The following is a 115343-nucleotide window of genomic DNA, read 5'->3' on the forward strand; positions in this document are numbered from 1 at the left end:
TTGAACTCGCCGAAGTACTTCGTGATCGCTGCAGTCAGCGACGTCTTGCCATGGTCAACGTGGCCAATCGTGCCAATGTTAACGTGCGGCTTGTTGCGCTCAAATTTGCTCTTTGCCATGGGTACGTTTCCTGTGGTCAAGTATGAATAATGATCAGCCGGCAGGGCCGGTTTGTGGAGCCGTTTAAGGGTTTCAGGGGATTTGCGCAAGACTTAATTGCGCGCGCCCGGACCGGCCGCCGACGGCCATTTCCAGCCGATATGTAAGAAGCGCGAAACGCCGACACAAGATCGAGCGGGAGCGAATCGCTACTCGCTCCGTCTGCAAAAGAATCAGACGTTTGGCGAGGGGCATTAATGTAGCTTATCAATTGAAGGGAAAGAATGGTGCCGCTGCTGGAGCGGGTAGCGGGAATCGAACCCGCGTATTCAGCTTGGAAGGCTGCTGCTCTACCATTGAGCTATACCCGCGGGCCTTCGATCCAGAAGCAGAATGGTGGAGGGAGTTGGATTTGAACCAACGTAGGCTGAGCCAACGGATTTACAGTCCGTCCCCTTTAACCACTCGGGCATCCCTCCATTATTCTGTCGGGATCTTTCGACCAAGCAATTGAGATCGCGAGACAACCTGCGACATGTCGTTGCCGCCTCTCGATCTGTGGCCGGGTATATGACTGCCCCGTTTCGTCCTGTCAACACGGCTCGACCGAAAATTTCCGAATTTCTCCACAGCTGCAAAAATAGACCCGATACCGAAAATCGTTTCGTCAGGCGCGCAACCTCACTATAAGACGCCCATGAGCAAAGATCGCACCGGCGACAAGAGCGCCAAGGACACCCATTACGCCAACCTCAGGCGCGCGCACCGCGACGCCAAACGCGAACGCGGCGAAATCCCGACGCCGAAGCAGGACAAGCGCCGCAAGGCGCCGGCCGATTGGAAGCCGCCGCAGCTGGCACCCGAACAGGTTCTGCTTTACGGCCTGCATACGGTTCGCGCCGCGCTCGACAATCCGGCGCGCCAGGTCGTTCGCTTGAGCGTCACCCAGAACGCCGCTGCGCGACTGGAACTCGGCGAACTCTCCGACCTGCCCTTCCCCGTTGAGACGGTGACGCCGCAGGACCTCGACGGGCTCCTCGGGCCGGACGCCATCCACCAGGGCGTCATGCTCGAAACGCGTCCCCTGCCCGTGCGCCGGCTCGACGCGCTTCGCGACTGCCCACTGCTTCTCGTCCTTGACCAGGTGACCGACCCGCACAATGTCGGCGCCATCATGCGCTCCGCCGTCGCCTTCGATGCCGGCGCGCTGATCACGACTATACGCCACAGCCCGACCGAATCAGGCGTGCTTGCCAAATCCGCCTCGGGCGCGCTCGAGATGATCCCCTATATCCAGATCACCAATCTGGCGGATGCGATCGAGGAACTGCACCGGCTGGGCTTCCAGACGATCGGCCTCGATTCGGAGGGACCGCAGCCGCTGGAGGGAACATTCAGCGGTGAGAAGATTGCACTGGTTCTCGGCTCAGAGGGCAAGGGATTGCGACAGAAGACCCGTTCGATCGTGACCGACCTTGCCCGGCTCGACATGCCCGGCGCGATCAAGTCGCTGAACGTCTCGAACGCGGCGGCCATCGCCATGTATGCGGCCCGCCAGTTCCTCAACCGCTGACCGGAGACCGGGGCCGCGAGACGTCCTGCGTCTCAAACCGCACGCTGTTGACGCGAAATTGTTGCCATGGAAATCTCCGGCCCCAGGGAGCTGGAGGATTTCATGGGTAAAGTGATCGGACGACGCGGTCGCCTGTCAACACGTGTGGTGCTTGCAATTTGCTGCTTCGCCCCGCAACACGCGCTGGCTGCCGGCGATATCGATCCGGCCATCATCGCAGCGCGGACCGGCGACTACCTCGTTGCCCCGGTCGACGGGGCCGCCGGCTGCAAGCTCGGTTTCACCGCGGATGAAACGATCGGCGGCTACGCCGTCACCGGTGCCGAGACCTGCGCGACGGCACTGCCGTCGATCTCCGAGGTCACAGCCTGGAACTTCGGCGAGAACGGCAGCCTGCTTTTGATTGATGTCCTGCGAAAAGTGCGTGCCCGCTTCGAGGAAAGCGAGGGCTCACCACCGCTGACGAGCGGCGAACTTGGCCCGCGGCTGGCGCTTGTGCCTGCCGTCGACGGCATTTCCCATTTGCCGGCACCGGCGAACGTCAAGGGCGCATGGCAAATGAAGCGCCCGGACGGAACTCCCGTCTGCCAGGTGAGCTTCGCCGACAAGTCCGACGACGACGGCAATTTCACGCTCTCCGTGCTTTCGCCTTGCGACACCACGGTCAAGAAGCTGAAGCTGCGGCGTTGGCAGGCAAACGGTCTAGGCATCACCCTGCTCGGCGAGGACGGCAACTCCCTTGCCTTCACCGCCACCGCGTCCGGGTTCGAGAAGGACCGGAACGAGGGCGGGACGCCACTTCTCCTCATTCGCAACTAGAGCGTCGCGCGTTCACATGGACGCACAAAGGACGCTCTCGCACTTTGATCCCAGAGTATCTTTCTGCCTCAGGTTAATCCGCTTGAGGCAGGATGCTAGCGGACCGTTGCGGCCTCGGACCAATCCGCCGTCGGGCAGCCGTCACGCAGCTTCTTCCAGGTGGAGACGTTGAGGTTCATTTCGCAGCGCGCCATGTAGGCATTGCCGTCGACCATTAGGCAGGCGACCTGTCCGAGCTCGTACTTCGAACCGTCGCGGTTGCGGCATGTACAATTGTGTGCACGCGCGGCGTCGGCGGCGAGCAGCGCAGCCACCGCAGCGGTCATGCCCAACAGAATTGTCCGCCGGTCTACCATCGCGGCATTATAAAGCAGATTGTGAAATCCTAAAACGGACAATGCCGGCTGCATCTGCAACCGGCATCGTCCGCACGCTGGGCCTTCGCCCCTCCAGCGGATCACCTCGGTGACCCGCTGAACCCTGAATGTTAGCTCGCCAGGCGAAGGACGTTGCCTTCCGAGATTGTCTTTTCTGCTTCGGCGATTGCGAACTGCTTTGAGTCGGCGCTGAGGTTCAGGCCTTCTGCACGGACGAATTCGAGGTCAGTGATGCCCAGGAAACCGAAGACCGAGGTCAGGTAGGATTCCTGGTGGTCCATGACGGCAGCCGGACCGGAGGAATAGTGACCGCCGCGGGTCGAGGCGACGATGACCTTCTTGCCCTTGGCGAGGCCTTCCGGACCATTCTCGGTGTAGCGGAACGTCTTGCCCGAAACGGCGATGCGGTCGATCCAGGCCTTCAGCTGGCTCGGGATACCGAAATTGTACATCGGGGCACCGATGATGATCGTGTCGGCGGCAAGGAATTCTTCGAGCAGGTCACGACCGAGCTTGACGTCGGCGGCGAGGTTGGCATCAACGCCTTCGAGGTCGGCCGGGGCCATGATCTGCGCGCCGGTCAGGTGCGGAAGCTGGCTCGAAGCAAGATCACGATAGGTAACCTTGGCATCCGGCCGATCGGCCTTGACCTGAGCAGCAAGTGCTGCCGTCAGGCGGCGGGAAACCGAGTGATCACCGAGGATACCGGAGTCGATATGAAGAACGTTCATGGGAACACCTTTGTGTTTGCGTTGCGGTGATCCACATATGATGGGAAAACAATCGCCCGATAAGTCAGCGTGTATTTGACATACTGTTTCCAGGCGGAAACAATCGGGCAAACGATCCGGACTTCGGAGACAGGATAATGCAGGATCTGAACGACCTCGCGCTTTTCGCCGCCGTGGTGCGCAGCAACGGCTTCAGTGCCGCAGCGCGCGACCTCAATATACCCAAATCCAAACTCAGCAAACATGTGGCGCGGCTTGAGGAACAGCTCGGCGTACGCCTGCTCGAACGCTCGACCCGCAAGCTGCGCGTCACCGATATCGGCCGCGTGTTCTACGACCATTGCCAGGGCCTGCTCGAAGGTGTTGCCGCGGCCGAGGCCGAGATTGCCGCCGTGCGGGCGGAACCCTCCGGCACGGTGAGGCTCGCCTGCCCGCTCGGTTTTACCCCGATGCTCGCCGATATCCTGCCGGCGTTTCACCGCCGCTATCCCGGCGTCCGGCTGTTGATAACCGCCACCAACCGGCGGATCGACCTGATCGAGGAACGGGTCGACGTGGCGCTGCGCGCCCGCGGACAGCTCGATACCGACAACCAGCTGATCATCAAGAAATTCGGCGAAGTGCGCGAGCGACTGGCGGCCAGCCCGACGTTCCTTGCCCGCTCGGGCGAGATTACTATCGACAACCTCAGCCAGCAGGCAACGCTGTCAATGAACGAGCAGCACCCGACCGATGTCTGGCACCTTGTCTCGGTCGATGGCAACACGACGGAAATCTCCCACCGCCCGATCGTCGGCTGCAGCGATTTCATCATCCTCGAGCGCGCCGCAATCGAGGGCATGGGCGTGGCGCTGTTGCCCGACCATATCTGCGAGCGCGCCTTCCGCGCCGGCGTGCTGGTGCCGGTCTTGCCGGAATGGACCTCCAACGACGTTGTCGTTCACCTGGTCTTCCCGTCCCGCCAGGGCATGCTGCCGGCGACTAGGGCGCTGATCGACTATCTCGCCGAAAATCTCCTCAACGCCTTGCAGAAATGCCGGGAAGTTCCGGTGCGGATGGCTGCCTCGTTCGACATCTGACGGCGAGAACGCGATCCAGATCTTCAGGCCGCCGATTCCATACCTCGAAAGTGGCGTCCTCAAGAACTTGGGCGCTGAGGCTCTCGAGCCAACGTCAGTGCGCATCCTGCAGAACCGCCTGGCCGACTCAGCCTGCTGCGGCTCAGCGTTGCGGTCACCCGCTTACTAAATGGGAACGTTGGAACGGAAAATCTTGCTTCGCAAGGCATTGCTGGTGCCCCCAGAGAGACTCGAACTCCCGACCTACTGATTACAAATCAGCCGCTCTACCAACTGAGCTATAAGGGCACTTACAGCGCTCGGAGTTACCATAATCTCGTGCGGTGTAAAGCAAAATTGCGAATTCTCCCAATTTTTCAGATGCGTTCGGTTTCCGGCCATGCCAGAAACGATAAAGAGAGATCGCCGTAAGCGGCGCGCAACATATCGAGCGGACTAGAATTTGATGGCCCGAACGTTCAATTCCTTCGCCTTTCTCGCCTCGTCCGCGGAGGAGGCTCAGAAGGCTGCGGCCGATCTCAAGGCGATCTATGGCGACAATGATCCGGCAAAGGCCGACGTGATCGTGGCGCTTGGCGGCGATGGCTTCATGCTGCAGACGCTGCATCAGACCATGAACAGCGGCAAACTGGTCTATGGCATGAACCGCGGATCGGTCGGCTTCCTGATGAACCGCTACAGCACCGACAATCTGACGGACCGCATTTGCCTCGCCGTCGAGAACGCGTTCCATCCGCTGGAAATGCAGACCACCGACGTCTACGGCGAGAGTTTTACGGCGCTGGCGATCAACGAGGTCTATCTCTTCCGCCAATCCTATCAGGCCGCCAAGCTGCGCGTCCTGATCGACGGAAAGACGCGGCTGGAGGAACTGACCTGCGATGGATTGCTGGTGGCGACTCCTGCTGGATCGACCGCCTACAACCTCTCCGCCCATGGCCCGATCTTGCCGCTGGAAGCGCCGCTTCTCGCCATGACGCCGGTCAGTGCCTTCCGTCCGCGCCGCTGGCGCGGGGCGCTCCTGCCGAACCATGTCACGGTCGAGATCGAAATCCTCGAAGCCGACAAGCGCCCGGTCAACGCCGTTGCCGACCACCAGGAAGTGAAGTCGGTGGTCAAGGTGCGGATCGCCGAATCGGAGAACATGACGGCGCGCATTCTCTCGGATCCCGATCATTCCTGGTCGGACCGCATCCTGGCCGAGCAGTTTTCGAACTGAGTGCACGTTCTGCGCGCCACCTGTGATATGATCCGCGGCAATCGCGCCCACTGATGACGACTGCCGCTGTGGCGGCAACGCCGCCGCTTGAAAGGACAAAAATGCCGACGCACAGACCCGCCCTCCTCGCTCTTATCCTGTTGATGAGCAGCGCCGGCGCCAAGGCCGAGGACGCAAACGTCGTGCCGCCGCAGGCAACCTTCGTCACCAGCACCGGCTATTGGGAGGAAAGCGGAGAACCGCTTTCGGCGCTCGATCCCAGCACCGCGACGGCGCCCGCCGAAAAGCAAGAGGCAGCCAGGCGTGGCTACTACAAACTGATCGCACTTCGTCAGACGGACGGTACCGCGCAGATCCATCTGCAGCAGATCGAGGCGACAGCGACTGGTCCCGTGGTGGTTTCATCGGCCGAACTCGAGGAATTTACAGCGCTGAAGGCCTATGTCACCGACATTCGCCCGGAGACCTCGACCGGCGTCACCGCTCAATCGGGCATGTTTGCAACCGTCTATCTGAAAACCGACCCGAGCGCGCGCGAACCGGAAACCTGGACCGTGCTGATCGACGATCTCGGCGACATCAAGATCGAGCGGGCATCGAACTGAGAAAACGAAAAGGCCGGGCGCGAACACCCGGCCTTTTCATTCAAAATCTGTGGACCGCCTTCGGCCTTAGTTGAGATCGTCGACGGCTGCATCCGCACCACCGCTGACGCGGTGGGCGAGTGCGGCTTCCATGAACTCGTTGAGCTCGCCGTCGAGAACGTCGCCCGGTGCCGTGCTTTCGACACCGGTGCGCAGGTCCTTGACCAGCTGGTAGGGCTGCAGCACGTAGGAGCGGATCTGGTGGCCCCACCCGATATCGGTCTTCGAAGCCGCTTCGGCATTGGCCGCGTCCTCGCGCTTCTTCAGCTCGGACTCGTAGAGACGGGCGCGCAGCATGTCCCAGGCCTTCGCCCGGTTCTTGTGCTGCGAACGTTCCTGCTGGCACTGCACGACGATTCCGGACGGCATGTGCGTGATGCGCACGGCCGAGTCGGTCGTGTTGACGTGCTGGCCGCCGGCGCCCGACGAACGGTATGTGTCGATGCGGCAGTCGCTCTCGTTAATGTCGATCTGGATCGAATCATCGACGACCGGGTAGACCCAGATCGACGAGAACGAGGTGTGACGGCGCGCGTTGCTGTCATAGGGCGAGATGCGAACGAGGCGGTGCACGCCCGATTCGGTCTTCAGCCAGCCATAGGCATTGTGGCCCTTGACGAGCAGCGTCGCAGACTTGATGCCCGCCTCTTCGCCGTCCTGAATTTCCATCAGCTCGACCTTGTATCCCTGGCGCTCGGACCAGCGGGTATACATGCGCAGAAGCATGTTGGCCCAGTCCTGGCTTTCGGTGCCGCCGGCACCGGAATGCACTTCGAGATAGGTGTCGTTCTGGTCGGCCTCGCCCGAGAGCATCGCCTCGACCTGCTTCTTGGCCGCTTCGTTGCGCAGCTCGCGCAGCGCCTGTTCGGCATCAGTAATGATCGCCGCGTCGCCCTCTTCCTCACCGAGCTCGATGAGTTCGATGTTGTCGTTGAGCTGCTGCTCGAAACGGCGCAGGCCATTGATGCCGTCATCGAGCTGCTGGCGCTCGCGCATCAGTTTCTGCGCTTCAGAGGCATCGTTCCAGAGGGTCGGATCTTCCGCCTTGTTGTTCAACCAGTCCAGTCGTCTTACCGCCTGATCCCAGTCAAAGATGCCTCCTCAGCAGGCTTATGGCCTGCTTGATTTCGTCGACAATATTCTCGATTTCGCTGCGCATGATCCTGCTTCTTGTGAACCGATATGAAAGTGAGCGTCAAATAACGATGCCCGCCGCTGATGTAAAGGCGGCGGGCAGCGCACGAGGGGGATAAGGATTAGAACAGGCCGTTGGATCCCGAAGTCACCGCCTGGTTCGCCTGCGGCGAGTTCTTCAGGATCTCTTCCGGCGGCACATACTGGTCGAGCCCGCCGATGACCGAGAAGGTGTCGGCCGGGCCGGTGCCAGGCTTGAAGGCCTCGATGATCGTGTCCGGCTCACCCTCTTGGGCGGCCATGCCGGTCTTGCGGTTGACGGCGACCATGCTCATGCCCTCGGGCACGACGAACTTGCTCGGGCGCGTTCCCTTGACCGCCTCGGTCATGAAATCGTTGAAGATTGGCACGGCGAGGCTGCCGCCGGTCGCGCCACGACCGAGCGGAGCCGGGTTGTCAAAGCCGAGATAGAGGCCGGCGACCATGTCCGGCGTATAGCCGACGAACCAGGCATCCTTTTCGTCATTGGTGGTACCGGTCTTGCCGGCCACCGGACGGTCGAGCTTGATCTTGCCGGCAGCCGTGCCGCGCAGCACTACGCCCTCCATCATCGACGTGATCTGGTAGGAGGTCATCGGGTCGAGCACCTGCTCGCGGTTGTCGGTCAAAACCGGCTCTTCCTGGCTCTGCCAATCGCCGGCGTTGCAGTTGTCGCAGGTGCGGTCCTCGTGGCGGAAGATCGTCTTGCCGTAGCGGTCCTGGATGCGGTCGATCAGCGACGGCTTGATCTGCTTGCCGCCATTGGCGAGCACGGAATAGGCCGAGACCATGCGCAGGACCGTCGTTTCGCCGGAGCCCAGCGACATCGCGAGCAGCGGCGGCATCTTGTCGTAGATGCCGAAGCGCTCGGCATATTCGGCGACGAGGTTCATGCCCATGTCGTTGGCGAGGCGAACCGTCATCAGGTTGCGCGACTTCTCGATGCCTAGGCGCAGCGTCGACGGGCCGGCCGAGCCGCCGCCGTAGTTTTCCGGGCGCCAGACCTGACCGCCCGCGACGATCTCGATCGGAGCGTCGAGAATGACCGACGCCGGCGTGTAGCCATTATCGAGTGCCGCCGCATAGACGAAAGGCTTGAACGACGAGCCCGGCTGGCGCATGGCCTGGGTCGCGCGGTTGAATTCCGACTGGCCATAGGAGAAGCCGCCGACCATCGCAAGAACACGGCCCGTCTGCGGATCCATGGCGACAAGGCCACCCTGCACCTTCGGCGGCTGGCGCAGGCGGTACGCGCCCTTCTCCGGCAGCGGCTCGACATAGACGACGTCGCCAGCACCGAACACGCCCTCAGGCGACTTCGCCGATTTGCGGTCGCCGTTGGCGGAACGGTAGGCCCACTGCATGTTCTTGGCGGAGATGTGCCCGGTGACGCGGTCCGCAACAATCTTGCCTGAGGCTTCCTTGTCCGGCTGGATGCCGATCTCGGCACCCTGCGCATCGACCGACAGAACGACGGCGAGCTTCCACTCCGGCACATCGCTGAAGGCGACAACCGCGCCGAGCGGCTCGCCCCAGTCGCCGCCGATCTCGATCGTCTTGACCGGTCCGTGGAAGCCGCGGCGCTCGTCATAGGTCAACAGGCCAGCCTGAAGGGCCTTGCGCGCCGCAGTCTGCAAACGCGGATCCAGCGAGGTACGGACCGAGAGGCCGCCTTCGTAGAGGGCGTTGTCGCCGTATTTCTGGATGATTTGGCGGCGAACTTCCTCCGCGAAGAAGTCGGACGCAAAGAGGTGCGCGCCGCCGCGGCGCGGATTGACGCCGAGCGGCTGCTTCTTGGCCTCCTCGCCGTCGGCCTTGGTGACGTAGCCGTTCTCCACCATACGGTCGATCACCCAGTTGCGGCGCTCGATGGCGGCTTCGGTCTTGCGGAACGGATGGTAGTTGGCCGGGCCCTTCGGAAGCGCCGCGAGATAGGCGGTCTCTGCGATGGTCAGCTCGGTGACCGACTTATCGAAATAGGTAAGCGCCGCGCCAGCAATACCGTAGGAATTGAGACCGAAGAAGATCTCGTTGAGGTAGAGCTCGAGAATGCGATCCTTGCTATAGGCCTGCTCGATTCGGAAGGACAGGATCGCTTCCTTGACCTTGCGGTCGATCGTCTGGTCGGAGGACAGGAGGAAGTTCTTCGCCACCTGCTGTGTAATCGTTGACGCGCCGACCGGCCGCCGGCCAGAGCCGAAATTCTGCAGGTTCACCGCGATGGCGCGCGCCAGGCCGGTGATGTCAACGCCCGGATGCTGGTAGAAGTTCTTGTCTTCCGCCGAGATGAAGGCCGCCTTGACACGATCCGGAATGGCCTGGATCGGCAGGTAGAGGCGCCGCTCGCGCGCATACTCGGCCATCAGCGCACCGTTACCGGCATGGAAGCGCGTCGTTACCGGCGGCGAGTATTTGGCCAGCACCTCATAGTCGGGCAGATCCTTGGTGACGACGCCCAGATAAAGCGCCGCGGCCGCGGCCACGCCAAGCAGCAGAAACGCACCAATCCCGAAGAAATATCCAATCAGCCTGATCATCAGTCAGATACCAGTACCTTCATTATCGTCCAATCGCCGGACCGCCAGCACAAATTCTGTCCCGCCGGCTCGCATTGCGCCGGCCCGACCAAACTCTTCCGTCAGAAATCGTCTGGCGTGGCGGCTTCCCGCAGCCCGGCCCCTCATATGGTGAGGAACCCCAGGCTTCAACTCGTTTCTCAACAAATCAGGGCGCAATTCCGGTTACGTCCGGGATTGTGCATAAAATAGGGCTTGTTTCCGATTATAGCGTGCGCATCCAGTTGAAAAGCATAGCGCTGTTACCGGGGCGACACAAATCACTTCGTCGCCGCGCATGCCTTCAAGCGTCAACCGCCGCTTGCGACGGCCTGCTCGCGGTAACGCTGAACCGCAACCGCAAGACGCTCGGAAACCTTCTTGCGCCACTCCGGATCCAAAAGCAGCTTCTCGTCCTCCTTGTTCGACAGGAAGCCCAGTTCCAAGAGGATTGACGGCACATCAGGCGCTTGCAGCACACGGAAACCGGCGAAACGGTGGGGGTTGTTGATGAGGTTGATCTGCCCTTCGAAGGAAGAAACGACCGCGCGCGCCATGTTGACCGAGAACGCCTGGGTCTCGCGACGCGTCAGGTCGATGAGGATATCGGCGACCTCCGCAGGCTCGCTCTGCAGCGGCACTCCGGCGATCTCGTCGGACAGGTTTTCACGGTCAGCGAGACTTGCGGCCAGGTGGTCCGAAGCCTTGTCGGAAATCGTGTAGACCGTAGCGCCGCGGATTTCCTTCTGCCGAAGCGCATCGGCATGGAGCGAAATGAAGAGATTGGCGCCCCTGTTGCGTGCGATCTGAACGCGCTGGGGCAACGAGAGAAAGACGTCCTTGTCGCGGGTGAGAAAGGCCTCGATCCCGGTCCCCCGGTTGAGCGCCTCGACGAGATCCATCGCAAATGCCAGAGTGACGTGCTTCTCCTCCGTCTTCGTCTCACTTGCGAGCGCACCGGTATCGATGCCGCCGTGGCCGGCGTCGATCGCGATGATGAAGGGGCCGCCCTCCTTGGTAGGCGCAACGGCGACCGGCCTATCGGTTTTGGCGGCAGCAACCGATCCGGTCCACTGCTGCTCGCCGAGAAGCGCATCGAAGCGGGCCTGGTCGACCCGTTCGGCATCAAGGACGAGGCGATAGCCCTTGCCCCCCTCCTCGGCGATCACTTCCGCATGCGTCACCGCAACCGGGCCGGTGGCCGAAAGGACGATGCGCGAGCTTCCGGCACCCATGCCGCCATAGCGGATCGCGTCGAACAGGCCGCGTGGCTCGAGGCTATCCGATTTCAGACCGAAAGCCGTTTCCGGCAGATCGACGACAACGCGAACGGGATCGGCCACGTAGTGAAGAGAGAATTCGGGCTTGCGGTCGAACTGAACCACGACCCGGGTGCGGGCGTCGTCACCGGCGATGCGCGCGCCAAACGCGAGCAACGGACCCGGCTCGACGGCGTTGGCGGCCGGCACGCTCAACAGGAGACTGCCCGCGACCAGCGACGCACTCAGCAAGCGCCAACTCGGGCGCGGCAACAACGACAACAGCGAACTACGCATACAAACCGCCAAAGGTTTCACCTCGGGCTCTCCACCACTTTCCCAGGGATCGGACGGCGGCCGACGCGCAACCGCGAATACATGATTGATCAATGAACCCTTATGGTTAACCAAAGCTTGACAAAGATCATGCTCCGCACGCGGCCGAGACGATCGATTCTTCCTTCGCCGACCTACTCCACGAGGACAAGCGAATCGATCATTATTGTGGCGGCGCGGGCTTTTCCCTTGCCAATGTGACATAGAAAACATAAAAGCGTCACAAGGAGAAAGTGTTGACGGGATAGAACAGTCGACCGGGCAGCCGGAGCTTCTCCAAAGCTTGGCGCCAGGGAGTGATCGAACCGGATTGACCGGTTAAACGTATCGCACTTCCGCGGTCGCAAGGTGTTCATCCGCCGTCGCTGCATTTCCTCCCCGTACACTGGATCGCAAATTTCCGGCGGTGGCCGGAGTTCTTGATGGTGATTTTTCACCAGCGCCCGCAAGCGGGCGTATTCATCGGGTCTTCATGAGACCTTGGACATTGGCATTCTTGTTTGGTCATTGATGTTGACTCAGCAGTATCGGTCAGAAGTAGAGCGGCCCCGGGACAGTCATGTTCCCGCTGTCGTCTGGCTGCTGCACCATCGCCTGCACCAAACAGGAACTTTCATATCCGGCACACCTATTGACGTGTTTGGCAGCCTTCCCAAGGAAGCAGGTCTGTCTCCCGTCCCGCTGGTGCGCCGAGGAGCACAGCTTAGATGGCAGAGAAAATGCTTATCGATGCGTCTCACTCCGAGGAGACGCGCGTCGTTGTCGTTCGCGGGAACCGCATAGAAGAATTCGACTTCGAGTCGGAACATAAGAAACAAATCCGCGGCAATATCTATCTGGCGAAGGTCACCCGGGTGGAGCCGTCGCTCCAAGCCGCCTTCGTCGACTATGGCGGCAACCGTCATGGATTTCTGGCTTTCGCCGAAATTCACCCCGACTACTACCAGATCCCGCTTGCCGATCGTCAGGCCCTGTTGAAGGCCGAAGCGGAAGAAGCGCGGCGCGACGACGACATCGAGCATGTCGAAACGGCGCCCGCCCCGGCAAGCGAACTTTCCGTCCCCGTCGATCTCGAAGTGGCAGCGGAAGTCGAACTGCAGTCCGTAGAAGCAGCTGCCGCTGCCGAACCGGTCGTCGAGGAAGAAGCGCCGGCCGAAAAGCCGAAGGCAAAGCCGAAGCGCACCCGCAAGACCAAGGCTAAGGCCGCGGAAGAAGCAGCGGCAGCATCCACCGATGGCGACGAGAGCAACAGCGGCGAAATGGCCGCGATGGTTGATACCGACGCTATCTCCGAGGACGTCGACAGCCGTCGTCGCCATGACGATGACGACGATGACGACGACAGCCACGATGGCGAAAAGGAAATCATCGAATCCGTCGGCGCCGAAGACGCCATGGAAGAGGTTCCCGACCGCCAGACCCGCAAGCCCCGCAAGCAATACCGCATCCAGGAAGTCATCAAACGCCGGCAGATCCTGCTCGTGCAGGTGGCCAAGGAAGAACGCGGCAACAAGGGCGCTGCGCTGACGACCTATCTGTCGCTGGCCGGCCGCTACTCGGTGCTGATGCCGAACACGGCGCGCGGCGGCGGCATCTCCCGCAAGATCACCAACCTTCAGGACCGCAAGCGTCTGAAGGAAATCGCGCGCGGCCTCGAAGTGCCGCAAGGCATGGGCGTCATCCTGCGCACGGCCGGTGCCAACCGCACCAAGGTCGAGATCAAGCGCGACTTCGAATATCTGATGCGCCTGTGGGAGAACGTCCGCACGCTGACGCTCAATTCCACGGCCCCTTGCCTCGTCTACGAGGAAGGCAGCCTGATCAAGCGCTCGATCCGCGATCTCTACAACAAGGACATCAGCGAGATCATCGTTTCCGGCGAGGAAGGCTACAAGGAAGCCAAAGGCTTCATGAAGATGCTGATGCCGAGCCACGCCAAGGTGGTTCAGCCCTACCGCGACGTGCATCCGATCTTCTCGCGCTCCGGCATCGAGGCACAGCTCGATCGCATGCTGCAGCCGCAGGTGACGCTGAAGTCCGGCGGTTACATCATCATCAACCAGACCGAAGCGCTGGTTTCGATCGACGTCAACTCCGGTCGTTCGACCCGCGAGCACTCGATCGAAGACACCGCGCTGCAGACCAACCTTGAAGCAGCCGAGGAAGTTGCGCGCCAGCTGCGCCTGCGCGACCTTGCCGGTCTCGTGGTCATCGACTTCATCGACATGGAAGAAAAGCGCAACAACCGCGCTGTCGAGAAAAAGCTGAAGGACTGCCTGAAGAACGATCGCGCCCGCATCCAGGTCGGTCGCATCTCGCATTTCGGCCTGCTCGAAATGTCGCGCCAGCGCATCCGCGCTTCTGTGCTCGAATCGACGATGCAGACCTGCCCGCACTGCAACGGCACGGGCCACGTTCGCTCGCAGTCCTCCGTTGCCCTGCACGTTCTGCGCGGCATCGAAGAGTATCTGCTCAAGAACACCACGCACGACATCACCGTACGCACCATCCCCGATATCGCGCTCTACCTGCTCAACCAGAAGCGCGGCACGATCATGGACTACGAGGCCCGCTTCGGCGTCTCGATCATCATCGAGGCTGATGCCCATGTCGGTGCGCAGCACTTCGCGATCGATCGCGGCGAACCGGTCGAAAACCCGGTCAAGATCGAGCAGCTCCTGCATTTCGAGCCGGAGCCGGAAGAAGAAGATGACGTCGTGATCGAAGAGGATCTCGACGAGGAAGAAGCAGAAGAAATCGTCGGCGAGCAGCGCCAGGAGCAACCGAAGGCCGCGGCTCAGTCCGACGACCAGGGCGGACGCAAGCGCAAGCGCCGTCGCCGCCGTCGCGGCAAGGGTGGCCAGCAGGCCGAGGGCGGCGTCACGCAGGTCTCCGAAGCAGCATCCGACACCGACGACGGTGCCGACGAGGGTGAAGCGGACGACGAGGGTGTTGATGCCGACTCCACGACCGCCGATGGCGACCAGAAGCGCAAGCGCCGTCGCCGCGGCAAGCGTGGCGGTCGTCGCAATCGTCCAGAGGGAGAAGGTGAAGGCCAACTCGACGCCGACGCGGAAACGGCTAGCGATGAAGCCGATGAGACGGAGAGCGTAGACGCTCCGGTCTCTGCTGCCGAAGCTGAAGTGGCGGTCGCGGTTGAGGAAACGGTCGCGGTGGTCGAGGAAGCCGAAGCGGCGGAAGCAAAGCCCGCCAAGCCGAAACGGACCCGCAAGAAGGCTGTGAAGGTCGAGGAACCGGTCGCAAGCGCTGACGAAGCTGCCCAAGCGGCAGTCGAAGACCAGCCGGCAGTCGCCGTCGAGGCGGTGGAAGAGGCTGTGGCCGATCTCGCCGAAGCCAAGCCGACGCGGGCGAACCGCGACCTTTCGAAGATTGCTTCGGAACCGGTTGTGACGTCGAGCGCAACCAAGCCCGAGGGCGAAGAAGAAGATTCGACCAAGCCGAAAAAGGGCGGCTGGTGGCAGCGCCGCGGCTTCTTCTAAGAAGCCGCCCTCCGGTTCCTAGAGCATCCCGCTCTCAAGTGGGTCCATGCGAGGCGGAAAGATGCTCTAGAATCAAAGTGCTAGAGCGTCCTTGGTGCGTTCATATGAACGCACGGCGCTCTGGTCGATGCCGAATCAGGAACCGCAGCGCTGAACGCGAAAATTCGTAAAACGAGAAAGGCCCGGATCGCTCCGGGCCTTTCTTCTTGGGTGACGGTGAAAGCTGCGGGCCATGTCCGCCGCTGCCTTTCGATCAGGCATTCAAGAAAGCCAGCGGGCGATCCTGTCCATCGCCTCAGCCATGTCAGCCTCAGCGCCGGCGTAGGAAAAGCGCATGGTGCGGTGCCCCTCCAACGGATCAAAATCGAAACCTGGCGTCGCTGCGACATTGATTTCGGCCAGCATCCGGCGCGCGAACGCCATGCTGTCATTGGTAAAGCGGCTGACATCGGCATAGGCATAGAAGGCGCCATCCATCGGCGAGGCGATGGAAAATCCGATCTCCGGCAGGCGCTTCAAAAGCAATTCCCGATTGGCCGCATAGGCAGCCTTGTACCGGTCGAGTTCCTCGTGGGCGTCGAGTGCAGCCTCGGCCGCTATCTGCGACAGTTCCGGCGGTGAAATATAGAGGCTCTGGGCAATCCGTTCGAAGCCACGCACCTTGTCGGCCGGCAGCACCATCCAACCGATCCGCCAGCCGGTCATGCAGTAGTATTTCGAGAAGGAGTTGATGACGACGACGTCGTCGGTGACTTCAAGCGCGCTTGCCTCTTCGCCAGCAAAGGTCAGCCCGTGATAGATCTCATCCGAGATGAAGGCGATCGCTTCCGCGCGGCAATAGTCAGCCAGTGCCTTGAGGCCCGCTCGGCCCGTCACGGTGCCGGTCGGATTGGCAGGGCTCGCCAGCAGTACGCCCTTCAACGGTCGGCCAACCTTTGCGGCCGCGCGCGCCAGACTTTCCGGTGTCAGGGTGAAGCCGGTCTCGGCATTGGCTTCGACCTCGACAACGGTCAAACCGAGCGCTGCGAGGATGTTGCGATAGGCAGGATAACCAGGGCGAGCAATGGCGACGCAATCGCCGGGATCGAAAAGCGCCAGAAAGGCGAGGTTGAAGCCGGCGGACGAGCCGGTTGTCACGGCGACCCGCTGCGGATCCAGGTGGATGCCATGGCGCTTTTCATAATGACGGGCAATTGCGGTGCGCAACGACAGAGTTCCGAGCGCGTCGGTATAACCGAGCCGACCATGCTCCAGGGCTTTGCGCGCGGCGTCCAATGCCGCCTTGGGTGCCGGATGCGCCGGCTGTCCGACGGCCATGGAGATCACCGGATGGCCGGCATCGCGGCGGCGGGTCGCCTCCGCCAGCACATCCATCGCGTGAAAGGGCTCAACGGCGCTTCGTTTTGACAAGTCTATCACGGGAAATCCTCGATATGCGGCTGCTCACAAGCCCTTTGCCCGATGAAAATGACCTTCACAAGTCCGCGAGTGCCGTATTTCCGCCGATTTTGCCGTTTCGTTTCCGCGGCACCCACCCTATGCTGCCGGCATATTGCGGATACGAGGAATCCTGTTGCCTTTCCGAACAGTCGGTTGACCCGGCGACACGCGATGGACGACACACGGGATACGCAAGGACAACGAGGTAGAAATGAATTTCAGCACGAAGATGATTGCCGCCGGAACGCTCGCTGCGCTCGTGGCCGGGGTCAGCCTGCCGCAGAACGCGCTCGCGCTTGACGCGAAGCAGAAGGAAGAGATCGGCGCCTTCATCAAGGAATACCTGATTGCCAATCCGGAGATCATGCTGGAAGTCCAGGAGGCGCTGACGACGAAGCAGCGCGCCAAGCAGCAGGAAGCGGCAGAAACCGCAATCACCGAGAATGAGAAGGCGATCTTCAACTCCGACTACGACATGGTCCTTGGCAATCCCAAGGGCGATGTCACCGTGGTCGAATTCTATGATTACAACTGCGGCTATTGCAAACGCGCCCTTTCGGACATGGACGACATCCTCGCCAAGGACAAGAACGTCCGCTTCGTGCTGAAGGAACTGCCGATCCTCGGTCCGGATTCGCTCGCCGCCCACAAGGTCAGCGCCGCCTTCCGCCTCGTGGCACCCGAGAAATACGGCGACTTCCACCGTGCGCTGCTCGGTGGCGAGGATCGTGCGACGGAGGAAACGGCCCTGGCAGTCGCCGCAAAGCTTGGCGTCACGGAGAAAGATCTGCGCGCCAAGATGGAAAAGGAACCGCATGATGCGGCCGTGCGCGAGGCCTATGGCCTTGCCAACGATCTCGGCATCACCGGCACGCCCTCCTACGTCATCGGCAACGAGGCGGTCTTTGGGGCCGTCGGCGCCGAGGAAATCGAGAGCAAGGTCGCCAATATGCGCGAATGCGGCAAGACCGCCTGCTGACAAACCTTCCCATGACTGTGGACAAATCCCGCGGGGGCCCAAAGGGCTTTTCCTCGCGGGACCATCGGTCTATAGGTAACCCTCCATCACCGGACCGGAATCCCTTATGCCATCGACCATTTTCGTGCTGAACGGCCCCAACCTGAATGCGCTGGGCAAGCGCGAACCGGGTATTTATGGCGGCCAGACGCTGGCCGACATCGAGGCCATGTGCAAGGCGGAGGGCAATGCGCTCGGATTCGAGGTCGATTTCCGCCAGTCGAACCACGAAGGAACGCTGGTGGATTGGCTGCATGAAGCCGGCAGCGTTGCGGCCGGCGTCGCGATCAATCCGGCCGCCTATGGTCATACGTCGATCGCGCTGCACGACGCCATCCGCGCCATCGGCATTCCGGTGGTCGAACTCCACCTTTCGAACATCCACGCACGCGAGGAGTTCCGCCACAAGTCGATGATCGCGCCGGCTGTCAAAGGCGTCATCTGCGGCTTCGGCGCGCAGAGTTACATTCTTGCGCTGCATGCGCTAAAGAACCTGACAAATCCGTCGAAATAAAAAGAACACAAGAGGCTCATATTCCATGGCTGACAAGAAACCAGGCATCGACCAGGCGCTGATCCGCGATCTCGCCAACATTCTCAAGGACACCGATCTGACCGAGATCGAGGTTGAGCAGGACGACCTGCGCATTCGCGTCTCGCGCAACGGCACGCCGGTCGCAATGCCGATGGCTATGCCGCAGATGCCGTCCTACCAGTTCCCCGCTGCTGTCGCAGCCGCGCCGGCAAACGCTGTCGCTGCCCCGGCCGCCGAGAATGGCCGCGCGTCCAAGAATGCCGTAACCGCACCGATGGTCGGTACCGCCTATCTGTCCCCGGCGCCGGGCGCCCGCCCCTTCGTTGAAGTCGGCGCAACGGTCAAGGAAGGCCAGACGATCCTCATCATCGAAGCCATGAAGACGATGAACCAGATCCCGGCGCCGCGCTCGGGCAAGGTCACCGAAATCTTCGTGCAGGACGCAGCCCCCGTCGAATATGGCGAACCGCTGATCGTAATCGAATAAGGCGGCGCGGCGATGATCTCGAAAATTCTCATTGCCAATCGCGGCGAAATCGCCCTTCGCGTGCTCAGAGCCTGCAAGGAGCTCGGCATCGCAACGGTCGCCGTCCACTCCACGGCCGACGCCGACGCCATGCATGTGCGCCTCGCCGACGAGAGCGTCTGCATCGGCCCGCCGCCTTCGCGCGATAGCTATCTGAACATTCACCAGATCGTCGCCGCCTGCGAAATCACCGGTGCCGACGCCGTGCATCCGGGCTACGGCTTCCTGTCGGAAAACGCCAAGTTCGCCGAAATCCTTGAAGCACACGACATCACCTTCATCGGCCCGACGGCGGAACATATCCGCATCATGGGTGACAAGATCACCGCCAAGAAGACGGCGCAGGAACTTGGCATCCCGGTCGTTCCGGGTTCCGACGGCGAGGTGAAGCCGGAGAACGCGCTTGAAGTCGCCCGCAAGATCGGCTTCCCGGTGCTGATCAAGGCAACCGCTGGCGGTGGTGGCCGCGGCATGAAGGTCGCTCGCTCCGAGGCTGACCTCGAAGAAGCCGTCTCGACTGCCCGCGCCGAAGCGCTTGCCGCCTTCGGCAACGACGCCGTCTATATGGAAAAATACCTCGGCAAGCCGCGCCATATCGAAATCCAGATCGTTGGTGACGGCGCCGGCAACGCTGTGCATCTCGGCGAACGCGATTGCTCGCTGCAGCGCCGCCACCAGAAGGTCTGGGAAGAGGCAAATTCGCCCGCCCTCAACGTCGACCAACGCATGAAGATCGGCCAGATCTGCGCCGACGCGATGAAGAAGCTGAAGTACCGCGGCGCCGGCACGATCGAGTTCCTCTATGAAAACGGCGAGTTCTATTTCATCGAAATGAACACCCGTCTGCAGGTCGAGCATCCGATCACCGAAGCGATCACCGGCATCGATCTCGTGCACGAACAGATCCGTGTGGCTTCCGGCGGCGGCCTTTCGGTCAAGCAGGAGGACATCGTGTTCTCCGGCCACGCCATCGAATGCCGCATCAATGCCGAAGATCCGCGCACCTTCGTCCCCTCCCCGGGCACCATCACGCATTTCCATGCGCCGGGCGGTCTTGGCGTGCGCGTCGATTCGGGCGCCTATCAGGGCTACCGGATCCCGCCCTACTACGACAGCCTGATCGGCAAGCTGATCGTGCACGGCCGCACGCGTGTCGAGTGCATGATGCGTCTGCGCCGCGTGCTTGACGAATTCGTCATCGACGGCATCAAGACGACGCTTCCGCTGTTCCAGGACCTGATCAATAATCAGGATATCGCGAACGGCGAATACGACATCCACTGGCTGGAGAAGCATCTGGCCGCCACGTCCGAGTAAGGACCTGACATTGAAAGGGACGCGCAGCAAGCAGCCCGACATTACACCGGACATGCTGCTGCGCGCCTATTCGATCGGCCTGTTTCCGATGGCCGATTCGGCGGATGATCCCGAGATCTTCTGGGTCGAGCCGGAAATTCGCGGCGTCATTCCGCTTGCCGGCTTTCACGTCTCGCGCAGCCTCGCCAAGACCATCCGCCGCACTCCCTTCGACATTCGCTTCAACACCGCCTTCGAAGCGGTCATGGAAGGTTGCGCGGCACCTGCCCCGGACCGCCCGACGACCTGGATCAACAACAAGATCCGTAAGCTCTACGCAACGCTGCACACGATGGGTTATGCCCACAGCGTCGAGGCCTGGGAGGGTGATCAGCTGGTCGGGGGCCTTTATGGCGTCTCGCTCGGCTCCGCCTTCTTTGGCGAGAGCATGTTTTCGCGGCGTACCGATGCGTCAAAAATCTGCCTCGTGCATCTGGTCGAGCGGCTGAAGGCGCGAGGCTTCGAACTGCTCGATACGCAGTTCACCACCGAACACCTGAAGTCATTCGGCGCCATCGATGTGCCGAAGGCCGAGTATGAGGTCATGCTGGCGAACGCGATGTCTTCGCCGGACCTTCCCTTCTGATGTGAAGAAAAAGTGCGGGCGCACGTCGCCTGAACGGCTCAAATAAATCGCTTAGCGTTTCTGCGCCGTGTCCGGCGGTGGCAGCTCGGACGTCGCCTTGCAGGATTGCAGCCAGACGTCATAGACGGGATGCTCGACGGCGTTGAGGCCGGGACTGTCGGCAAACATCCAACCGGTAAAGATGCGGCGGATCTTACGATCGAGCGTGATTTCTTCGACTTCGACGAAGGTCGTGATCTTTTGCGCCTCGGTGTCGTCGCGGCTGTAGCAGACGCGCGGCGTGACCTGAAGGGCACCGAACTGGACCGTCTCGCCGATATAGACGTCAAAGGTGGTGATGCGGCCGGTGATCTTGTCGATCCCGGAGAAGACGGCAACAGCGTTGGAAAGGCGCGCCGCGTCGGCGCTTCCGGTCGCGGCAACCAGCGGCAGGCCGGCAACGAGGCACAAGCCCAATCGTTTCGCCGTCTGGCTGATTGCTTTGTGCAGATCAGAACCTGCCATTGTCGCCCGTCTCCCGCGTGCTCTCATCATCATCGATGGCATTCAGGCGCTAACCATCAATTGTGGCCGCGCCATGATCGAGGAACCTATTCCGCGGTCCGTCGTCTTCGCTGAAGAGAGATTTCTCAGGAGCCCGGCGTCCAGGCATCGTAGTCGCCCGTCACGCGAGGGCGCTTGCCCGTGGAAGCGATCGAGCCCTGCGGGCGGTAGGCATTGGCCGTTCCCGTCGGGTTTGCGCGGTGCGGCTTTTGCCAGTCGCGCGGCGTGTACTTTTCGTCAGCCGGCGAAACGTCGGTGCGGTGATGCATCCAGCCGTGCCAGCCGGCCGGAATGGCAGATGCCTCGGCGTAACCGTTATAGATCACCCAGCGGCGGGTGCGGCCTTCGGAATCCTTGCCGCCCTGATAGTAGACATTGCCCAACTCGTCCTGGCCGACCCGTTGACCGTGGCGCCACGTGTGAAAGCGCGTTCCGATCGTCTGTTCGTTCCACCAGGTGAAAATCTGCAGCAGGAGCTTCATGGATGCCGTCCTTGACCGGCCGTTGGGAGGCGGCCAGATACCAAAACAATGTCCCCGCTTATGCCCCGCCGCTCCTGGCTTGTCCAGTGATTCCGAGGCAAAGCCCGTCATTTCAACGGCATCACAAAACCGAAATGGCTGCGCGCGAAACCCAGGCGCTCATAGAAGCGGTGCGCGTCGCCGCGCAGCGCATTCGACGTGAGCCGCACCTTGCCTGCTCCCCGCTCCCGCGCCTGGGCGATCGCGTGGCGCATCATGCGTTCGCCTATCCTGCGGCCGCGCATATCCTCACGCGTCTGAACCGCCTCGATGATCAGGCTCGAACTGCCACGCCCCGACAGCGAAGTATGCAGCGCCGTCTGAAAAGTGCCGACAACCTCATTGCCGAGCACCGCCACGTAAAGCGTCTGCAACAACGAGGCCGTGATTTTCTCGAAAGCAGCGACATAGTCGCCGAAGGCGGCCGGGTCCGTCGTATCGCCATGGCCGCCGAGCTGATCGCCGGCAAAGATTGCGACGATCGCAGGCAGGTCTTTGCGTTCAGCCTCACGGATCAAGAGTTCGGTCGTCGCGTCCATGGTTCCCCCGCTCACGGCATTCATCCTGGGGCGGACCAAGCACCGAAGCGTAACGGCATGATGACAAGCTCGCCACTCCCGGGTTTTTCACGCGCATTTGGGCAGACGTCAGGCCGTCGAAGCGACGGATCAGCCGAGCAGCCGCTTCTCCAGGATGACGGCCGGCAGACCGGATTGCTCGTCGCCGCAATTGGCCGTCTCACCCACCTCGGTGAAACCATGCGCCCGATAGAAGGCCAAGGCGTGCAGGTTCTGCGGCTCGACTTCGACGCGCATGCGCTCGGCATCCGGAAAGCAGGTTTCGAGCTCAGCGAAAATGTCGCGGCCGATACCCTGCCGCTGGAACTTCGGCAGCACGTAGAGCTGATGGAGCACGGCGGTCTTGGGCTGGGTGTCGGACATCGCCGCATAACCCATGCCTCCGACCTGGCGACCATCGTCAGCGACCAGAAACTCGGCATTCTTGCGCGCCAGCCGCGCTTTCAGCGCCGGCAGCGAGTGCCAGCGCTCCGTCAGTTCGTTGACCTTCTCGACGCCATAGAAGGTATCGTAGGTCGCGTGCCACGTTTCGATCAGCAGAGCGCGAACCTTATCCAGGTCGCGGTCGCTTGCCGTGCGCACGAAGAACATCGTTTATTCCTCGATGCCGAGCTTGGCCTTCACCAGGGCCTGTACGGCCTGAGGGTTGGCCTTGCCGCCCGTCGCCTTCATCACCTGGCCGACGAACCAGCCAGCGAGAGAGGGCTTGGCCTGCACCTTGGCAACCTGATCCGGGTTGGCGGCAATGATCTCATCAACGGCCTTCTCGATGGCGCCAGTGTCGGTCACCTGCTTCATGCCGCGCGCTTCGACGATCTCGGCCGGGTCGCCGCCCTCGTTCCAGATGATCTCGAAGAGGTCCTTGGCGATCTTGCCCGAGATGGTCTCGGCCTTGATCAGATCGATAATACCGCCGAGCTGAGCCGGCGAAACCGGAGTCTCTTCAATGGCTTTGCCGGCTTTGTTCAAGGCACCGAGCAGATCGTTGATGACCCAGTTGGCGGCGATCTTGCCGTCGCGTCCTTCGGCGACCGCTTCGAAATAATCGGCGATCGACTTTTCGGAAACGAGCACCGAGGCGTCATAGACCGAAAGGCCGAGGTCGCGCACGAAGCGGTCTTTCTTGTCATCCGGCAGCTCAGGCAGGTCAGCCTTCAGCGCCTCGACGAAGGCATCGTCGAATTCCAGCGGCAGCAGGTCCGGATCGGGGAAGTAGCGGTAGTCGTGCGCGTCTTCCTTCGAGCGCATCGAGCGGGTCTCGCCCTTGTTCGGGTCGAACAGCCGCGTTTCCTGATCGATCGAGCCGCCATCCTCCAGGATGCCGATCTGGCGGCGCGCCTCGTATTCGATCGCCTGGCCGATGAAGCGGATGGAGTTAACGTTCTTGATTTCACAACGCGTGCCGAAGCCTTCGCCCGGACGGCGGACAGAAACGTTGACGTCGGCGCGCATCGAGCCTTCGTCCATGTTGCCGTCGCAGGTGCCGAGGTAACGCACGATCGAACGCAGCTTCGTCATATAGGCCTTGGCCTCATCCGACGAACGCATGTCCGGCTTGGAGACGATTTCCATCAATGCGACGCCCGAGCGGTTGAGGTCGACATAGGACATCGAGGGATGCTGGTCGTGCATCGACTTGCCGGCGTCCTGCTCGAGATGCAGGCGCTCGATGCCGATCTCCACATCTTCGAACTGACCCTGGCGGTCCGGGCCAACGGAAATGATGATCTTGCCTTCGCCGACGATCGGATCCTTGAACTGCGAGATCTGATAGCCCTGCGGCAGGTCCGGATAGAAATAGTTCTTGCGGTCGAAGATCGAGCGGTTGTTGATCACGGCCTTGAGGCCAAGACCGGTGCGCACCGCCTGCCTGACGCACTCCTCGTTGATCACGGGCAGCATGCCGGGCATGGCGGCGTCGACCAAGGAAACGTTGGCATTCGGTGCTTTGCCGAATTCCGTCGAGGCACCCGAAAAAAGCTTCGAATCGGAAAGCACCTGGGCATGGACTTCCATGCCGATGATGACCTCCCAGTCGCCGGTGGCGCCGGGGATGAAGCGTTTCGGATCGGGGGTGCGGACGTCGACAATGCTCATATCATGCTCTTCTTTGAAGCCTGAATTCTTGGTTTCTCGGTAGAGCAATTGGTCCGCCGGTGCAAGTTGTTCGGCGGGTTCGGAGGCGCCATCCGCGACGTGACGCAAGCGGCAGGCGTTTCTTAACCACCGTTTAGCGTCCCTCAGCCAAAATTCCGCCATGCCTACCTTCATTGCCCTCGTCTTAATTGCAGCCCTCATCAACATGTTGGCCTTCGGGCTCTTCTGGCACGACAAGAGGGCCGCGCGCACCGGTCGCCGGCGGATCAGCGAACGGACGCTTCTGACCGTCGCGCTCTTCGGCGGGAGCCTGGGTGCGATGACCGCGCGCCACATCTTCCGTCACAAGACGCGCAAGGAGCCGTTTCGCACACGCCTCGCGCTCATCGTCGTTTTCCAGGTGGCGCTGGCGGTCATCGGCACGCTGGCGTTGCGAGGATCTTGACGTGCTTGCGGCAGTCTTCTAGGAAGCGACCGTTCTATTGGAGTTTTGATGTTCCGTTCTTCGCCTGAGTCCCGGTAAGGGCCCGTCCCCGCAATCCCCTTTGATTGCGCGCACGGGCCGGAAACGTCACCCCGCATTTTCAGTGATTTGCGGAACGTTTTCCTGCGTTCATACGAACGCTATCCGGAACATTCAGACAATGGACATCTCGCGCGCAGAACAGCGCATCCTTCATCATTTGGCCCAGGGTGGCCGCATCGAAATTATCCGCGAAAGCAAGGCGATCACCGAAATCCGGTGCTTCACCCGTGACGGCTGGGTCTATCCCGGCTTTGACCTGGAACTTTTCCGCAAGCTGAAGCGCAAGAAGGCGATCTCGTCTTCCGGCGGAAAACCCTATCGAATCACGGAACGCGGCTTGCAGCTGGTTCGATCAGAACTCAACAACCGCTGAGCAACGGCCGATACCGGACAGAAAACATGTCCGGTATCGGAGCTCACGTTGCGTGAAGCCCAATCGACAACTTCCTGACCTTAGGTGATCAGCTCGCGCAGTGCGCAGAGCGGACGCAATCGCGACCGGCGGCCTTTGTCTGATAAAGGGCGCGGTCGGCGGCCAACAGCAAACCATCGAGCCTTGCTTCGTTCGCCGAAAGTTCGGCAGCGCCGATGCTTATGGTGACGGCGAGCCGGGAGCCTTGCTCCAAATCGATCTCGAGTGAACGTACGGCCTCCAGCAGCCGCTCGGCAACCCTGAACGCGTCGGAGGGCGACTGCCGTACCAGCACGACGGCGAATTCCTCACCGCCAAGCCGCCCGAAGAGATCGTCGCATCGAAGAGCTGCCCGCACCGCTCTCGCAACCGACGCCAAGACGCGGTCCCCGACGGCATGACCGTATGTGTCGTTGATCGCCTTGAAGCGATCGATGTCGAGCATCATCACGACCGTTCCGTCTTTGCGGGCCGGCGCTGCAACGAGCGCTGCGGCACGCGTCATGAAGGCGGATCGTGCCAGGCATTGGGTGAGGAAGTCGTAATCGACCGCGTGGGACAGCCGCCCGATCAGGGCCCGCCGCGCCGCATCGACGCTCGCAACCGTCAGGGGACAGAGAGCGAGAAGCGTTGTTCCAAGCCGCGTCGATGTCAGCGTCGCCTCGGCAACGCCGCTGACGCCAAAATGCAGCGCCCCGGATGCCACGGCGATCTGCGTCAGCACGCCGACGATCGCCGTCAACACCGTCACGGTGAACAATCCATAGGTTAGCGCGCACCACAAAAGTGCCGGCACCGGAAAGGCAAACGCGCCGGGGCCGCCAATTGCGAGTGCGGCGGCGCACGAAGCGACAAGGGAGACCAGCGGCCAAGGACTACCAGCCCGCGCGGATGCCGCGATCGACGCCGCTCCAACACGCGAAGCATCGCTCGAAATCGGTGCTGCCAGGAAGACGGGCAGCAGTACCACATAGTTGACAAGCTCGGTCGTCAGCCAGGCGACGAAGGCATGGTTCAGCGGCGCGCCGAACGAGATATGCACGGCCGCAGCGCCCACAAACGCAGCACCAATTGCCGCGAGCGACGAGTTGGCGAACATATAGAGCACCGAAAGTGGGCGGCGCAGGTGCCGGTGCTCGCTCGAAAGCCGGCCGAAAAGCATAAAGCCGATGACGACACCGGCCATGTTGGCCGCGTTCAGGAAGAGGGCCTGGCCCAGGTTCGCTCCAGTAACGAGGTCGGCGAGCACGTAGGCCAGCGCAGCGGTAACCCAGCCTGCCGGGGAAGCAAGCAACGGTTTGCTAACGAGGAGACCGAGGAGGATAGCATTGGCCGGCCAGATGGCGGCAAGCATGCCGACCGGGCGACTGACGATGCCAAGCACGCAGGCGACAAAAACAATCAGGCCGAGCCCGGCAATCCAAAACGAATGATGGAAGGGCCTCAGAACCAACGGCCGCGCGACCGCCTTCTCCAGCATCTGCAACAAGCGTTCCCCCGCGGTGCCACCGCATCTTCATAACCCGTAATATTTCATGGGCCTAATGAATGAGATGTGAATGCGCCAGCGCCATTTCCGGGCGACAGCCGTGCGATAAATGGAGGTCAGGGACCGGGATCCTGCTCAAGGGCCCTGCTGAGGCCAATGAACTCGACGTCGCTGTCGAGTTGCGGCGCGTAGGCGGTCGAAAGCCAGCTCACCCCGTAGCCACGATTGCGGAAGAAGCGCACGGCACGGTCGTTGCGGGCATGTGTCTTGGTGGTCGCGGCATCAAACCCGTCCGCAGCAATGCGACGCTCAATCTCAGCAAGCAGCAGTGCGCCAAAGCCCCTGCCCTGCGCAGCCGGCTCGATCCACAGGTCGGATATCGCGTTATCGAAATTCTCGCGCGCAGCCCAGCCGCGAACATCGCCTTCGGCTTCGAGCAGCGAAACGGAAAGCCAATGGTCAGAAAGGAAACGGAAGAACGCAGCCTCTGCGACACGCCGCATCTTGTCGCCACCGGCAAGACCGGCAATGGCGGATTGCCAGGCGCCAAGACCGATTGCAGTCAATCGGTTGACGTCACCAGCACGGGCGTGGCGGATGACGGGCAAGACGCGGGCTCCTTCCGCGACAAGAGTGGCTGACAGCCCTTCAAAACGAAAAATGGCGGCGCCTGGTCGGCACCGCCATCAAAGTCTTACCACCACTTGGTGGGAGAGAAGCGGCCGGCCGCCTGTTCGATCACATGCGCCGTCTTGAACAGCGTCTCTTCCTCGAAGGGCTTGCCGATCAGTTGCAGACCGAGCGGCAGGCCCTTGTGGTCGAGGCCACCGGGAACGGCGATGCCCGGAAGACCTGCCATGTTGACCGTCACCGTGAAGATGTCGTTCAGGTACATCTTGACTGGGTCGGACGCGAGGTCCTCGTCGGCGATGCCGAAAGCCGAAGACGGCGTGGCCGGCGTCAGGATGGCGTCAACGCCAGCGTGGAACGCCAGCTCGAAGTCGCGCTTGATCAGCGTGCGAACCTTCTGCGCCTGCAGATAATAGGCATCGTAATAGCCGGCCGAGAGCACATAGGTGCCGATCATGATACGGCGCTTGACCTCCTGGCCGAAGCCGGCGGCGCGCGTCTTTTCGTACATGTCGACGATGTCCTTGCCGTCGACGCGCAGGCCGTAGCGCACGCCGTCATAGCGGGCAAGGTTCGAAGAGGCCTCAGCCGGAGCAACGATGTAATAGGCCGGCAGCGCGTATTTCGTGTGCGGCAGGGTGATGTCGACGATCTCGGCACCGGCATCCTTCAGCCAGGCAATGCCCTGCTGCCAGAGCGCCTCGATTTCCTCGGGCATGCCATCGACGCGGTACTCCCGGGGAATGCCGATCTTCATGCCCTTGACCGACTTGCCGATCGAGGCTTCGTAATCCGGCACCGGCAGGTCGACAGAGGTCGTGTCCTTGGCATCGACGCTTGCCATCGACTTCAGGAGGATTGCGGCGTCGCGCACGTCACGGGCGATCGGGCCGGCCTGGTCGAGCGACGAGGCGAAGGCGACCGTGCCCCAGCGCGAGCAGCGGCCGTAGGTCGGCTTGATGCCGACGGTGCCGGTGAAGGCTGCCGGCTGGCGAATGGAGCCGCCGGTATCGGTCGCCGTTGCGCCGGCGCAAAGATGCGCGGCAACGGCCGCGGCGGAACCACCGGAGGAGCCGCCGGGAACGAGATCCATGTTGGATCCCTTGGCGCGCCACGGGTTCTTGACGGCACCATAGTAGGAGGTCTCGTTCGACGAGCCCATGGCGAACTCGTCCATGTTCAGCTTGCCGAGCATGACCGCACCGTCGTTCCAGAGGTTCTGGGTGACGGTCGATTCGTAGCGCGGCGCAAAACCATCGAGAATGTGGCTGCAAGCCTGGGTGTGCACGCCTTCGGTTGCGAAGAGATCCTTGATGCCAAGCGGAATGCCTTCAAGCGCACCGGCTTTTCCGGCAGCGATCCGCGCATCAGAGGCCTTGGCCATCTCGCGCGCCTTCTCAGGCGTCACGGCGATATAGGCGTTGATCGCCTCGTTGGCGGCATCGATCGCGCCGAGATAGGCATCCGTCAGTTCGACGGCGGTGATGTCCTTGGCGGCGAGTTTCGTGCGGGCTTCGGCAATCGTGAGGCTGGTAAGGTCGGTCATGATAAGATCGGGCTTTCGCAATCGGGAACGTCGGGGCGGCAGGCGGGCTGTTACTCGACCACTTTCGGAACGAGGAAGAAATTGCGATCCGAATTCGGCGCGTTGGCGACGACGTCGTCAGCCTTGTTGCCGTCCGAGACGTTGTCCGTCCGCTTCTTCATCTCCATCGGCGTGACCGAGGTCATCGGCTCGACGCCATCGACATTCACTTCGGAGAGCTGTTCGACAAAGCCGAGGATGCCATTGAGCTCGCCCATCATCCGTTCGGCTTCTTCTTCGCTGACGGCGATACGGGCAAGGCGCGCGACGCGCTTCACGGTGGCAAGGTCTACGGACATGATCGTCTCCGGTAACTGGAACTTCCCCCGCTATAATGGCGCAGGGCGAGGCACGCAACGGGGGAATTGCCAGAGAGCCAGGCCCTTTCGTTAAAGGGCCCGGCGCAACATCAGACTGTAACGACGCCGCCGACGTGCGGGGTCTCCACCTTGGTCGACGCGCTTTCCATTCCGGCAACGAAGGTCTCGGGCGTCTGGTCGATGATCGGGAACGAGCCGTAATGGCAGGGGATCGCCGTCGAGAACTTGAAGAAACGCTGGCAGGCGAGCGCCGCAACCGCGCCCCCCATGGTGAAGCGGTCGCCGATCGGAACGATGCCGATTTCCGGCTGGTGCAACTCGTTGATCAGCGCCATATCGGAAAAGATGTCCGTGTCACCCATATGATAGAGCGTCGGCTCGTCTTCGAAGTGCAGAACCAGGCCATTGGCGTTGCCGAGCGAATGGGAAACGCCGTCCTCGGTCAGCTGCGCCGAGGAATGCAGCGCATTGACGAAGGTCGTGGAAAACGAGCCGAGATGGATGGTGCCGCCGGTGTTTCCCATTTCCAGGGCCTTGACGCCATGCCGGCCAAGCCAGGCAGCAAGGTCGGCATTGGCAACGACCGTCGCCCCCGTCTCCTTGGCGATCGCGATCGTATCGCCTACGTGGTCGCCGTGACCATGGGTCAGCAGAATGTGCGTAAGGCCCGCGGTCGCGTCCCGGCGGTCCTCGTCACGGAAAGCAGGATTGCCGGTGAAGAAGGGGTCGATGAGGATTTTGGACTTTGCCGTCTCGATATGAAAGGCCGCGTGTCCGAGCCATTTGATCTTCATGGCGATCTCCCTGATGATTTACGTGTCGCAACAGCATATGGAACAGACAGTCCTCTGCGCAAAGATCGAATCGACATTCCCATGGCAATTCTCACCATCGAAGACTTGGCAGCCCAGCTGCAACAGAATCAGGCGATCGCCGGGCTCGATCTCGGCACGAAAACGATCGGGCTCTCGGTCTCCGATCTCGGTCGCCGTTTCGCGACGCCGCGCGAAGTGATCCGCCGCGTCAAGTTCGGCGTGGACGCCGAAGCGTTGCTGTCAGCGGCGGGGAAAGAGAAGATCGCAGCCTTCATCATCGGCCTGCCCGTCAACATGGACGGCAGCGAGGGGCCGCGTTGTCAGGCGACCCGCGCCTTTGTCCGCAATATGGAGCAAAAGACAGCGCTGCCCTTCGTCTTCTGGGACGAAAGGCTTTCGACCGTTGCGGCCGAGCGGGTGCTGATCGAGATGGACGTGTCACGCCGGAAGCGGGCCGAACGCATCGATTCGGCCGCTGCATCCTTCATTCTTCAGGGTGCGCTCGACAGGCTGGCCTCGCTTGCAAGAGGCGGCCTCTCGGACTGAGGAGCGGCAGCGCCGAACCGACGGCGATACCACGCTGCAATCTGGCGGCGTTTGCGATAACCGATGATGGCGAAAACGATCAGGCTGTCGACGACGATCGCACGCGCGACGAGCGGCGGGATCGTTTCCGGCGGGATACCGAGGACGTTGCCGTAGATCTGGAAAACCAGATCGTGTGTCTGGCGCGTCAGCATGAAGAAGCCGAAGCTCATGTCGTGGTACGACAGGCCATACCAGCCCGTCAGCAGAAGGACCGGTCCGCCCCAAAGGATCAGAAACCACTTCATGCGGCTCCCCTTTCCAAGATCTGCCGAAAGACGAGTGGATAAATCGCACGGTCCGCCAGCACGACGGCAACAAGAACCATCGCGGGAATTGCGATATCTAGCGCCAGTCCGGCAAAAAACATCATCATGATGATCAAAAGACCAGTTCGCACCGAACCGCTCCATTCCGGAATCCATTAAAATGCCGGATCAATCTCCCCCCTCACGGCGGGCTGCGCAATGTAAACCATTTGTTAAGGTTAATTTTCACAGGGCGAGCCCCCGCCGCTCCGCCGGCAGACGTGCGGCCCCCGATCCCTCGCCTTTGTCGCTTAACACCATTCCGGTCCAACGTGATTTGAGGTAGCGATATCCTTCCCGCACGCAGGCCCCCCTATGACCGTCGTCTTCGAAAGCATCCTTCCCATCTTCCTCTTGGTCCTGCTCGGCGCCTGGCTCAAGCGCTCGGCATTCGTCGATCAGGGACTGTGGCTCGGCCTCGAACAATTCGGCTACTTCATTCTGTTCCCTGCCCTGCTTTTCTCCACCCTGGCGCAGGCTGACTTTGCCGGACTGAAAGCCGACGCGACGGCCATCGCCACGATCGGTAGCGTCAGCCTGATGTCGGTCTTCGTGCTTCTGCTTTGGCCCATGCTCAGGGATCGGCAGGTTTCCGGCGCGTCCTTTACTTCGGTTTTCCAGACAGCGACGCGATGGAATGGCTTCATGGCGCTGGCGATCGCCCAGAAGCTTTACGGCCCGATCGGCCTGACACTCACCGCTCTGGTGATGACGCTCGTGATCATCCCGATCAACCTTTACAATATCGGCGTGCTGGTCTGGTTCGGCGGAGGCAATCGTGACTTCCGGCGCTTCTTCGCGAAAATCGCCAGCAATCCGCTGATAGTCGCTTCGGTTCTCGGCATTCTCGTCAACATGATCGGGCTGAAGATCTACAGCCCGATCATGGCCACCATCGAGATGCTGGCAAGCGCTTCGCTCAGCCTCGGGCTTGTCATGGTCGGTGCGGGCCTGCGCGCTTCCGACGCGCTGCGGCCGAGCGCAGTTGCGCTTTTGGCCGTCTTCCTCAAATTGATTGTCATGCCGGTCTTCATGGTGAGCGCGAGCTTCGTGCTCGGGATTCGCGGCGACGCCTTGCTCGTCATCGCGCTTGGCGCCGCCGTACCGACGGCGATGAACGGCTATCTGCTGGCAAAGCAGATGGATGGCGACGCTGAACTCTACGCAGCGGTCGCGACCATTCAGACCGTCGCCTCGTTCTTTACGATACCGCTCGTGCTCTACCTGACCGCGTACGTCGCAGCGAGCTGACGGCTTATGCCGCAGCGAGCTGACGGCTTACGCCGCCGGCGGGTAGAGAAGATCGAGGATGTAGGCGGAATCGAAGCGCGAATCGAGCATGCCGTAGGTCGAGCGCCATCCGGCTGCCAGGCGCGATTCAAGGAACGCATCGGCGATGCGGCCGGCACCGAGGCGGTAAAGTTCGGCTGCGGCGGCGGCAAGCGCCAGTTGCTCGACCAGCATGCGGGCAGCACCCTCGTCGCGTTCGCAGAGCGACATGGCGGCGCGCAGCACGTCGATCGTCTTGCGGCCGGCTGGTCCGAGATCCCGCGCCAGAACAACGAAGAGCTGCTCGAAAAGATCCTTGCCCTTGGCGAGCACCCGCAGCACGTCCAGCGCCATGACGTTGCCGGACCCTTCCCAGATGGCATTGACCGGTGCTTCGCGGTAATGGCGCGCCAGCGCCCGCTCTTCCACATAGCCGTTGCCGCCGAGGCATTCCATCGCTTCGTAAATCAGCGCCGGAGCGATCTTGCAGGCCCAGTATTTCGCAACGGGCGTCATGATCCGCGCGTAAGCCGCGTCTTCGGAACTGCTGCGGGCCTTGTCGAAGGCCTCGGCCAACCGGAACGAAAGCGCGCTCGCCGCAGCAACGTCGAGCGCCATGTCTGCAAGCACACGTGTCATCATCGGCTGGCTGGCAAGCGGCTTGCCGAACACCTTGCGGCCGCGGGTATGGTGCACCGCTTCGGCCAGCGATGCCCGCATCATGCCTGCAGATGCAAGCGCGCAGTCGAGCCGCGTCAAAGTCACCATATCGAGGATGGTGCGGATGCCCGCATCCGGCGCGCCGAGAATAAAGCCGAACGTGTCGGAGAACTCGACCTCGGAAGACGCATTGGAGCGGTTGCCGAGCTTGTCCTTCAGGCGCTGAAAACGCAGGCCATTGGCGCTGCCGTCCTCCAGAAGCCGCGGCACCAGGAAGCAGGCAAGGCCCTCTCGGGTCTGCGCCAGCATGACGAAAGCGTCGCTCATCGGCGCCGACATGAACCACTTGTGGCCACTCAGCCGATAGATGCCCTCGCCGACCCGCTCGGCCGTCGAGGTGTTGGCGCGCACGTCGGTACCGCCCTGCTTCTCGGTCATGCCCATGCCGACGGTGACCGCCGACTTCTGCATCCACGGACGATTGGTCGAATCGTACTTGCGCGACAGGATCTTCGGCGCCCATTCCTTCTGGACCGCTGGGGATGCTGTGATGGCCGCAAGCGACGCGCTGGTCATCGTCAGCGGGCACAGATGACCGCATTCGAGCTGCGCGGTCAGATAGAAGCGGATCGCGCGCGTCTTGTGCGACTGGTTGCGCTCGTCGGCCACGTTTTCCCAAGCGGACGAATGCAGGCCTGAGGACATCGAGCGGCGCATCAGCGCGTGCCAGGCCGGGTGAAACTCGACGATATCGAGACGCTCGCCGCGCGGCCCGTGCGTCTTCAGCTTCGGCGGACCCTCGTTCGCCATGCGCGCCAGTTCCTGCGCCTCAGGTGAGGTTACGTAACGGCCCAATACGTCGAACTCGTCGCGCAACGTCTTGTTCATGCTTGAGGTGATGTCCACCACGAGCGGATCGGAACGATAGGCGTTGACGCCGGACCAAGGCTTGGGCTGGTTCAGCTCGGCGAGTTTCTGTTCAGTCCGGTTCATCTGATTCATGGGCCGGTTCTAGCGCAAGTTTCACGACCACGAAACGGGGCGCGCAAAAGATAGGATGGCCGTTGCAAGTTTTCTGCGGACGGTTGCGCCCAAGCCTTGCCGTGCCGGGGACCAAGTCTTATAGAGCGACCCAATATCCAGAGCGCAAGGGCGGCCCATGATCACTTTCCCGCATCGCCACCTGCTCGGCATCAAGGGGCTCACGGAGCAGGATATCACCTATCTGCTCGATCGCGCCGATGAAGCCGTCCAAATCTCCCGTCAAAGAGAGAAGAAGACCTCCACGCTTCGGGGGCTGACGCAGATCAATCTCTTCTTCGAAGCCTCGACCCGCACGCAGTCTTCCTTCGAGCTCGCCGGCAAGCGCCTCGGCGCCGACGTCATGAACATGTCGGTCGGCAACTCCTCGGTGAAGAAGGGCGAAACGCTGATCGACACGGCGATGACGCTGAACGCCATGCACCCGGACGTGCTGGTTGTGCGCCACTCATCGGCGGGTGCTGCCGCGCTTCTGGCACAAAAGGTCTCCTGCTCGGTCGTCAATGCCGGCGACGGCCAGCACGAGCATCCGACACAGGCCCTGCTCGACGCGCTCACCATTCGACGCGCCAAAGGCAAGCTCTCGCGCATCATCGTCGCGATCTGCGGCGACGTGCTGCACTCGCGCGTGGCGCGCTCCAACATCCTGCTTTTGAACCAGATGGGCGCCCGCGTGCGCGTCGTCGCTCCGGCGACGCTTTTGCCTTCGGGCATCGCCGACATGGGGGTCGAGGTCTACCATTCGATGGCCGAAGGCCTGAAGGATGCCGATGTCGTCATGATGCTGCGCCTCCAGCGCGAGCGCATGGCCGGCTCGTTCGTTCCTTCGGTGCGCGAATACTTCCACTACTACGGGCTTGATGCGGAGAAGCTGAAAGCGGCCAAGGGAGATGCGCTCGTTATGCATCCAGGACCGATGAACCGCGGCGTCGAGATCGCCTCGGAAATCGCCGACGGCCCGCAGAGCGTTATCGAACAGCAGGTCGAGATGGGCGTTGCCGTGCGCATGGCGGTGATGGAAACGCTGCTTCTCTCGCAGAACCAGGGGCCGCGCCTATGACCAGACCACTCGTTCTGAAGAACCTGCGCATCGTCGACCCCTCGCGCAACCTCGATGAAACCGGCACGATCATCGTCGGCAGCAATGGTCACATTCTTGCCGCCGGCGCAGACGCGCAGAACCAGGGCGTGCCCGATGGCGCCTTCGTCAAGGACTGCGCCGGGCTCACGGCCGTTCCAGGCCTCGTCGACGCCCGCGTCTTCGTCGGCGAACCGGGCAGCGAACACCGCGAGACCTTCGAGTCCGCGTCGCGTGCTGCCGCTGTCGGCGGTGTCACCACCTTCATCGCCATGCCGGACACCGATCCAGTCATCGACGACATTGCGCTGGTCGAATATGTAAAGAAGACGGCGCACGACAAGGCGCTCGTCAACGTCCATCCGGCAGCGGCGCTCACCAAGGGTCTCGCCGGCGAGGAGATGACCGAGTTCGGCCTGCTGCGGGAAGCCGGTGCCGTCTGCTTCACCAACGGCCGCAGAGCGATCCACGACACGCTGGTGCTGCGCCGGGCCATGACCTATGCCCGCGAGTTTGGCGCGGTGATCTCACTCGAAACACGCGACAAGTATCTCGGCGCCAACGGCGTCATGCACGAGGGCCTGCTCGCGAGCTGGCTTGGGCTTGCGGGAATCCCGCGCGAAGCGGAAATCATCCCGCTCGAGCGCGACCTGCGCATTGCCGGACTGACGAAGGCCGCCTACCACGCCGCCCAGATCTCGGTTCCCGAGTCGGCCGCAGCGATCCGCATGGCACGCGAGCGTGGCGCCAACGTCACCTGCGGCATCTCCGTCAACAATCTGGCGCTCAACGAAAACGACATCGGTGAATACCGAACCTTCTTCAAGCTTTCGCCGCCGCTGCGCAGCGAGGACGACAGGGTCGGCATGGCCGAGGCGCTCGCCGATGGTACGATCGACATCATCGTCTCCTCGCACGACCCGCAGGACGTCGACACCAAGCGCCTGCCTTTCGCAGATGCAGCGGATGGTGCGATCGGCCTTGAGACACTGGCGTCCGCAGCTCTTCGCCTGCACCATAGCGGCCAGGTTCCGCTGATGCGCCTGATTGACGCGATGTCGACGCGTCCGGCGGCGATCTTCGGTCTGGACGCCGGCACGCTCAAGCCGGGTGCCAAGGCGGATATTGCGGTCATCGACCTCGACGAGCCATGGGTGCTCTACGAAAAGGCAATCGTCTCGCGTTCCAAAAATACGCCGTTTGAAAATGCGCGCTTTACCGGGCGGGTCGTGCAAACCTATGTTGCCGGCAAGCTTGTGCATTCTGCATAAGCCAAAAGCGTCGCGCGGGAGGGGGAACCGGTGGATCTATTATCCTGGCAGCTCGGGCTGCCGTTGACGCTCGCGAGCCTCGGCTTCGGCTATTTGCTCGGCTCGATCCCGTTCGGACTGATCCTGACCCGCATGGCCGGGCTCGGCGACGTGCGCAAGATCGGCTCGGGCAATATCGGCGCCACCAATGTGCTTAGGACCGGCAACAAGAAGCTTGCCGCCGCCACACTGTTGCTCGATGCCCTGAAGGGCACGGCTGCAGCAGCGATTGCCTCTTATTGGGGTGTCGAGGCGGGCATTGCCGCCGGCCTCGCCGCTTTTCTTGGCCATCTCTACCCGGTCTGGCTCGGCTTCAAGGGCGGCAAGGGCGTCGCCACCTATATCGGCGTCCTGTTCGGCCTCGCCCCCCTCATGGTGCTAGCCTTTGCCGCCATCTGGCTCGGCATGGCAAAAATCAGTCGTTACTCCTCATTGTCCGCGCTGGTTGCAACGGTTATCATGCCGGTTCTACTTTACGCCGTGGGGAACGGTAAGGTCGCTCTTCTCTTCGCAGTGATGACCGCCATTACCTGGGTGAAGCATCGCGCCAACATTCAGCGGCTGCTTGCCGGCACGGAAAGCAGGATCGGAGACAAGGGATAATGTCTGAAAGCAGCGCAGGACGAACCGGAGTGGCGCTGACCGAACGACAGAAAATTTCCTGGCTACGATTGATCCGCAGCGACAATGTCGGCCCCATCGCCTTTCGCGACCTGATCAATCACTTCGGCACCGCGGAAAACGCGCTCGATGCCCTTCCGGAACTGTCTCGGCGCGGCGGGACCAAACAAACCTATCGCGTGGCATCGGCAAGCGAGGTCGAGCGGGAACTCGAAGCCGCACGACGCCATGGCGCCGTCTTCGTCGGCATCGGCGAGCCGGGTTATCCTTCCGCACTGCGGCAGATCGACGGCGCTCCTCCGTTGCTGGCGATGAAGGGCGATCTCGAAGTGGCAACCCGTCCATCGCTTGGCGTCGTCGGCTCACGCAATGCCTCGGCGAGCGGCGCCAAGTTCGCTGCCATGATTGCACGCGACGCTGGCCGCGCCGGCTATGTCGTCACATCAGGCCTTGCTCGCGGCATCGATACGGCCGCCCATCGCGCCACTGTCGAAACCGGCACGATCGCTGCGATTGCCGGCGGTCTCGACCGTCCCTATCCACCGGAGAACATCGGCCTCCTCGACGAAATCACTTCGGGCCGCGGCTTGGCGATCAGCGAGATGCCTTTCGGCTGGGAACCGCGGGCGCGCGATTTCCCGCGGCGCAATCGCCTCATCGCCGGGATCAGCCTGGGGGTGACGATCGTCGAGGCGGCCAACCGATCCGGCTCGTTGATCACCGCCCGTTATGCCGCCGACTTTGGCCGACTCGTCTTTGCCGTTCCCGGCTCGCCACTCGACCCGCGTTGCCACGGCACCAACGATCTCTTGAAGCAGGGCGCGATCGTCACGACCTCATCTGACGACGTCATTGAGGCGCTGGCGCCGCTCAGCCAGTTCGAATTGCCCTTGCCGGGTGCCAGGGAGCCGGACGGGCATGCCCAGCCAAATGATCCGGCCAGGGCCAGCGACAGCGACCGAGCCGCCGTCAACACCGCGCTTGGCCCGACGCCGGTCGAAATCGATGACATTGTCCGCCACACCGGGCTCTCGCCCGCACAGGTCTATTTGCTTCTCCTTGAGCTCGATCTTGCCGGGCGACTCGACCGCCACGCTGGCGGGCTCGTGTCGCTCGCGACGCCGGAATGACCGTGCGCTGCCGCGGAAAAAGGGAACCGGAAGGCGACAGACCACGCGCTCCAGATCGCAGTTTCGGCGTGATCCCGCATGAATTGCGCATCGGCCTCTCGTCGTTATTTTGGGTGAACCCTCTTGACCCCGCTCGAATCCCTGTCCATTTCGGGGCGTCGATATAAGGCGAAGTACGGCGCGAACGGCGCTGACGCCGAACCAGAACCGGTTGTCTCAGAAAATGACGATGAATGTTGTAGTGGTGGAATCGCCTTCCAAGGCAAAGACGATCAACAAGTACCTCGGGCCCGGCTACAAGGTGCTGGCTTCGTTTGGCCATGTGCGCGATCTGCCTGCGAAGGACGGTTCGGTTCGTCCGGACGAAGACTTCGAGATGTCCTGGGAGGTCGATGGCGCGTCTGCGAAGCGCATGAAGGATATCGCCGATGCGGTTAAGTCCGCCGACGGCCTCATTCTGGCAACCGACCCGGATCGCGAAGGCGAAGCCATTTCCTGGCACGTGCTCGACCTTCTGAAGAAGAAGAAGGTGCTCGGCGACAAGCCGGTGCAGCGCGTGGCGTTCAACGCGATCACCAAGAAGGCCGTTCTCGAAGCGATCGCCCATCCTCGCGACATCGACATTTCGCTGGTCGACGCCTATCTGGCGCGACGCGCTCTCGACTATCTCGTCGGCTTCAACCTGTCGCCGGTGCTGTGGCGCAAGCTGCCGGGCGCCCGCTCGGCCGGCCGCGTGCAGTCGGTTACGCTACGCCTCGTCTGCGACCGTGAGTCCGAGATCGAGCGCTTTATCTCCGAAGAATACTGGAACATCTCGGCGCTCCTGAAGACGCCGCGCGGCGACGAGTTCGAGGCCCGCCTCGTCTCGGCCGATGGCAAGCGCCTGGCGCCGAAGGCTGTCAGCAATGGCGAAGAAGCGAACCGGCTGAAGTCCTTGCTCGATGGTGCCGCCTATGTGGTCGACAGCATCGAGGCCAAGCCCGTCAAGCGCAATCCGTCGCCGCCGTTTACCACCTCGACGCTGCAACAGGCCGCCTCTTCCAAGCTCGGCTTCTCCGCCTCGCGCACCATGCAGGTCGCGCAGAAGCTTTATGAAGGTATCGACATCGGCGGTGAGACCGTCGGTCTGATCACCTATATGCGTACAGACGGCGTGCAGATGGCACCGGAAGCGATCGAAGCCTCGCGCAAGGCGATCGCCAGCCAGTTCGGCGACCGCTACCTGCCGGAAAAGCCGCGTTTCTATTCGACCAAGGCGAAGAACGCCCAGGAAGCGCACGAAGCCATCCGGCCGACCGATTTCAACCGCACGCCGGACCAGGTTCGCCGTTTCCTCGATGGCGACATGCTCAGGCTCTATGACCTCGTCTGGAAGCGCGGCATTGCGAGCCAGATGGCGTCTGCCGAGATCGAGCGCACGACGGCGGAAATTACTGCCGATAACGGCGGCCAGAAGGCAGGTCTGCGCGCCACCGGCTCCGTCATCCGCTTCGACGGCTTCATCGCCGCCTATACGGACGCCAAGGAAGACGGCGAACAGACGGACGATGGCGACGAGGATGGTCGCCTGCCGGAGATCAACGCCCGCGAAAACCTCGCCAAGCAGAAGATCAACGCCTCGCAGCACTTCACCGAACCGCCGCCGCGCTATTCGGAAGCAAGCCTGATCAAGAAGATGGAAGAGCTCGGCATCGGCCGTCCCTCCACCTATGCCGCGACGGTGACGACCCTTCTCGACCGCGACTACATCACCAACGACAAGCGCAAGCTCATCCCCCAGGCCAAGGGACGCCTGGTGACGGCGTTCCTGGAGAGCTTCTTCACGCGCTATGTCGGCTATGATTTCACGGCATCGCTCGAAGAAAAGCTCGACCAGGTCTCGGCCGGCGAGGTCAACTGGAAGGACGTGCTTCGCGACTTCTGGAAGGATTTCTTCGCCCAGATCGAGGAAACCAAGGAGCTGCGCGTCACCAACGTGCTCGACGCGTTGAACGAGGAGCTGGCACCGCTGGTCTTCCCGAAGCGCGAAGACGGCGGTGATCCGCGCATCTGCCAGGTCTGCGGCACCGGCAAGCTGTCGCTGAAGCTCGGCAAATACGGCGCCTTCGTCGGCTGCTCGAACTATCCGGAGTGCAACTTCACCCGCCAGCTTTCCTCCGAAAGCAACGGCGACCAGGAAGCGGCGGTCTCGAACGAGCCGCAGGCGCTTGGCAAGGATCCGCATACCGGCGAGGAAATCACGCTGCGCAGCGGCCGTTTCGGCCCCTATGTCCAGCGCGGCGATGGCAAGGAGGCCAAGCGCTCGAGCCTGCCGAAAGGCTGGACGCCGTCTACGATCGACCACGAGAAGGCTCTCGCTCTGCTTTCGCTGCCGCGCGATATCGGCGCGCATCCCGAGAGCGGCAAGATGATCTCGACGGGGCTTGGCCGCTACGGGCCGTTCGTCCTGCACGACGGCACCTATGCCAACCTCGAATCGATCGAGGACGTCTTCTCGATCGGCCTCAACCGCGCGGTCTCCGTGCTTGCCGACAAGCAGTCGAAGGCCGGCGCCGGCCGTGGCCGCACCGCAGCCGCTTCGTTGAAGGAGCTTGGCGATCACCCCGACGGTGGCGCGATCACGGTTCGCGACGGCCGCTATGGTCCCTATGTCAACTGGGGCAAGGTCAATGCCACGCTGCCCAAGGGCAAGGACCCGCAGTCGGTAACGGTCGAAGAGGCGCTGGTGCTGATTTCGGAGCGCGCCGCCAAGGGCGGAACGACGAAGGGCAAGGCAACGAAGGCCAAGACGACCAAGGTTGCGGCAAAGTCCGAAGGCGGTGCCGCCAAGGCGACCAAGGCGAAGGCGCCCGCCAAGAGCAAAACCAAGACGGCCGCCAAGGCCAAGAAGGGCTGATCTTGACCAGAATACCGCGCGATCCGACCGAACAGTCCGGCAAGAGAGGCCTGGGCAAGAAGCCCGCTCGCGCGACCAAGGCCGGTCCGGCTCCGACAAGCGAGCCCATCATCCACGGCGCGGTCCCGCCGCGCGACGTGCTGATGCGCTTCATCGCCGAAAACCCTGACCGCGCCTCCAAGCGCGAGATCGCCAAGGCCTTCGGCCTCAAGGGCGAGACCCGTGTCGAGCTCAAGGCCCTGCTCAAATCGCTCGAAGTCGATGGCCTCGTCGAGAAGAAGCGCAAGTCGCTGGTGCGCCCAGGGGCCCTGCCCCCGGTGACCGTGCTCGACATCACCATCCGTGATGTCGATGGCGAACTGATCGGTCGTCCGGCGGAATGGCTCGACGACGATGGCGTCGCACCGGCGGTGCTGATCAAGCAATCGGCCGCCGGCAAGGCCAAAGGCAAGGTTCCGGTTGGCGGCCTTGGCGACCGGGTGCTTGCCAAGATCTTCCCGGCCAAAGAGCGTGGCGGACCGGCCTATACGGCGCGCATCATCAAGGTGCTGGATAAGCGCAAGGACGCCGTGCTCGGCGTCTTCCGTTCGACGCCCGGCGGTGGCGGCCGGTTGATGCCGATCGAAAAGCGCGGCGAAGAAGTGCTGGTCGATCCGGAATTCACCGGCAACGCTGAGGACGGCGATCTGGTCGAAGTCCAGCTGTCGCGGCTTGGCCGGTATGGGCTGCCGCGTGCGCAGGTGCAAAACGTCATCGGCTCGGTCGCCTCCGAAAAGGCGATCTCGATGATCGCTATCCACGCGCACGGCATCCCCTATGTCTTCCCTGAACGGGTGGTCGAGGAGGCGAACGCCGCCGGTCCCGCCACCATGGTGCACCGCGAGGATTGGCGTACGCTGCCGCTGATCACCATCGACCCCGCCGACGCAAAGGATCATGACGACGCGGTTTACGCCGAACCGGATCCGTCCGAGGACAACCCCGGCGGCGTTATCGTCACAGTGGCGATCGCCGACGTCTCCTATTACGTGCGTCCGAAGTCCGCGTTGGACCTTGAGGCACTGAAGCGCGGCAATTCTGTCTATTTCCCGGACCGCGTCGTGCCGATGCTGCCGGAACGGATCTCCAACGATCTCTGCTCGCTGAAGGAAGGCGTCGACCGCCCGGCGCTGGCCGTGCGCATGCGCTTTTCAAGGGAAGGCAGAAAGGCCGGCCACACCTTCCACCGCATCATGATGAAGAGTGCTGCGAAGCTATCCTACCAGCAGGCACAGGCGGCGATCGACGGCAATCCTGACGACAAGACCGGACCGATCCTCGACACGATCCTGAAGCCGCTGTGGGAAGCCTATCGCATTCTCACGCGCGGGCGCGACCGACGCCAGCCGCTCGAGCTCAACATGCCCGAGCGCAAGATCATCCTGAAACCCGACGGCACGGTTGACCGCGTCTTCGTGCCGGAACGCCTCGACGCCCATAAGCTGATCGAGGAGATGATGATCCAGGCAAACGTCGCTGCTGCCGAGACGCTGGAACAGAAGCGTCAGGTGCTGATCTACCGCGTGCACGACCAGCCGTCGCTTGCCAAGCAGGAAAGCCTGCGCGAGTTCCTGGCCACCCTCGACATTTCGCTCGTCAAGGGCGGCAGCATGCGCTCGAACCACTTCAACGGCGTTCTCGCCAAGGCCGAGGGAAAGCCCTTCGAAACCATGGTCAACGAGATGGTCCTTCGCTCCCAGAGCCAGGCCATCTACAGCCCTGAGAATATCGGGCACTTCGGCCTGAACCTGATGAAATATGCGCACTTCACCTCGCCGATCAGGCGCTATGCCGACCTCATCGTGCATCGGGCGCTGGTTGCTTCGCTCGGTCTCGGCGAAGGTGGGCTGACGCCGCAGGAAGAGGGCGTGCTCGATGACATCGCTGCAGAAATCTCCACCTTCGAGCGCCGCGCCATGGCAGCGGAGCGCGACACTGTCGACCGGCTGATCGCGCACCATCTCAATGGCCGCGTCGGCGAGGAATTCGAGGGTCGCGTCTCCGGCGTCACCAAGGCGGGACTTTTTGTCACCCTGCCCGCTTATGGCGCCGATGGTTTCGTTCCTATATCTACGCTTGGGCGCGACTACTTCATCTATGATGAGGCGCATCAGGCGCTTTCCGGCGAAAAGACCGGCCTCGGCTATCGTCTCGGCGATCCGGTGCGTGTCAAGCTCGTCGAGGCCGTTCCGCTTGCGGGCGCGCTGCGCTTCGAGATGCAGAGTGAAGGACGCAAGATGCCGACGGCGATGCGCTCCTTCCACAAGTCTGGTCGCCGCGATCGCACCGGGGCGCGCAAGAAACCGGGAACGAGGCCACCAAGGGGACGGAAATAGCCTCCCTTCCAGGGCAGAGGAATGAGCATGAAAGCAGCTGCAGGCGAAACGCTTCACCTTGGCGGAAGCGAAAGCGACGAGCGCCCGGTTGGCCGTGCGATAAAGCGCGGCTTTCTCGGCCGCTGCCCGGCTTGCGGCAGCGGCAAGCTGTTTCGCGGCTACCTCAAGTCCGTCGAGACCTGTGCGGCCTGCGGCGAGCGCATGGACCATCACCGTGCCGACGATTTCCCGCCCTATATCGTCGTGACGATCGTCGGCCACATCGTGCTTGGCGGCTACATGGCGACCGACCTCATCCTGCCGCTGAACAGCTGGCAGCACCTGGCCATCTGGGCACCGATCACCGTTATCAGTTCGCTGGCGCTGCTACAGCCGGTCAAGGGCGCCGTCATCGGCCTGCAATGGGCGCTCAAGATGCACGGCTTCGGCGGCCATGAGGATGCACCGGAAGACGTTCTGCCGCCGCGAGACGACCGGGCATGATGCCTGAGCGGGATACCGGCGACAAGGTCAAGCGCCAGCGTCCCGCGACCATGCGACCACGGGACGCGGCGTCCATCATGCTGCTTGATCGCGTCGGCAGCCGCGTCCGCGTCCTGATGGGGCGGCGCCATAGCGCGCACGCCTTCATGCCGGACCTCTATGTGTTTCCCGGCGGACGCCGCGATACCGGCGACCACCGCCTTGGCTTTAGCTCCGATCTCCATCCGTCCGTCTTGCAGGCGTTGAAGACGGCTGGCACGCGCGAACTGACGGATGCTCGTGCACGCGCTCTGGCGCTTGCCGCTCTGCGCGAACTCTACGAGGAAGCGGGCATCGCAATCGGCGCGCCGCAGCCTTCGGCCGCGTCGCCTTTTCCGTTCCTTCCCGATCTCGCAAACTTACGCTATATGGCTCGGGCCATCACCCCTCCGGGCAACACGAGGCGGTTCGATACGCGCTTCTTCGCCGTGTTCGCCGATGAGGCCGAAATCGATCCGACGCAGTTCCTGGACAGTCGGGAGCTTCAGGATTTGCAGTGGATCGATGTGAACGATACTCCGTCACTACGGATACCCGACATCACCGCGGTCATACTCGCGGATCTCAGAAGCGGTCTCGACGCTGATCCCTCGCTGCCCTGCGAGCGACCGGTGCCACTCTACACCACGCGCCGTGGGCGCTTCGTTCGCACCCTGCTCTAAGGATCCTCGTCTGATGTCACAGCCGTCGCCCGGTACAGCTGCACCGGTTGAGGAAATTCACTGGCGGTCACTGATCGCCGCCGTTGCCGCAATCAGTGCCGTCGGCATTGCCATCGGTCTCGGCCTGCCGCTGCTCTCCATCATCATGGAGAAGCGCGGAATTTCCTCGACGCTCATCGGCCTCAACTCGGCTATGGCCGGCCTTGCCTCGATGGCGGCGGCACCGTTCACCACCAAGTTCGCCCATCGTCATGGCGTCGCGCCAACCATGCTTTGGGCCGTATTCGTCGCCTCCGTCAGCGCCTTCGGCTTTTACTACATCACCAATTTCTGGCTCTGGTTTCCGCTGCGGGTGGTTTTCCACGGCGCCATCACCGTCCTCTTCATCCTCTCGGAATTTTGGATCAACGCCACGGCTCCGCCGGCCAAGCGCGGTTTTGTGCTCGGCATCTACGGCACCGTCCTCTCGCTCGGCTTTGCCACCGGCCCCCTGCTCTTCTCCATCCTCGGCAGCGACGGCATCCTCCCCTTTGTCGTTGGTGCCGCGGTCATCCTGCTCGCGGCGGTGCCAATCTTCCTGGCGCGCGATGAAAGCCCCGTCATCGACGAGAAGCCGGAACGGCATTTCCTGCGTTACGTTTATCTCGTTCCGACCGCGACGGCGGCGGTCTTCATCTTCGGAGCGGTCGAATCGGGTGGCCTGTCGCTGTTCCCGATCTTCGGCACCCGGTCCGGCTTTACCGAATCACAGGCCGCGCTGCTGCTCACCGTGATGGGAATCGGCAACTTCATCTTCCAGATCCCGCTCGGCATGCTGTCCGATCGGGTAAAAGACCGCCGAACGCTTCTGTCCGCAATGACGGTGATCGGCCTCATTGGCGCGCTCTGTCTGCCCATGCTCGCCGAGAGCTGGTTCCTGATGGCGATCGTCCTGCTCTTCTGGGGCGGCTGCGTTTCCGGGCTTTACACCGTCGGCCTCAGCCACCTCGGTTCCCGCCTGCAGGGCGCAGATCTCGCGGCTGCCAACGCCGCCTTCGTCTTTTCCTATGCCGTCGGTACGGTCGCCGGTCCGCAGGTCATCGGCGCTGCAATGGACGTTACCGGCAACAATGGGTTCGCCTGGGCGATCGCCGGCTTTTTCGGTCTCTATGTCGCGCTTTCCGTGGTCAGGATCGTTTTGAATCCAAAACGGCCTTGACTTTTCGGCCGCGATTTGTAGTTTCGCGCCAACCTTGCCCGTGGCCCGCAACCGGTTGTCCACGGCTTTCATTGTTACAAAGGCAGGACGACCATGGCAAAAGCCACAACCATCAAGATCAAGCTGCTTTCGACAGCCGACACGGGTTTCTTCTACGTCACCACCAAGAACAGCCGTACGATGACGGAAAAGATGACGAAGACCAAGTACGACCCGGTCGTCAAGAAGCACGTCGAATTCAAGGAAACGAAGATCAAGTAAGATCGAACGTTTCAAGGAATTGAAAAAGGGCGCCGGCCGCATGGTCTGGCGCCCTTTCCTTTTGCATGCCCTGGGTTCGTTGCTCGGCGCCTTCGTCCGCCCTGCAAGAACGACACCAAGAACGAAATAGGACGGATCGCCGATAGGAGCCCCGTCTTTCCCTCACGATGGGCCGGCAGAATCAAAAACGCCGCCCCTGGGAGGGACGGCGCGTCGGAAAAGGGGGTCGGCTGGCCTCTGACTGCGGCACGAGGATTCCGCGGATGTCAAAAGCCAACCGACCGACCCCACGACCCAGGAGATGCGGCGGACCTGAGCATCATGGGGTAACCAAAATCTCAGAAGGCAAATGCCTCCTTATCCATCAGCATCACCTGAAAAGGAAAAAAAATCAACGAATTCTTAATGCGCGGAGCGGTGCCGCTCGGCGCATGGTTAATTCTGTCTCAGACTAGGACAGGCAAATGCATGGTCCCGCGGCCACCCAAACTCCCCGGTAGCAGCAGTCGACGCGAGAATACAACTTTGAATGCAACCTGCAAGAGGTTAGCCCTAGAAATTCATAGGGCTCTGAGGACGCCCAGAAGCTGTGCTGCCGCCCGTCAGGCTGCCGCCGCCACCACCCGATTGCGACCCTCGTTCTTGGCCTGATAGAGCGCCGTATCCGCGCGTTTCAGCAGAGCTTCGGCCGTATCACTGCCGGCCCTGAGGCTGGCGATCCCCATGGACGCAGTGACCTTCAGGGGGCCTTCCGCCTGCGCAACCGGGAAAGGCAGGCTTTCAATTATGATGCGCAAGCGCTCCGCGACGCCTGCCGCCATTTCAGCCGATGTATCCGGCATGACCACGATGAACTCTTCCCCACCGAAGCGGCACGCAAGATCCGCACCGCGCACCGTTGTGCGGATACGGTTGGCAAATTCACGCAGAACGTCGTCACCGACATCATGACCATAGGTGTCGTTGACCTGCTTGAAGCGATCTATGTCGGTCATGCAGATCGACAGCGGTCGACCGCGCGCAGCCGCCCGATCCATGAGCAACTTTAGGTGCGTGTCGAAGTAACGACGGTTATGCAACCCGGTAAGGCCGTCGGTAACGGCGAGCTCAATCGTCTGCTGCACACTGGCGCGCAGCCTGTCGTTGCAATGCTTGCGCCGAATCTGGGTCATCGATCGGGCGATAAGTTCATTGGGATCGACCGGCCGCATGAGGTAGTCCGTCACACCGAGATCGAGCGCACGCACCACCAGCTCGTCGCTGCCCTGCTCGGCGATCAACAGGATCGGGATGAAACGGGTGCGCTCCAGCGATCGCAACTGCGAGCACAGCCGCAGCGGATCGTAGTCGTCGAAGTTCGCGTTGACGATGACCAGGTCGAAATTGCTCTCTGCCGCCTCAAAGAGAGCTGCCTGCGGATCGGAGATAACCGAGACATCGGCGATCGGCTTGAGGGCTCGCTGCAGGCGCTCCTGCGACGAGCCGCGGCCATCGACGAGCAGGATATTGCCGGGTTCGTCCGGACGGTCGGCGCGGCCAACCTCCTCCAGCCCGATCGTCTGCGCGGTCTGGGCCCGCAGCCGCAGTTCGTCGCTGACATTCTTCAACCGCACAAGGCTCTTCACCCGCGACATCAGTTGCAGATCATTGACGGGCTTCGTCAAAAAATCATCGGCACCGGCCTTCAGACCACGCACGCGGTCCGAGGGCTGATCAAGCGCCGTGACCATCACAACGGGGATATGCGCCGTCTTCGGGTTTGCCTTCAATCGCTCGCAGACCTCGAATCCATCGAGACCGGGCATCATGATGTCGAGCAGCACAAGATCAATCGGCGTCTTCTCGCAGAGCGCCAGCGCCGCGTAGCCATCGTTGGCTGTCAGCACGTCGAAATATTCGGCAAGCAGCCGGGCTTCGAGCAATTTCACATTGGCCGGCACATCGTCGACGACAAGAATACGCGCAGTCATATCAATTTTCCCGCCGCTCAGGCATCGCCCAGGTAGGTTTTGATCGTTTCAATGAACTTCGGTACGGAGATCGGCTTGGAAACATAGGCTTCGCAACCGCCCTGGCGGATGCGTTCCTCGTCTCCCTTCATTGCAAAGGCGGTAACGGCGATGACCGGAATGACGTGCAACTCATCGTCTTCCTTCAGCCATTTTGTCACTTCCAGACCGGACACTTCCGGCAGCTGAATGTCCATGAGAATGAGATCGGGCCGGTGCTTGCGCGCGAGCTCGAGCGCCTCCATGCCGTTGCGCGTCTGGATCGTCGCGTAGCCGGAAGCCTCAATCAGGTCGCGGAACAGTTTCATGTTCAGCTCGTTGTCTTCAACAATCATTACCTGTTTGGGCATGTCGATCCCTTGCTGTCCGTCGTCGCCTTGCAAGTCATTTCAGGATACTTAACTTGCGAGTCGACGACTCGACCCATTTCCTCAACTTCAGAGATAGTCCTATTTGGTTGAAAAATAGGTAACTCCAGGCGTAAAAACCATACGAGGACGAACCAATGAAAAGCGCCGAAGAAATCGCCATCGACATCCTTGCCTGGCTCGCCGGCGAACCTGAGCTTTTGTCCCGCTTCCTGGCTTTGACCGGCACCGAACCGGAATCATTGCGCACGGCGATCGCGGAGCCCGGCTTCATGGGCGGCATCATCGCCTTTCTCATGGACCACGAGCCGACGCTCATGGCTTTCTGCCAGGCAACGGGCACGGCGCCGCAAGATGTCGTCAGCGCCCACGCGGCCCTATCCGGCCATTCCGGCTTCGACGACTGAGGGCGCGGGCCATGCCGGCGATCCAAGATATCGAGCTCCGGGCGCGGCCGCTGATCGTCAGCGACATTGATGACGTCGTACTCGAATTCATCAATCCGTTCAAAGCTTTCCTCGATAGCTGCGGTCACGTGCTGCTGCCCCGGTCGTTCCGTCTGACCGGCAACATCGTCGAGCGCGCCAGCGATCAGCCGGTCGCGGAGGAGGAAGTCCGCATTCTGCTCGACGCCTTCTATGGTTCGCAGGATCGTTGGCAGACGCCCGCCGCGCAGGTCGTAGAAACCTTGGCCGCGCTGTCGGAGGAAGCCGATATCGTCTTCCTGACGGCCATGCCGTCCCATCACGCGATGGTCCGCCGCGCTCTGCTCGACCGGCTTGGCCTTCCCTATCCGCTGCTCGCCTCCGAAGAGCCGAAGGGGCCGATCGTGGAAAAGCTGCACGGCGGGCGCCCAGTCCCGCTGGTCTTTGTCGACGACATGCTTCGCAACCTGCAGTCGGTCCGGCACCATGCTCCTTCCTGCCTGCTGATCAATCTGATGGTCAACTCCGAGTTTCGTGCACTCGCGCCGAAGCTGGATGCCGGAATTTGCGCCGTTACCGACTGGCCGGAAGCGGCAGCGACCATTCGCGCGCATTTCGAGAGCTAGTTCGGCGCCGGTTCCCATCAGTGCAAATCCAATCGCATCAGCGGTCTACCGTCCTTGCGGCGCGCGACGACGTCGAATCCCGCGGCGTCAAAGACGGACGTCGCACCGACCCACAGGGCAACCGACTTCGGTTGTTTGGCGTGATCGATCGGACAGGCATCGAGATAGCGTGCACCGCCCGCCCGGGCGTGGTCGATCGCAGCACCCACGAGTTGATGGCTCAAGCCCCTGCCCCGCAGCTTCGACTGCATGAACAGACAGCTCAATGCCCAGATCGTCGGATCGGTCGCCTCGCGGTCCTCCAGCGGTCGCGCGACCGTGCGCGGCGAATTGAACTGAGGAACATCCTGGCGCGGACCAACCTGAACCCAGGCGACCGGCGCTCCCTCGAAATAGCCGAGGATTCCGGGCGGCGGCGCGACATCGACACGTGCGTGGATAAAGGCCTTGCGCTCACTTGCCGGCATCGCCGTTCGGATGGAATGCGGCAGGCGCAGCGCGGTGCACCAGCAACCACCATAGGCACCGTTCGGCTCAAAAAGCCGCTCGAAATCCGCCCAACGGTCCGCCGTCACCGGTGAGAACTGGAGTGTGATTTCCAATCGCGCCTCCCTTGAGACTCGCTAGCCTAGAGCGTAAGGTCGCGATGTTCAATATTTGTTCCTGACATGTCCGACAGCGCTGCTCAAATTCCAGGCTTCTGCCGCGACTGCCTTAGGGAACAGGCGGCGTCCGTGCGGCGCTGTCTCGCCTGCGGCAGTCCGCGCATTCTGCGTCACGCAGAACTCTATGATCTGACCCTGGCGCATATCGATTGCGACGCCTTCTATGCGTCGATCGAAAAGCGCGACAACCCGGAGCTCGCCGACAAGCCCGTGATCATCGGCGGGGGCAAGCGCGGTGTTGTGTCCACCGCCTGCTATGTCGCGCGCATTCACGGCGTGCGCTCGGCCATGCCGATGTTCAAGGCCCTGGAAGCCTGCCCCCAGGCCGTGGTCATCAAGCCCAACATGGAAAAATATGCCCGTGTCGGCCGCGAGGTTCGCACGCTGATGCAGGAACTGACGCCGATGGTGCAGCCGCTGTCGATTGACGAGGCCTTTCTGGAACTCCGGGGCACAGAGCGATTGCACCACGATCCGCCAGCTCGCACGCTCGCGCGCCTTGCCAGACGCATCGAGCAGGAGATCGGCATCACCGTCTCGGTGGGCCTGTCCTATTGCAAGTTCCTCGCCAAGGTGGCGTCCGACCTGCAGAAGCCGCGCGGCTTCTCCGTCATCGGCCAGGCCGAGGCGCTGGAGTTCCTGAGAGAAAAGTCGGTTACCCTGATCTGGGGCGTCGGCAAGGCCTTTGCCTCGACGCTCGAGCGCGACGGCGTGCGCACGATCGGGCAATTGCAGACCATGGAAGAAGCCGACCTCATGCGTCGCTACGGCACGATGGGACAACGGCTCTATCGCCTGTCGCGGGGGCTCGATGAAAGAGCCGTCGAAATCGACGGCGAAGCCAAGAGCGTATCGGCGGAGACGACGTTCAACGACGACATCGCGCGCTACGATGACCTCGTGACGCACCTCCGGCGCCTGAGTGAACAGGTGGCCCACCGGCTGCGGAAATCGGAGCTCGCCGGTCAGACGGTCGTTCTCAAACTGAAAACCACCGACTTCAAGCTTCGCACACGCAATCGGCGGCTCGACAGTCCCACTCGGCTTGCCGACCGCATTTTCCGCACCGGCCTCCAGCTTCTGGAGAAGGAGGCCGATGGCACGAAATATCGGCTGATCGGCATCGGCGTCAGCGATCTCTCGGCCCCGGATCTCGCCGATCCCCCAGATCTCGTCGATCCGGCGGCCACCAGGCGAGCAGCCGCCGAAGATGCCATGAACAAGCTGCGCGACAAGTTCGGCAAGGCGAGCGTCGAGACCGGCTATACATTCGGCACCAGGAAACGCGACCCCTGAGGCCGCAGGCGCTGCGCGGGTGCGACCGCCGTGTCATGCGGCCCAAGGCGATCACGCAACCTTGATCGTCTCCACATGGCATCTGGATGAATTCCTTAAAGATTGCGGGCTAGGCTCGTCCGCCATGTCACGTGTTGGGTTGAGTGTATGGTTTCGCGTTTCGCTCTCACCGCCAGCTTCGTCGCTCTGCTGCTATCCCCCGCAAGTGGGTTTGCAGGCAGTCGCGGGCCGCTACAGATCATCGTTTCGAAGGACCAGCAGTCGCTCGTCGTTTATGATGGCGACGCTGTGATTGCGACCTCGCCGGTCTCGACCGGCAGGGCCGGCCATGCGACGCCGACCGGCATCTTCTCGATCCTGGAGAAGCGTCGTCATCACAAGTCGAACATCTATTCGAATGCGCCAATGCCTTTCATGCAGCGGCTCACATGGTCGGGGATCGCGCTGCACGGCTCCAACCATGTGCCCGACTATCCCGCGTCGCATGGCTGTGTTCGCCTGCCGAGCGCCTTTGCCGCCTCGCTCTACAAGATGACCGAGCGCGGCGTGCATGTTCTGATCTCGGACCGGCAGATAACGCCTTCCGAGGTCAAGAGCGCCCTGCTCTTCCGACCGACTCCGATCGACATTCAGCCGCCGCTGTCCGATGTGCCGCTAAGGCCGGCGATCAGCCAGGCCGGGAGCAACCCGGTGGAAGTGGCGATGCGCGAGCCGACGGGCGGTGCTGGAACGGCCAGATCCATGGAAGAGCCGATCCGCATCCTGATCACGCGCAGCGACGCGCGCGACTCCATGCGCGAAGTTCAGACGTCATTGGATGCCCTCGGCTACGCGCCCGGTGCGATCGACGGCCAAGCAGGGCCGGCGACAATCGCGGCGCTTCGCGCCTTCCAGTCAAGCGAAGGTCTCGAAAGCGACGGCAAGTTGACGCCGGAATTGACCAACAGACTGCTGCGCAAGGCCGGCCGCACGCCGCCGCAAAACGGCAAGGTCCTCGTCCGGCAAGGGTTCAAGCCGCTCTTCGAAGCGGGGCTCACGATCGACAAGCCGGAAGAAGCACTTGGAACGCACTTCCTTCAGTTTCGCCACAATGAAGAGGAAGGTGCCGAAGGCAAATGGTTCGGCGTTTCGCTTGAAAACCACCTTCCCGCCTCTACCAAGAAGCGGCTTGGCATCTCCATGGAGGCTGATTCCTTTGCGTACAATGGCATACAGCGCACGCTGGCACGGATGACGATATCCGACGAAGTCCGCAAGCGGGTGGAGGAACTGCTGGCCGAGGGCTCGTCGCTTTCGATCGCCGACACGGAGAGCGGGCTGGAGACCGGCCAGGGCACCGATTTCATCACGATCACCCGAGCGCGACCGGGCGACTGAAGCCGAGCAACCGCAGTAACGCGCGGCCTACGCCTTCCGTTCCGGGCTGCCTATCCTCAAACTGCTCTGTGTAATTTCTCCGCTTCGAACGAAACGGAGAAATCCGCCGATCAGACCAGTTCGACGTCGATCACGCCCGGCGCCGAACGAAGTGCCGCGGCGATCTCGGGCGAAATGCGGAACTTCTCGCTGAGCTCGACCTCAATCTCGCGCTGACCATTGTCCTTGATGACGACGAAAGACACGAGGCCGTCACCCCTGGTGTTGAGGTGCGAAGCGATCGATTTCAACGGACCGGAATCGCGCACATAGACGCGCAACGCCTTCTGCAATTGAAGCGATTCCTCTTCGAGCGAGCGCAGGGTCTGGATGCGCAGGCCGATCCCTTCCGGTCGTTCTTCGGCAGCCACCGTCATCACCAGTGACTTTCCCGGCTCCAGCAGGTCTCGGTACTGGTGCAGCATCTCGGAAAACAGCACCGCCTCGAACTGGCCGGAGGAGTCGGAGAAGGCAACGATGCCCATCTTGTTGCCGGTGCGGGTCTTGCGTTCCTGCTTCGAGGTGACGGTGCCGGCGAGCCGGCCGGCGGTCGCCCCCTTCTTCACCGCGCCGGCGAAATCGCCGAAGGTCTGCACGCGCATCTTGGCAAGCAGGGCATTGTAGGTGTCGAGCGGGTGGGCCGAGAGATAGAAACCGAGCACCTGGAACTCGCGGTGCAGCTTCTCCGAAGCGAGCCAGGGCGTATAGGTCGGGAGCGCGATACGCTCCGGTCCGGTGGCAGCCCCCGCGCCGAACATGTCGCTTTGACCACTCGTCTTGTTTTCCTGCGCGCGCTGAGCAAAGCCGAGGATGCGATCGAGCCCGCCGACCAGTTCCGCACGATCATAGCCGAAGCAATCGAAGGCGCCGGCGGCGATCAGGCTTTCAAAGACGCGACGGTTGAGAAGCTTCGGATCGATCCTGAGGCAGAAGTCCTCAAGGCTGGCGAAGGATCGATCGCCGCGAACTTCGACGATGTGCTCGACTGCGGATTCACCCACGCCCTTGATGGCCGCAAGCGAGTAATAGATGCGGTTCTCGCCGGTCTGGAAATGCCGGAACGACGTTTGCACCGATGGGGCGATCACCTCGATACCCAGGCGCTTTGCGTCCTGCCGGAAGTCGTTGACCTTCTCGGTGTTGGACATGTCGAGCGTCATCGACGCCGCGAGGAACTCCACCGGGTAATGCGCCTTCATATAGGCGGTCTGATAGGAGACGATGGCGTAGGCGGCCGCGTGCGACTTGTTGAAGCCGTAGTTGGCGAACTTGGCGAGCAGGTCGAAAATCAGATCGGCCTGCGGCTTCGACACTTCGTTCTTGACGGCGCCGTCGACGAAGCGGGCGCGCTGCTTGTCCATTTCCTCCTTGATCTTCTTACCCATGGCGCGGCGCAGAAGATCGGCCTCGCCGAGCGAATAGCCCGAGAGCACCTGGGCGATCTGCATCACCTGCTCCTGGTAGACGATAACGCCTTGCGTTTCCTTGAGCAGATGGTCGATCTTCGGATGGATCGACTCGATCTCCTCTTCGCCGTGCTTGCGCGCATTATAAACAGGGATGTTCTCCATCGGACCCGGGCGATAAAGCGCCACCAGCGCGATGATGTCTTCAATGCAGTCCGGCCGCATGCCGATCAGCGCCTTGCGCATGCCGGCGCTTTCCACCTGAAACACGCCGACGGTCTCGCCGCGCGACAGCATCTCATAGGTCTTGGGGTCATCGAGCGGTATGCTGGCGAGATCAACCTCTATGCCGCGCCGCTTGACGAAATCGACCGCGACCTTCAGCACCGTCAGCGTCTTCAGACCGAGAAAGTCGAATTTGACGAGGCCTGCCTGCTCCACCCACTTCATGTTGAACTGGGTGACGGGCATGTCGGAGCGCGGGTCGCGATACATCGGCACGAGCTGCGACAGCGGCCGGTCGCCGATCACGATGCCGGCGGCGTGGGTCGAGGCGTGGCGATAGAGCCCTTCGATCTTCTGGGCGATATCGAGAAGACGCGCGACCACAGGCTCCTTCTCCGCCTCCTCCTGCAGGCGCGGCTCTTCCTCGATGGCCTTGGAGAGCGGCGTCGGATTGGCCGGGTTGTTGGGTACCAGCTTGCAGATCTTGTCGACCTGGCCATAGGGCATTTCAAGCACGCGCCCGACGTCGCGCAGCGCTGCACGTGCCTGCAGCGAACCGAAGGTGATGATCTGCGCCACCTGCTCGCGACCGTATTTGCGCTGCACGTAGCGGATCACTTCTTCCCGCCGGTCCTGGCAGAAGTCGATGTCGAAGTCCGGCATCGAAACGCGCTCTGGGTTGAGGAAGCGTTCGAACAGCAGCGAGAAGCGCATCGGATCGACGTCGGTGATCGTCAAGGCATAAGCGACAAGCGAGCCTGCACCCGAACCGCGGCCTGGCCCGACGGGGATGTCATGCTGTTTCGCCCACTTGATGAAGTCAGCAACGATCAGGAAGTAGCCGGGGAACTTCATGCGCGCGATAACGCTGAGTTCGAAGGCCAGGCGCTCGCGATATTCCTGCTCGGTGTAGCCGGGCGCCATGCCAAGCTTCGCGAGGCGCTCCTCCAGCCCCTCCTCCGCCTGACGGCGCAGTTCATCCGCCTCGGCGCGCTCGGCCTCCTCCGGGTCTGCGGTGGCGCCGGTAAAGCGCGGCAAGATGGGCCCGCGGGTCTTCAGCATGAAAGAGCACCGCCGCGCAATCTCGACGGTGTTTTCCAATGCCTCAGGCAGATCGGCAAAGAGCGCCGCCATTTCCTTGCGGTTCTTGAGGTAATGGTCCGGCGTCAAGCGAAAGCGGCTGTCATCCGACACCATCGCGTTGTGCGCGACCGCCATCAGCGCATCATGCGCCTCATAGTCGGACGGCGCCGGGAAGAAGGCTTCATTGGTGGCGACGAGTGGAATATCGAACTTGTAGGCAAGATCGATCATCCGGCTCTCATGGCGCCGATCGTAGCCGCCATGGCGCTGCAACTCGATGTACAGGCGATCGCCGAACAGATCATGCAAGGCTTCGAGACGCGCTTCGGCAAGCGCGAACGAGCCCGCCTTCAAGGCCATATCCACCGGGCCCGTCGTCGCCCCGGTTAGCGCAATCAGCCCCTCGGTTCCGCATTCTTCGAGCCAGGAGCGGGTAATCCGCGTCGCCTGACTGCCCTCGCCGCTGAGATAGGCGCGGCTCACCAGATCCACGAGTCGGGTGTATCCATCGTCGGTGGCCGCGATCAGCACGATCGCCGGCAGCTTGACGAGCTGTTGCGCATGACCACGTCGATCGCCATCCGCTTCGTCTTCCATGTCAATGGAAAGCTGGCAGCCGGTGATCGGCTGCAACCCGTCTTCGGACGCCTTCTGCGAGAACTCGAGGGCTGCAAAAAGGTTATTGGTGTCGGCGATCCCGATCGCCGGCTGATCATCGGCGACGGCCTTGCCGATGACCTTCTTCAGCGGCAAAGCACCTTCGAGCAGGGAGAAGGCTGAATGGACGCGCAGGTGCACAAACTGCGGATCCGTGCCGAGCGTCCCACTCGATGCTGTCTTGCCGTCGTCTGCCATCGCCGCACCCCGATTCCTGTCTGGTCGACAGGATATCCTGCTTATCACCCGCCATGTCCAGTTTCACCTGACATGTCGTCCCCTTATTCAACCGGGGGGAGGAAAATTGGGAGTGCGTACGATGAAATGTCCGCGCTCGCCTCAGAGGCCGAGCGCTATGAAAGAGATGCTTGCGATGAACAGGCTCATCGAAGTGAAGGCGGCGAGGTCACGAACAAAATCAGTCATAACATGGCTCCTTTTTCGTTATGTTTTCATTTTGTTCTATTTCTGTTCACGCGTCAAGCGCAACCACAGCCATTCTGGTAATGATGGTTAATGCCGGTCGCTGGAAGATCAGCCAATGCGGTGTGCCGCTTGAGGAATGCGAGGCGAACGCCTATCAATAGCGACAACCACAAGGGAATCTCCTCGCATGCGCGCACGCCCGATCCTGCCGTTGTTGTTCCTGCCGCTGTCGTTCCTGTTTCCGGCGGCCGCTTCTGCGGCGGAAACGGTCGAACTGTCCCGCATTGTTTCGGCCGCCGCCGGCGACTGGAACAAGGACGGCGACTCGGACCTCGCTCTTATCGTGCGCCCCGCCGAGGGTAGCGACGAGGACAACGGCGTCTATCTTTATCTCACCGGCGAGAACGGCGCGCTCGAACTGAAGTCGGCGATCCCAAACAAAATCTGGGGCCAATTCAACTTCGCCGGACAGGCCCCCGCGATCGAGGCGCTGCCGAGCGGTTCGTTGCTCATCACCAGTCACAATGATTCCATCGGGCGTGACCGCTGGGAGCAGACACTGACCGTCGCCTATCGCAATTTCGAGTTCGTCGTCGCCGGCTATACCTACTCGTCCTACGATACGCTCGATCTCGACAACACGTCAAAATGCGACCTCAACGTCCTGACCGGCAAGGGCAAATCCAACGACAAGCCCGTGGTCGCCAAGGGTGAACTCATCCTCTTCAAGGACTGGAACGACGATCGCGGCCAGAAGGCGTGCGGCCTGCAATAAGCGGATGATTGTTCCCTATATGTTCTTTACAGGTACCGCAGATCGCGGCATCCTCAATAAGAACATACGAGGAACGATCATGACCGCGCTCGAACGACTCAAGGACTTCATCGTCGAAGCCAAATCGAACACCTATGTCGGCGGCGGGATGCCGCGCCCGTCGTCCCGCCCGGGTTCCCGCGACATCGGCTACGAGAGGGACAATTGGCGCTATCTCGACAGCTACTTCGGCGGAACTGATTTTGCCGGGCAGGAGACCGTCTGGCGGGATGGCGAGCCTGCCTGGGCGATGAACTATTTCGGCCGGATTACAAGGCACGATCTCATCAACGGAGAAAAGGCCGGGCTGATCATCAAGGCAGCGCTCCAGGCCATGTACCGCGACAAGCGACACTTTCTCGGTGGCATGGAGTTTCGTCATGCTCACGGCTACTACATTGATAACAGCCGGGGAGACATCGGGCACTTTTCCGGTCACGAGGTCATCTTTGTCGATGGCGAGGAAGCCTATGAACTCGATTATCGCGGCGGCCTGATCAAGCGCTGAGGAAAGCCCGCTGCGCCGTGGGGCGCTTTGAATTGTCGCAAGTTCCTGTCTCTTGATCGGCTGCGATCAAGAGACAGGCGCAGGAGGCTGACAGGAACCAGTCCAAGGATGGCGGCAGACGAAGCGGTCGTCACGGCCGTCAGCCAAGGTCATTTCATCTCGACGACCTTGCCGTCTTCGATCGTGACGCGGCGATCCATCAGGCTTGCGAGCTCATGATTGTGGGTAGCGATCAAGGCCGCCAGACCCGACTGGCGCGCGAGTGCTTCCAGCGCCTCAAAGACATAGCCGGCGGTCTCCGGGTCGAGATTGCCCGTCGGTTCGTCGGCGAGGAGGACGAGCGGCGCGTTGGCCACAGCCCTCGCAATCGCGACACGCTGCTGCTCACCACCGGAAAGCTCTGCCGGACGATGTTCGGCGCGGTGGCCAATCCGCATGTAGTCGAGCAGCGCCCTTGCCCGATCGGCGGCTTCCGCCTTCGGCAGACCGGCAATCAGCTGCGGCATCATGATGTTCTCGAGCGCCGAAAACTCCGGAAGCAGGTGGTGGAACTGGTAAACGAAGCCGATCTCGTTGCGGCGGATCGCGGTGCGCTTGTCGTCGCTGAGGTCGCCACAAGAAACGCCGCTGACCAAGACTTCGCCGGCGTCAGGACGCTCGAGCAAGCCGGCAACATGCAACAATGTCGACTTTCCGGTTCCCGATGGCGCCACCAGCGCCACCGTCTCGCCGCTTCTCAGCGTGAAATCCGCCCCTTTGAGGATCGACAGAAACGTCTCGCCCTCCCCGTAGTGTCGCTCGACGCCGGAAAGCTGCAGTGCCACGCGCGCATTCATTCAGGTGATGTCCTTGTCATTCGTAACGCAGAGCCTGCACCGGATCGAGGCGCGAGGCACGCCAGGCCGGGAAGATCGTGGCGAGGAAGGAAAGGGTGAGCGCCATGACGATGACGAGCGCGGTCTCATCGGCATTCATGTCGGCCGGAAGCTGGCTGAGGAAGTAGAGCTCCGGACTGAAGAGCGTCGTTCCGGAGATCCAGGAGAAGAACTGCCGGATGGATTCGATGTTGAGGCAGACGATGACGCCAAGCGCCACGCCGGCCACCGTGCCCGCGACACCGATCGCCGCACCGGTCATGAAGAAGATGCGCATCACCGACCCGGAGGTCGCACCCATTGTTCTAAGGATTGCGATGTCGCTGCCCTTGTCCTTCACCAGCATGATCAGGCCGGAAATGATGTTCAGCGCCGCGACCAGTACGATCAGCGTCAGGATCATGAACATCACGTTGCGCTCGACCTCGAGCGCCGAGAAGAAGGTCTTGTTGCGATCGCGCCAGTCGGTGATGAATATCTGCCGTCCGGCGGCATCCTCGATCGGCTGGCGCAGCTCATCGACGACATCGGGATGTTCAACGAAAATCTCGATCGACTGCGCAAGTCCGTCGGCGTTGAAGAAGAGCTGGGCTTCTTCCAGCGGCATGAAGATGATCGTCGAGTCGTATTCCGACATGCCGATCTCGTAGATCGCCGAGACGGTATAAGCCTTGACACGCGGGTTCATGCCAAGTGGCGTCACGTCGCCGTTGGGCGAGGTCAGCGTGATCGTGCCGCCGACGCTTATGCCAAGCTGTTCGGCCATGCGCGAGCCGATCGCGACACCGGAACCGGAAGCAAATCCGACCAGATCACCGGACTGGATATGGTCTGACACCGACTTCATCTTGCTCAGGTCGTCGGCGCGGATGCCGCGCACCAGCGCACCGGTCGAACTGTCGCCGATGCCCTGGGCAAGCACCTGGCCCTCGACCAGCGGGATCGCCATGGTGACGCCCTTGACGCCCGAAAACTTGGTCGCAAGGTCAGCGTAGTTGTCGAGGGGGCCGTCGATCGGCTGGACGATCATATGACCGTTGATGCCGAGAATGCGGGAGATGAGCTCGGTGCGAAAGCCGTTCATGACGGCCATGACGATGATCAGCGTGGCAACACCGAGCATGATGCCGATGAAGGAGAAACCGGCGATGACCGAAATGAAGGCTTCCTTGCGCCTGGAGCGCAGGTAGCGCCAGGCCACCATGCGCTCGAAGGCGGAAAAGGGACGGCTGGAGGACTTTTCAGGCTGTGCTGCAGCCTGCACCTGATCTTCAGTCACGGCGGTCATCCTGCCTTCCCTCGCCTCATCACTTCGTTGCGATCAGCTTGTTGATCGCCGCTTCGACGGTCATCGTCTCGCGCTCGCCGGTCTTGCGATCCTTGAGCTCAACTTCGCCACTGGCGATCGAGCGCGGACCAACGATCACCTGAACCGGCACGCCGATCAGATCGGCCGTTGCGAACTTCGCACCGGCGCGGTCGTCGCGGTCGTCGAGCAGGACGTCGAATCCTGCCTTGCCGAGCTTCGAGTAGAGCGTCTCGCAGGCGCCGTCGCAAGCGGCATCGCCCGCTTTCATGTTGATGATCACGGCATCGAACGGCGCGATCGACTTCGGCCAGATGATGCCGTTGTCGTCATGCGAGGCTTCGATGACCGCCGGCACGAGACGTGTCGGGCCGATGCCGTAGGATCCCATGTGCACGGCGTGTTCCTTGCCGTCGGGCCCGAGCACCTTGGCGCCCATGGCTTCGGAATACTTGGTGCCGAAGTAGAAGATGTGGCCGACTTCGATGCCACGGGCAGACACTCGGTCGCTCTCGGCAACCGCATTGAAGGCAGCCTCGTCGTGCATTTCAGACGTCGCGGCATAGCGCGAGGTCCACTTGTCGAAGATCGTCTTCAGACCCGCGACATCGTCGAAGTTCGTGTCTTCGCCGGGAATGTCGAAGCCGAGGAAATCCTTGTGGCAGAAGACCTCGGATTCACCGGTGTCGGCAAGGATGATGAACTCGTGGCTGAGGTTGCCGCCGATCGGGCCGGTGTCGGCGCGCATCGGAATGGCGCGAAGGCCCATGCGGGCGAAGGTGCGCAGATAAGCGGCGAACATCCGGTTATAGGCGTGCTCCGCCCCCTCCCGGTCGAGATCGAAGGAATAGGCGTCCTTCATCAGGAATTCGCGCGAGCGCATGGTTCCGAAACGCGGACGGATCTCGTCACGGAACTTCAGCTGGATGTGATACAGATTGAGCGGCAGATCACGGTAGGACTTCACATAGGAGCGGAAGACGTCCGTGATCATTTCCTCGTTCGTCGGACCATAGAGCATCGGCCGGTCCTGGCGGTCCTTGATGCGCAGCATTTCCTTGCCATAGGCATCGTATCGACCGCTCTCCTGCCACAGCTCGGCAGACTGGAGCGTCGGCATCAACAGTTCGATCGCGCCGGAACGGTTCTGTTCCTCGCGAATGACCGCATTGACCTTGTCGAGAACCCGCTTGCCCAGTGGCAACCAGGTATAGATGCCCGAGGACTGCTGCCGGATCATACCCGTGCGGAGCATGAGGCGGTGGGAAACGATTTCCGCTTCCTTGGGATTTTCCTTCAGGATGGGCATGAAAAAGCGGGACAGGCGCATAATGGGTTCCAGAACTAGATGAACGTCGCACTATCGGCGGATTCGGGCGAAATGACGTTGAGCTTGGGTCCGGCTCTACCTGATGATTGGCAAAGGCGACCGTTGCTTCTCGGGTCGGGCTCTCCATTTTCCCTTCCAGCAAAAGCCGGCAGGAACCTTTATGAGCCTTGCGTTCATAGCTGCTTCGCAGACGGAAGAAAACCCTGCTCGCTGCCATACCGGCAGAGATCGCATCCCGCGGATTTTGAGGGAAAACGCAGCGCCGAGCCTGCGTCAAAAGAGCACGCTAGTAACAGGATTGCGACAGGAATTGTCAACGGGAATATTTTACCCGACTGTAGCAAAAATGCAAAAAAACAGGATGACAGCGCCCAATGTTTGGGCTAATTTCGGCTCACAAAACAGGCATGAAGACTAAATTCTTGCCGACTTTCGCGGTCAAGTCTTGGGAGGATAAGATCTTAGGCGCGCCTGGTCGCTGCCGCCGGAAACGGATTAAAGATCACGCGAAACTTGAAAAACAAGGCTTTCAGCCTTGTTTTTTTTTGCTTTTCTCAAACTCCCGCAGCGACGAAGCAGCATCCAAAATTGAACTATGTCAATTTTGGGTCCGTCAATACTACAATTTCTCTGGTTCTGTCTGAAGGTCGATGTCGGGGCGCCAATTCCGGCGGGCAATGCCCCTGAAATCCATGGGGACAAGATCTGATCGGCACACGGGCCCGTTCGACCGGTCCGGCGCGACCAAAATCTCAGTAAAACTTCGGGTAGAAGCGCGGAAGGGAATCGATGCCGTAGCCAAGCCTCACAGACACGACGTACCAAGCGAGCTGGATCGCGGCTGCAATGATCGTCGTCAACAGCACGACCCGCTTCGCGTTGAACTTGGCCGGTGCGCTTTCGACGCTCCCCGGCACGACGTTATTTTCTTCGGCCTGCGTGCGCACTCCCAAGGGCAGAACCGCAAAGAGCGTGATCCACCAGATGATGAAGTAGATGGCAAAGGTCGAAAAAAGCGGCATTCCCTGCTCCCGTTGAAGACGACCGGCAAAACGGCAGAAAGCGCATTTCGCCGCGACTTCCGCGACATTCTGTCCGCCTTATAGCGCCGCCGGTCGCATCACACAAACGGCCTTCGCGCGGTCAACTGTCACACCTCTTCGAGTTCGATCAACGTACCCTGGAAATCCTTGGGGTGAAGGAAGAGCACGGGCTTTCCGTGCGCGCCGATCTTCGGCTCGCCATCACCCAGCACACGCGCTCCCGCGGCACGCAGTGCATCGCGCGCCGACAGGATGTTTTCGACCTCGTAGCAGATGTGGTGCATTCCGCCTGAAGGGTTCTTTGCCAGGAAAGCCGCGATCGGCGAGGTCTCGCCCAGAGGCTCAAGGAGCTCCACCTTGGTGTTGGCAAGCGTGACGAACACGACGGTCACGCCATGCTCCGGCAGGGCCTGCGGCTCGGTCACCGAAGCGCCGAGCATCGAACGATAGCTTTCGGCGGCCGAGGCAAGATCCGGTACGGCAATGGCGATGTGGTTCACTCTTCCAAGCATTGCAATCCTCCCGCTACGGGCGATGTCCCGTAGCCATACCGCTTATAGAGCCGAGCGCCGGCAGCCAATCAGACTTTGGTGACAAATGCCGTCACGATCGGCTTCTTGCCCCAGATCTGGTTGGCGGTGCTGCGAACGGCGCGGCGGACGGCCTCCTGCAGCATCGCCAGATCCTTGCGTTTCGCGCGCGGAATGCTCTCGACGGCGCCGAGGACGGCGTCATAGAGCGTGTCCTCCATGTCCTCGCCCTCATCATCGAACTCCGGCAGGCCGATCGCAACGATGTCCGGATCGCCAAGGAAATCGTAACGGCTGTCGAGCACGACATTGACGGCAACATGGCCGGCAAAGGAGAGCTTGCGACGCTCGCCGATGCCCATTTCCTCGAAATCGCCGATGAGGCTGCCGTCCTTGTAGATCCGGCCATGCGGGGCTTCGTCGATCACCTCGGCCGGCCCCGGGGCAAGGCGCAGCATTTCACCGTTCCGCAGACGCGGGACGTTTGCGATGCCCGATTGCCGGCCAAGCTCCCCATGCGCCGTCAGATGCGCCGCCTCGCCATGAACAGGCACGAGGATCTGCGGGCGCAGCCACTGATACATCTGCTGCAGCTCGGTGCGACGCGGGTGGCCCGACACGTGCACAAGCGCCTCGCTGTCGGTGATGATGTGGATGCCCTGCTCGACCAGGCCGTTCTTGATGTCGTTGATCGCCTTTTCGTTGCCCGGGATCGTACGCGAGGAAAACACGACCGTATCACCGGCGGAGAAGGCGACGTTGCGCATCTCGTCGCGAGCGATCTTGGCGAGTGCCGCACGAGGTTCGCCCTGACTGCCGGTGAGGATGACCACGACCTTGTCGCGCGGCACATAGCCGAACTCGTCTTCGGCAAGGAACGGTTTGATGCCTTCCATCAATCCGAGATCCGCAGCGACAGCGACGACCCGCTTCATCGAACTGCCGAGCAGCAGCACATCCCTGCCCGCCTCTTCCGCCGCCTCGGCGATCGAGCGGATGCGCCCGACATTCGAGGAGAACGTCGTGATCGCGACCCGGCCCTCGGCGTTCGCAATGATCTTCATCAGGCTCTCGGAAACTTCCTGCTCCGACGGCGAAACGCCGTCGCGCATCGCGTTGGTAGAATCGCAGACGAGCGCCAGCACACCGTCGTCGCCGATCTGACGGAAGCGCGTCTCGTCGGTCAGCGGACCAAGCGACGGATGCAGATCGATCTTCCAGTCGCCGGTGTGGACGACGGTGCCAAGCGGCGTGCGAATGATCAGCGACATCGGCTCGGGGATCGAGTGGTTGACGCCAACTGCCTCGATCTCGAAGGGACCGACATTGATGCGGTCGCCCTGCTTGAAGATCGTGACAGGGATCTCACCCCGGCTCTTTTCGAAATCGCGCTTGGCCTCCAGCATGCCCGCCGTAAACGGCGAGGCATAGACCGGAACGTTGAGACCGGGCCAGAGATCGTTCAAGCCGCCATAGTGGTCCTCATGCGCATGGGTGATGATGATCGCCTTGAGATTGCGGCGCTCCTCAGCCAGAAAGCCGATATCGGGCAACACCAGGTCAACGCCCGGAAGCTCCGGCCCTGGGAACGTCACGCCGCAATCGACCATGATCCACTGGCGGCTGCCCGGCCGCCCGTAGCCGTAAAGGCCGAGATTCATACCAATTTCGCCGACGCCGCCGAGCGGCAAGAACACCAGTTCTTCTTCTTGCGCCATATCGTGATGCGCCCTTGTTTCTAAGAATTATCCGAAAAATACGTCGCCGGCGGCAATCGCCTGCATCGTGCCCGTGCCGGTATCGAGCATCAATCGCCCGGCGCCATCAATACCGGCAAAGCGACCGGAAAGCGACCGGTCGGGCAGATTTACCGTGATCGTCTCGCCGATACCGCGGGCCGCCGCACGCCATTGTTCGATTGTATTGGCGATACCCGCCCCACGATCCCAGACCGACAAGGTCTCTGCCATCGTCATAAACAGCCGGGCAAACAACTCATCCGGCGAGACCGATGAACCCTCTTTCTGGAGCGATGTCACCGGATAGAGCGCTTCGTCGGGCTGGACAGCGATGTTGACGCCGCAGCCGATCACCAGCGCCTGGCGTCCATCCGGGAGCAACTCGCCTTCAAGAAGGATGCCGCAGGTTTTCTTGCCGTCGATCAGGATGTCGTTTGGCCACTTGATCTCCACCGGAGCCGAACCCGGTGCCATCACCTGGCGGATCGCCCGATGCACCGCCACTGCAACGGCAAGCGGCAGAGAATGCAGGTGCTCGACCGGAGCCGGATCAATAAGAAGGAGCGATGCGTAGAGGTTGCCCGGTTCCGAGAACCACGCGCGCCCGCGTCTGCCGCGGCCGCCCGTCTGGCGCACGGCCGTCACCCAGAGATTGCCTAGGTCGCCCTGGCGCGCGCGCGCCAGGCATTCACTGTTGGTCGACCCGACCGCATCGAGCGCGACGTGCCGGAAATCGTCGAGCGAAATCCGGCCGCCGCTTTCAAGGGCGATCAAAAGAAGGTCCGCGCCGCAACTTCGGCGGCGTTTCCAAGCGGTCCGCCGATCAGGACGTATCCGAGAACGAACAGGCCCGAGAGACCGAACACCAGGCGCAGCTCGCCTGCCGTGCGGGCAAACTCACCCTTGGCGTCGTCGAACCACATCACCTTGATGACGCGCAGATAGTAGTAGGCGCCGACGACGGATGCGAGAACGCCGATGATGGCAAGCGCATAGAGCTGGGCTTCGATTGCCGCCATGAAGACGAAGTACTTCCCGAAGAAGCCCGCCATGGGGGGAATGCCGGCCAGCGAGAACATCAGAATGGTGAGAACGGTCGCCATGAAGGGGTTGGTCTGCGAGAGACCAGCCAGATCGTCGACATTCTCGACGTTTTCGCCCTCCTTGCGTCGCATCGCCAGGATGCAGGCGAAGGTGCCGAGCGTCATCACCATGTAGATGAGCATGTAGAGCAGAACGCCGCGAACACCCGCCATCGAGCCGGCCGCCAGACCCACAAGCGCGTAGCCCATGTGACCGATCGAGGAATAGGCCATCAGGCGCTTGATGTTCTTCTGGCCGATGGCCGCGAAGGAACCGAGCAGCATCGAGGCGATCGAGATGAAGACGATGATCTGCTGCCAGTCGGCAACGACGGGCTCGAAGGCGTTGATGACGATGCGTACGAGGATCGCCATGGCCGCAACCTTCGGCGCTGCCGCGAAGAAGGCGGTGACCGGCGTCGGCGCACCTTCATAAACATCGGGCGTCCACATATGGAACGGCACGGCCGAGATCTTGAAGGCGAGACCGGCCAGCACGAAGACGAGGCCGAAGATCAGGCCGAGCGAACGGCCTTCGGCGGTCAGCGCGGCGGCGATCTCGGTGAAACCGGTGTGGCCGGTAAAGCCGTAGATCAGCGACATGCCGTAGAGCAGCATGCCCGAAGACAGTGCGCCGAGCACGAAGTACTTGAGGCCAGCTTCGGTCGAGCGAATGCTGTCGCGATTGATGGCAGCGACGACGTAGAGCGCCAGCGACTGCAGTTCCAGCGAGAGATAGAGCGAGATCAGGTCGTTGGCCGAGATCATCAGCAGCATGCCGAGCGTCGCCAGTACCAGAAGCACCGGGAACTCGAAGCGATCGATCTGGGCGGAGCGCGCATGGCCGACGGTCATCACCAGGGCGGTGATCGATCCGATCAGTGCCAACACCTTCATGAACTTGGCGAAGGGGTCGGACAGGAAGGCGCCGCCATAGGCCGAGCCTTCCCCGGTCTTCAGCACGAGCCAGAGCCCGGCAATGATCAGAAGGGCAACAGCAAGGCCGGTGACGGTCGACGCCGATTTTTCGCCGGCAAACACGCCGATCATCAGCAATGCCATCGCGCCGACCGCGAGGATCAACTCGGGGATCGAGAGTTGCAGGCTTGCAAGGAGGGTTTCAGCAGTCATGTCCAATCACGTCCTGTGGTCATTGCACCGAAAGCGCAACGTTTTGCGCTGCCTGCAGGGCTGCGGAGTAGTTGTTGACGAGCAGATCCACGGAGGCCGCGGTCGCATCGAAGATCGGCGCCGGATAGACACCGAAGAAGATCGTCAGGATCACCAGCGGATAAAGGATCGCCTTCTCACGACCCGAGAGATCGAGCAGAGCCTTCAGGCTTTCCTTTTCCAGTGCGCCGAAGATCACTCGCCGGTAGAGCCAGAGCGCGTATGCAGCCGAGAGGATAACGCCGCTCGTTGCAAAGAACGCAACCCAGGTATTGACGCGGAAGACGCCGACGAGGGTCAGCACTTCGCCGACGAAGCCGGACGTACCGGGCAGGCCGACGTTCGCCATGGTGAAGACCATGAAGGCGACGGCATATTTCGGCATGTTGTTGACGAGACCGCCATAGGCCGAGATCTCGCGGGTGTGCAGACGGTCATAGACGACGCCGACGCAAAGGAAGAGTGCACCCGAGACGATGCCGTGCGACAGCATCTGGAAGATCGCACCCTGCACGCCTTGAGTGTTGGCGGCAAAGATACCCATGGTCACGTAGCCCATGTGAGCGACCGACGAATAGGCGATCAGCTTCTTGATGTCGGTCTGCATCATCGCCACCAGCGAGGTGTAGATGATGGCGACGACCGACAGCGTGAAGACGAACGGCGCAAAATAGTCGGATGCCAGCGGGAACATCGGCAGCGAGAAGCGCACGAAACCGTAGCCGCCAAGCTTCAGGAGGATCGCGGCCAGGATGACCGAACCCGCCGTCGGCGCCTGAACGTGCGCGTCGGGAAGCCAGGTGTGCACCGGCCACATCGGCATCTTCACCGCGAAGGAGGCGAAGAAGGCGAGCCACAGCCAGGTCTGCATCTGCCGTGGGAAGTTGTAGGCAAGCAGCTGCGTGATGTCGGTCGTACCGGCCTGCCAGTACATCGCCATGATCGCGAGCAGCATCAGCACCGAGCCGAGCAGCGTATAGAGGAAGAACTTGTAGCTGGCGTAGACGCGATCCTTGCCGCCCCAGACACCGATGATGAGGAACATCGGAATGAGGCCGGCTTCGAAGAACACGTAGAACAGCACGATGTCGAGCGACACGAAAACGCCGATCATGAACGTTTCCAGGATCAGGAACGCGATCATGTAGGCCTTGAGCCGCTTCTCGACCGACTGCCAGCTTGCGAGCACGCAGAACGGCATGAGGAAGGCCGAGAGCACGACGAAAAGCACCGAGATGCCATCGACGCCGAGATGGTAGGAAATGCCGGTGCCGAGCCACTCGTGCTTTTCGAGCATCTGGAAGCCAGGGTTCGAGGCATCGAACTGGTACCAGATGTAGACCGACACGGCGAAGGTGAAGATCGTCGTCAGCAGCGAAACGTTCAGGATGTTCCGGCGGCCGTAGGCGCTGTCTTCCCTTGTGAGCAAGAGAAGCAGGACGCCGACGAGCGGCATGAAGGTGACCGCGGAAAGTACGGGCCAATCGGTCATCAGAAGGAACTCCTGAACATCATCCAAGTAACGAGCGCGGCAATGCCGATGAGCATCGCGAACGCGTAGTGATAGAGGTAACCAGTCTGCAGGCGGACAACGCGGTCAGTGACGTTGAGCACACGTGCGGCAATGCCGTTGGGGCCGTAGCCATCGATCACGCGGCCGTCGCCTTCCTTCCACAGGAAAGTGCCGAGCCACTTGGCCGAGCGCACGAACAGGACGTCGTAGAGCTCGTCGAAGTACCACTTGTTGAGCAGGAACTGGTAGAGGCTGCGATGTTGCTCTGCCAGATACTTCGGCAGTTCCGGCCGGCGGATATACATGTACCAGGCGGTGAAGAGACCGAGCGCCATGGCGCAGAACGGGCTCCACTTAACCCAGAGCGGTACGTGGTGGTACTCCTCGAGGATCTCGTTTTCCGCCGAGGTGAACAGCGCGCCCTTCCAGAATTCGGCATAGTGATGGCCGAAGAAGTAGTCGTGGAACAGGAAACCGGCGACCAGCGCGCCAGCGGCCAGGATATAGAGCGGCACCAGCATGACCTGCGGCGATTCATGGACGTGATGCATGACGTCCGACGACGCGCGCGGCTTGCCATGGAAGGTCATGAAGGCCAGGCGCCAGGAATAGAAGCTCGTGAAGAGCGCGGCGATCACCAGCAACGCGAAGGCGAAGCCGGAAACGGTGCTGTGCGACGCAAAGGTCGATTCGATGATCGCATCCTTCGAGAAGAAGCCAGCCGTGCCGAAGAGCGTGCCCGGAATGCCGACACCCGTCAGGGCGATCGTGCCGATGAACATCATCCAGTAGGTGACCGGGATGTGCTTCCTGAGACCGCCCATATAGCGCATGTCCTGTTCACCATCGACGGCGTGGATGACCGAACCGGCACCCAAGAACAGCAGAGCCTTGAAAAAGGCGTGCGTGAACAGGTGGAAGATCGCCGCGCCATAGGCGCCGACGCCGAGCGCCACGAACATGTAGCCGAGCTGCGAGCAGGTCGAATAGGCGATGACGCGCTTGATATCGTTCTGGACGAGACCGACGGTTGCGGCGAAGAAGGCGGTGATCGCACCGATGATGGTGACGACGGTCAGTGCATCCGGCGACAGTTCGAAGAGTGGCGACATGCGGGCGACGAGGAAGACGCCGGCGGTAACCATCGTTGCGGCATGAATAAGAGCCGAAACCGGGGTCGGGCCTTCCATGGCGTCCGGAAGCCAGGTGTGCAGCAGGAACTGCGCCGACTTGCCCATCGCGCCCATGAAGAGCAGCAGGCAGGCAGCGGTCAGCGCATGACCCTTGTCGAGCTGCATGCCGAAGAGGTTCACAACCACCTCCCCTGCTGCAGCGCCCTCGGCCGGCAGATAGGTCTGTGCCGCGGCAAAGATCGTCTCGAAGTTGACCGAGCCGAACAGCACGAAGACGAGGAAGATGCCGAGCGAGAAGCCGAAGTCGCCGACGCGGTTGACAATGAAGGCTTTAATCGCGGCAGCGTTGGCCGACGGCTTCTTGTACCAGAAGCCGATGAGCAGGTAGGACGCGAGACCCACGCCTTCCCAGCCGAAGAACATCTGCACGAGGTTGTCCGACGTGATGAGCATGAGCATCGCGAAGGTGAAGAGCGACAGATAGGCAAAGAAGCGCGGACGATGCGGATCGTGGTGCATGTATCCGATCGAATAGACATGCACGAGCGTCGACACCGTGTTGACGACGACGAACATGACAGCGGTCAGCGGGTCGACGCGGAACGCCCATTCGACATCGAAGGTGCCGGACTGGATCCAGCGCAGCACCGAAACCTTGATCATCTCCTGATGGCCCAAGGCAACGTCGAAGAAGACGTACCAGGAGAGCGCAGCGGCGATGATCATCAAACCGCTGGTGACATATTCCGATGCCTTGGCGCCGATCGAATTCCCGAAGAGGCCGGCGATCAGAAAGCCGATCAAAGGCAGGAAGACGATAGCCTTGATGATGGTATCCATAGCCCAATCAGCCCTTCATCATGTTGACGTCTTCAACAGCGATCGAGCCGCGGTTGCGGTAGAAGACGACGAGAATTGCAAGTCCGATGGCCGCTTCCGCAGCCGCGACGGTCAGGATGAACAGAGCAAAGACCTGGCCCGTGATGTCGTTCAGGAACGCCGAGAAGGCGACCATGTTGATGTTGACCGCGAGCAGAATGAGTTCGACCGACATCAGGATGACGATGACGTTCTTCCGGTTGAGGAAGATGCCGAAGACGCCCAGCGTGAACAGGATGGCGCTAACGGTGAGATAGTGGGAAATTCCGATTTCCATTTTTTGTTCCTCGATCTCGCGTCCGACTTAGATGCCCTGGCCCGGCTTGACCGTGACCACCTCGACGGCGGTCTCGGGCGTGCGGGCAACCTGCTGCGGGATGTTCTGGCGCTTGATGTTTTCGCGGTGGCGCAAGGTCAGCACGATGGCGCCGATCATGGCGACGAGCAGCACAAGGCCAGCGATCTGGAAGAAGTAGATGTAGTGGGTATAGAGCACGTCGCCGAGCGCTGCCGTATTCGTCCGTTCGGTGATCGCCGGGATCGGCATCGAGACCGCCTTGGCAATTTCCGGCGAGAAGGTCGCGCCACCAACGACGATGATGAGCTCGGCCGCCAGGATCAGGCCGATCAATGCTCCGACCGGCGCATATTCGAGCACGCCTGCGCGCAATTCCGCGAAGTCGACGTCAAGCATCATGACGACGAACAGGAAGAGCACCGCGACCGCACCGACATAGACGACCAGCAGGATCATCGCGAGGAATTCGGCGCCGGTCAGCAGGAACAGGCCCGCTGCGTTAAAGAAGGTCAGGATCAGGAACAGAACCGAATAAACGGGGTTCCTGGCAGCAATGACCATAAATGCCGACGCCACCGCGATGAAGGCAAAGAGATAGAAAAAAAGAACCTGCAGACCCATGATCGGTGCCTTCTTCGTCTTGCACGGCGTGAGGCACCTTTGGCCCCACTCCACAGGCAAAGCCGGACACGCGTCCGGCCGTTGCCCAAACCTATGTCACATGCACCGCCCTCCCCGGGGCGGCGCTACGCAATTGCCTCAGCGATAGGGCGAGTCCATTGCGATGTTGCGTGCGATTTCCCGTTCCCAGCGATCGCCGTTCGCGAGCAGCTTGTCCTTGTCGTAGTAAAGCTCTTCGCGTGTCTCGGTGGCGAACTCGAAGTTCGGACCTTCGACGATCGCGTCCACCGGACATGCTTCCTGGCAGAAACCGCAATAGATGCACTTCACCATGTCGATGTCATAGCGAACCGTGCGGCGGGTGCCGTCGTTGCGGCGCGGACCGGCTTCGATGGTGATGGCCTGTGCAGGACAGATCGCCTCGCACAGCTTGCAGGCGATGCAACGCTCTTCACCGTTCGGATAGCGGCGTAGCGCATGCTCGCCACGGAAGCGCGGGCTGACCGGCCCCTTTTCAAAGGGGTAGTTCAACGTCGCCTTCGGCTTGAAGAAATAGCGCATCGACAGAAAGAACGCGCCGACGAATTCCTTCAGGAACAGCGAGCTGACGGCTTGCGAAAGACCGGCCATCATTTACCTCCAGAGTTGCCGGCCTGGGAGAGACCGGCGGTATGCTGCCAAACGTGAGCCATCGTCATGCGGCTCCCGTCAGCTTGAGAACGAATGCAGTGATCACGACCATTGCGAGAGAGATCGGCAGGAAGACCTTCCAGCCGAGACGCATCAGCTGATCGTAGCGGTAACGCGGAACGAAAGCCTTCACCATCGCGAACATGAAGAACACGAAGGATGCTTTCAGAACGAACCAGATGATGCCTGGGACCCAGTTCAGGAACCAGACGTCGACCGGAGGCAGCCAGCCGCCGAGGAAGAGGATCGTCGTCAGCGCGCACATCAGGCAGATGGCCGCGTATTCGCCGAGCATGAACATCATGTACGGCGTGGAGCCGTACTCGACCATGAAGCCGGCGACGAGTTCGGATTCAGCTTCCGGAAGATCGAAAGGCGGGCGGTTCGTTTCGGCAAGCGCCGAAATGAAGAACACGATGAACATCGGGAACAGCGCCAGCCAGTGCCAGTCGAGGAACGACGCCGGCAGACCGAGGTTCGTGCCGATGCCGCTGGACTGCGCGGTGACGATGTCCGTCAGGTTGAGCGAGCCGACGCAAAGGAGAACGGTCACGATGACGAAGCCGATCGAGACTTCGTAGGAGACCATCTGCGCTGCGGAGCGGAGCGCACCGAGGAACGGATATTTGGAGTTCGACGCCCAGCCGCCCATGATGATGCCATAAACTTCAAGAGAAGATATGGCGAAGACGAAGAGGATGCCGACGTTGACGTTCGCGATCACCCAGCCGGCGTTAAGCGGGATCACCGCCCAGGCGGCAAGCGCGAGCGTTACCGAGACGAGCGGGGCGAGCAGGAAGATCGCCTTGTTGGCACCCGCCGGGATCACCGGCTCCTTGAAGACGAACTTCAAAAGGTCGGCGAAGGACTGGAAAAGTCCCCACGGGCCTACCACATTCGGACCACGGCGCAGCTGGACGGCGGCCCAGATCTTGCGGTCGGCGAGCAGAACGTAGGCGATGAAAAGCAGCAGCGCGACCAGGAGCAGCAGCGACTGGGCGACCATGATGATCGCGGGCCAGACATAGGTCGAAACGAAAGCGTCCATGATACTCTATTCCCTCGCGCTCATTCCGCCGCAGCTTTGAAGTTGTTGCGTGCCAATGCCGAGCATTCGGCCATGACGGCGGATGCGCGCGCTATCGGGTTCGTCAAATAGAAGTCTTTGACCGGAGACGCAAACACGGATTTGCCCATCTCACCGGCTTTTTGGCCAAGTGCGGCAATTTCGTCGCCGTTGCCGGTCGCGATCGCGTCGACGTCAGCGAAATGCGGGTGGGCCGCATAGAGCTTCGAGCGCAATTCGCCAAGCGAATCAAAGGGCAGCTTCTTGCCGAGCACGTCGGAGAGAGCGCGGATGATCGCCCAGTCCTCGCGTGCGTCGCCCGGTGCGAAGCCGGCACGGTTGCCGATCTGGACGCGGCCCTCGGTGTTGACCCAGGTGCCAGACTTTTCGGTGTAGGTGGCGCCCGGCAGGATGACGTCGGCAGCATGCGCGCCGTTGTCGCCGTGCGAACCGACATAAACGGTAAAGCCGGACTTGCGCGAGGCAAGATCGATCTCGTCGGCGCCGAGCAGGAAGAGAACGTCAGTACCGGAAACCATCTCGGCGGCCGACTTGCCGTTCGCACCCGGAACGAAGCCGAGGTCGAGGCCACCGACGCGAGAAGCGGCGGTGTGAAGAACGGCAAAGCCGTTCCACTCGGCGGTCACTGCACCGACAGCACCCGCTAGCTTGGCGGCTGCAGAAAGAACGGCAGCGCCGCCCTCCCCTGCGATCGCGCCCTGGCCGACGAGGATCATCGGGCGCTGCGCCTTCTTCAGCGTCGCGGCAAACTTGCCCTTACCGGAGACGAGCTCGGCAAGCGTTTCGGTGCCGGCGCCGAGATACTCATACTCGTAGCGCAGTTCGCCGGGCTCACCGATGACTGCGATCGGGAAGTTGCCCATGCGGTAGCGCTTGCGGATACGGGCGTTGAGAACCGAGGCTTCGAAGCGCGGGTTCGAGCCGATGATCAGCAGCGCGTCAGCGCTTTCGATGCCTGCGATCGTCGGGTTGAACAGGTAGCTGGCGCGGCCGAGCGACGGATCGAGTGCGGCGCCATCCTGGCGGCAATCGATGTTTTCCGAACCAAGCGCTGCGATCAGCTGCTTCAGCGCGTACATTTCCTCAACCGAAGCGAGGTCGCCGGCAATGGCGCCGATCTTGTCGCCGGAGGTCTTGGCAACGGCAGCCTTGACCGCCTGGAAGGCTTCGCCCCAGGTCGCGGGCTGCAACCTGCCGTCCTTCTTGACGTAAGGACGATCGAGGCGCTGCGTCTTCAGGCCATCCCAGATGAAGCGGCTCTTGTCGGAGATCCACTCTTCGTTGATCTCTTCATTGACGCGCGGCATGATGCGCATGACTTCGCGGCCGCGGGTGTCGACGCGGATTGCCGAACCGAGCGCGTCCATTACGTCGATGGATTCGGTCTTGTTCAGCTCCCACGGACGGGCGGTAAACGCGAAGGGCTTCGAGGTCAGCGCGCCGACCGGGCAGAGATCAACGACGTTGCCCTGCAGTTCGGACGTCATCGCCTGTTCGAGATAGGTGGTGATTTCTGCGTCTTCGCCACGGCCGATCAGGCCGAGCTCGGCAATGCCGGCCACTTCGGTGGTGAAGCGAACACAGCGCGTGCAGTGAATGCAGCGGTTCATCACGGTCTTGACGAGCGGGCCGATATACTTGTCTTCGACAGCGCGCTTGTTTTCCTGATAGCGCGAACTGTCGATGCCGAAGGCCATTGCCTGGTCCTGCAGGTCGCATTCGCCGCCCTGATCGCAGATCGGGCAGTCGAGCGGATGGTTGATCAGCAGGAATTCCATCACGCCTTCGCGTGCCTTCTTGACCATCGGCGTGGTCGTGAAGACTTCCGGCGCCTCGCCGTTCGGGCCGGGACGGAGGTCGCGCACGCCCATGGCGCAGGAAGCGGCGGGCTTGGGCGGCCCTCCCTTTACCTCGATCAGACACATACGGCAGTTGCCGGCGACCGAAAGCCGCTCATGGAAACAGAAGCGCGGCACCTCGGCTCCGGCCTCTTCGCACGCCTGAAGCAGCGTGAAATGATCCGGTACCTCGATCTCTTTTCCGTCGACTTTCAGCTTTGCCATCTTCGTACTCAATCCTGTCTTCCGTCCGTCGGCCTTTAGGCGACGGACAATTCCAACACAGCCTTGCTGCTTGCGGGCGATGACCGTTTCAGATCCCCGCCCCTATTGTCTCACGCGCCTTTCAGCGCCTTGGCCTGTCCAACCCAATCGTCCCGGCTGATCCGGCCACCGAAACCGAGCTCTTCGTCGAAGCGGGCGACATCCGCCTCGCTCCAGCCGGCGATGTCGGCAAAGCCACGGACGCCCTTGGCGTTCAGCACCTGCTCCAGCTTCGGGCCGATGCCGGAGATCCGCTTGAGGTCGTCGGCGGCTTTCGCCTTGACGCGCGTGGCGCGAGCCTTGACCACCTTTTCAGCGGCAACCTTTTCAACCACCGGCTTTGCTACTGCGCGCTTGGCAGACGCGGACGGCCTGGCGACCGGTTCCGGCTTTGCCTCGGCTTGCACCGCCTCTGCGACAACGGCAGTCGTCGCGTCAGGCACAACGGGCTCCGCCCGCTTCTGTGCGGCCTCGACCGCACCCTGCATCGCGCCGAGCATAGCGCCTGCAAAGTGGCTGGTGAGGCCGAAACCGATAGCGGTCGCCGCAGCAACTGCGGCCGCCGGGTGAACCATCAGCGGGTGCAGCGGCATCTGCGGCAGGCCTTTCATCCATTCGGCCATGCCGAAGGGATCGGCCGGGTCGCTGCCAAGCGGACCTGCGAATGGAATGCCTGCTTCGGCCTGTCCCTTCATCTGTCCCTCTCCGCGTGCGCCGGCCATCGCCCGTTACTCCGCCGCTTCCAGAACCGCGCCATGCGACGACGCATTGCGCGTGTATTCGTCGATGCGCGCTTCCATTTCCGGACGGAAGTGCTTGATCAGGCCCTGGATCGGCCAGGCGGCTGCGTCGCCGAGCGCGCAGATCGTGTGGCCTTCCACCTGTTTGGTGACGTCGAACAGCATGTCGATTTCGCGCTTCTGGGCGCGACCCTGAACCATGCGTTCCATCACGCGCATCATCCAGCCGGTGCCTTCGCGGCACGGCGTGCACTGGCCGCAGCTCTCGTGCTTGTAGAAGGCCGAGAGGCGCCAGATCGCCTTGATGATGTCCGTCGACCTGTCCATGACGATGACGGCGGCGGTTCCAAGACTGGAACCGACCTCTTTCAGGCCGTCAAAATCCATGATGGCGTCCTTCATCTGCGCGCCAGGCACGCAAGGAACGGACGAACCACCGGGGATGACGGCGAGCAGGTTGTCCCAGCCGCCGCGGATGCCGCCACAGTGCTTTTCGATCAGTTCGTGGAACGGGATCGACATCGCGTCCTCGACCGTGCACGGACGATTGACGTGGCCAGACACCGAATAGAGCTTGGTGCCATGGTTGTTCGGACGGCCAAAGCTCGTGTACCAGCCGGCGCCGCGGCGCAGGATGGTTGGAGTGACGGCAATCGACTCGACGTTGTTGACCGTCGTCGGGCAGCCGTAGAGGCCCATGTTGGCCGGGAACGGCGGCTTCAGACGCGGCTGGCCCTTCTTGCCTTCAAGGCTTTCGAGCAGGGCGGTTTCTTCGCCACAGATATAGGCGCCGGCACCGTGATGCACGTAGATGTCGATGTCGTAGCCGAGCTTGTTGTTCTTGCCGAGCAGGCCGTAGGCGTAGCACTCGTCGATTGCCGCCTGTAGCGCCTCGCGCTCGCGGATGAACTCGCCGCGCACGTAGATGTAAGCGACATGGGCGCCCATGGCGAAGCTGGCGACGACGCAGCCTTCGATCAGCGTGTGCGGATCGTGACGCATGATGTCACGGTCCTTGCAGGTGCCGGGCTCGGACTCGTCGGCGTTGACGACGAGATAATGCGGACGGCCGTCGCTCTCCTTCGGCATGAAGGACCACTTGAGGCCGGTCGGGAAGCCGGCGCCGCCACGGCCGCGAAGACCGGAAGCCTTCACTTCGTTGACGATCCAGTCGCGACCCTTTTCGAGCAGCTGCTTGGTGCCGTCCCAATGGCCGCGCGCCATAGCGCCCTTCAGGGACTTGTCCTTGAGGCCGTAGATGTTGGTAAAGATGCGGTCTTCATCTCTGAGCATAATTCACCTCTTTACCGCGGCTTCTTGCCGAAGACCTTGATGTATTCGGCTTCGCCGCCCTTGGCGAGCGCCTTGGCCTGCTTGACCCAGTCGTCGCGTTCGATGCGGCCCTTGAAATTCAGGTATCCGTCGACCCACTCGCGCTCCGCCTTCTTCCACGAAGCAACTTGCGCGTAGGTGTAGATGCCCAGTTCGTTGAGCGTGCCCTCGATCTTCGGACCGACGCCCGAGATCAGCTTGAGGTCTTCGACAGCCGCCGGCTTTTCGATGCCGGCAGGACGGTTCTTGTCCTCGAGCGACGGCTTGCCGGAAACGGCGGCGGCCTTCGCCGGCTTCGACTTGTCGACCGTGTCGCCTTCGACCTTGGCGTTGGCAGCGGCTTCCGCCTTTGCCGTCGCCGGCGTCTTCAGGGAGGCATTGGTCTCGCTGGCAGCGGTCTTGACGCGGCCGGCATTCGACGGCGGAACGGAAACGGCAGGCTCAGCACTCGCCTTCTTTGCAGTGGTCGCAGCCTTGGCTGGAGCCGCTTCCGTGGTCAGCAGCGACGTCAGGCCGCCTTCCGGCGCAGAATAGATACGGTCGATCTGCGGACCGGGCGTGACTTCGGCACCCTTGCCTGCTTCGAAACGGTCGATGATCTGCTCGAGTTGCTCGGGCGTCAGGTCCTCGAAGGTATCCTTGAAGATCATGACCATCGGCGCGTTGACGCAGGCGCCCTGACATTCGACTTCTTCCCAGGAGAGCGTGCCGCCCTCGTTGAGCGTGAAGGGATCGTGGGCGATCTTCTTCTTGCAGACCTTGATCAGGTCTTCGGCGCCACGCAACATGCAAGGCGTCGTGCCGCAAACCTGGATGTGCGCGCGCGTACCAACGGGCTTCAGCTGGAACTGGGTATAGAAGGTCGCGACTTCGAGCGCGCGGATATAGGGCATGCCGAGCATGTCGGCGATCGACTCGATGGCGGCCTTCGTCACCCAGCCGTCCTGGTCCTGAGCGCGCATCAACAGCGGGATGACGGCGGACTGCTCACGACCCTTGGGGTATTTCTTGATCGTTTCCTTCGCCCAGGCGGCGTTGTCCTTGCTGAAGGCAAAGCTTGGCGGCTGGACAGTGTCTTCGGCTAGTCGACGAACGGACATTCTAGTGGACACCTTATCAGTTAATCGAACCGCACCGCGATTTCGTCACCGAGACAAATTCGCAGGCATAGGCTGACTGGTCTTTCTGCAAAAATACGATGTAGCGCGTGCCATTGGCGACCGCGGCCTTGATCTCGTAGCCCTTGGCCACGAGGTCGGCCATCGAGCCCCCGCGCATGCCGCCCGACGTCGCGCCGCTATCGACCGATTCCTGTGCGGAAACGGTCGATGCAAGCGCGAGAAAGGCAAGCGTGGCCAGGGGCGCGAGACGCATCAGCGGTCCACCTCACCGAACACAATATCGAGGGAGCCCAGCACGGCCGAAACGTCGGCAAGCTGGTGTCCCCGACAGAGGAAATCCATCGCCTGGAGGTGCGCGTAACCCGGCGCACGGATCTTGCAGCGATAGGGCTTGTTGGTGCCGTCGGAGACGAGATAGACGCCGAACTCGCCCTTGGGCGCTTCGACGGCCGCGTAAACTTCGCCGGCCGGCACGTGATAGCCTTCGGTGTAGAGCTTGAAGTGGTGGATGAGCGCTTCCATCGAACGCTTCATCTCGCCGCGCTTCGGCGGAACGATCTTGCCGTCGAGCGACGAAACCGGACCGACCTTGGCGTCGCCGAGCAGGCGATCGACGCACTGACGCATGATACGCGCCGACTGGCGCATCTCGATCATGCGGATCAGGTACCGGTCGAAGCAGTCGCCGTTCTTGCCGATCGGGATGTCGAATTCCATATCCGAATAGCACTCGTAGGGCTGCGAACGACGCAGATCCCATGCAGCGCCCGAACCGCGCACCATGACGCCCGAGAAGCCCCAGGCCCAGGCGTCGTCGAGCTTGACGACGCCGATGTCGACGTTGCGCTGCTTGAAGATGCGGTTACCGGTCAAGAGCTCGTCGATGTCGTCGACGGTCTTCAGGAACGGATCGATCCACTTGCCGATGTCTTCGACCAGCTCGTGCGGCAGGTCCTGGTGGACGCCGCCCGGACGGAAATAGGCCGAGTGCATGCGCGCGCCGCAGGCACGCTCATAGAAGACCATCAGCTTTTCGCGCTCTTCGAAACCCCAGAGCGGCGGCGTCAGCGCGCCGACGTCCATCGCCTGCGTCGTGACGTTCAGCAGGTGCGACAGGATACGGCCGATTTCCGAATAGAGGACGCGGATGAGCTGGCCGCGGATCGGAACTTCCGTAGCCGTCAGCTTCTCGATCGCCAGCGCAAAGGCGTGTTCCTGGTTCATCGGCGCCACGTAGTCGAGGCGGTCGAAATAGGGCACGGCCTGCAGGTAGGTCTTAGTCTCGATCAGCTTTTCGGTGCCGCGATGCAGCAGGCCGATATGCGGATCCACGCGCTCGACGATTTCGCCATCAAGCTCGAGCACCAGACGAAGAACGCCGTGCGCCGCCGGATGCTGCGGACCAAAGTTGATGTTGAAATTGCGGACGTTATGTTCGGTCATACCGATTGCTCCAGGCCGGACGGCAGCCGCTTGGCGGCTACCGCGGGCCACTTAGTCTCACCGTGCTTTCGCCTTCTCATCGCCAGGCAGCACGTAATCCGTGCCTTCCCAGGGAGAGAGGAAGTCGAAGTTGCGGAATTCCTGCTTCAGTTCGACGGGCTCATAGACGACGCGCTTGGCTTCGTCATCGTAACGTACCTCGACAAATCCGGTGACCGGGAAGTCCTTGCGCAGCGGATGTCCTTCGAAACCATAGTCCGTCAGGATGCGGCGCAGGTCCGGGTGGCCGGTAAACAGGATGCCGTACATGTCGTAGGCTTCACGCTCGAACCAGTCGGCGCCGGGATAAACCGGCGTTGCCGACGGAACCGGCTCGTTCTCGCCGGTCGAAACCTTGACGCGCACGCGCAGGTTCTGGCGTGGCGACAGCAGGTGATAGACGACATCGAAACGGTCCGGGCGCTGCGGCCAGTCGACGCCACAAACATCGACGAAGTTGACGAAGGCGCATTGCACGTCATCGCGCAGGAAAGTCAGAAGCGCGATGAGGTTCGCCGACGTCGTCGTCAGCGTCAGCTCGCCGTAGTTCAGCGATGCGTCGGAAATCAGAGCTCCGCGCGTTTCGCGCAGGTAGGACGCAAGCTCGTTCAGGGCTTCACTCATATCAAAGACCCCCTGCCCTTAGCGCTCGATCGTGCCGGTCCGGCGGATCTTCTTCTGCAGCAGGAGCACGCCGTAAAGCAGCGCTTCTGCCGTGGGAGGACAGCCTGGCACGTAGATGTCGACGGGAACGACGCGGTCACAGCCGCGAACAACCGAATAGGAATAGTGGTAGTAGCCGCCGCCGTTGGCGCAGGAGCCCATCGAGATGACGTAACGCGGCTCCGGCATCTGGTCATAGACCTTGCGGAGCGCGGGCGCCATCTTGTTGGTCAGCGTGCCGGCGACGATCATGACGTCGGACTGACGCGGTGACGCGCGCGGCGCAAAGCCGAAGCGCTCGGCATCGTAACGCGGCATCGACATCTGCATCATCTCGACCGCGCAGCAGGCGAGACCGAACGTCATCCACATCAGCGAACCGGTACGAGCCCAATTGATGAGCTCGTCGGTCGAAGTGACCAGAAAACCCTTGTCGGCGAGCTCATTGTTGATCTCGCCGAAGAATGCGTCATTGCTGCCGATCGGCTTGCCGGTCGAGGGATCGATGATCCCCTTCGGCTTGGGCGCAACGAGCGTGGTGCCGGATGCTAGTTCCATTCCAGCGCTCCCTTTTTCCATTCATAGATAAAGCCGATCGTCAGCACGCCGAGGAAGACCATCATCGACCAGAACCCGAACCAGCCCAGCTCATGGAACGAGACCGCCCAGGGGAAGAGGAAGGCAACTTCGAGGTCGAAGATGATGAAGAGGATCGACACGAGATAGAAGCGGATGTCGAACTTCATGCGGGCGTCGTCGAACGCATTGAAGCCGCACTCGTAGGCCGACAGCTTTTCCGAATCAGGAGCCTTGAAGGCGACGGCGAAGGGAGCAATCAGAAGCGCCACACCGATCACCAAGGCGATTCCAATGAAAATCGCGATCGGAACGTAGGAACCGAGAAGTTCAGTCATTGTTATCCGTCCCTGCCTGCGGGAAGGCGCATGGGAGAGCGCCAGAACAACAAATCTCGCAGGCCGAAAAATATGTTGCAACGCCGGAGTGGTTAGCGCAGCCCGCGCCCGCGCGCAAGCCTTGACGGGCCATTTAAACCGGTTCGCGACACAGGATCAAACGGGCAGTGCCGACAAAGCTCGGATTTGCAGGCCGGCGCCGACTTTACCGTAAAACAAACCAACGCGAGACAGATTGCCGCAGCGCACAATTCGGCCTTACGGCCGACGCAATAGGGAGGGAGGCAGAGAGAAGAAAATGGCGCGAGTGACGGGGCTCGAACCCGCGACCTCCGGCGTGACAGGCCGGCACTCTAACCGACTGAGCTACACCCGCGCATGATGACCGCGAACGATCATTCTTACCACCATCGGCGCTTCGTGAGAATGCCTAGGCAAATCCAGATCAAGAGTGGCGCGAGTGACGGGGCTCGAACCCGCGACCTCCGGCGTGACAGGCCGGCACTCTAACCGACTGAGCTACACCCGCATCATCTTGACTTGGTTGAGGCGTTTCCGCCCCGCATCGAGCAGCAGCGCCGTTCGATGAGCGGCTAACTAAGCGGTTCGCCTTGGGGTGTCAAGCGTGTTTGAAGACAAATCCGTGACGGAATGAAAATTGATCCACAGGGCAATAAATCGATCGAAATCGGAATGGCGCAATGACGCCCGCCCGCATCTGCATTTCACCCTTCCCCGCCGCACGTGTCGCCAGCACACGCACTCGTGCGATGATTCTGGATCTTCTCACTCCCCTCACCCGATCACCGGCGCTCGCGCCTGATCCGCTCATTTTGTCCACAAGCGTCAACCCCGGAGTTTCAGGGCATCGCGCGATCGCCAATAAAAAAAATCATAAAAACGATACAAATGCTCTTGCGGTTTTTTTCGGTTACGCCTAGATCACGGCCACCGACGCGGCGGACTGATCCGGTCCAAACGCGGAAGGGCGATTAGCTCAGTTGGTAGAGCGCCTCGTTTACACCGAGGATGTCGGGAGTTCGAGTCTCTCATCGCCCACCATTTTCCTTCTTCTCCCGATCCATCGATTAAGACAGCGATCTCACGTCGTTAGAACTTGCGTCGTGTCTGGTCATACGTTCGGTCCGGCCTACGGTCATCGCGCATAGACAGCGCCAATGTTGAACATCGCCTGTCGGGGACAGGAAGCAGCTCCGCCTCGCAACCGCCATCAGCCGTGGGCTCCCATCATCAACAGGGCCGGCCGTTCCCGTCGGTCAGCTGATTTTATCGCGCGGCCCTACGCGCCGCGATATTGCTCGTCGCTGACTTGCTCCAGCCAATCCACCGCCTTGCCGTCGAGCGCCTCCTGGATGGCAAGATGGACCATTGCGGTGTCGGCTGCGGCACCGTGCCAGTGCTTTTCACCCGGTGGAAACCAGACGACATCGCCAACGCGAATCTCCCGCACCGGGCCGCCCCAGCTTTGCGCAAGGCCGCGGCCGGCGGTGACGATCAGCGTCTGACCCAGCGGATGGGTGTGCCAGGCGGTGCGGGCGCCCGGCTCGAAGGTGACGCTGACGGCGCGGATGCGCGCCGGATCAGCGGCCTCGATCACCGGATCCTGGCGCACCGTCCCGGTGAAGTACTCCGCCGGAGCGCGCACCGAAGGTCTCGATCCACCAGGTATGATATCCATCTCACGTTCCTCCGGTTTTCGTTTACGGCGCCTCTGTTCCGCGTCAGTCCGTCACTAGGTCGCTCGCGAGCCTATCATAACCTGTGGATCGTCACAGTCGGGCAGACGCTGCGGGCAATCTCGCAAAGATGTTCGTGGTGCGTCAGATAAATCACCTCACCGACCCGCGCCATTTCGGCCATCTGCTCGAAGGCACGGGCCGCGCGCCCGTCGTCGAAGGTTTCCATGATGTCGTCGGCGATGAAGGGCAGCGATTCGCGCGCTGCCGCAATCTCGTGATAGCCGGCTATTCTCAGCGCCAGATAGAGCTGGAAACGCGTGCCCTTGGAGAGATCCTTGGCAAGTTTCGATCCGCCGGCCGCCGCATTGGCGATCAGGAACTCCTGCCCCTTGTCGGACTGGGCCGACAGGCCGGAATATTCATCGCCGCTGATCCGGCGGAAGGTTTCCGAGGCCCGGCGCATCATGGCGCTGCGGTGCCGCTCGCGGAAGAGCCGAAGGGCCGTCTCCGCGGCGATGACGCCTGCCCGCAGCCGCAGATAGGCAAGCGCCTTGCTCTCGATGTCGAGAAGCAGCGTTCGCCGTTTCTGATCGAGCTCTGCGACCGTATCGCCGCCTTCGACATCTGCGAGCGCTTTTTCCCTCTCTCGCATGTCCGTATGCAACTCGCTGACGTCGCGGTCGCTTACTTCGAGCGCCGCATCGAGCCGCGCCAGTTCCAACCGTGCCGCGGCGTCGTCGAGCACGGCAAGCAATGCTTCGGCCTCTTCGCTCGTTGCGACACCGAGGCGAGAGGCAAGATCGGCCTCCGATTCGGCAATGCGTTGACGCAGACGTTGCTGCTCCCGGGCGACCTCAAAATGCTGTGATGCCTCATCGAGCGTATCGCAATCGAAGAACTCAAGGATCAAGCGTCTGCGCACCGCATGGAGCTCCCGCTCGGAGCTCGTGGTGCGCCATTCGTCTTCCAGCCGGGCGAGTTCCGACAGCAGGGTCGCCCGGCGATCGGCCAACCTTTGCGCTGCGCTGACACGCGCCTTCAGCGAGGCGAAGATGGCAAGCGGCTCACCCGTCACCGATGGTTCTGCAAGATCGGCTACGGCGCGCCCGAACGCCGCCTGGTCCTTGCGCATACCGGCGATACGATAGTCGAGATCGGACTTCCGCTGCGTCAGCTTGTCGAGTTCCTGCAGGACAGCCAGCATCGGGGCAACCCCTTCCGGGGACAGCGGGTCGTCGCGCTCTGCGAACCAGCGCTTGGCGAGAAGATCGCTCCATTGGGCTTGCCACGCCGCCATTTCGCTCTCGGCAATTTCGAGGGCTCGGCGCCGGCTTTCAAGGACGTCCGCAGCCCGCTTGGCGACATCGCGCGCAGCGTTTTGCGCCCCTAACGCGATTTGCGCCCGCGATATCGTCTGTTCGGCGACGAACAGAAGCCCATCCAGCCGCTTCGGCAATCCCTCGGTGGCGCCGAGGCTCGCGAGTTCGTGCTGCAGCATCCGGATCGCTTCTGCTTCCTCGGCTTGCGCCTGATCAAGCTCCAGCCGCGCGGAGCGCAGCTGCGCGCGCAGGTCGAGAGCAGTCAAACGAGTGGAAAGCCACGCCTCCAGCTGCGGCAGCGTCGTAACGCGAGGTAAGCCACAGCTGGCAGCGGCCGTTGCGAGCGTGTGAGCCTGCGTTTGCGCATCGTCGCGCAGTTGGTTCTCCTGCTCGCGGAGCACGCCGAGGCGCGCGCGTCGTTCGGCTATCGAAAGCGCCAGACCTCGCATTTCGGCCAGCCGCGCGGCTTCGACGAGACGTAGCGCGGTAACGTCATCATCCTCTCCCATCACCCTTTCGAAGGCGACGGCCGTCGCTTCGGTAAGCTCGGCCTTGTGCCGTTGCCATGCGCCATCTCGCGCGCGCCGTAAAGCGAGCGACGAGACGTCGTCCAGGACGCCACTGACGGCAGACAATTCGGAAAGCCGCGCCTGCTCGCCAGCCAGAAGTTCCTGCTCGCCCACTATACGATCCGAAAGGCGCGCCCGGCGCTCCTCCTGCGCTGCGATCGACAGGCGCAAGGCATCAAGCGTTCCCGTCGTCGGCACGCTGAGCTCAAGCAGGTCGTCGGCGCTGCCGGAAAAGGGCTTCAACACCACGAGCTTGTCGACGAGGTCCGCTTCCAGTCGAGCGATGGACTGGGACGCTGCCTGCTGGCGCAGCAGACAATCGCTGCGCCGCCAGACTGGCAGTTGCTCTGCAAGCGCCCGGACGTCTGCGGCGCCGTCTTTGCCCTGCAATTCTGCCATCTCGCGCTCAGCCGCCCGCATTGCCTCCATCGCGCTCGAGACCTCCTGATGCGCTGAGGCGAGACGCTCGGCCAAGGCGGAGTGCCGCCGAGCGAGATCCTGGAGTTGGGCGCCGGTGCCGGCAGGCAACAACAACGCGGCGGGATCACGGTCCGGCGGCTCCCCTAGCCGCAGCAGGCAGGCGCTAATTTCCGTCGTGGCTTTCACAAGCTCTTCCTCGCGCGAGGGCATGTCGCGCGCCGCGGTCACGTAGCGGGCATCAAGCGCGGTCTCCTCTATCGCTGCCAGGCGTTCGGCCAGGCACAAAGCCGCCTTATCTTCCGGCAATTCGTCCAGCGCGTCGCGATGGTGCTGCGTTTCGCTTTCGACTTGCCGGAGCTTGACCTCGATCTCGCCCTCCTCGCGCCGAAGCTTGGGCAGGTCACTCGCCCATTCGGCCGGCGGCACCGGCAACAGAGGAGCGCTCGCCAGCTCCCCCCGGAGCGCATAGAGCCGAGCATGATACGGCAGGGCCTCGATCTCAGCCTTCAGACGATCGCGCGCGACCCTGAGCGCAGCCCGGCGTGCGATCGCTTCATCGTGGCGTTCGCGTGCTTGCGTCAGCGTCTTGCGCAGAGCCGCATATTCGCGGGCGTTGATATCGAGCGCATTTCGTTCGACCCTCAGGGTTTCCAACTCACCCTTCAGTTCCGCAAGCTGATGTTTGCGCCCCTGCGGACGGTAGAAGGCGTCAGCCTGTCCGCGCAGGGCCGAAAGGATTGCCGTGCTGTCCGGTAGGCCCGAGCTTGCGGAAAACAGCAGCGACCCGAGCTCGCCCTCGCTCTTCAAGATCGCCTCGCCACCCTTTTCTATGCTCTCGTCATCGAGCGAAAACATCATCTGGTAGGTGTCGCGATCAATCGCGCCGAGCACGCCAGAAAAGAGGTTGTCGGGCAAAGCCTGCTCGTCGGCGCCGACCAACGAATTCGTCTTTCGCTTGATCCGGAATGCGCGATAGTTCCGGCCGGCCGCTTCGATCGTGCCGCCCACCCGCATCGTCTGGTACGGATGCAGGAAGCCATAGGGGCTTGAATGCTCGATGCCAAAGAGCAGATCCAGGAAGCCCGAGAACAGTGTCGATTTGCCGGCTTCATTCGGCCCATAGACGATATGCAGGTCGGGTGTGCCGTCTACCCTTTCGCCGAAGTCGAGACGACGATCGGTAAACTTGCCATAGCGGACAAGATCAAGCGCGCGCAGCCGCATCAGTGAGTGCCCTCGCCGGCGCCGCCGCCGTGAAGGTGGGCAAGCACCTCGGCACCTCCCGACGCGCCGGCCTCAAAGGCGAGCCGTTCGACCGCCTCTTCATCCGGCGCCAGCGCTTGGCGCAATTCAGGCGGAAGTTGCTGTAGCACATCGTCAACGGCTGCACGAACCTCCTGACGAAAACCGTGGGCCGGCAGAACATCGGCCTCGACAAGCGCCGCAAGCTCCTCGACGGGATCGAGCACGGAGCCCGTTTTCTCGGTTTGGGCGCTCCTGCTGGTGAGCTCGACCTTTTCGATCCAGCAACCGGCTATTCCGGCAGCGATGTTGTCGATCTCCGCCCGCAGCAGATCTGCGTCGCGGCGAAGGCGCCATGCCAATGGCGTGACACCGGTCAAAGTCAGACGCAGGATAACGTTTTCCGCAGGCGTATTGCCACAGATCCGCAAAAGCGTCTGCCTGATGGCCTCGAGCATATCGCGCCACTCCGACAGGTCAGTGATATCGACCAGCGTGCGCTCGAAACTGGCGATGCCGATCGTCTGCTCGGAAAGACTGATGCGGCCGTCGTCACCGACCGTGGCCAGCGTCACCCCCTTCACCCCGGCCTCATTGACGTCACGACCCTGAGGCATGCCCGGCATCACGACAAAGGGCTCGGTCGCATGAACCTGTCGCTGATGGATGTGACCAAGCGCCCAGTAATCAAATCCATGGGCCAAGAGATCGGCAACGCTGCAGGGCGCGTACAGATCGTGTCCCGCCGCACCGGCAAGGCTGGTGTGCAGCATGCCGATATTCACCGCGCCGGGCACTGGAGACTGGAACGCCGGTAGCAAGCTGTCCGGCGCGTGCGGACTGGCGAAGCTTACGCCATGCACGTAGACGTCGCGACCGCTTGCCAGCGTCTTTGCGAGAACGGCTTTTGCCCTGCCTTTGAAGACATGGGCCGATGGCGGCAAGGTCAGTTCGTTGGTGACCTGTGATTGCGCATCGTGATTGCCGCGAATGATGAAGACGCGCGCACCCGCCTCGTCCAGACGGCGGAGCTCGCGACCGAGAAACAGAGCCGTGTTCATCGACGTCTGGCTGCCGTCATAGAGGTCGCCGGCGATCAGCAATGCATCGACCTGCTCGGCGATGCAAAGATCGACGATCTTGACGAAGGCGCGCCGCGACGCTCCCCGTACGATTTCGGCGAGATCGGCGTTTCTAAGGGCAAGGCTGCGGAGCGGCGAATCGAGATGCAGGTCTGCGGTGTGGACGAAGCGGAAGGGCATGACCGACCATGGCCCGGCAAACAGGCGCCCGTCAATCGGCGGCTGCGCGTCATCCACGTGGGAGATCGGATCGCCGTCGGCAAGCATATTTCAGCCAGACAAAGTAAAGTCACAACTAATACAAATAGGCCCACGGCATTCGTAAAAATGATGGCCTGAGCGACCGCGGCTTAGTACCTGCAAATATCAGATTATACTCACTTTAATCGATTAGGGCTTTTGTAACATCTTGTTCGATAGGTTTGCGCCGGCTGCGTTTCCAAGCGCATCCAGGCACCGGAATGATTCCTGCTTCGGCATCCGCTCCGTCATGACGATCAAGAGCCGGAATGACTTAATTCAAGTACAGTTTTACGGACGGCCGTCCTTCCGGGGGTACACATGTCACGGCTCAAGATTTCGCACACGCTCATTGCCCTTTTCCTCGTGGTGGCCGTTATCGTTACGGCGCTTGCCGTTTCCTCGCTCGGCGGCATCAAGATGATGAACGATCGCAACAACGAGATCGCCACCACCTGGCTGCCCCGCGTCTCGCTTTCCCGCGCGCTTGAAACGCAGCTTTCCGATACGCGCATGGCCTTTGCCCGCCATCTGATCTCGCTGACCCCCTTCGAAAAGAAGGCTGCCGAAAAAGTCATCGGCGAGACCGTCGGCGGTTTTAACAAGCTCGCGGACGAATACTCGAGCCTGATGGTCACCGATGCCGACAAGGCGGCACTGGACAAAGTGCGCACCAGCTACCAGGCCTATCTCTCCGTCTCGGACGGCATGGTCAAGCTTTCCAACAATCTCGAAAACATGAAGGCGCAGAGCGTCTTCAAGGTCGAGATGCGCGAGACCGAGCAGAAGGTTGACGAGGCGATCAAGGAAATGCGTGCCCTCAACGTTAAGGGCGCGGATGCCGCCGTTGCCGCAAGCTCGGCAACGCATGATCAGATCCGCATGATCGAGATCGCCGTCATCGCGCTTGCCACCGTCATCGTGCTCGGCGCGATCCTCTATGCGGTCCGCGGTATTGCCCGTCCGATCCAGATCATTACCCGCTCGATGGCCCGCCTTGCCGAAGGCGACACGGACAGCAACATCCCCTACGGCGCCCGCAAGGACGAAATCGGTGAGATGGCCCGTGCCGTCGAGGTCTTCCGGCAGGCGGCGATCGCCAACAGGCACCTCGAAGCGGATGCCCAGGCGCAGCGCGTCAAGGCGGAAGCCGAACGCCTGCGCGTGACCGAAGAAGCGGAAGCCGCGGCCCAGCGCCGTCTTCAGGAAGCAACCGCCGGTCTTGCAAGTGGTCTGCGCCGACTTGCCGCCGGCGATCTCGCCTTCCAGCTCAACGAGCCCTTTGCGCCCGACTTCGAGCAGCTTCGCCACGACCTGAACCAGACCGTCGCCCAACTCGCCGACACGCTCGCCGCGGTTTCGGCCAGCTCCGGCAGCATCGACAGCGGTGCAAGAGAAGTCAGCCAAAGCGCCGACGACCTTTCGCGCCGGACCGAGCAGCAGGCGGCCTCGCTGGAAGAAACGGCAGCAGCCCTCGACCAGATCACCGTCAATGTCGGCAATTCGTCGAAGCGCACCCATGAGGCCCGCACTGTGGCCGGCCAGGCGAACGAAAGCGCTCGCAAGTCCGGCGCCATCGTGTCGGGCGCCGTCGATGCGATGGGCCGCATCGAGCATTCGTCGAGCCAGATCTCCAACATCATCGGCGTCATCGACGAGATCGCCTTCCAGACCAATCTGCTGGCGCTCAATGCCGGCGTTGAGGCGGCGCGGGCCGGCGATGCCGGCAAGGGTTTTGCCGTCGTCGCCCAGGAAGTGCGCGAGCTTGCTCAGCGCTCGGCCAATGCCGCCAAGGAGATCAAGGGTCTGATCCGCAACTCCGCCGTCGAAGTCGAAAGCGGTGTCCGGCTCGTGCGCGAAACCGGCGAGGCTCTCCGCACGATCGAAGGCTTCATCGTCACGATCAACCAGCACATGGACGCGATTGCCGTCTCGGCCCAGGAACAGTCCGCAGGGCTCTCCGAGGTCAATACCGCCGTAAATCAAATGGACCAGGTGACCCAGCAGAACGCGGCGATGGTCGAGGAAGCCAATGCGGCAAGCGCGACGCTCGCACAGGAGGCAGGCCGCCTGCGCGACCTGATCGCGCGGTTCACTCTGGTCGAGGCCACCGGCTATGCGCAGCCGACCGGTTCATCGCGCTGGGCTGCCTGACGTCGCGACACGCGCAATATCGATCTCGGGGTAAGTACCCCGAAATGTCGAGCGAAACGGAAATGCCCAGCCGGCAAGAACTCGCTCAGCGCGCGAAGTTCTAGTCACTGCAAGTGAAACGGTCGCCGGAGACGGCGGCCGTTTCTTTGTTGGCGAGGGACTTACCGTGAAACGGCCGAGGTTTCTGTCGACAAAGACGGCAATTGTAACTATCACTAATGTTACTGCCATTTCACATGGCACCTCATGAAATTCCAGCGACGATCATGAAGAAGACATTCGAAGTTTCCGATAGACTGTTCGAGCTTTACCACCGGGTTCACCGGCTGGTGAACGAGTCGATGACCGAAGAAGGCGTGTCGCTGGCGCGCAGCAAGTTCCTCTTCTTCCTGAGCAAGCTCGGCCCCTGTCGCTCGACCGACATCGCCTGCGCGCTGAACTTCGCACCGCGCACGGTCACCGAGGCTATCGACGGCCTGGAACGTGACCGCCTGGTGATGCGCAAGCCCGACCCCGAGGACAGGCGCGCCAAGATCGTCTCGATCACGGAAACCGGCCGCATTGTTCTGGAAGCCGCCGAACATCCGCGCAAGCAGTTGCTCGAAGAGATTTTCTCGGCGCTCGACGACGAAGAGCTAGACGCCCTCTACGACATTGTCGGCAAGCTGGTCGACAGGACGGACGAGATCCGCAAGCGCAAGGATGAAGCCGAAGAGGCAGCGCAGGTCGCGATCGCCCGCTAGGAGCAGCGCCGCCTGCCGCAATTCGCAAATGCCGAAACAGAAAGAGGCCGGGACGTCATGTCCCGGCCTCTTCCGTTTTTCTCCGGGCGTAACGCTTACATCGCGTTGATGGCGCCAATGGAGAAGAACAGGGTTTCGCCGGAGGAATCGTCAACACCGTCATTGTCGGTGATGACGTAGCCGTTACCGGCGGCGTCAACGGTGAAGCCCTCGACCTTGTCGACGACGTAGCCGCTGAGCGCCTTCAGATCCGGCATGAGGTCACGGACCTCCTCCTTCTTGACGACGGGCAGTTCCCCGCCAAGCGCTGCCGGCTTCAGCTCCGAGAGAGCAACGCGATAGATCTTCTTGAGCTTGGCTGCCTGGCCGATCAGGTTGTCGCGCTCGATGATATAGGCGTAGTCGCCGTTAACGGAAATTTCCGATAGGCCGACCCAGCCGTCGCCGGCCTTCTCCAGCGGGTAGCGCACGGCGCCCCACTCTTCGCTCTTCAGGTTGTAAGAAACGAGCTTGGCGAAGCCCTTCTCGTCGTCTTTCCATTCGCGCTGGACGGCCATCCACAGTGTCTGGTCGTCGCCTTCGCCAACCACGGTGATGCCTTCGAAGCCGAAGCGGGTTTCGCCGGCACGCAGTGCTTCCGGCAGGGCGATTTCCTTCTTGATCTCGCCCTTCTTGTTCGCGTGGAGGATCGCGTGGCTGTAGAGCTTGTCGGAGTTGCCTTCCGAAACAAGCCAGAAGCCCCCGTCCCCGTCATTGGCGATACCCTCGATGTCGAGCTTCTGAGCCGGTGCGCCGTCACGGGTGATGGCCAGCGCTTCGGTGATCAGCGCCGGCTTCTGCGTGGCGTCGATGGTGAAGATCGTCGGCTGCGACGAGAAGACCGAGTCGCTGACGGCGCGCAGGAAGCCCGGCTTGTCGGCAACAGTGGCCAAACCGGACAGGGCGCCGAAGCCGATCGGCAGGCCGTCCTTCCCGACGGAGCGGATCTGCGGATAGGCGGCTTCACCCTCGCCACGCTCATAGATCATCACGTGCGAGCGCGCGCCGCCGTCTTCGCCGAGGTCGACCTCGTTGGCGGTCGCAAGCAAGTTGCGCGCGGGGATGGCGACGGCACCTTCCGGCGAAATGCCCGACGGCAGGAGTTGCAGCAGTTCAGGCTCAGCGCCCGTGTCCTTGTAGACGCCGACGATCGAGGCGCGTTCGGCAAGCAGGAAGAACAGGTTGTCGTCGCCGAACTTGGCGGCCTCCAGGCCCTCAGGCTCGACACCCTTTGCCGACGAGCGCTTCTCGGGGTAGTGGCCGATCGCGGCAACGGCATGTTCGAAGGTCGCGCCTGCTTCGTAGAGGACCTTGCCGGTCGTATCGAAGATGGTGAAGCCACGCGAACCGCCTTCGTAGTCGCCTTCATTGGCGACCACGATCCGGTTGTCGTCCAGCCACTTTACGGCGTCGGGTTCGCGCTTGCGCGCCGGCTGTTCGTCCTTGAAGGCGATCGCACCGTTGCGCTTGGCGTCGATGTTCTTAAGATCCACGGCACCCGCAGAGAAATGTGTCTTCACCGTCGCCGTCTTGCCGTCGATGATGACGATGTGATTGTTCTCCTGCAGCGTCAGCGCGATCTCGTCCTTGCCGTTGAAGGCGACGAATTCCGGTTCCGGGTCCTCGCCGGCAATTTCGGCAAGGCCGGTCAGCGTCACACGCTTCAGCGAACCGCAATCGGCAACGCCGTCTTTGAGCGACAGGATCACCAGATCACCGGCCGGCATCTGCGGGATCTTGCCGTCGTTCACCTCTTCGTCGCGCTCGTTCTCGATCGCGATGGCGGCAAGCGTGCGGTCCTTGTTGACTGCAACCGAATCCGGTTGGCCACCGAGGTCGCACGTGGCGTCCACCTTCTTCGACGCAAGGTCGACCACTGCGAGGAAGCCCGAAGGCTTGACGAAGCTCTCGCGGGTGTTGACCGCGACGAGCGCCTTGGCGCCGGCAACGGTGACGGATGTCGGCTCGCCATCAAAGGCAACAACGCCGGCTGCCTTCGGCGCCTTCGCGTCGGTGATGTCGATGAGGCCAATGCGTTTGCCCGGGCTGTCGGAATAAACAAGCGTGTTGCCGTCTTCACTGGCCGTAATGATCTCGGCGGATGTCGGCGCCTTGCGGGCATCGCCTTCGGGCAGATTGTCGGCAACGGCGAAGGACGCGATGCGGTTGAAGACGGGCTCGGCTGCCGCGGGAAATGCGGCTGAAGCCAAGAGGACGGCCGTGAGCGCCGTCATGCGCGATACAATGGTCATGAAATCCCCCATGTGCGAACACTGAAAAACATGGGGGTTCTGCGCGATCGCGATGACAGCCGAATGACAGCGGCCGAGTTTTGCACCGTTCAGGTTGTGGCAGGCTCCCGTTCGCGCTGGATCTCGTTGCGCATGATGAACAGTGACGCGCCAAGGATCAGAGCGGCACCGAGCCAGAGGAGACCTGTCGGTGCATAACCGAAGACCAGCCAGCCTGCCAAGACATTGAGCGGAAGCTTCAAATCGTCAAAGGGCTGCACATAGGCGGCGTCGGCGACCGTATAGGCGAGCGTCAGCAGGTACTGCGCGAAAACGGTCAAGACACCGGCGAGCACGAGAAGCCAGAGCGTCGGGCCAGTGGGTATCACGAAGCCTGCCGAAAGCGCGATTGCTCCGTTGATCGGCGTCAGCAGCACCAGCAGCCAGATGGTAATCGTCTCGGGGCGCTCACGTCCGGTCAAGTTCTTGGTGATCAGCGACGATGCGCCCCAAAGCAGCGCCGAGACGATCGGCAGCAGGGCGGCCCAAGTGAAGCCATCGGCCCAGGGTTCGAGAATGATCATGGCACCGGCAAAGCCAACCGCAGTCGCAGCCCAGCGCGCCGCGCCGACACGTTCGCCGAGAAAGAGGCGTGCGCCCAGGATGATGAAGAACGGCGAGGTCATGACCAGAGCGATCGCCTGCCAGATCGGCACGTGCGCAAGGCCGGAGACCCAGGCTCCGACACCGAAGGCGGCGAGCGCCACGCGCACGACGTGGCGCCAGGGGTAATCGGTCCGCATCGCCGAAAGCCCTACCCGCCAAAGGAACGGCAAGGAAAAGAAAAAGGCAAAGGCATATTGCCAGAAGGCCGTCGAGGCTGCGGGAAAGCCGAGCTTCATCGTCAGCCATTGGGTGGCCACGTTGAGGCCGGCGAACGCAACACCGGCGAGCACCATGAAGCCGGCTCCGGCCAAGGCGCGCGAGGAAGAAAAACCGAGGGAAGTCTGATTCATGTCATGCATCCTATGGACCAACACAAATCAGGACGCATGAGCGCAACGCACGACGCCGGGCAGCCCTGCCCTTCGTGCCAGCGACCATTCTCTTTCATCCGGACTGTAACCGTCGGCTCCGGGATTGCACCGGATCTGCTGACCCTTTCCCCTGCTCCAGAAGAAAGGCGCTCGCGGGCTTGAGCCGCCGCATGAGCGCGTCTTTAAAGACGCGCGCCGCGGTCATGCCCTTACCGCCGGTGGGGACTTTCACCCCGCCCTGAGAATGGGCAAGCCGTAGAGCAAATGGCGGGAGCCCGCAAGAGCCGCCTCAAAATGCGAAAGGGTCCGGCTTTCGCCGAACCCTCGAATACCTGGACTGCCGGCCTCGTGTCCGGCCGCCAAGCAAATCTGATCAGCCGTTGACGGCATCCTTCAGGCCCTTGCCGGCCGTGAACTTCGGCACGTTGCGCGCCGGGATGTCAACTTCCGCACCCGTGGACGGGTTGCGACCCTTCGAGGCTTCGCGGCGCGAAACCGAGAAGTTGCCGAAGCCGACGAGGCGAATGTCGCCGCCGTTCTTCAGCTCGCCCTGGATGGTCTCGAAAACTGCATCAACTGCAGAAGATGCGTCGGTCTTGGAAAGTCCGGCCTTCTCAGCAACGGCAGACACGAGCTCATTTTTGTTCATGTTTCCACCCCTTTCAGATTGGTTCGAAACGACTGTGTTTTAAGGCGCGGCGGCTTGCGCATCGCCCGCGTCTTGCCTTTCCCAATTGCGCCTAATCCCTTGGAATGCAAGGCTTGTGGGGTGCTTTTACAACAAAAAAGACCGGCCAGAGGCCGGTCTTCCCAATTTTTCTGCAAAATGGGCGCCGCGCGAGCCGGCTGCACCCATTTCCTGGCACCCGTTAGTGAGCGATCGAGGAGCCCGCTTCGTCCTGCGAATCAACCGGTGTTACGGTCGCAGGCTCGTTTGCCGGATCCCATTCGATCGGTTCCGGCATGCGCACCAGCGCGTGCACAAGCACCTCGCCCATCCGCGAAACCGGGATGATCTCGAGCGCGTTCTTCACGTTGTCCGGGATCTCGGCGAGATCCTTGGCGTTCTCTTCAGGGATCAGCACCTTCTTGATGCCGCCTCTGAGAGCCGCCAAGAGCTTCTCCTTGAGACCGCCGATCGGCAGCACCCGGCCGCGCAGCGTGATTTCGCCGGTCATTGCGACATCCTTCGAGATCGGGATGCCCGTCATGATCGACACGATCGCGGTTGCCATGGCGACACCGGCCGAAGGGCCGTCCTTGGGCGTCGCACCTTCCGGCAGGTGCACGTGGATGTCGCGCTTGTCGAACAGCGGCGGCTCGATGCCGAAATCGATCGCCCGCGAGCGGACATAAGACGCCGCCGCCGAAATCGATTCCTTCATCACGTCGCGCAGGTTACCCGTGACCGTCATGCGACCCTTGCCAGGCATCATGACGCCCTCGATCGTCAGCAACTCGCCGCCGACCTCAGTCCAGGCAAGCCCGGTCACAACACCGACCTGATCGTCGCGTTCGGCTTCGCCGTGGCGGAAGCGCGGCACGCCCAGGTAGTCGTTGATGTTGTGCGCAGTAACCTCGACCTTCTTGGCCTTGCCTTTGATGATCTCGGTCACGGCCTTGCGGGCGAGCTTCATCAGCTCACGTTCGAAGTTACGGACGCCGGCTTCGCGGGTGTAGGTCTGGATGACGGCCATCAGCGCCCCGTCGGTCACGGAGAACTCCTTCGGCTGCAGCGCGTGGTCGCGGATCGCCTTCGGCAGCAGGTGCCGCTTGGCGATTTCCAGCTTTTCCTCTTCGGTGTAGCCAGCGATGCGGATCACTTCCATGCGGTCCATCAACGGCGGCGGAATGTTCAGCGTGTTGGCTGTGGTGATGAACATCACGTTGGACAGGTCGTATTCGACTTCCAGGTAGTGGTCCATGAAGGTCGAGTTCTGTTCCGGATCCAGCACCTCGAGCAGTGCCGACGACGGATCGCCGCGGAAGTCCTGGCCCATCTTGTCGATTTCGTCGAGCAAGAACAGCGGGTTCGACCGCTTCGCCTTCTTCATCGACTGCACGACCTTGCCGGGCATGGAGCCGATATAGGTGCGGCGGTGGCCACGAATTTCGGCTTCGTCACGGACGCCGCCAAGCGCCATGCGCACGTATTCACGGCCGGTCGCCTTGGCGATCGACTTGGCGAGCGAGGTCTTGCCGACGCCCGGAGGGCCGACAAGGCACAGGATCGGGCCTTTGATCTTCGACGAACGCGCCTGCACGGCGAGATACTCGACGATGCGCTCCTTGACCTTGTCGAGACCGAAGTGATCCGTGTTCAAAACTTCCTCGGCATGGTTGAGGTCGGTCTTGATCTTCGACTTCTTGCCCCACGGCAGACCGAGCAGCCAATCGAGATAGTTGCGAACCACGGTCGCTTCCGCCGACATCGGGCTCATCTGGCGCAGCTTCTTCAGCTCGGCGTCGGCCTTCTCGCGGGCTTCCTTGGAGAGTTTCGTCTTGGCGATGCGCTCCTCGATCTCGGCCATTTCGTCACGGCCGTCTTCGCCGTCGCCGAGTTCCTTCTGGATCGCCTTCATCTGTTCGTTGAGGTAGTACTCGCGCTGGGTCTTCTCCATCTGGCGCTTGACGCGCGAGCGGATGCGCTTTTCAACCTGCAGGACGGAGATTTCGCCTTCCATGAAGCCGAGCGCCTTTTCGAGACGCATCTTCACGCTGGTGGTTTCCAGCATCTCCTGCTTTTCGACGATCTTGATCGACAGGTGCGAGGCAACCGTGTCGGCCAGCTTCGAATAATCCTCGATCTGGCTGGCAACGCCGACGACCTCGGGGGAAATCTTCTTGTTGAGCTTCACATAGCTTTCGAACTCGGAGACGACCGAGCGGCTCAGCGCCTCGATCTCGACCGGATCCTCAGTCGGCTCGTCCAGCGTCTGCGCCCCAGCCTCGTAGAACTCTTCGCGAACCGTGTAGCCATCAATCTTGGCGCGCGCGCGGCCTTCGACCAGCACCTTGACCGTGCCGTCGGGAAGCTTCAGCAATTGCAGGACATTGGCGATGGTGCCGACCTGGTAGATCGCGGAGGGTTCCGGATCGTCATCGGTGGCATTGATCTGGGTGGCAAGCATGATCTGCTTGTCGGTGCCCATGACTTCTTCGAGCGCTCGGATCGATTTCTCGCGGCCGACGAAGAGCGGCACGATCATGTGCGGGAAGACTACGATGTCGCGGAGCGGCAGGACCGGGTAGGTCGCGCTTTCAGTCGCCGGTGACGTTTTGTTCGTCATGTCATTTCCTTTCCGTCCCGATTTCGGGCCCGTTTCCGGGAGCCCTTCAGGCACTCCCGGCTGTCATGTTTTCCACATGAAGGTGGAGTGCAACCGCGTCCATTTCAAGGCTCGACGCGACATCCACCAACCGTGGCCGGGTCCTTATGACTACGCATCAATGCTGTTGCGGACCTTGCGACGGATAACAAAGCTCTTGGACCGCAACCAATAAGGTCCTTCACTGAATCGTCACATCATTGCGTTGTTTGAGACACTTTAGCAACAATCGAATTGTGAAATCTGCGCACTGGCGCGCCTGTCTCAACAGCTAAGTGCGCGAAACGAAAAAGCCCGCACGAGGCGGGCTTCTCAAGCGATAATTTGACGCTGTCAGGCCGAAACGTTGGCCTTCTCGTCCGACCGCTCTGAGTAGATGTAGAGCGGCCGTGCTGCGCCCTTGACCACCTCGTCAGAGATGACCACTTCGCGCACGCCTTCGAGCGTCGGCAACTCGAACATGGTGTCGAGCAGAATCTTTTCCATGATCGAGCGAAGACCACGGGCACCGGTCTTGCGTACGATTGCGCGGCGGGCAATCTCGCGCAGCGCGTCCTCGTGGAAGGTGAGTTCCACGTCTTCCATCTCGAACAGGCGCTGATACTGCTTGACCAGCGCGTTCTTCGGTTCCGAAAGGATCTGGATCAGCGCGTCCTCATCGAGATCTTCGAGCGTCGCCAGGACCGGCAGACGACCGATGAATTCCGGGATCAGGCCAAACTTGACGAGATCCTCCGGCTCCAGCTCGCGCAGCACTTCGCCAACGCGGCGGTCTTCCGGGGCACGAACCGTAGCGCCAAAGCCGATCGAGGTCTTCTCGCCACGGGCCGAGATGATCTTGTCGAGACCGGCAAACGCGCCACCGCAGATGAACAGGATGTTCGTCGTATCGACCTGCAGGAACTCCTGCTGCGGATGCTTGCGGCCACCTTGCGGCGGCACCGAAGCGACCGTGCCTTCCATGATCTTCAGAAGCGCCTGCTGAACGCCCTCGCCCGACACGTCGCGCGTGATCGACGGATTGTCGGACTTGCGCGAAATCTTGTCGACTTCGTCGATGTAGACAATGCCGCGCTGTGCGCGCTCGACGTTGTAGTCGGCAGCCTGCAGCAGCTTCAGAATGATGTTTTCAACGTCCTCGCCAACGTAACCGGCTTCGGTCAGCGTTGTGGCATCGGCCATGGTGAACGGCACGTCGATGATGCGGGCGAGCGTCTGGGCGAGATAGGTCTTGCCGCAACCGGTCGGACCGACGAGCATGATGTTTGACTTCGCCAGTTCGACGTCGCTGCCCTTGGCGGCATGCGCCAGGCGCTTGTAGTGGTTGTGCACGGCAACCGACAGGATGCGCTTGGCCTGTTGCTGACCGATGACGTATTCGTCGAGAACCTTGATGATTTCCTGAGGGGTCGGCACGCCATCGCGGGACTTGACCATCGAGGTCTTGTTCTCTTCGCGAATGATGTCCATGCACAGTTCGACGCATTCATCGCAGATGAAGACAGTCGGTCCGGCAATCAGCTTGCGGACTTCGTGCTGGCTCTTGCCGCAGAACGAACAATAAAGTGTATTCTTCGAGTCACCGCCGTTGCTTCCGCTGACCTTGCTCATTTCCACTTCCTTCCAGCACGCCGGACACTTCAGACAAAGTATCGCGGACCACTCAATTCGCCCTGCATCTCAACCTCACGCAGAGCTTCCGGGAGTACTTACCGTACCAGGCAAATACGCCCGACGCGGCCGCAACGGCTCTCCCAACTCAAACCGGACACTACGTCGTCAGAATCCAACATAGCATTAACGGTTCATATTACCGGCTTTACCCTGTCGATAAAGCCCTTCAGCCAATACAATTGTGTCACAATTACATCTATCGCGACACAAAAGCGCGTTATCAGGCCTGCTCCGCACCTTCGATCTCTTCGCGCGAAGTCAGCACCTTGTCGACGATGCCCCAGCTCAGAGCCTCGTCCGCGTTCATGAAATGATCGCGATCGAGCGTCTGCTCGACCTCTTCGTAAGTCCGGCCGCAATGCTTGACGTAGACCTCGTTGAGGCGGCGCTTCATCTTGAGAATGTCCTTGGCGTGGCGCTCGATATCGGAGGCCTGCCCCTGGAAACCGCCCGAGGGCTGGTGAACCATGATGCGTGCATTCGGCGTGGCGAAGCGCATGTCCTTATGGCCAGCGGCCAGAAGCAGCGACCCCATCGAGGCGGCCTGACCGACGCAAAGCGTGGAGACGGCCGGCTTGATGAACTGCATCGTGTCGTAAATCGCCATGCCCGACGTGACGACGCCGCCGGGCGAATTGATATAGAGCGCGATTTCCTTCTTCGGGTTTTCCGCTTCGAGGAAAAGAAGCTGGGCGCAGACGAGCGTGGCCATCTGATCTTCGACCGGGCCGGTGACGAAGATGATGCGCTCCTTCAGAAGGCGCGAAAAGATATCGTAGGAACGTTCACCGCGGTTGGTCTGTTCCACAACCATCGGCACCAGTGCCAGGGCGGTATCAACGGGATTTCTCATATCGAACCTTCATCAATCGGGCTCGCAAAACCTTTGCGAACCGGGAATCACGGGATTTACCTTCTGTCCCTACATAGAGTGTCAACACCCTTCACTTCAAGTCGCGAAGCTTCGATAACCTTAATCGAAGCCCCCTTCGCTACGAAGTTTAGCAGTCCTCCACACATGGTTGGCGATAGAACATTTTTCCACCAATATCCTCAGTTGAGACCGCATGCCCAAATACTACGCACAGGCATCGGCGATATCGGTAAATGAAGCACAAATCATGCGACGTTGCCCGCTAAAGCTGGGACTCGATCGGCAGGATGCGGATCAGGCCGGCAATCATGCGCCGGGCAAGGCTCGCATCCGGTTCGTGGCGCAACAGTCGCTCGGAGCCGTTGCTGCGGTCTCGCCAGACAAGGCGCGAGCCGTCGATCCCGAGCTGATAGCTGATCGAAGGCGACGTCTCCTGCTCGAACATTTCAGCCAGTTCGCCGGCAAGCGCGGCATCCGCAAAAACGACGCCCATTTCCGTGTTGAGCGAGGCCGAGCGCGGATCGAAGTTCATCGAGCCGACGAAGCCGTTCAAGCCATCGACCACGAAGGCCTTGCTGTGCAGGCTCGCATTGCGGCGCCCAAACAATGTCATGCGGTGCCCGTCGGCGACATCCCCCTGCTCCTTCAATTCAAACAGCGCGACACCGGCCCGGATGAGCTTTCGCCGATATTTGACATAGCCGCCATGAACGGCCGCGACGTCGGTTGCCGCGAGCGAATTGGTCAGCACCGCAACCCGCGCTCCGCGCGCGACGATGGCGGCAAGCTCCCGCGTGCCGGCAACACCGGGGATGAAATAGGGCGAGATGATCCTGAGATCGCGTGTCGCCGCTTCGATCAAGGGAAAAAGCTCGCGCAGCAACCAGTTCTGGCGCCGCTGCATCAGCGCCTTTTCCGGCGGATCCGATGCCAGGCGCACGTCCGTGCTCCAATGCAGCTGCCGCGCGCCGTGATAGATGTCGGCCTCGTGAGCTGCCTTGTCGATGCGCTCGAGGTAGAAGCGCCCCGCGGGCGTCCGGGCAAACCCATCGACGGCATCGCGCAGCGCCGGCAGGTATTGCTTGCGCGGGGTGCGCAGGGCGGCGATCGGAAGAACCGAGGCGCTGTTCCAATAGCGGTCGAACATTGCCGATGCCTGTTCCAGCACCGGGCCCACCATCCAGACGTCGAGGTCGCGAAAGTTGGATAGCTCGGCCGCATCAAAATAGGCATCGCCGATGTTGCGGCCGCCGGCGATCGCCACACGGCCGTCGGCCACCCACAGCTTGTTGTGCATGCGGCGGGTCGCGCTGAAGGCGCGGATCGCCATTTCGAAGCCACGACGAAAGCGATCGGTGCGGGCGCGGCTCGGGTTGAAGAGCCGCACGTCGATATTGGCGTGAGCGTCAAGCGCAATGCACATGCGATCGTGAATGCCAGCGTTGATATCGTCGAGCAGCAGCCGGACGCGCACCCCGCGGTCGGCGGCCGCAAGGATCTCGCGCGCGAGCAAAAGGCCGGTCAGATCATCCTTCCAGTAGTAATACTGCAGATCGAGGCTGCGACCGGCGCGCCGCGCCGCATGCGCCCGCACCACCAGAGCCTCGATATTGTCGGAGACGAGCGCCACGCCATTCGCGTCCGGATGGGCGGCAAGAATTGGCGCCAGATAGCGATCGAGTTCCGTGCCGGCGTCGTCCACCGGAAGTGCTGCGGACGGCGGGCCGTGCGGTCGCCGTCCGAACCGGCCGTAAACATATAGGATCGTCGCCACGACCATGCCGACGATGGCGGCAACTGCGATCAGGACGGAGGACAACATCGAAAGCTCGCCCCGCGCCCGCCGTCAGACCGACCCGATGCGACCGGCCTTGCTCCGCATGCTCTCCCTGTGGTCTTGGCGCTGTTGAGCCATCTTCAGGTCGATCGAGGCCTTGACCGGCAAGTGGTCTGAAGCAACCCGCGCAAGCGGGGAGTCATGCACGGCCACCGACGTCACCAGATTGTGCGGGTTGCCGAGCACGCGGTCGAGCGGCAGCAGGGGAAAGCGCGAGGGGAAGCTCGCGACCGTGGCATGCGACGGGTCGAATACAGGGCTCAGGAAGGACAGGGACGATCGCCTCCCCATCCGCCATTCGTTGAGATCACCGATGAGCAAGGTCGGACGCCCGTTTGCGTCGGCCGCCGCCTCCAGGATCGCCTCCGCCTGCTGGGCGCGCGAGTGCCTGAGAAGACCGAGATGAGCGGCGATGATGCGCAACGGGCCGACCTTCAGGTCGAGATCGACAACGAGCGCGCCACGCGGCTCAACGCCGGGCAGCTTCAATTGCCGCACATCCGAAACCGCACCTTCGCGCAGCAGCAGGACATTGCCGTGCCAGCCATGCCCCTTGGTCGAAAAGCCTGAGATCGGCACCGAAACGAGGTGCGCCTCCCGGCGCAGGTGGTCCAGGTCAAGCAGCCCGGCGCGCTCGCCAAACCGCTGGTCAGCCTCCTGCAGCGCAACGATGTCGGCGCCGAGTTCACTGATCACATTGGCCGTGCGCCCAGGATCGAAACGGCCGTCCGTGCCGACACATTTGTGGATGTTGTAGGAGGCGATGACGATGTCGCCGCGACTGACTGCGGCTTCGCGATGCACGACCGTGGGGCGCCTCTTGCGGATCGCTGCCACGATCCCCGCCGATAGACTGGACTGGTTTTTTGCCATGCCGCTCCCTGCTTGCTGCCGCATCATGCGCAAATAGGTCGCGTGGTGCCACAGAAAAAGGGAGAGAAAGGGAAGTTTGTTTTTCGCAGCCGCAGCGTTGCGCAGACAGCGATGTCGGCATCGCGCAAGCCGCGCCAGCATCCTTCGTCCCTTACCACCCTCAGTCGGCAGGCCCCGCGAAGAGGAGCAGATTGCCGTCCGGATCGAGCACGATGAAGGTGCGTGCGCCCCAGGGTTCCGTGCGCAATGACTGATGAAAGCGCACCCCGGCAGACTGAAAGCCCAGGAACAATTGCTTGATGTCACTGGCGGTGTCCAGAGTGATCGCTGCCGAGAGCAGATCCTCGCGCTCGCGGATGTCGCCGACGAAAACCGGCTCGCAGACAAGCCGCAGAGCAAGGATCGCATTGTCGCGGATCACCTGCCCGTAAAACGGCGGATCGCCATAGATGAAGTCGATGGCGAAGCCCAGCTTGTCCCGGTAGAAGGCGCATGAGGCCTTGATATCGGCTACGTACAATTGTGCGGCAGTTGATCGCAGCATCGGCCGCGACGTGTCTGGCGTTGCTTGGGTGGTCATTGTCAGGGCTCCTGATTTGAGCGCCTGCCAACTGTCGAATCCCATTTGGCGCGCAACCAGTTCCTGCGCGTCGGCGAGCTTGAAGTCCGCTGCCAGCACTTCGTTGTCATCGAAGTTCCGGAAATGCGGCAAGAGGGCCCTGATCTCGGCGGCAACGGGATGATACCGTCCGCGATGCCATTTGAGATATTGTTTGGCCTGCTTCCTGAGGTTTTCTAGGTTCGGCATGGGCGCAGCTTTGGTCTCTCTACCGTAGGTGGGCGTTGCCCTTTCGACCTTCACCGATGCGCCCTACGCAGCCAGGGGAGATTGACCACCGACGGCGCCCCTGTCAATGCTCGCCCGGAACCCGGCAACCAGGTCGCTGACCGTGGCGTCTTGCGCACTCGCCCGCTCGGTCCTGTCGCCCATGAATGAGCATTGTTCAAGTCCTGCAAAGAGCCCCTGCCATGCCTGCCATTTCAATCGACCGCGGCCAAAGGCGCGTCTCCATCGATGCGCGCGATCCCGCATTCTTCCGCGATCCACTCGCGGCCTATGCCGAGATCCACGCGCAATGCCCGGCCTTCTTCTGGGAAGAGCGACAGCAGTGGTATTTCGCAGGTTATGACGACGTAAACGCGCTTCTGCGCGACAGGCGTTTCGGCCGACAGATCCTGCACGTGGCGACCCGCGAGGAGCTCGGCCTGCCATCACCAAAGCCGCATTTGAAGGATTTCGACGCGCTCGAAGAGTATTCGTTGCTGGAACTTGAGCCGCCGGCGCACACGCGCCTGCGCACGCTCGTCAATCGCGCCTTCGTCTCGCGACAGATCGAGCAGCTGAGACCGGATATCGAGCGACTGTCTCATGGGTTGATCGACGGTTTCGCCGATGACGGCGAGGTCGAACTGCTGAAGACTTTTGCCGAAGTGCTTCCCGTGACGATCATCGCCCGCATGCTCGGCATCCCAGTCGAGGCGGCACCCGATCTCCTCGACTGGTCGCATCGCATGGTCAGGATGTATGTCTTCAACCCGAGCTACGAGACCGAGCTCGACGCCAACCGGGCCTCGGCCGATTTTGCCACCTATCTCAGAGGCGTCATCGCGGAGAAACGCCGCAAGCCCGGCGACGATCTGCTGACGCACATGATCACCTCGGAAAAGGATGGCGAGAGATTGTCGGAGGCGGAACTGGCTTCAACCGCCGCCCTGCTCCTCAATGCCGGCCACGAAGCGACGGTGCACCAGATCGGCAATGCGGTGAAAACGATCCTGCAGTCCAGGCTTTCTGCGAACGAACTGTTTGTCACGGAAGCGGCCACACAGCTGACTGTCGAGGAATGCCTGCGCTTTGCCGCGCCTTTGCACATTTTCCAGCGCTACGCACTTTCGGATGTCGAGCTCGATGGCGGCATCACGCTTCGAAAGGGCGACAAGATCGGCCTGCTGCTCGGGGCGGCGAATGTCGATCCCAAAAAATTCGCGACGCCCAACGTGTTCCAGCCGACGCGAGACGAAGGCGCCAACGTCTCCTTCGGTGCCGGCCTGCATTTCTGCATCGGCGCGCCGCTGGCCCGGCTCGAGCTCAAACTGTCCCTGCCGATCCTGTTTGAACGCCTGCCGAACATGCGGTTAAAGTGCGAGCCCGACGTGAAGGACGCGTTTCACTTCCACGGTCTCGAACGCCTCGACCTCATCTGGTGAGCGCTTGAGAGGCGCCGAACATCGTTGGTCTTCGGCATCGGCAAGTCAAAGGCGGATCACGTAGTCCTTGCGGGTCGTCTCGACGACCTCCCAGGTTCCTTCGAAGCCCGGGCGCAGGATCATGCTGTCGCCGGCCTTAAGATGCGCCGCCTCGCCCCCATCCTGCGTGACGATCGAATAGCCGGATATGATGTGGAAATATTCCCACTCTTCATAGACGATCCGCCACTTGCCGGGCGTCGATTCCCATACGCCGGCATAGAGGCCGCCGTCGGCTTCCTCCAGGTTCCAGGTCCGAAACTGCGGTGCCCCGGAGATCAGCCGGTCGGCAGCGGGAGTACCGGTTTCCGGTTCGACGGACGACAGATCGAACTTCTGCATATTCGTCATTGGGCACCTTTGTGGGGAGACCTGCATCTCCCTTTTTTGTTTCAGATGTAATTCGCCAGGTACATCCGTGCAGCGTGGTGTTGATTCCGTTAAATAATACGGCGCACCTCGCCGGATAAGTCCGACGGTATCGACACATTCTTACGTTCAGAACATATCGCTTCGCCACATTCCACCGACACCACGTTACTACCTGAGGTCGATCCCATTTCCTACCCTAGCGGCCGCACCTTGCACCAGCGTGATCGGACGAATGCCGATTTCGCGCTGCCAAGCTGGAACAAATTCCGTTGAGGACGGTCCCAAGGCGCTGACACGTATCTTCGCAGGATTGTCAGTGTCGCGAGGGTTTTCGAGGACGGTTATCCGGCACGAATTCGGATCGAACGAGTAATGGAAGTACGTGAACCTTCTGCTCAGCGGATCGATCCAACCCTTGGCTTTGACGGCCAGAAATCAAAGGTTCCCCGCGACGCCTCGCATGGACAGCGTGGGAAGGTGACATGGCAACAGTCCTCATCAAACTGGGACTTCAGTGCCTCACTGTGCAGGCCCACCTTTGAGGCCTAGCCAGTTGATGGCGAACGGAGTTTTTGAAGGGGCAAGGAAGGCAGTCTGCCTCCCTTTCGGAGTCGTTATCCCTCGGAATAGGCGGAAGCCGTTAACGTCCTGATCTGCAATTCGGCCTCGTTGAAGCCGGCCGATTTTCAGGCCATCCTCAAAGTGTGATCATTGAAGCGAACTCAACTTTAAATGACAATGATGTTCGAATCGCTGGGTGGGGACTGCCGTGCATTTAAACAGCCTCGATGACGATGGCCTCCGCAAAGAATTCGAGCGGTCCTACCATCATCTTTGGACTCTCGAACGGCTCAATGACGTCTTGAAAAAGCGGTACTCTGATGCGGCGAACGAGCTTCAATTGCTGGTAGTCAAGAGACTTCGCGAGCTACGCGGCGTGTCCGCCCCCGCCTCTGTCCCGGGCGATCCAGCCAGTTTCTGGACGACGGCGTTCCTTAACAGGAGGAACCTGAAGACGCCTAACGGTCAGCCGTTCCACCGTTACCGGATGACCGATACGGAATTCAGCGAAGCTGGGGTGGTGCTCCGAGGTCTCGCTGCCAGGCGGAAGCTGATACCTGACCAGCGGACCGCCTGCGGGGTCTTTGCAGCATTCTGCGCTGAGTGGTTCCGACGGGAGGCAACGTCGACCTTCAGGAAATGGGACGCATTGGCACCCGATATCTTTCCGGCCATTCATGGAAACCAGAAGAGAGAGATGGCCGAAAATGGACTCAGATTCTGGCGACGCCCGCTTCTGGAGATCAACGGCACGAATGAGTACCTCCTTTCATTGGCGCTAGAGGGCGGTGTTCCCGTCAAGGTCATTGCGGATGAAGGTGCGGGGTGGCTTAGGGACTATCTGAGGCACCTGCTTCGTTTCGCGCTGGCGGGGCACGAGGTCGCCGCGGTGCGTGGCTATGCCCATGACGAGTCCTATAGGATTAAGCTCAGCTATCGGAACGATGCGTTTGTCGACCTCTGCGCGGAGCTGGCAGCCGAAGTCGCCAAATGGCGAACCGTTGTGGAAAGCGAGGCTATCGCCGGGATCGATCCTGTTTCCTTTTTGGACGCCAAGTACCCAACCTGGAAGGACTCCATCCCGGTCTACCTCCCGACAGGCGCGGACTCGGCGGCTCGGGTTCTCCTCACGGGGCTAATCGCGGAGAAGATCGAAGCCTTCTCGAGCCATGGCCTTGGATGCGAAAGGTTCCTTAGCTTAGAAGGTGGGGTGTGGCAGCCTGCACTTCGGATAAAGGCAACAGGGGACATTCCGATTGGTCGGCTCCCCGGTGTATCAACGGCGACTCGGTGGCGCGCAACACCATCCGGTATTTTGGCCGACTATCTTCCCAGCCAGTTGGCTTTGTTCGAGCCGCCGTCCGACGACCAGCAGTCCTGGCGGGTCCGCCCTTTGGCTGATCTGAGCCGAATGATAGTCGGGTTCCCACTTTCAGCGACCGTCAGCGTGAACATCACGGCTAACAACAGTGTTCATGCGTTCGATTGGCCAAACGGCCAGCGAGCTACGTCCGACGTTCTCGTTTTCGATGAAGTAGACCCGTCGGAAACCCCCACCCTACTTCGACTGGTCAAAACGGGGTCATCGAGCCTTCCGTCCAAGAAGCTGTTCGTATTGGTGCCTGCGGCATGGACAATAGAAGGCAGCGACGAAGCCGTCGGACGGACGTGGCGGGTGGCTGATCGAAAACTGATCGAGGTGACTGGGACCTGTTACTTATCTGAGGCTGTGGTCACCGAAGGTGGTCGATATCGCATTCAAGCGGGGAGTGAAGAGCGCGACGAAACGATCGAGCTGACCTCACGTTCCTCGCCGGGGATAAGCGCCGCCGGCGATTTCGACGTCATGGAAGCGCCCGTCAGGCTGGTTATCACCAGGAATGGAGCGCCCCGCCCGATCGAACGGGATGAATTGTTCGTCAGGCAATCCGGAGGACCTTGGAGGACGCTGCCCCGGGGAGAAATTCCTGACGTCGGCATGATCGAACTTTCGTGGCGCGACCCGAAATCCAATATTTACATAGAAAAGCGGCGCATCGCTGTTGTTCCGGCTGGAGCGTCGGTCAAAGGCCTCTTGAAGACGCCAACGACCGGGCGGATATCGCTGGCCGAGCTCCCCGGGTGGCAGCTCGCACTTTCCAATGTCGCGAACGCCGTTTCGCGGAACGATGCTGGCAACATTCTTATCGAATTCAGCGGCAAACCAAACTACCGTCTACCGGCACTATTGGAGCCTCCCGAGGGCAAACCGATCCCGATCCTGGTCCCGGTTGCCGCCCGCGATTCAGTTATCGTGAACGGTGATGGCGAGGTGGTTGATGCCGGGCAGCAAATGGACCTGGCATCTCTTCGCGGCTCGCGGGCGATTTCCTCTCACAAATCGGTCCTGGTGATCTCGCGCAAGGGTTCCAAGTCGCAGGATATCTCAGTTGAGGTGGACGGAGAGTTTGCGATCTCCACGCTCAAGTCGACGATCGAACAGATCATGGCAAGCGTCGAGCATCAGGATGTCAAGCTCGATATGCATTTCGTTGGCGATTCCCGGCTGCCCATCCGACTTGCGAGGTATCGTTGGGATCGCCCGAGGCAAGAACAAGGAGCCGTCATATTTTCCACCGTGGGCGTCGCGGTCTGCCGTCCTGTCCTCGCCCCAGAGGTCGAGCGCACGCTGGACCATTTCCAACCTGATCGATTCCGTCTGCCTGAAGATGTGTATGGTCCCTGCCTAGTTTACCTGCGCGACGGGCCTGACATACTGACCCGGCCACTGCTCCTCATTGGGGCTGCGGAGGTACCTGCGTTTCCTTCGGGGTCGTTGCGAACTGCGCTCTGCCTGAGGAATTACAGTGAACTTCAAACGGCAATCGCGGAGCGGCTGGGAAAGCTCTGGTGTGATCCGAACGCAATTGAGGACCTAGCCTACATCAGGTCGCTAGTCGGAAACCTTGACGGCCTGCCGCCGACCGCGTTCGAAGGCCTCAAGAACCTCCCGCATCATCCTAAGACCTTGGTTCGGTTGCTGCTGGGGGCAGCTGACGACAAAAGCCGTGTAGCGGTGTGGGGATTGCAGGGACAGTTGCCGTTCATCTGGCTTGGTATCCCCCTTGAGTGCTGGAAATGCGCACTCGACTTTGAGCGGAGCACGATAGAAAATGCGCTGGCGCAGGTTCCGGGCACTGACGAGTTTCGACTCGAAATCTTGGTTAAGTACTTCCGGGATAAACTCGCAAGCCTGGTCGACATCGAGCCCTCTCTCGCGGCGATCTTCTCAGCGCTCGACTTTCCCCTCACGCCCCGCACCAAGCCGCTAGAGAACATTATCGAAGACTTCATCAAAGACCAGCGGTCGCGGGAAACCGAAGACTCGAGCAGCGTCGTTCGGGCAGCTCCCCTCGCCCGTCGTGTGTCCGAACTCGGGCTTACCGTTCCCAATGGCATAAGTCACCGCTTCAGTCTTGGAGACTTTGACGCGCTTTACGGGCCCGTCCTTCTTGCTGCGAGCGCGTGCGGGCTTGCGATCATCGACCGCGATCTCGAAGTCCCGCTTCGGGCCGCGCTTCACGAGAACGGTGCGTTCGTCTCCGAGGCCTATCCCCATTTCTTCAATTTCTTCAGGACCAAAATATGAAACCCTTTGAAACCCTGGCCGACATCAGACGTCGATCCGTAGACGCCGTCGTGGCGCAGCTTGGTACCAATAACGAGGCCCTGAACCAGCAACTGCGTTCCATGCTCGGTAGCGAGCGGACCGGGGACGGCTCTCTCATTCAAGACCCCGTCATCGAAGGAGCGCACCCTTTCATTACAGCCGCCGAAAGTATGGCTGAAGTCCCGCCAGATGTGCTCCGTCCGCAACTCGTGTCGATCCTGGACGGCCTCGATGAGGAAGACGAATATCGGTTTCCAAAATCCAGAAAACCCTTCAGGCATCAGCTGCAGTCCTGGAACAAACTTGCGCAGCCCGGAACCCCGCAATCGGTGCTCGTTACGTCGGGGACTGGCTCAGGAAAAACGGAGTGCTTTCTTTTTCCGATCCTCAGTGACCTCATCAGGCAGACCGAGGGCAACTCGTCAACATTGGAGGGCGTCCAGGCGATCATGCTGTACCCGCTGAACGCCCTCATCGAAAGTCAGCGGGCGCGTTTGTCCGCGTGGACAAGTCCCCTGAAGGGCCGCGTCCGGTACTGCCTCTACAACGGCGATCTTCCGCAGCCGGCTCTCCCAGAGAGCGAACGCAAGGCTTCGCCCGAACGCCAAATCGACAGACATCAGCTTCGCTCTTCACCAGCCCCAATATTGGTGACGAACATTACAATGCTCGAGTACATGCTGGCTCGAGCTGAAGACCAACCGATCATCGAGAAGTCAAACGGGAAACTGCGGTGGATCGTATTGGACGAGGCACATTCGCTGGTCGGTGCTGCCGCTGCCGAAACAGCGCTGCTCATCCGACGTGTCCTGCTCGCATTCAACACCGCCCCCGAGAACGTTCATTTCGTGGCTACCTCGGCAACGATCGGAGATGACCGGGACACCGATGACAAGCTTCGACAGTTTCTGGCCGAGGTCGCGGGCATACCTGACGACCAAGTGCATGTGATCAAGGGTGACCGCGCCCTACCCCATCGTCCGAATGCCAAAGCCGACATGCAGATCGATCCATCGGCAGCGACTCCCGCCGAGCTCTACGATTTTTTCGGAGGAAAGAAACAGGTCTGGGAATTTATCAGAACGCTCAAGGAAAAACCGCAACCGCTAACGGCGCTGGCAACGGTCGCGAGGTCCGTCGGTATCGAAACCGAAGACTTTATGTCTCTGCTGGCCGCCGCTGAAAAATCGCATCCTGAGACCGGGGAACCGGAGCGCCTCGCGCCAATGAGGGTGCACAGCTTCGAGCGAGCAATCCCCGGCATCTGGGGATGCGTGAATCCAAACTGCGTAGCCTCACCATCGGGATGGCCGTTTGGGAAGTTGTTTCCCAGTAAATTCGAGAACTGCGACACATGCGGTTCTCCCGTGGTCGAGCTGATCAGCTGTACCGAGTGCGGAGAGCCAATGCTGGAGGCGGAAGAAGACAGGTCGGCTGGTAAATTGCGCCCGTCCCCTCGGGGATTGGAGCGAGACGAGTTCCAGTATGAGGCCGAGCGCGACGGAGAACTGGACGCCGAGGGCGACGAGGACGAAGACCAGGAGGACGGCGACGCGTCGATTGCCCAGAACAAATACATGGCAAAGCAGACCATCCTGTTCGCCGCAACCCCTTCAAAATCCTCCCGTCCCATCTCCCTATCCACCAAGGATTGGAGCGTGCTGGCGGGTTCGACTGCCGCCTCCGTGACCTTGAGGTACGAGGAAAAGTCGGTCGCCGACGGCGTCTGCCCTTGCTGTGGCGTCAATGCGCTGCGCGGCATCGACAATCTGCTCCGACCTGTACGTTTCGGCGCGCCGTTCATGGTCACGGCGGCCGCACCAATACTGCTTGAAGCTGTCGATCCGAAGCCCAACAGCGAACGCACATTGCCCTCCTCTGGGAGGGGGCTCATTTCATTCACTGACAGCCGCCAGGGAACAGCCCGGATGTCGGCGAAGTTCCAAGCGGAGTCCGAGCGAAATTTCGTGCGGTCGTTCATCTACCATGCAGTGCAAGGCGCGCTTGCGGCCGACGAGGACACTCCCGAGGTAGCAAACGTTCGCGCGGTTATCGCGCAACTCGAACCCTTGGTTGGCACGAACCCGGGACTACAGCTCTTAATGGACGGACAACGCGACCAATTGGCGAAGCTCACAAGCGAAAGGGTGATCGGCGTCAACTGGAACGAACTCATTGATCGCCTCGCGAGGAGACCAGAGGTCGAATTCTGGATGAAGGAGGTCTGGGAACCCCGCGACCCAGATCGCTTCGGTGATGCGCACAAACTGGCGGAGTTCCTGTTGTTGCGCGAGCTGTTCAGACGCCCGCGGCGCGCGAATTCGCTTGAGACCCTGGCACTGGCATGCCTCAAGTTCCCGTCTGTGGAGCGCGTTGCTTCCATGCCGCCAGCGTTCACACGCCGCGGGAAAACGATAAATGACTGGCGTTATTTCCTGACCGCCATCATCAATCACTTCATACGCGCGAAATCGGCGGTGGATGTAGATCGTCGCACGATGCGCTGGATCGCACCTCAGATTAAGTTGCGGCCGCTTCTCGGCCCGGGGCGCTCCAGCGGAGGCGACAAGCGTTATGTGATTTGGCCCAGGGTTCCTCGGAACCTGTCGAGCCTGTCCACGCCGCAGACCCTCCTCATCATGGGCCTGAAGCTCGACATCGCCGACCCAAGCGATCGTGACGACATGCAGGATTGCCTTCAGATGGCGTGGGATCAGCTCCAACAGGTGTTGAACGCCGACCGTGACAATCCCGCGCTCGACTTCTCAAAGGCGGTCGTCGCGCCTGTGACCGACGCCTTCCGATGCCCGATCACTCGCAAGGCAATAGAGATCGCACCTTTCGGCCTCACTCCCTACGTTCGCATCAATTCGGCGGTTTCGGATGCCACTCCGCTCAGGATGCCGGAGATTCCAATCCAGCTCATCGCGTCCGACGATCCAGCATCAGCCAAATCAAAAGTCTCGGACTGGCTGAACACCGACGGACGGGTCGCCGATCTCAAGAAGGCGGGCATTTGGGTCAACATCTCCGAGCGCATTGCGCTCTTCGTCGACTACGCCCGGTCCGCCGAACACTCCGCGCAACAGGAAAGCCAGCGTCTCCGACAATACGAGACGGATTTCAAGGATGGTCGGATAAACATCCTAAACTGCTCCACGACGATGGAAATGGGCGTGGACATCGGCTCCGTTTCCACGGTGATGATGACGAACGTTCCGCCGTCTATCGCGAACTATCGCCAGAGAGTAGGCCGCGCAGGGCGGCGTAGGCAGCCGTTCTCAATGGCATTCACGTTCTGCCGGGACCGCCCCCTAGATCGCGAAGCCTTTGGAAACCCCTTGGCATACCTCGATCGAGCAATGTCACCTCCCAAGGTCGCCTTAAACAGCCGGCCAATCGTCCAGCGGCACGTCAATGCATATCTTCTCCGCCAATACATGCTGACCAGGGGCGGCGACACTCTGAAGCTGACAATCGGCTCGCTGATGGGTTGCCCGATCAAACTGCTTGAAGGTCGGGTCGAAAGTCCCCCGGTATCGCAATTCCTTCAATGGCTGGAAGACCCAAGTACCATCCGTGCGACGACCGCGGACTTGAAGACGCTAGTGGCTCGGTCCGTGTTGGAGCAGGACAACACGCTCGTAGAGGATTGCCGGACGGCAATGCTGGAGGTGGAAGAGGTTTTTGTTCACGAATGGGAAGGCCTTCGTCAACTTGCACGCGACGAAAGCGAGAACATGAAGGAAGCTGGCCGAGCTCGAATGTCGCTCGAACTCCAGAGGCTTTGCGGCGAATTCCTCCTTAGCGCTCTCGCTGACAGAGGTTTCCTACCGGGACATGGTTTCCCGACGAACGTTGTCACGTTCATACCTCACAGGTCGAAGAAGCCAAAGCAAGATGACCCGTCGCTAGACGGTCGCAGACACGCGAGGCTGTCCGGCCCCCAACGATCCCTAGACCTAGCGATACGCGACTATGCCCCCGGTTCGGAAGTCGTCCTGGACGGCCTCGTGCACCGCTCGGCCGGAGTTCTACTCAATTGGAAACGACCTGCGACCGAAGAAAAGGTCAGAGAGGTCCAAAGCATTCGCCGACACTGGTGCTGCTCGCAATGCGGAGCGGCCGAGACCACCCTCCAGGATGTGCGTGTGTGCCGCGAATGTGGCGCGCAGGTACTCAGCGTCGAATACCTACGGCCCAGCGGATTTGCTGTCGACTTCTGGAAAAAGGAACACGCAGATACCGATCGGATCACATACGTTGCGCCCGAGGAACCCATCGTGTCCATCGCAGAGCAACCCTGGATCGCGCTCCCTATCCCATCTTTGGGGCGCTACCGCGGGAGCGGCGAAGGCACCGTGTACTATTCGAACGCCGGACCGACCAGGAATGGTTACGCGGTATGTTTGCACTGCGGTCGCGCCGAACCCGAGCTTGATCCCGCCGGCAATTCCGACGATGCCCGTTCGTTATCCCCTCTGGATGGACACCGCCCGCTGAGACGGAAAGCAGCCGACGGCGACATCATCTGCGAAGGTGTCGAGAAAAAGTGGAAAATCAAACGGAATCTCGCCCTCGGTTACGAGATCACGACTGACGTCTTCGAGCTGCAGCCTTCAACTCGAATTTCTAAAGCGGCGGCGACCGCATTGGTTATCGCCATGCGTGAAGCTCTTGCACGCTCGCTAGGCGTGGAAGCAGACGAAATGGGTTATTCCGTGCATCGCTCCAAGAACGAACTTGGTGGTGACTGCAATTCTCTGCTCGTCTTTGACAAGAACGCCGGCGGCGCTGGATTCTCGATTGCGATGGGCTACAACATTGCGATGGTACTCAAGGATGCGGAGGGAATCCTAGATTGCAGCAGTCCAGGGTGTGTTAACGGCTGCGCAGCCTGCGTTCTTACCTCGGACGCTCCGTTCGAGGACGGAGAATTGGACAGGACTTCAGCCCTCGCGTTCGTTCGCGGCCATCTGAGCTTTGGTGCTGCGGTCGAAGTCAGAGACCGTTTCTCTGATGACACGGTTCTCTCGATCGTGGTCACCGACGAAGTCGATCGCGAACTTAAACGTCGCAATGATCCGCTTCTGAGAATTTACATACCCGAGGATGCCGATCTCGGGCAGATACCTTCGTGGTCGATTATGCAAGAACTGAGCACCTGGTCATACCGTGGATATCGGATCGCTGTCGTGGTGCCACCCAAGATGGTCGCACGAGCCGATCAGGCATCGAAGCTCGTTCTTCAGGCGCTGGG

At 61.4% G+C, this 115343-nt stretch carries 97 protein-coding genes, 6 tRNA genes and 1 riboswitch (1 of these 104 running past the window's edge); of the genes, 38 read left to right on the top strand and 65 right to left on the bottom strand.

The features are described 5' to 3' along the window. The 3 genes from BBX50_RS29455 to BBX50_RS21335 all read right to left on the bottom strand — a co-directional run. On the bottom strand, positions 1-119 hold a 119-nt coding region (locus BBX50_RS29455), incomplete at its 3' end, for a GTP-binding protein (RefSeq protein WP_139108845.1). 277 nt (positions 120-396) lie between these two features. Further along, positions 397-470, bottom strand: a tRNA-Gly gene (locus tag BBX50_RS21330). Positions 471-493: 23 nt separating this feature from the next. Continuing rightward, positions 494-578 (bottom strand) — tRNA-Tyr (locus tag BBX50_RS21335). 218 nt (positions 579-796) lie between these two features. On the opposite strand from BBX50_RS21335, the gene BBX50_RS21340 reads away from it, so the two are divergent. Together BBX50_RS21340 and BBX50_RS21345 are read left to right on the top strand one after the other, a co-directional pair. Further along, a complete protein-coding gene (locus BBX50_RS21340) occupies positions 797-1672 on the top strand; it encodes an RNA methyltransferase (protein WP_065777333.1) in 876 nt (291 codons plus the stop codon). A gap of 102 nt (positions 1673-1774) precedes the next feature. After that, the gene (locus BBX50_RS21345; RefSeq protein ID WP_065777334.1) at positions 1775-2491 is read left to right on the top strand and encodes an AprI/Inh family metalloprotease inhibitor; all 717 of its coding nucleotides are present in this window, start codon (positions 1775-1777) and stop codon (positions 2489-2491) included. Between the two features lie 95 nt (positions 2492-2586). On the opposite strand, the gene BBX50_RS21350 is transcribed toward BBX50_RS21345, so the two are convergent. Together BBX50_RS21350 and BBX50_RS21355 are read right to left on the bottom strand one after the other, a co-directional pair. After that, entirely contained in the window at positions 2587-2817 is a 231-nt protein-coding gene (locus BBX50_RS21350; protein WP_139108460.1) for a hypothetical protein, read from the bottom strand. A gap of 161 nt (positions 2818-2978) precedes the next feature. Next, a complete protein-coding gene (locus tag BBX50_RS21355; RefSeq protein ID WP_065777336.1) occupies positions 2979-3599 on the bottom strand; it encodes an FMN-dependent NADH-azoreductase in 621 nt (206 codons plus the stop codon). Positions 3600-3736: 137 nt separating this feature from the next. Between BBX50_RS21355 and BBX50_RS21360 the strand changes: the two genes are divergently transcribed. After that, positions 3737-4678 (top strand): LysR family transcriptional regulator, encoded by a 942-nt coding sequence (locus BBX50_RS21360; protein WP_065777337.1) that lies wholly within the window; start codon positions 3737-3739, stop codon positions 4676-4678. 212 nt (positions 4679-4890) lie between these two features. Here the strand turns inward: BBX50_RS21360 and BBX50_RS21365 are convergent. After that, positions 4891-4966, bottom strand: a tRNA-Thr gene (locus BBX50_RS21365). Between the two features lie 157 nt (positions 4967-5123). On the opposite strand from BBX50_RS21365, the gene BBX50_RS21370 reads away from it, so the two are divergent. Together BBX50_RS21370 and BBX50_RS21375 are read left to right on the top strand one after the other, a co-directional pair. After that, positions 5124-5897, top strand: coding sequence for an NAD kinase (locus BBX50_RS21370; protein WP_065777338.1), 774 nt, complete (start codon positions 5124-5126; stop codon positions 5895-5897). A gap of 101 nt (positions 5898-5998) precedes the next feature. Next, a complete protein-coding gene (locus BBX50_RS21375; RefSeq protein WP_065777339.1) occupies positions 5999-6502 on the top strand; it encodes a hypothetical protein in 504 nt (167 codons plus the stop codon). A 66-nt stretch (positions 6503-6568) separates the two neighbouring features. On the opposite strand, the gene prfB is transcribed toward BBX50_RS21375, so the two are convergent. From prfB to BBX50_RS21390, 3 genes are all read right to left on the bottom strand, one after another. After that, positions 6569-7700, bottom strand: a protein-coding gene (prfB, locus tag BBX50_RS21380) for a peptide chain release factor 2 (protein ID WP_139108461.1) whose coding sequence is annotated in 2 segments (ribosomal slippage) — positions 6569-7630 and positions 7632-7700 — 1131 coding nt in all. Because the reading frame shifts where the segments join, the coding sequence is not laid out codon by codon here. Positions 7701-7797: 97 nt separating this feature from the next. Next, on the bottom strand, positions 7798-10251 hold the full coding sequence (locus tag BBX50_RS21385) for a penicillin-binding protein 1A (RefSeq protein ID WP_065777341.1): 2454 nt from the start codon (positions 10249-10251) through the stop codon (positions 7798-7800). 329 nt (positions 10252-10580) lie between these two features. Continuing rightward, positions 10581-11825 (bottom strand): N-acetylmuramoyl-L-alanine amidase, encoded by a 1245-nt coding sequence (locus BBX50_RS21390; protein ID WP_065777342.1) that lies wholly within the window; start codon positions 11823-11825, stop codon positions 10581-10583. A gap of 746 nt (positions 11826-12571) precedes the next feature. Between BBX50_RS21390 and BBX50_RS21395 the strand changes: the two genes are divergently transcribed. After that, the gene (locus BBX50_RS21395) at positions 12572-15364 is read left to right on the top strand and encodes a ribonuclease E/G (protein ID WP_065777343.1); all 2793 of its coding nucleotides are present in this window, start codon (positions 12572-12574) and stop codon (positions 15362-15364) included. Positions 15365-15625: 261 nt separating this feature from the next. On the opposite strand, the gene BBX50_RS21400 is transcribed toward BBX50_RS21395, so the two are convergent. Next, positions 15626-16783, bottom strand: coding sequence for an aminotransferase class I/II-fold pyridoxal phosphate-dependent enzyme (locus BBX50_RS21400; RefSeq protein ID WP_139108462.1), 1158 nt, complete (start codon positions 16781-16783; stop codon positions 15626-15628). Positions 16784-17015: 232 nt separating this feature from the next. On the opposite strand from BBX50_RS21400, the gene BBX50_RS21405 reads away from it, so the two are divergent. From BBX50_RS21405 to aat, 5 genes are all read left to right on the top strand, one after another. After that, positions 17016-17783, top strand: a complete 768-nt coding sequence (locus BBX50_RS21405; RefSeq protein ID WP_065777345.1) for a DsbA family protein — start codon at positions 17016-17018, stop codon at positions 17781-17783. 106 nt (positions 17784-17889) lie between these two features. After that, positions 17890-18336 (top strand): type II 3-dehydroquinate dehydratase, encoded by a 447-nt coding sequence (aroQ, locus tag BBX50_RS21410; RefSeq protein WP_065777346.1) that lies wholly within the window; start codon positions 17890-17892, stop codon positions 18334-18336. A gap of 25 nt (positions 18337-18361) precedes the next feature. Continuing rightward, positions 18362-18844, top strand: a complete 483-nt coding sequence (gene accB / locus BBX50_RS21415; RefSeq protein WP_065777347.1) for an acetyl-CoA carboxylase biotin carboxyl carrier protein — start codon at positions 18362-18364, stop codon at positions 18842-18844. 12 nt (positions 18845-18856) lie between these two features. After that, positions 18857-20200: an acetyl-CoA carboxylase biotin carboxylase subunit gene (gene accC, locus BBX50_RS21420; protein ID WP_065777348.1), complete on the top strand. Its 1344-nt coding sequence runs from the start codon at positions 18857-18859 to the stop codon at positions 20198-20200. A gap of 10 nt (positions 20201-20210) precedes the next feature. Further along, positions 20211-20825: a leucyl/phenylalanyl-tRNA--protein transferase gene (aat, locus tag BBX50_RS21425; protein ID WP_065777349.1), complete on the top strand. Its 615-nt coding sequence runs from the start codon at positions 20211-20213 to the stop codon at positions 20823-20825. A 51-nt stretch (positions 20826-20876) separates the two neighbouring features. Here aat and BBX50_RS21430 read toward each other — a convergent pair whose 3' ends face one another. The 5 genes from BBX50_RS21430 to gatB all read right to left on the bottom strand — a co-directional run bounded on the left by BBX50_RS21430 (position 20877) and on the right by gatB (position 24564). Then, on the bottom strand, positions 20877-21329 hold the full coding sequence (locus BBX50_RS21430) for a DUF2155 domain-containing protein (RefSeq protein ID WP_065777350.1): 453 nt from the start codon (positions 21327-21329) through the stop codon (positions 20877-20879). Between the two features lie 125 nt (positions 21330-21454). Beyond that, positions 21455-21850: an NADH:ubiquinone oxidoreductase subunit NDUFA12 gene (locus BBX50_RS21435; protein WP_065777351.1), complete on the bottom strand. Its 396-nt coding sequence runs from the start codon at positions 21848-21850 to the stop codon at positions 21455-21457. Between the two features lie 107 nt (positions 21851-21957). Continuing rightward, positions 21958-22452 (bottom strand): GNAT family N-acetyltransferase, encoded by a 495-nt coding sequence (locus BBX50_RS21440; RefSeq protein ID WP_139108463.1) that lies wholly within the window; start codon positions 22450-22452, stop codon positions 21958-21960. Positions 22453-22557: 105 nt separating this feature from the next. Beyond that, positions 22558-23058 (bottom strand): GNAT family N-acetyltransferase, encoded by a 501-nt coding sequence (locus BBX50_RS21445; RefSeq protein WP_065777353.1) that lies wholly within the window; start codon positions 23056-23058, stop codon positions 22558-22560. 3 nt (positions 23059-23061) lie between these two features. Further along, positions 23062-24564 carry an Asp-tRNA(Asn)/Glu-tRNA(Gln) amidotransferase subunit GatB gene (gene gatB, locus BBX50_RS21450; protein ID WP_065777531.1) on the bottom strand — a complete coding sequence of 501 codons (1503 nt, stop codon included), beginning with the start codon at positions 24562-24564 and terminating at the stop codon, positions 23062-23064. Positions 24565-24724: 160 nt separating this feature from the next. Here gatB and BBX50_RS21455 point away from each other — a divergent pair, with 160 nt between their 5' ends. Together BBX50_RS21455 and BBX50_RS21460 are read left to right on the top strand one after the other, a co-directional pair. Beyond that, positions 24725-25009, top strand: coding sequence for a DUF1294 domain-containing protein (locus BBX50_RS21455; RefSeq protein ID WP_065777354.1), 285 nt, complete (start codon positions 24725-24727; stop codon positions 25007-25009). A 199-nt stretch (positions 25010-25208) separates the two neighbouring features. Beyond that, positions 25209-25463: a YjhX family toxin gene (locus BBX50_RS21460; RefSeq protein ID WP_065374627.1), complete on the top strand. Its 255-nt coding sequence runs from the start codon at positions 25209-25211 to the stop codon at positions 25461-25463. A gap of 88 nt (positions 25464-25551) precedes the next feature. Here the strand turns inward: BBX50_RS21460 and BBX50_RS21465 are convergent, their stop codons facing one another. The 5 genes from BBX50_RS21465 to BBX50_RS21485 all read right to left on the bottom strand — a co-directional run bounded on the left by BBX50_RS21465 (position 25552) and on the right by BBX50_RS21485 (position 30320). Further along, the gene (locus BBX50_RS21465) at positions 25552-26982 is read right to left on the bottom strand and encodes a sensor domain-containing diguanylate cyclase (protein ID WP_065777532.1); all 1431 of its coding nucleotides are present in this window, start codon (positions 26980-26982) and stop codon (positions 25552-25554) included. Positions 26983-27107: 125 nt separating this feature from the next. Further along, positions 27108-27599: a GNAT family N-acetyltransferase gene (locus BBX50_RS21470; RefSeq protein WP_065777355.1), complete on the bottom strand. Its 492-nt coding sequence runs from the start codon at positions 27597-27599 to the stop codon at positions 27108-27110. Between the two features lie 86 nt (positions 27600-27685). Continuing rightward, complete coding sequence (gatA, locus tag BBX50_RS21475; RefSeq protein WP_065777356.1) at positions 27686-29167, bottom strand: Asp-tRNA(Asn)/Glu-tRNA(Gln) amidotransferase subunit GatA; 1482 nt, start codon at positions 29165-29167, stop codon at positions 27686-27688. Positions 29168-29217: 50 nt separating this feature from the next. Continuing rightward, positions 29218-29505, bottom strand: a complete 288-nt coding sequence (gene gatC, locus BBX50_RS21480; RefSeq protein WP_065777357.1) for an Asp-tRNA(Asn)/Glu-tRNA(Gln) amidotransferase subunit GatC — start codon at positions 29503-29505, stop codon at positions 29218-29220. 110 nt (positions 29506-29615) lie between these two features. Then, the gene (locus tag BBX50_RS21485; protein ID WP_065777358.1) at positions 29616-30320 is read right to left on the bottom strand and encodes a metal-dependent hydrolase; all 705 of its coding nucleotides are present in this window, start codon (positions 30318-30320) and stop codon (positions 29616-29618) included. A gap of 81 nt (positions 30321-30401) precedes the next feature. Here BBX50_RS21485 and ruvX point away from each other — a divergent pair, with 81 nt between their 5' ends. Then, positions 30402-30887, top strand: coding sequence for a Holliday junction resolvase RuvX (gene ruvX / locus BBX50_RS21490; RefSeq protein WP_065777359.1), 486 nt, complete (start codon positions 30402-30404; stop codon positions 30885-30887). Here the strand turns inward: ruvX and BBX50_RS21495 are convergent. Then, the gene (locus tag BBX50_RS21495) at positions 30833-31174 is read right to left on the bottom strand and encodes a DUF6105 family protein (RefSeq protein ID WP_065777360.1); all 342 of its coding nucleotides are present in this window, start codon (positions 31172-31174) and stop codon (positions 30833-30835) included. The genes ruvX and BBX50_RS21495 overlap by 55 nt on opposite strands. Then, positions 31171-31326 (bottom strand): hypothetical protein, encoded by a 156-nt coding sequence (locus BBX50_RS30570; RefSeq protein WP_161490841.1) that lies wholly within the window; start codon positions 31324-31326, stop codon positions 31171-31173. The genes BBX50_RS21495 and BBX50_RS30570 overlap by 4 nt, the downstream gene beginning before the upstream one ends. A 223-nt stretch (positions 31327-31549) precedes the next feature. Here BBX50_RS30570 and BBX50_RS21500 point away from each other — a divergent pair, with 223 nt between their 5' ends. Continuing rightward, complete coding sequence (locus BBX50_RS21500) at positions 31550-32485, top strand: AEC family transporter (RefSeq protein WP_065777361.1); 936 nt, start codon at positions 31550-31552, stop codon at positions 32483-32485. A 27-nt stretch (positions 32486-32512) separates the two neighbouring features. Here the strand turns inward: BBX50_RS21500 and BBX50_RS21505 are convergent, their stop codons facing one another. Beyond that, the gene (locus tag BBX50_RS21505) at positions 32513-34165 is read right to left on the bottom strand and encodes an acyl-CoA dehydrogenase family protein (RefSeq protein ID WP_065777362.1); all 1653 of its coding nucleotides are present in this window, start codon (positions 34163-34165) and stop codon (positions 32513-32515) included. Between the two features lie 157 nt (positions 34166-34322). Between BBX50_RS21505 and BBX50_RS21510 the strand changes: the two genes are divergently transcribed. The 10 genes from BBX50_RS21510 to rpmG all read left to right on the top strand — a co-directional run bounded on the left by BBX50_RS21510 (position 34323) and on the right by rpmG (position 46257). Beyond that, on the top strand, positions 34323-35264 hold the full coding sequence (locus tag BBX50_RS21510) for an aspartate carbamoyltransferase catalytic subunit (protein WP_065777363.1): 942 nt from the start codon (positions 34323-34325) through the stop codon (positions 35262-35264). After that, on the top strand, positions 35261-36553 hold the full coding sequence (locus tag BBX50_RS21515; RefSeq protein WP_065777364.1) for a dihydroorotase: 1293 nt from the start codon (positions 35261-35263) through the stop codon (positions 36551-36553). Before BBX50_RS21510 ends, BBX50_RS21515 begins: the two co-directional genes overlap by 4 nt. Before the next feature lie 30 nt (positions 36554-36583). After that, complete coding sequence (gene plsY, locus BBX50_RS21520) at positions 36584-37195, top strand: glycerol-3-phosphate 1-O-acyltransferase PlsY (RefSeq protein WP_065777365.1); 612 nt, start codon at positions 36584-36586, stop codon at positions 37193-37195. Beyond that, entirely contained in the window at positions 37195-38343 is a 1149-nt protein-coding gene (dprA, locus tag BBX50_RS21525; RefSeq protein WP_065777366.1) for a DNA-processing protein DprA, read from the top strand. Before plsY ends, dprA begins: the two co-directional genes overlap by 1 nt. Before the next feature lie 229 nt (positions 38344-38572). Beyond that, positions 38573-41239 carry a type I DNA topoisomerase gene (topA, locus tag BBX50_RS21530; RefSeq protein ID WP_065777367.1) on the top strand — a complete coding sequence of 889 codons (2667 nt, stop codon included), beginning with the start codon at positions 38573-38575 and terminating at the stop codon, positions 41237-41239. A 2-nt stretch (positions 41240-41241) separates the two neighbouring features. Then, on the top strand, positions 41242-43614 hold the full coding sequence (gene rnr, locus BBX50_RS21535; protein ID WP_065777368.1) for a ribonuclease R: 2373 nt from the start codon (positions 41242-41244) through the stop codon (positions 43612-43614). Between the two features lie 27 nt (positions 43615-43641). Further along, positions 43642-44097, top strand: a complete 456-nt coding sequence (locus BBX50_RS21540; protein WP_065777369.1) for a DUF983 domain-containing protein — start codon at positions 43642-43644, stop codon at positions 44095-44097. Beyond that, positions 44094-44798 carry an NUDIX hydrolase gene (locus tag BBX50_RS21545; protein ID WP_065777370.1) on the top strand — a complete coding sequence of 235 codons (705 nt, stop codon included), beginning with the start codon at positions 44094-44096 and terminating at the stop codon, positions 44796-44798. The genes BBX50_RS21540 and BBX50_RS21545 overlap by 4 nt, the downstream gene beginning before the upstream one ends. 13 nt (positions 44799-44811) lie before the next feature. Next, positions 44812-45996 carry an MFS transporter gene (locus tag BBX50_RS21550; protein WP_065777371.1) on the top strand — a complete coding sequence of 395 codons (1185 nt, stop codon included), beginning with the start codon at positions 44812-44814 and terminating at the stop codon, positions 45994-45996. Between the two features lie 93 nt (positions 45997-46089). Continuing rightward, positions 46090-46257 carry a 50S ribosomal protein L33 gene (gene rpmG, locus BBX50_RS21555; protein WP_034795357.1) on the top strand — a complete coding sequence of 56 codons (168 nt, stop codon included), beginning with the start codon at positions 46090-46092 and terminating at the stop codon, positions 46255-46257. 602 nt (positions 46258-46859) lie between these two features. Here rpmG and BBX50_RS21560 read toward each other — a convergent pair. Together BBX50_RS21560 and BBX50_RS21565 are read right to left on the bottom strand one after the other, a co-directional pair. Continuing rightward, positions 46860-48227, bottom strand: a complete 1368-nt coding sequence (locus BBX50_RS21560; protein WP_065777372.1) for a PleD family two-component system response regulator — start codon at positions 48225-48227, stop codon at positions 46860-46862. A 17-nt stretch (positions 48228-48244) separates the two neighbouring features. Beyond that, positions 48245-48616, bottom strand: a complete 372-nt coding sequence (locus BBX50_RS21565) for a response regulator (protein ID WP_003537642.1) — start codon at positions 48614-48616, stop codon at positions 48245-48247. Between the two features lie 155 nt (positions 48617-48771). Here BBX50_RS21565 and BBX50_RS21570 point away from each other — a divergent pair, with 155 nt between their 5' ends. Both BBX50_RS21570 and BBX50_RS21575 read left to right on the top strand, forming a co-directional pair. Then, complete coding sequence (locus BBX50_RS21570) at positions 48772-49041, top strand: DUF3572 domain-containing protein (RefSeq protein ID WP_065777373.1); 270 nt, start codon at positions 48772-48774, stop codon at positions 49039-49041. 11 nt (positions 49042-49052) lie between these two features. After that, positions 49053-49685 (top strand): hypothetical protein, encoded by a 633-nt coding sequence (locus tag BBX50_RS21575; protein ID WP_065777374.1) that lies wholly within the window; start codon positions 49053-49055, stop codon positions 49683-49685. A gap of 17 nt (positions 49686-49702) precedes the next feature. On the opposite strand, the gene BBX50_RS21580 is transcribed toward BBX50_RS21575, so the two are convergent. Beyond that, positions 49703-50287, bottom strand: coding sequence for a GNAT family N-acetyltransferase (locus tag BBX50_RS21580; RefSeq protein ID WP_065777375.1), 585 nt, complete (start codon positions 50285-50287; stop codon positions 49703-49705). Between the two features lie 66 nt (positions 50288-50353). Between BBX50_RS21580 and BBX50_RS21585 the strand changes: the two genes are divergently transcribed. Then, the gene (locus tag BBX50_RS21585) at positions 50354-51646 is read left to right on the top strand and encodes a DNA polymerase IV (RefSeq protein ID WP_065777376.1); all 1293 of its coding nucleotides are present in this window, start codon (positions 50354-50356) and stop codon (positions 51644-51646) included. Between the two features lie 147 nt (positions 51647-51793). After that, a complete protein-coding gene (locus tag BBX50_RS21590) occupies positions 51794-53023 on the top strand; it encodes a L,D-transpeptidase family protein (RefSeq protein WP_065777377.1) in 1230 nt (409 codons plus the stop codon). Positions 53024-53133: 110 nt separating this feature from the next. Here the strand turns inward: BBX50_RS21590 and dnaE are convergent, their stop codons facing one another. Beyond that, on the bottom strand, positions 53134-56631 hold the full coding sequence (dnaE, locus tag BBX50_RS21595; protein ID WP_065777378.1) for a DNA polymerase III subunit alpha: 3498 nt from the start codon (positions 56629-56631) through the stop codon (positions 53134-53136). A gap of 415 nt (positions 56632-57046) precedes the next feature. Between dnaE and BBX50_RS21600 the strand changes: the two genes are divergently transcribed. After that, positions 57047-57634 (top strand): FG-GAP repeat protein, encoded by a 588-nt coding sequence (locus BBX50_RS21600; RefSeq protein ID WP_065777379.1) that lies wholly within the window; start codon positions 57047-57049, stop codon positions 57632-57634. 79 nt (positions 57635-57713) lie between these two features. Next, positions 57714-58181, top strand: a complete 468-nt coding sequence (locus BBX50_RS21605) for a DUF5680 domain-containing protein (protein WP_065777380.1) — start codon at positions 57714-57716, stop codon at positions 58179-58181. A 149-nt stretch (positions 58182-58330) separates the two neighbouring features. Here BBX50_RS21605 and BBX50_RS21610 read toward each other — a convergent pair whose 3' ends face one another. The 25 genes from BBX50_RS21610 to BBX50_RS21730 form a co-directional block, all read right to left on the bottom strand. Further along, positions 58331-59017, bottom strand: coding sequence for an ABC transporter ATP-binding protein (locus BBX50_RS21610; protein WP_065777381.1), 687 nt, complete (start codon positions 59015-59017; stop codon positions 58331-58333). 16 nt (positions 59018-59033) lie between these two features. Beyond that, complete coding sequence (locus BBX50_RS21615; RefSeq protein ID WP_065777382.1) at positions 59034-60344, bottom strand: lipoprotein-releasing ABC transporter permease subunit; 1311 nt, start codon at positions 60342-60344, stop codon at positions 59034-59036. Between the two features lie 19 nt (positions 60345-60363). Then, positions 60364-61692: a proline--tRNA ligase gene (proS, locus tag BBX50_RS21620; protein WP_065777383.1), complete on the bottom strand. Its 1329-nt coding sequence runs from the start codon at positions 61690-61692 to the stop codon at positions 60364-60366. 752 nt (positions 61693-62444) lie between these two features. Further along, a complete protein-coding gene (locus BBX50_RS21625) occupies positions 62445-62714 on the bottom strand; it encodes a DUF1467 family protein (RefSeq protein ID WP_065777384.1) in 270 nt (89 codons plus the stop codon). Positions 62715-62842: 128 nt separating this feature from the next. Further along, positions 62843-63247: a methylmalonyl-CoA epimerase gene (gene mce / locus BBX50_RS21630; protein ID WP_065777385.1), complete on the bottom strand. Its 405-nt coding sequence runs from the start codon at positions 63245-63247 to the stop codon at positions 62843-62845. Positions 63248-63315: 68 nt separating this feature from the next. Next, positions 63316-64983, bottom strand: a complete 1668-nt coding sequence (locus BBX50_RS21635; protein WP_065777386.1) for a ribonuclease J — start codon at positions 64981-64983, stop codon at positions 63316-63318. A 27-nt stretch (positions 64984-65010) separates the two neighbouring features. Next, entirely contained in the window at positions 65011-65775 is a 765-nt protein-coding gene (locus BBX50_RS21640) for a biotin--[acetyl-CoA-carboxylase] ligase (RefSeq protein WP_065777533.1), read from the bottom strand. Next, entirely contained in the window at positions 65775-67217 is a 1443-nt protein-coding gene (gene nuoN, locus BBX50_RS21645; RefSeq protein WP_065777387.1) for an NADH-quinone oxidoreductase subunit NuoN, read from the bottom strand. Before nuoN ends, BBX50_RS21640 begins: the two co-directional genes overlap by 1 nt. 19 nt (positions 67218-67236) lie before the next feature. Next, the gene (locus BBX50_RS21650; protein ID WP_065777388.1) at positions 67237-68748 is read right to left on the bottom strand and encodes an NADH-quinone oxidoreductase subunit M; all 1512 of its coding nucleotides are present in this window, start codon (positions 68746-68748) and stop codon (positions 67237-67239) included. Then, entirely contained in the window at positions 68748-70742 is a 1995-nt protein-coding gene (gene nuoL / locus BBX50_RS21655; protein ID WP_065777389.1) for an NADH-quinone oxidoreductase subunit L, read from the bottom strand. The genes BBX50_RS21650 and nuoL overlap by 1 nt, the downstream gene beginning before the upstream one ends. A gap of 7 nt (positions 70743-70749) precedes the next feature. After that, positions 70750-71058, bottom strand: coding sequence for an NADH-quinone oxidoreductase subunit NuoK (gene nuoK / locus BBX50_RS21660; RefSeq protein ID WP_034803568.1), 309 nt, complete (start codon positions 71056-71058; stop codon positions 70750-70752). Between the two features lie 27 nt (positions 71059-71085). After that, positions 71086-71700 (bottom strand): NADH-quinone oxidoreductase subunit J, encoded by a 615-nt coding sequence (locus BBX50_RS21665; protein ID WP_065777390.1) that lies wholly within the window; start codon positions 71698-71700, stop codon positions 71086-71088. 138 nt (positions 71701-71838) lie between these two features. Then, positions 71839-72330: an NADH-quinone oxidoreductase subunit NuoI gene (gene nuoI, locus BBX50_RS21670; protein ID WP_025426590.1), complete on the bottom strand. Its 492-nt coding sequence runs from the start codon at positions 72328-72330 to the stop codon at positions 71839-71841. A gap of 64 nt (positions 72331-72394) precedes the next feature. Next, positions 72395-73438, bottom strand: a complete 1044-nt coding sequence (gene nuoH, locus BBX50_RS21675) for an NADH-quinone oxidoreductase subunit NuoH (RefSeq protein WP_065777391.1) — start codon at positions 73436-73438, stop codon at positions 72395-72397. A gap of 20 nt (positions 73439-73458) precedes the next feature. Beyond that, on the bottom strand, positions 73459-75540 hold the full coding sequence (gene nuoG, locus BBX50_RS21680) for an NADH-quinone oxidoreductase subunit NuoG (protein ID WP_065777392.1): 2082 nt from the start codon (positions 75538-75540) through the stop codon (positions 73459-73461). Between the two features lie 110 nt (positions 75541-75650). After that, entirely contained in the window at positions 75651-76301 is a 651-nt protein-coding gene (locus tag BBX50_RS21685) for an NADH:ubiquinone oxidoreductase (protein WP_065777393.1), read from the bottom strand. A 6-nt stretch (positions 76302-76307) separates the two neighbouring features. Further along, on the bottom strand, positions 76308-77612 hold the full coding sequence (nuoF, locus tag BBX50_RS21690; RefSeq protein WP_065777394.1) for an NADH-quinone oxidoreductase subunit NuoF: 1305 nt from the start codon (positions 77610-77612) through the stop codon (positions 76308-76310). An 11-nt stretch (positions 77613-77623) separates the two neighbouring features. Further along, positions 77624-78751 carry an NADH-quinone oxidoreductase subunit E gene (locus BBX50_RS21695; protein WP_065777395.1) on the bottom strand — a complete coding sequence of 376 codons (1128 nt, stop codon included), beginning with the start codon at positions 78749-78751 and terminating at the stop codon, positions 77624-77626. A gap of 16 nt (positions 78752-78767) precedes the next feature. Beyond that, entirely contained in the window at positions 78768-79025 is a 258-nt protein-coding gene (locus tag BBX50_RS21700) for a hypothetical protein (protein WP_065777396.1), read from the bottom strand. Continuing rightward, on the bottom strand, positions 79025-80215 hold the full coding sequence (locus BBX50_RS21705; protein WP_058321497.1) for an NADH-quinone oxidoreductase subunit D: 1191 nt from the start codon (positions 80213-80215) through the stop codon (positions 79025-79027). The genes BBX50_RS21700 and BBX50_RS21705 overlap by 1 nt, the downstream gene beginning before the upstream one ends. Before the next feature lie 57 nt (positions 80216-80272). Next, positions 80273-80878, bottom strand: coding sequence for an NADH-quinone oxidoreductase subunit C (locus BBX50_RS21710; RefSeq protein WP_065777397.1), 606 nt, complete (start codon positions 80876-80878; stop codon positions 80273-80275). A gap of 18 nt (positions 80879-80896) precedes the next feature. Beyond that, positions 80897-81475: an NADH-quinone oxidoreductase subunit B gene (locus BBX50_RS21715; protein WP_025426581.1), complete on the bottom strand. Its 579-nt coding sequence runs from the start codon at positions 81473-81475 to the stop codon at positions 80897-80899. Further along, positions 81466-81831, bottom strand: coding sequence for an NADH-quinone oxidoreductase subunit A (locus BBX50_RS21720; RefSeq protein WP_034803593.1), 366 nt, complete (start codon positions 81829-81831; stop codon positions 81466-81468). The genes BBX50_RS21715 and BBX50_RS21720 overlap by 10 nt, the downstream gene beginning before the upstream one ends. A gap of 299 nt (positions 81832-82130) precedes the next feature. Continuing rightward, a tRNA-Asp gene (locus BBX50_RS21725) sits at positions 82131-82207 on the bottom strand. Positions 82208-82283: 76 nt separating this feature from the next. After that, positions 82284-82360: transfer RNA gene (locus BBX50_RS21730), tRNA-Asp, on the bottom strand. A gap of 172 nt (positions 82361-82532) precedes the next feature. Between BBX50_RS21730 and BBX50_RS30010 the strand changes: the two genes are divergently transcribed. After that, positions 82533-82772, top strand: a complete 240-nt coding sequence (locus tag BBX50_RS30010; RefSeq protein ID WP_139108466.1) for a hypothetical protein — start codon at positions 82533-82535, stop codon at positions 82770-82772. 45 nt (positions 82773-82817) lie between these two features. After that, positions 82818-82893: transfer RNA gene (locus BBX50_RS21735), tRNA-Val, on the top strand. A 238-nt stretch (positions 82894-83131) separates the two neighbouring features. Here the strand turns inward: BBX50_RS21735 and BBX50_RS21740 are convergent. The 3 genes from BBX50_RS21740 to BBX50_RS21750 form a co-directional block, all read right to left on the bottom strand. Next, a complete protein-coding gene (locus tag BBX50_RS21740; RefSeq protein ID WP_065777398.1) occupies positions 83132-83530 on the bottom strand; it encodes a cupin domain-containing protein in 399 nt (132 codons plus the stop codon). 74 nt (positions 83531-83604) lie between these two features. Continuing rightward, positions 83605-87063, bottom strand: a complete 3459-nt coding sequence (locus tag BBX50_RS21745) for an AAA family ATPase (RefSeq protein ID WP_065777399.1) — start codon at positions 87061-87063, stop codon at positions 83605-83607. Continuing rightward, a complete protein-coding gene (locus tag BBX50_RS21750; RefSeq protein ID WP_065777534.1) occupies positions 87063-88343 on the bottom strand; it encodes an exonuclease SbcCD subunit D in 1281 nt (426 codons plus the stop codon). The genes BBX50_RS21745 and BBX50_RS21750 overlap by 1 nt, the downstream gene beginning before the upstream one ends. 381 nt (positions 88344-88724) lie before the next feature. Here BBX50_RS21750 and BBX50_RS21755 point away from each other — a divergent pair, with 381 nt between their 5' ends. Both BBX50_RS21755 and BBX50_RS21760 read left to right on the top strand, forming a co-directional pair. Further along, positions 88725-90557, top strand: coding sequence for a HAMP domain-containing methyl-accepting chemotaxis protein (locus BBX50_RS21755; protein ID WP_065777400.1), 1833 nt, complete (start codon positions 88725-88727; stop codon positions 90555-90557). 266 nt (positions 90558-90823) lie between these two features. After that, complete coding sequence (locus tag BBX50_RS21760; protein WP_043611481.1) at positions 90824-91300, top strand: MarR family transcriptional regulator; 477 nt, start codon at positions 90824-90826, stop codon at positions 91298-91300. Positions 91301-91395: 95 nt separating this feature from the next. Here the strand turns inward: BBX50_RS21760 and BBX50_RS21765 are convergent, their stop codons facing one another. From BBX50_RS21765 to BBX50_RS21805, 9 genes are all read right to left on the bottom strand, one after another. Further along, positions 91396-93573 carry an esterase-like activity of phytase family protein gene (locus BBX50_RS21765; protein WP_244513093.1) on the bottom strand — a complete coding sequence of 726 codons (2178 nt, stop codon included), beginning with the start codon at positions 93571-93573 and terminating at the stop codon, positions 91396-91398. A 107-nt stretch (positions 93574-93680) separates the two neighbouring features. Beyond that, a complete protein-coding gene (locus tag BBX50_RS21770; RefSeq protein WP_201723507.1) occupies positions 93681-94595 on the bottom strand; it encodes a DMT family transporter in 915 nt (304 codons plus the stop codon). Positions 94596-94668: 73 nt separating this feature from the next. Continuing rightward, positions 94669-94857: riboswitch (FMN riboswitch) on the bottom strand. A 123-nt stretch (positions 94858-94980) separates the two neighbouring features. After that, positions 94981-95256 (bottom strand): DNA-binding protein HupB, encoded by a 276-nt coding sequence (hupB, locus tag BBX50_RS21775; protein WP_065777403.1) that lies wholly within the window; start codon positions 95254-95256, stop codon positions 94981-94983. A 220-nt stretch (positions 95257-95476) separates the two neighbouring features. Further along, positions 95477-97897: an endopeptidase La gene (lon, locus tag BBX50_RS21780; RefSeq protein ID WP_065777404.1), complete on the bottom strand. Its 2421-nt coding sequence runs from the start codon at positions 97895-97897 to the stop codon at positions 95477-95479. A 372-nt stretch (positions 97898-98269) separates the two neighbouring features. Next, complete coding sequence (gene clpX / locus BBX50_RS21785; protein ID WP_065777405.1) at positions 98270-99547, bottom strand: ATP-dependent Clp protease ATP-binding subunit ClpX; 1278 nt, start codon at positions 99545-99547, stop codon at positions 98270-98272. A gap of 283 nt (positions 99548-99830) precedes the next feature. Beyond that, the gene (locus BBX50_RS21790) at positions 99831-100463 is read right to left on the bottom strand and encodes an ATP-dependent Clp protease proteolytic subunit (protein WP_065777406.1); all 633 of its coding nucleotides are present in this window, start codon (positions 100461-100463) and stop codon (positions 99831-99833) included. A gap of 283 nt (positions 100464-100746) precedes the next feature. Next, positions 100747-102306, bottom strand: a complete 1560-nt coding sequence (locus BBX50_RS21795; RefSeq protein ID WP_065777407.1) for a phospholipase D family protein — start codon at positions 102304-102306, stop codon at positions 100747-100749. A gap of 24 nt (positions 102307-102330) precedes the next feature. Further along, positions 102331-103194: an endonuclease/exonuclease/phosphatase family protein gene (locus BBX50_RS21800; protein WP_065777535.1), complete on the bottom strand. Its 864-nt coding sequence runs from the start codon at positions 103192-103194 to the stop codon at positions 102331-102333. 160 nt (positions 103195-103354) lie between these two features. Continuing rightward, complete coding sequence (locus BBX50_RS21805) at positions 103355-104002, bottom strand: VOC family protein (protein WP_065777408.1); 648 nt, start codon at positions 104000-104002, stop codon at positions 103355-103357. A 221-nt stretch (positions 104003-104223) separates the two neighbouring features. Here BBX50_RS21805 and BBX50_RS21810 point away from each other — a divergent pair, with 221 nt between their 5' ends. Next, on the top strand, positions 104224-105462 hold the full coding sequence (locus BBX50_RS21810) for a cytochrome P450 (protein WP_065777409.1): 1239 nt from the start codon (positions 104224-104226) through the stop codon (positions 105460-105462). A 45-nt stretch (positions 105463-105507) separates the two neighbouring features. Here the strand turns inward: BBX50_RS21810 and BBX50_RS21815 are convergent, their stop codons facing one another. Further along, positions 105508-105852, bottom strand: coding sequence for a cupin domain-containing protein (locus BBX50_RS21815; RefSeq protein ID WP_065777410.1), 345 nt, complete (start codon positions 105850-105852; stop codon positions 105508-105510). Between the two features lie 790 nt (positions 105853-106642). Between BBX50_RS21815 and BBX50_RS21820 the strand changes: the two genes are divergently transcribed. Both BBX50_RS21820 and BBX50_RS21825 read left to right on the top strand, forming a co-directional pair. Then, on the top strand, positions 106643-110062 hold the full coding sequence (locus tag BBX50_RS21820; RefSeq protein WP_244513090.1) for an STY4851/ECs_5259 family protein: 3420 nt from the start codon (positions 106643-106645) through the stop codon (positions 110060-110062). Then, a protein-coding gene (locus tag BBX50_RS21825) for a DEAD/DEAH box helicase (RefSeq protein ID WP_065777412.1) crosses the window boundary here: on the top strand, positions 110059-115343 show its 5' portion. It continues 847 nt past the right edge of the window; 5285 of the gene's 6132 nt are visible here — the first part of the coding sequence; the start codon lies at positions 110059-110061; the stop codon falls past the right edge of the window. Before BBX50_RS21820 ends, BBX50_RS21825 begins: the two co-directional genes overlap by 4 nt.

The sequence above is a fragment of the Ensifer sp. LC11 genome (assembly GCF_001695835.1).
Lineage (GTDB): Bacteria > Pseudomonadota > Alphaproteobacteria > Rhizobiales > Rhizobiaceae > Ensifer.

Coding starts and splice junctions, on each gene's coding strand:
- BBX50_RS21340 (WP_065777333.1), top strand. CDS start 797: ATGAGCAAAGATCGCACCGGCGACAAGAGCGCCAAGGACACCCATTAC.
- BBX50_RS21345 (WP_065777334.1), top strand. CDS start 1,775: ATGGGTAAAGTGATCGGACGACGCGGTCGCCTGTCAACACGTGTGGTG.
- BBX50_RS21350 (WP_139108460.1), bottom strand. CDS start 2,817: ATGACCGCTGCGGTGGCTGCGCTGCTCGCCGCCGACGCCGCGCGTGCA.
- BBX50_RS21355 (WP_065777336.1), bottom strand. CDS start 3,599: ATGAACGTTCTTCATATCGACTCCGGTATCCTCGGTGATCACTCGGTT.
- BBX50_RS21360 (WP_065777337.1), top strand. CDS start 3,737: ATGCAGGATCTGAACGACCTCGCGCTTTTCGCCGCCGTGGTGCGCAGC.
- BBX50_RS21370 (WP_065777338.1), top strand. CDS start 5,124: ATGGCCCGAACGTTCAATTCCTTCGCCTTTCTCGCCTCGTCCGCGGAG.
- BBX50_RS21375 (WP_065777339.1), top strand. CDS start 5,999: ATGCCGACGCACAGACCCGCCCTCCTCGCTCTTATCCTGTTGATGAGC.
- BBX50_RS21385 (WP_065777341.1), bottom strand. CDS start 10,251: ATGATCAGGCTGATTGGATATTTCTTCGGGATTGGTGCGTTTCTGCTG.
- BBX50_RS21390 (WP_065777342.1), bottom strand. CDS start 11,825: ATGCGTAGTTCGCTGTTGTCGTTGTTGCCGCGCCCGAGTTGGCGCTTG.
- BBX50_RS21395 (WP_065777343.1), top strand. CDS start 12,572: ATGGCAGAGAAAATGCTTATCGATGCGTCTCACTCCGAGGAGACGCGC.
- BBX50_RS21405 (WP_065777345.1), top strand. CDS start 17,016: ATGAATTTCAGCACGAAGATGATTGCCGCCGGAACGCTCGCTGCGCTC.
- aroQ (WP_065777346.1), top strand. CDS start 17,890: ATGCCATCGACCATTTTCGTGCTGAACGGCCCCAACCTGAATGCGCTG.
- accB (WP_065777347.1), top strand. CDS start 18,362: ATGGCTGACAAGAAACCAGGCATCGACCAGGCGCTGATCCGCGATCTC.
- accC (WP_065777348.1), top strand. CDS start 18,857: ATGATCTCGAAAATTCTCATTGCCAATCGCGGCGAAATCGCCCTTCGC.
- BBX50_RS21430 (WP_065777350.1), bottom strand. CDS start 21,329: ATGGCAGGTTCTGATCTGCACAAAGCAATCAGCCAGACGGCGAAACGA.
- BBX50_RS21435 (WP_065777351.1), bottom strand. CDS start 21,850: ATGAAGCTCCTGCTGCAGATTTTCACCTGGTGGAACGAACAGACGATC.
- BBX50_RS21440 (WP_139108463.1), bottom strand. CDS start 22,452: ATGAATGCCGTGAGCGGGGGAACCATGGACGCGACGACCGAACTCTTG.
- BBX50_RS21445 (WP_065777353.1), bottom strand. CDS start 23,058: ATGTTCTTCGTGCGCACGGCAAGCGACCGCGACCTGGATAAGGTTCGC.
- gatB (WP_065777531.1), bottom strand. CDS start 24,564: ATGAGCATTGTCGACGTCCGCACCCCCGATCCGAAACGCTTCATCCCC.
- BBX50_RS21455 (WP_065777354.1), top strand. CDS start 24,725: ATGCCTACCTTCATTGCCCTCGTCTTAATTGCAGCCCTCATCAACATG.
- BBX50_RS21460 (WP_065374627.1), top strand. CDS start 25,209: ATGGACATCTCGCGCGCAGAACAGCGCATCCTTCATCATTTGGCCCAG.
- BBX50_RS21465 (WP_065777532.1), bottom strand. CDS start 26,982: ATGCTGGAGAAGGCGGTCGCGCGGCCGTTGGTTCTGAGGCCCTTCCAT.
- gatA (WP_065777356.1), bottom strand. CDS start 29,167: ATGACCGACCTTACCAGCCTCACGATTGCCGAAGCCCGCACGAAACTC.
- gatC (WP_065777357.1), bottom strand. CDS start 29,505: ATGTCCGTAGACCTTGCCACCGTGAAGCGCGTCGCGCGCCTTGCCCGT.
- BBX50_RS21485 (WP_065777358.1), bottom strand. CDS start 30,320: ATGAAGATCAAATGGCTCGGACACGCGGCCTTTCATATCGAGACGGCA.
- ruvX (WP_065777359.1), top strand. CDS start 30,402: ATGGCAATTCTCACCATCGAAGACTTGGCAGCCCAGCTGCAACAGAAT.
- BBX50_RS21495 (WP_065777360.1), bottom strand. CDS start 31,174: ATGAAGTGGTTTCTGATCCTTTGGGGCGGACCGGTCCTTCTGCTGACG.
- BBX50_RS21500 (WP_065777361.1), top strand. CDS start 31,550: ATGACCGTCGTCTTCGAAAGCATCCTTCCCATCTTCCTCTTGGTCCTG.
- BBX50_RS21505 (WP_065777362.1), bottom strand. CDS start 34,165: ATGAATCAGATGAACCGGACTGAACAGAAACTCGCCGAGCTGAACCAG.
- BBX50_RS21510 (WP_065777363.1), top strand. CDS start 34,323: ATGATCACTTTCCCGCATCGCCACCTGCTCGGCATCAAGGGGCTCACG.
- BBX50_RS21515 (WP_065777364.1), top strand. CDS start 35,261: ATGACCAGACCACTCGTTCTGAAGAACCTGCGCATCGTCGACCCCTCG.
- dprA (WP_065777366.1), top strand. CDS start 37,195: ATGTCTGAAAGCAGCGCAGGACGAACCGGAGTGGCGCTGACCGAACGA.
- topA (WP_065777367.1), top strand. CDS start 38,573: ATGAATGTTGTAGTGGTGGAATCGCCTTCCAAGGCAAAGACGATCAAC.
- BBX50_RS21540 (WP_065777369.1), top strand. CDS start 43,642: ATGAAAGCAGCTGCAGGCGAAACGCTTCACCTTGGCGGAAGCGAAAGC.
- BBX50_RS21545 (WP_065777370.1), top strand. CDS start 44,094: ATGATGCCTGAGCGGGATACCGGCGACAAGGTCAAGCGCCAGCGTCCC.
- BBX50_RS21550 (WP_065777371.1), top strand. CDS start 44,812: ATGTCACAGCCGTCGCCCGGTACAGCTGCACCGGTTGAGGAAATTCAC.
- rpmG (WP_034795357.1), top strand. CDS start 46,090: ATGGCAAAAGCCACAACCATCAAGATCAAGCTGCTTTCGACAGCCGAC.
- BBX50_RS21560 (WP_065777372.1), bottom strand. CDS start 48,227: ATGACTGCGCGTATTCTTGTCGTCGACGATGTGCCGGCCAATGTGAAA.
- BBX50_RS21565 (WP_003537642.1), bottom strand. CDS start 48,616: ATGCCCAAACAGGTAATGATTGTTGAAGACAACGAGCTGAACATGAAA.
- BBX50_RS21570 (WP_065777373.1), top strand. CDS start 48,772: ATGAAAAGCGCCGAAGAAATCGCCATCGACATCCTTGCCTGGCTCGCC.
- BBX50_RS21575 (WP_065777374.1), top strand. CDS start 49,053: ATGCCGGCGATCCAAGATATCGAGCTCCGGGCGCGGCCGCTGATCGTC.
- BBX50_RS21585 (WP_065777376.1), top strand. CDS start 50,354: ATGTCCGACAGCGCTGCTCAAATTCCAGGCTTCTGCCGCGACTGCCTT.
- BBX50_RS21590 (WP_065777377.1), top strand. CDS start 51,794: ATGGTTTCGCGTTTCGCTCTCACCGCCAGCTTCGTCGCTCTGCTGCTA.
- dnaE (WP_065777378.1), bottom strand. CDS start 56,631: ATGGCAGACGACGGCAAGACAGCATCGAGTGGGACGCTCGGCACGGAT.
- BBX50_RS21600 (WP_065777379.1), top strand. CDS start 57,047: ATGCGCGCACGCCCGATCCTGCCGTTGTTGTTCCTGCCGCTGTCGTTC.
- BBX50_RS21605 (WP_065777380.1), top strand. CDS start 57,714: ATGACCGCGCTCGAACGACTCAAGGACTTCATCGTCGAAGCCAAATCG.
- BBX50_RS21610 (WP_065777381.1), bottom strand. CDS start 59,017: ATGAATGCGCGCGTGGCACTGCAGCTTTCCGGCGTCGAGCGACACTAC.
- BBX50_RS21615 (WP_065777382.1), bottom strand. CDS start 60,344: ATGACCGCCGTGACTGAAGATCAGGTGCAGGCTGCAGCACAGCCTGAA.
- proS (WP_065777383.1), bottom strand. CDS start 61,692: ATGCGCCTGTCCCGCTTTTTCATGCCCATCCTGAAGGAAAATCCCAAG.
- BBX50_RS21625 (WP_065777384.1), bottom strand. CDS start 62,714: ATGCCGCTTTTTTCGACCTTTGCCATCTACTTCATCATCTGGTGGATC.
- mce (WP_065777385.1), bottom strand. CDS start 63,247: ATGCTTGGAAGAGTGAACCACATCGCCATTGCCGTACCGGATCTTGCC.
- BBX50_RS21635 (WP_065777386.1), bottom strand. CDS start 64,983: ATGGCGCAAGAAGAAGAACTGGTGTTCTTGCCGCTCGGCGGCGTCGGC.
- nuoN (WP_065777387.1), bottom strand. CDS start 67,217: ATGACTGCTGAAACCCTCCTTGCAAGCCTGCAACTCTCGATCCCCGAG.
- BBX50_RS21650 (WP_065777388.1), bottom strand. CDS start 68,748: ATGACCGATTGGCCCGTACTTTCCGCGGTCACCTTCATGCCGCTCGTC.
- nuoL (WP_065777389.1), bottom strand. CDS start 70,742: ATGGATACCATCATCAAGGCTATCGTCTTCCTGCCTTTGATCGGCTTT.
- nuoK (WP_034803568.1), bottom strand. CDS start 71,058: ATGGAAATCGGAATTTCCCACTATCTCACCGTTAGCGCCATCCTGTTC.
- BBX50_RS21665 (WP_065777390.1), bottom strand. CDS start 71,700: ATGGGTCTGCAGGTTCTTTTTTTCTATCTCTTTGCCTTCATCGCGGTG.
- nuoI (WP_025426590.1), bottom strand. CDS start 72,330: ATGGCCGGTCTTTCGCAAGCCGTCAGCTCGCTGTTCCTGAAGGAATTC.
- nuoH (WP_065777391.1), bottom strand. CDS start 73,438: ATGGACGCTTTCGTTTCGACCTATGTCTGGCCCGCGATCATCATGGTC.
- nuoG (WP_065777392.1), bottom strand. CDS start 75,540: ATGGCAAAGCTGAAAGTCGACGGAAAAGAGATCGAGGTACCGGATCAT.
- BBX50_RS21685 (WP_065777393.1), bottom strand. CDS start 76,301: ATGGCCGGCGCACGCGGAGAGGGACAGATGAAGGGACAGGCCGAAGCA.
- nuoF (WP_065777394.1), bottom strand. CDS start 77,612: ATGCTCAGAGATGAAGACCGCATCTTTACCAACATCTACGGCCTCAAG.
- BBX50_RS21695 (WP_065777395.1), bottom strand. CDS start 78,751: ATGTCCGTTCGTCGACTAGCCGAAGACACTGTCCAGCCGCCAAGCTTT.
- BBX50_RS21700 (WP_065777396.1), bottom strand. CDS start 79,025: ATGCGTCTCGCGCCCCTGGCCACGCTTGCCTTTCTCGCGCTTGCATCG.
- BBX50_RS21705 (WP_058321497.1), bottom strand. CDS start 80,215: ATGACCGAACATAACGTCCGCAATTTCAACATCAACTTTGGTCCGCAG.
- BBX50_RS21710 (WP_065777397.1), bottom strand. CDS start 80,878: ATGAGTGAAGCCCTGAACGAGCTTGCGTCCTACCTGCGCGAAACGCGC.
- BBX50_RS21715 (WP_025426581.1), bottom strand. CDS start 81,475: ATGGAACTAGCATCCGGCACCACGCTCGTTGCGCCCAAGCCGAAGGGG.
- BBX50_RS21720 (WP_034803593.1), bottom strand. CDS start 81,831: ATGACTGAACTTCTCGGTTCCTACGTTCCGATCGCGATTTTCATTGGA.
- BBX50_RS30010 (WP_139108466.1), top strand. CDS start 82,533: ATGACGCCCGCCCGCATCTGCATTTCACCCTTCCCCGCCGCACGTGTC.
- BBX50_RS21740 (WP_065777398.1), bottom strand. CDS start 83,530: ATGGATATCATACCTGGTGGATCGAGACCTTCGGTGCGCGCTCCGGCG.
- BBX50_RS21745 (WP_065777399.1), bottom strand. CDS start 87,063: ATGCGGCTGCGCGCGCTTGATCTTGTCCGCTATGGCAAGTTTACCGAT.
- BBX50_RS21750 (WP_065777534.1), bottom strand. CDS start 88,343: ATGCCCTTCCGCTTCGTCCACACCGCAGACCTGCATCTCGATTCGCCG.
- BBX50_RS21755 (WP_065777400.1), top strand. CDS start 88,725: ATGTCACGGCTCAAGATTTCGCACACGCTCATTGCCCTTTTCCTCGTG.
- BBX50_RS21760 (WP_043611481.1), top strand. CDS start 90,824: ATGAAGAAGACATTCGAAGTTTCCGATAGACTGTTCGAGCTTTACCAC.
- BBX50_RS21765 (WP_244513093.1), bottom strand. CDS start 93,573: ATGACGGCGCTCACGGCCGTCCTCTTGGCTTCAGCCGCATTTCCCGCG.
- BBX50_RS21770 (WP_201723507.1), bottom strand. CDS start 94,595: ATGCATGACATGAATCAGACTTCCCTCGGTTTTTCTTCCTCGCGCGCC.
- hupB (WP_065777403.1), bottom strand. CDS start 95,256: ATGAACAAAAATGAGCTCGTGTCTGCCGTTGCTGAGAAGGCCGGACTT.
- lon (WP_065777404.1), bottom strand. CDS start 97,897: ATGACGAACAAAACGTCACCGGCGACTGAAAGCGCGACCTACCCGGTC.
- clpX (WP_065777405.1), bottom strand. CDS start 99,547: ATGAGCAAGGTCAGCGGAAGCAACGGCGGTGACTCGAAGAATACACTT.
- BBX50_RS21790 (WP_065777406.1), bottom strand. CDS start 100,463: ATGAGAAATCCCGTTGATACCGCCCTGGCACTGGTGCCGATGGTTGTG.
- BBX50_RS21795 (WP_065777407.1), bottom strand. CDS start 102,306: ATGTTGTCCTCCGTCCTGATCGCAGTTGCCGCCATCGTCGGCATGGTC.
- BBX50_RS21800 (WP_065777535.1), bottom strand. CDS start 103,194: ATGGCAAAAAACCAGTCCAGTCTATCGGCGGGGATCGTGGCAGCGATC.
- BBX50_RS21805 (WP_065777408.1), bottom strand. CDS start 104,002: ATGCCGAACCTAGAAAACCTCAGGAAGCAGGCCAAACAATATCTCAAA.
- BBX50_RS21810 (WP_065777409.1), top strand. CDS start 104,224: ATGCCTGCCATTTCAATCGACCGCGGCCAAAGGCGCGTCTCCATCGAT.
- BBX50_RS21815 (WP_065777410.1), bottom strand. CDS start 105,852: ATGACGAATATGCAGAAGTTCGATCTGTCGTCCGTCGAACCGGAAACC.